Raw genomic sequence first — 90,146 nt, forward strand, 5'->3', positions numbered from 1 at the left:
CACCGGGTCGAAGCGCCCGTCGGCGATTGACATCGCGGCGTAGAAGTTCATGCTGCGCGCGAGCTCCAGCGAGACGTACATGTCCGCCGCACGCTGCGTCAAAGTCTGGAACTTGCTCAGCGGAACACCGAATTGCTTACGGCTGGTGAGGTATTCGGTGGTGAGCCGTAAAGCCTCCTCCATGGCGCCGACCGCCTCCGAGCACAGCGCCGACTGATAGCGGATGACGGTGCGCGCAACGTGCTCGGCCGCGTCGCCGCCGTCGCCGAGCGGTTCGGCGGGTGCGGAGTCGAAGTCCAGCTGAGCACCGCGGCGGCCGTCGAACGTGCGATACGCCTGTCTGGCCGTCGCGGCAGCCTCGACGATGAAGAGGCCGGTTCCACCCTCTGGCAGCGCTGCGGTTACGACCACGGTGTCCGCCGAATCACCGGCCAGCACAGGGTTTTTCCGGCCGCTGACCGTCCACGTGTCGCCGCTTCGCTCCGCACGAGCGGCAGGCTCGGCGGTCGGGACGCGTGCACCGGGCTCCGCGTGGGCGAAGGCCAGCAGCGTGTCACCCGCCGCTACCCGCTCGAGGATCTCCTTCTGTTGGTCGCTGCCCAATTCGGCGATCAGGCCGCCCGGGACGAGCGCGGCCTGCGCGACCGGTTCGGGCGCGAGCCGCCTGCCGATTTCGGTCAGCACCACCATCGCCTCGATCTGGCCGGACTCGGTGGGGTCGAAACCGAGCCCGAGGATGCCCACCTCGGCCAGTTGGCCCCACACCTCGCGGCGCCAGCCGGGCTCAGCCTTGGTGACACCGGCGATGTCGTCGCCGCGTGACAGCACGTCGCGGGTGACGTCGCGGAGCAGTTGTTGTTCCTCGGTCAGGTCGAAGTCCACGGTCGGCTCACAATCCCAGGATGGTCGAAGCGATGATGCTGCGCTGAATCTCGTTGGTACCGCCGTAGATCGACGTCTTGCGATAATTCAGGTAGCGAGGGGCGGCGTCCTGCGCCCACGCCGGAGTGTCGATGTCAGCGCCGGCGTCGAACGGCAGGGCGTCCGGTCCGGCCACCTCGACCAGCAGCTCGGTGGCGGCCTGCTGCAGCTGGCTGCCGCCCAGCTTGAGGATCGACGACGCGGGGTTGGGTTTGCCGTCGGCCTCCGATCCGCTGACCCGCATCTGCGTAAGCTCCAGCGCCAGCAGCCCGGTTTCGATCTCGGCGACGCGCGCGGCGAACAGCGGATCATCCAGCAGCGACGCCCCGTTCACCTGAAGCTTTGCGGCATGGTCCTTGACTTGAGACATCCACAGTTTCGTCAGCCCGATGCGGGCGATGCCGGTGCGTTCGTTGCCGAGCAGGAATTTGGCGTAGGTCCAGCCCTGGTTCTCCTCGCCGACGAGTTGGTCGGCCGGGATCCGGACGTCTTCGAAGAAGATCTCGTTCACCTCGTAACTGCCGTCGATCAGCTCGATCGGGCGCAGCGTGATCCCCGGTGTGGACATCTCGGCCAGGAGGAACGAGATGCCGGCCTGCCGCTTGGGCGCGTTCGGATCGGTCCGCGCGAGCAGGAAGATCCAGTCGGCGTACTGGCCGAGGGTCGTCCACGTCTTCTGGCCGTTCACGACGTAGGTGTCGCCGTCGCGCACCGCGGTGGTGCGTATCGACGCGAGGTCCGAGCCCGCCTCGGGTTCGGAAAAGCCCTGGCACCACCAGATGTCGATGTTGGCCGTCGGCGGCAGGAACCGCTCCTTCATTGCTTGCGAGCCGAACGCAGCGATCACCGGGCCGACCATCTTGGTGTTGAACGCCAGCGGTTCGGGCACCCCGGCGAGTTGCATCTCGTCGAGCCAGATCTGCCGCTGCAGCGGCGACCACTTCTTACCGCCCCATTCGACCGGCCAGTTCGGCACCGCCAGCCCGTTCTCGTTGAGGATTCGCTGGCTGATCACCATGTCGTCGGGGAAGTTCGGATGACCGGTCTTGCCCCTGTCGCGGATGTCTTCGGGAATCTCGGTGGCATAGAACCGCCGCAGCTCGTCGCGGAACGCAGCGTCCTCGTCACTCAATGCCAACTTCAAGGTCCAGCCCTCCTTGCGATTTCGGTGCTCAAACGCTCGCTCAACAACTGTTCGTGCACCCAAATCTCACACTACTTCCACGCGAAGACCGGTTGCTCGAGTTCGTCGACCGGATCGTGGCGGCCTTCCAGGCACAACCACCGCAGTTGTAGAAGCACCGCGCCCGTCGGCGCGTGGATCAGGTCGTTGCCCAGCGGTACCTGCACCACCGGTCGCGGGCTCTCGGGGATCTCGATGAACCGCGGCGAGTCGTCGCGCTGCAGCTGGTGCAACCCGACCCGGTAGACCGCGACCACCTCGTCGGGTGCCGGCCGCGGATCGAGCCGGCCGCCGCCCCAGAGCACCACCGGGGTGATGACGTAGCCGGATCGCGTCGGATAGTCGTCGAGCAGGCCCAGCACCGTCGACTCCGGCAGCCGGACCCCGACCTCCTCGTCCAGCTCGCGCAGAGCCGCGTCGATCGCGGTCTCCCCCGCGTCGAGCCGGCCGCCGGGCAACGCCCACTGCGCGGCGTGCGATGACAATCGGGAAGCCCTGCGACACAACAGGAAAGCCGCTCCACCCGAGACGTCGACCATGCGCCCGTCGAGGCCGGCTTCCGGCATCGGGCGCCCGTCGATCCAGTCGTCGACGTCCGCCGGATCCACCCGGTCCTCACCGACCTCGGAATCGACGAGCACCACGGCGACCGCCGCGTGCCTCTTGGTCGGGTCGGTCACGGCGCGACGCCGGTGTCCCGACAGGTTCGCCCTGACCCGCTCGCGAAGCGCCTCGTCGTAGGAGATGGTCACCGCTTGACCATAATGACGCGTTGTTTCGTCGGCGCGGTCCGGGGCAACTCCGTCAGCACGCTGCGGCAGCAGCCCAACGGAAGGGATCGACATGGCACTCGATGACGACGACATCACCACCTCAGGCGCAGGCGGCGAAGGGCCCGCCGACGGCGGCTCGAATCCCGAAGGTCACGACGGCGGCGCCGACGGCACGGCCGGTGGCGAAGGCCCCGCCGACGGCGGCTCCAATCCCGAAGGTCACGACGGCGGCGCCGACGGAACCGCCTGACGCCTTCTTGAATTCTGAGCCCGATGCTTCAGCGGTGCGTCGCGACCGGTGCTCGACGGTTCGCCGACGAGTACTGGGGTCGCAAACCGCTGCTCAGCCGGGCCGACGCGTTACCCCGCGACTTCAGTGATCTGCTGTCTGCGGACACGGTTGACGAGTTGATCGCCGAGCGCGGGGTGCGCGCGCCGTTCATCCGGCTGGCCAAAGAAGGTGATGTCCTGTCCAAGGACTGCTACCTCGGGCCGGCCGGATTCGGCGCCGAGATACCCGATCAGATCGACTCCGCGAAGCTACTGAGCCAATTCGTCTCCGGCGCAACGATTGTGCTGCAGGGTCTACACCGGTTGTGGCCCCCGCTCATCGCGTTCGTCCGTGAGGCCGTCGACGAGCTCGGTCATCCGGTGCAGGCCAACGCCTACGTCACCCCGCCGGTCAATCGCGGCTTCGACCCGCACTACGACGTGCACGACGTGTTCGTCCTGCAGGTATCGGGCCAGAAGCGCTGGATCGTGCACGAGCCGGTCATCGAGCACCCGCTGCCGTCGCAGCCCTGGACACAGCACCGCGCGCAGATCGAGAAGCGGGTCGCCGACGCACCGGTCATCGACACTGTGCTGTCCGAAGGCGACGCGCTCTATCTACCGCGGGGCTGGGTGCATTCGGCACAGGCCCTGCAGATGACCTCGATCCACCTCACCATCGGGGTGGCGCCGATGACCGGTGTGGACGTCGCCCGCGCGGTCGTGGACCAGCTGGCGAGCACCGCGTCGTTCCGGCAATCACTGCCGATGGGCACGGTGGACGCCGATGAGACGATGGCGACGGTGAGCAAGGTGATGGCGCAGATGGTCGGATCGTTGCGTGATGAGGCGGCGACACTCAGCCCAGCCGCCACCGCGCAACTGTCGCGGCGGCATGCCGACCGGACTCGTCCCGTCTCAGTACGGCCGTTGGCGTCGCTGGCGGCGGCCGATCGCGCCGCCGACGCGGTGGTGCAATGGCGGCACGGGCTCTGCGCGACCGTCGAGAAAACCGATGACCGCATCGTCCTGCGGCTGCCCGACCGGACCATGACCTTCCCGCAGATGTGCGAAGACGCGGTCCGGACGCTGCACCTCGGAGGGGTTGTCGATGCGAGGAGCCTGCCCGGTCTCGACCATGCCGACGCGACCGTCCTGATCCGGCGGCTGCTGCGGGAGGGAGTCGTCGTTCCGGTGGACTTCCCGGCCGACACCGGATGACCGCCGCGAAGCGAATCCCGTGCAGCGACCAGTCGCTGGCCCGCGACGACCCGATGTACGGCACCGCGTCGGCGGGGTCGTCGTGGGTGCTGCTCGAGTTGAGCGGGGCGTGGGGGCCGTCTGCGTTCCTGCAGTCGCCGAACTGCATCGACCCTCAACTCGGCCGCGCCATCGTCCGTCGGGTCGAGAAGGCGGGCATGCGCATCGCGGCCATCCGTCGGCATGGTCGGCGCCCCGACATTCCACGGTGGCGCTGGTACATAGCGCACTCGGGCGTCGGCAGCGAGGCGCTGCACCACGGAGAGGTCGCGGGCCCCGACGGATTCCTCGATCTCGCCCTGGACGGCAGCGACGGGCAGTTGTCCACCGATCCGCTGATCGCGATCTGCTCGCACGGTAAACACGACCAGTGCTGCGCGGTACGGGGCCGCAGCGCGTGCAGTGCGATCGCGGCCGAGTACCCCGAATTCACCTGGGAATGTTCGCATCTCGGTGGGGACCGCTTTGCCGCTACGATGCTCGTCCTGCCCGAAGGGTTGTGCTACGGGCGGGTCGACTCGACCGATTCGGCCGGCCTGGTGCGCCTGTACCTCGATGGGCGGCTGGACAACCGGTTCCTGCGCGGGCGCACCTCGCTACCACACGCCGTGCAGGCCGCTCAGTACTTCGTCCGCGAGCGCTACGGCGATGACCGCATCGACGCGCTGCATCCGGCGCATGTCGAGCGCGGAGAACATCGGATCCGCGTTCTGCTCGACGGTGGAGCGGGGCCGATCGAGGTGATCCTGCACGAAGAGTTGTCCCAACCCCTGCTGTCCCAGTGCCATGCCCAGGTCGCCGGCCAAGTTCGCGTCTTCACCCTGGGGTCGCTGGGTCCTGCCGACGCTTGACGGTTGGGGCCTGCCCGGAGTGTTGGATCGATCGACGTATTTTCGCGGAAACCGATTTCGCCGCGGATACATGTATGTGCTATGCATACTTCGTGACGCCGTCACGATACGACCAACTCGACGAACTGCTGACCCGCATCGCCATCGCGCGGCAGCGACCGAGTTGGCGCGACCGCCTTCTCGGCGGCGCCGGCCCGGTGACCAGCGCCTCCACCCTGCGGGTACTACGAGCGGTCGAGCAGTGCCAACAGCTTTCCGGCGGCGCCTCGATCCGCGAGGTCGCGGATTTCATGGCGGTCGAACACTCGACAGCCAGCCGATCGGTCGCCGCCGTCGTGAGCGCGGGCCTCGTCACCAAGACGTCCGCCGCCGATGACCAACGACGGTGCACGTTGGTGCTGACCGCGGCCGGTCGTCAGGCCTTGGAGATCGTGGCCGACCGGCGGCGCGAGCTTGTCGCGGAGATAATCGCCGACTGGCCCGAAGCCAGCGTCGACACCCTGGTCGATCTCCTCGACCGCCTGACCGAACGATTCGAACGCGCGGCGGACCGATGACCGCTGAAGCCACCGTCCGGTCGCAGGCGCGCGGCGCTTTCGGGTTGATCTTCGACCCGGTGTTCGGCGCGCTGTTCTGGGGCAAGATCTTCTCCGTCCTGGCGGTGTGGACGCACGGCATCGTCGCGGCGATCGTGATGTACGACGCGACCGGTTCGGCGCTGATGGTCGGAATGGTCGGCGTCGTTCAGTTCGCGCCGCAGTTGATCCTCAGCCCCACCAGCGGCAAGTGGGCCGATACCGGCGACCCCGCCCGGCAGATCCTGCTCGGCCGGGTGTTGTGTGTCGCCGGTTCCGGCCTGACGGCGGCCTGGCTGTTCGCCGAACCTGCGCAATCCGGCATGTCTGCGGCGGTTCCCGTCCTGCTCGGCACCCTGTTGGTCGGGTTCGGCTTCGTGGTGGGCGGCCCGGCGATGCAGTCGATCGTGCCGAACCTCATCCGCGACGGTGAACTGTCGACGGCCATGGCGCTCAACAGCTTTCCGATGACAGTCGGGCGCGTCGTCGGGCCCGCTGCGGGCGCGTACATCGCCGCGCATCTGGGTCCGGGGGCGGCGTTCGCAGTCAGCGCCGCCCTGCATCTGGTGTTCGCGATCGTGATCGTCGCCGTCCGCTTCCCGGCCCCGCCGGCGCGGCTCGCCGGCACGGACTTCCGCGTACGGGTGGCACTCAGATACGTCTGGCGGGACCGTCCGCTGTTCCTGGCGCTGGTCGCGGTGACGACCGTGGGGCTCGCGTCCGATTCGTCGATCACGTTGACCCCGTCGATGGCCGACGAGCTCGGCGGCGGCGCCCGCCTGGTCGGGACCCTGTCCGCGGTCTTCGGCGTCGGCGCGGCCGTCGGCATGGCGGTGCTCGCGCTGATGCGCGGCCGGCTGGCGTCGCACAAGGTGTCGGCGCTCGGCATGGCCGGCCTTGCGGCGGGCTGCACGGTGCTAGCCGTGGCGGCGGCGCCTGCGGTGGCGGTCGCGGGATTCGTGCTTGCCGGCCTGGGATTCGGCTGGGCGATGACCGGCCTGTCCACCGTCGTGCAGGAGCGCGCGCCCAAAGAGTTACGCGGCCGGATCATGGCGCTGTGGCTGGTCGGCTTTCTCGGTTCACGGCCGATCGCCGCGGCGCTGCTGGGCGGCACTGCCGACGCATTCAGCGTGCAGGCCGCGTTCGCGGTCGCGGCGGTGCTGTGTGTGGCCGCCATGCTGTGGTGCCGGCCGGCCAAACTCGCCGGCCCGCTGCCGGCTTCTTTGTGACGGCCCGCTCGTTCGAGCATTCTGCCTGGCGTGTTTGCGCTGCTATCTCGGTCTGGCGCAGGGTGACTCGTGGCAGACACGACGGCGATGCTGCCGCTCCTCGGTCGGACGCGTTGGACGCGATACCGACGCGATAACAACCTGGCGTCAGGTCGGCGGCTCGATGAATGAGCTGCGAGCCGCTGCTACATTGGAAACACTGTGGCGTACCACGACGCGGATTCCAGGACGCGATGGCGCAAAGTCGTCGCGCTGGTTCTCGCGTTCTGGATCGTCGTGGCCGGTGCGGAATGGGTTATCTCGTGCCACGAAGAGTCACCTCACGGTCCGCATGAGCTGACCGCAAGTCTGTATGGCGGATTTGCCGTCGCGGCTGATCATCCGCACATTGAAAATCATTCGACGCATAAAGCGCCCGACGCATTCGCGGAGGCGATGCTGCCCCGTGGCGCAACCGTGCTCATCGCGCTGGCACTTATGGCCGCAATCGCCACCGTTGCGCCGTTCTGGCGACAGGGTTCACTGGGCGCAATCCGCGGTCCGCCCCGGTGGCAGCATGCATCCGAGAGCGGCCGTGTCCTCTTGACCCGGCTGTGCATCGCGCGTCGCTGATGGCGTAGCGCCAGATCAAGCTCGCTATTCGGCGAGTTCGGTCGGTGACTGCTGCCCCTGATCAGCGGCCGCGCGGTATCCGTCGCGGCTCCAACAGAAGCGACGCATCCCATGAACCACGTCCTGTCAGTTCACACATCCAACCCACCCTTGCCGCCCGAGCGCCGGCTCGGCCGATACGAGCGGCCAGGCACCATGGTCGGCCGCACCCCGGTGCTACGAATCTCGGCCCCTTTCACCGGCAACGAGCGCGGCTTCTGGGCCAAGCTCGAAGGCCTCAACCCAGGCGGCATGAAGGATCGGCCTGCCCTACACATGGTTGAGCGAGCGCGGGCCAGCGGCGCGCTGCGCACCGGCGCCCGGATCGTCGAGTCCACAAGCGGCACACTGGGACTTGGCTTGGCGCTGGCCGGAACCGTCTATCAGCATCCGGTCACGCTGGTCACCGACCCGGGCATGGAACCCATCATTCAGCGGATGCTGTCAGCATTCGGGGCAGAGGTCGATGTGGTCACTGAGCCGCATCCTGACGGCGGCTGGCAGCAAGCTCGCCGCGACCGTGTCCAACAGATCCTCTCCACTGAGCCGCATGCGTGGTATCCCGATCAATACAACAATCCCGACAACGTCGAGGCGTACCGTCCGCTGGCGCTTGAACTCCAGGAGCAGCTTGGCGACATCGACGTTCTGGTCTGTTCTGTTGGCACCGGCGGTCATTCGGCCGGGGTGGCCCGAGTCCTTCGTGAATTCAATCGCGAGCTACGGCTGATCGGCGTTGACACGGTCGGATCGACGATCTTCGGGCAACCGGCCGGCAAGCGCCTGATGCGTGGATTGGGATCGAGCATCTATCCCGGCAATGTCGACTACGCGGCGTTCAGCGAGGTTCACTGGGTGGCTCCGGCCGAAGCGGTGTGGGCCTGCCGGACCCTCGCCGCCACCCACTACGCCAGCGGCGGATGGAGCGTCGGGGCTGTCGCGCTCGTCGCGGGTTGGGCGGCCCGCACCATGGCCGCCGGTACCACCATTGCTGCGATCTTCCCTGATGGGCCGCAACGCTACTTCGACACCGTGTACAACGATGACTACTGTCGGGGCCACGGTTTGCTCGGCGTCACACCTTCTGAAGAACCGGCGGTTATCGATGATCCTCGAGCGCAAGTGGTTTCGTCTTGGACTCGCTGCGCCAATGTCATTGACCCACTGGCGGTGATGCGGTGATGAAGGTGGTCGCACAGTTCCGCAGTTTCGGCTGGCCCAGTCGGATGCTGATGGTCAATCAGTTTGGCATCAATCTCGGCTTCTACATGTTGATGCCTTACCTGGCTGGATATCTGGCCGGCCCACTCGGTTTGGCGGCATGGACGGTCGGGTTGGTGTTGGGGGTGCGGAACTTCTCTCAACAGGGCATGTTCATCTTGGGCGGCACACTGGCGGATCGACTCGGATACAAGCCGTTGATCGTCGCAGGCTGTCTGCTCCGAACAGGCGGATTCGGTTTGCTGGTCTTCGCCGAGTCGTTGCCGGCGGTGCTTATCGCCTCGGCAGCAACAGGATTCGCTGGAGCGCTGTTCAACCCGGCGGTTCGGGCCTACCTGGCAACGGATTCGGGACCCCGACGCGTCGAGGCGTTCGCGGTGTTCAACATCTTCTATCAGGCCGGGATCCTGGCGGGGCCTCTCGTCGGACTGGCCCTGATGGCACTGGACTTCCGCATCACGGCTGCCGCCGCGGCGCTGGTGTTTGCCGCTCTGACCGTCGCGCAGTTGTTCGCCTTGCCACCGCAATCCCCCGGCGTGCCGGAAGACAAATCCTCTGTGCTTGCCGACTGGCGCGTCATTGTGGCCAACCGGTCGTTTCTCATGTTCGCCGCGGCGATGATCGGCTCCTACGTGCTGTCATTCCAGGTATATCTCGCCCTCCCCCTGCACGCCGGAATGCTTGAGCCCCAGCGGGAGTCATTGATGGTGGCTTCGGTGTTCGTGGTGTCCGGTGTGGTGACAGTGTTCGGTCAGCTGCGCATCACCCAATGGTTCGGCACACGGTGGGGCGCGGGGCGTTCCCTGGTATTCGGCCTTCTTCTTCTGGCGGCGGCGTTCGTTCCGCTGATGGTCGTACCCGACAGCGGCCGCTTCGGCCACACTGCGGCAGTCGCCGCGCTCCTGCTGGCCGCGGGGGTGCTGGCCGTCGGTTCGGCCGCGGTGTTCCCATTCGAAATGGACACCGTCGTCTCCTTGGCGAACGAGCGGCTCGTCGGCACTCATTACGGGTTTTACAACACCATCGTGGGCATCGGCATCCTCGTTGGAAACCTTGGCACAGGTTGGCTGATGCAAGCCGGCCGCAATGCCGGTGTGAGCGAACTCATCTGGCTGGCCCTCGCCCTGGTCGGGCTGGCGTCGGCAGCTGCGCTATACCGTCTCGACCGCTCTGGACGGTTGCGGCCGATACCGCAAGCTGGAGTCAGCGCACCCGGCGGCTGACCGTGGCCCGTGGAGACGAACTCCGCGGGCCTACTCTACTTCTCACACGGGTTAGGTCCTGCCGTAGCGCAACGGGTTTCGAACCTGCCAAGACCGATTTCGTGAATATCGAATCAGGAGTGGGCTATTCGACAAGTCCGACTAGCTGGCGGCCGTCGGCTTGCCACGCCCGCATTCCTCCCCGCAACTCCACAATGTCGACGTAGCCGAGATCATGAAGTGTTTCAGCGGCTATCGCGCTCATCGGTCCTGTCCGACAGTAGATCGCGAGGCCAGTGCTGCGATCGGCTGGAAGCCGGCCAGCCTGGGATCTGATCTGGTCGAACGGTATCGACAGGTCTGTGCCGGCGATATCGCCCTCAAAAGGAACATGAACATTGATCGTCACGCGGGTCGGTTCGTCGACCGCTGCGGCGAACTCACCCGGGCCGACCAGGCGGGCGGTTGACGCCTCTTCAGTGAGGGAAGTCGACGCCGCGGGTTGACCGTGAGAACCGCAACCACCGAGTATCAGCACACTCGCCATACCGAGCGCGGCAGGGATTACGCGAAGGTCCCCTCGTAGATTCCACACCCTTGCAGAATACCCCTCGGGGGTACTTGACGGGACCACGTACACCGCGCTACGTTCGGCTCATCCGGGTACCCCCCCGGGGTATATAAGGAGCAGGAGTGACAACGACACCCTTGACCACCGACTGGCATCTCCGCGGAGACTGGTTTGACGTTTGCAGCTGTAAATTGCCCTGCCCGTGCAGCTTCGCTCAAGAGCCGACCCACGGAGACTGCCTGTTCACTCTGGTCTGGCACATCCGGGACGGGCACCTAGGCGAGGTGAACCTCGCTGGATTGAATGTGGTCTCACTCGGCGAGTTCACCGGCAACATGTGGGTCGGCGACCCCAACGCCATGATGAAGCTGATGTTCTACATCGACTCCAAAGCCGATCCGGTCCAAGGCGACGCGCTGGAGCGGATCTTCACCGGCAAAGAGGGCGGCTGGCCGGCCGAATTCGCCAGCCTCATCGAGGAGTTACGGGGCATCGAGTACGCACCGATCACGTTCGAGGCCGCAGACGACCTTGCCTACTGGCGCGCCAAAGTCCCCGGCAAGGTCGACCTTCAGGTTGCTGCACTCACCGGACCGACGTCGGATCCCAGTCGACGAGTCACCACCGCGAATGCGCCGGGGGCTGAAGTCGGGCCTGGTCAGGTTGCGACGTGGGGCGTTGTCGAGCGAGACCATGCCGTGGGCTTCGATTGGTCCCACGAACACCGCGGCCGCTCCAGCAAGCACTTCCCATTCGACTGGCGTCCCGACAGCTCAGTCGGTTCATCGGCCGAACTCGAAGCCGGCTCGGACAAGGACGCGTCATGCCAGTGCCACGCGTGAACCGCGCGCCCGCGCCGATACATGAGTACGACGGTTACCGAGCCGGGCCGCTGTCGGCAATGTAAACACTTACGGCTCAGGCTGTTTCGGCGGCCATCCTGGCTCGCTCGGTCATCGAGGCGATCACTCCGCCGTCGTTGAGGATGTCGGTGCCGGTGAGGTACCCGGCCTTGGAACTGGCGACGAAGGCGAGTAAGTCGGCCATCTCCTCCGGCCTCCCCCACCGCGGGACCGCGGCGTCGGCGACCATGGCGCCGGCGCCGGCCTGCTCCTCCAACCGGCCCATCTCGGTGTCGATGGATCCCGGCGACACCGAGACGATGCGCAGGCCTTTGCCGTTGATCCGTTCGGCCTGCGACGTGCTGTACCACCTGACGAAGCTCTTGCTCAGCGCATAGGCGATACCCGATCGCGCTTCTGGCGGAACGATGTCGCATGCGGCCAGCATGGCGGTCATGAATGCGTCCTGATCCGTCAGCGCTTGCGGGAACTGGCTTTTCGGGATCATCTCGTCGGGCAGCATGTGCGCAGCCATCGACGCCACGTTCACCACCGCGGCGCCCTCGGCGGCGACTTCGAAGAACGCCTCATCGACGTTGATCGTGCCGATCGCATTGGTGCGCATGACATATTCGGCGTCGCCCATGCTGGGGCTCACCCCGGCAGTGTGGATCACGGAGGCGACGGTGCCGAGGCCGCACGCCGTCTCGAACAGCCGGCCGACCGCCAGCCGGTCGGTGACGTCGCAATGCACGACGGTGGCCGTGATGCCGAGGTCGGCCAACGTCGCGGCCGCACCGTCGAGGCGGTCCTTTCTGACGTCGCAGAGGACGACCGTGTGGTCCAGCCCCACCACCTTGGCCGTCGCCTGACCCATTCCACCCGCGCCGCCCGTGATCACCGACACTCGACTCATACCCGGACGGTATACCGCTAGGGGGGATGCGTCAGACACCCACCGCGCGTTCCAGCTCCTTCAGCGACGTTTCGAGGTGGCCCAGCAGCCGCTGAAGATGCGGGACCCTTCGTCGATCGCCGACCAGCCCGAAGTCGAGGTTGCCGGCGCTGTTGGCCAACGTGATGTTGAGCGCCTGGCCGTCCAGCGGAATCGAGAACGGGTAGTTGCCGTCGAGGCGGGCGCCGTTCCAGTACATCGGCTCCCTGGCGCCGGGGACGTTGGAGATCACGATGTTGAACGGCGGCGGCGCGGTCGCGACGAAACCCGGCAGCAGCGCGAGCGCCAGTCCGCCGATCAGCATCGCCGACACCGCCAGTTGCTGAACTCGCGGCAGTTCGGAATAGACCTTCTTGTTGTCGCGCATCGAGGTGGCAATGGCGTCGAGCCGCCGCACCGGATCTTCGAGGTCGGTGGCGAGGTTGCACAGGATCGCGCCGACCAGGTTGCCGCCGCCGTCGGCGTCCTTCTCGGTGCGCAGATTCACCGGCACCATCGCGACCAATGGGGTGTCCGGCAGCGCGTTCTCGTCGGTCAGGTACTCGCGCAGCGCCCCCGCGCACATCGCCAGCACGACGTCGTTGACGGTCACCCCGGCGGCGCGCTTGACCTTCTGGATGCGCTCCAACGCCCAGGACTGCGCGGCGACCCGCCGAGCGCCGCCGATGCGGACGTTCAGCATGGTCTTCGGTGCCCGGAACGGAAGCGTGAGTTCCTGTTCGAGCAGCGCGGCGCGGGCCAGCGTCAGCGTGGTCGGCGCTGCGCCGACGACCGATCCGGCGGCCTGGCTCAATGTCTGCAGCAATGACGAACCGGTCTTGGCGCCGGTCCCGCGTCGGGGCGGCAGGCTCCAGGGTGCGCGGACGTCCGTGTCGGCCGGATCGGTCGTCAGCGATCGCTGCATCAACTTGCTCGCCGACACGCCGTCGATCAGCGCGTGGTGGAACTTCGTGTAGACCGCGAAGCGCCCGTCGTCGAGGCCTTCGATCAGGTGCGCCTCCCACAACGGGCGGTGCCGGTCGAGCAGGGTGCCGTGCAGCCGCGAGACCAGTTCGAGCAGCTCCCGCACCCGACCGGGCGCGGGCAGTGCCGAGCGGCGCAGGTGATACTCGAGGTCGACCTCCTTGTCGGACGACCAGACCAGGTTGGTGACTCCGCCGAAGAACGCCGGGTGCTTGCGGAACGTGGGCTGGATTTCGGTCTGCTCGACCAGGGCGTCGTAGGTTTCGCGCAGGAATTCGGGCCCCGCTCCATCCGGCGGCGCGAACAGCTGCAGGCCACCGACATGCATTGGGTGCTCTCGGGATTCGCCCAGTAGAAAGATCAGATCGGTCGGCGATATCGGTTGCATACAGCCTCCGGGCGTGTCATCCGACGGCGGACGTCGACGCCGGCGCGGAGTCGCCCTGCGGCTCGCGAACCGACATCAACCGGACGATCTCCTTGCGGTCGGCCGCGGACGGCAGGCCCATGTCCGGCTCGTAACCGTACACCTCGTGCAACGGCGTGGAAGCGGTTCGGGTGTCGAGGATGTCCACCGCGTCGGTGGTGATCAGCCCGGGATGCTCGACACCACACGCCTCGGCCACCTTGACCAGGTCGCGGCGCAGCGTCTTGATGTAGTTCGCGAAGCGCTCGGCCTTGACGTCGGGCACCAGGCCTCGGGCCAACCACGCGTTCTGGGTGGCGACTCCCGTGGGACACGTGTCGGTATGGCATTTCAGCGCCTGGACGCACCCGATGGCGAGCATCGCCTCCCGCGCGACATAGACCATGTCACAGCCGAGGGCGAAGCCGACAACGGCGTTGTCCGGCAACCCGAGCTTGCCGGCTCCGATGAACACGAGGTCTTCGTGCAGGCCCCGGTCGGCGAAGATCCGGTACGTCTGGGCGAAGCCGAGTTGGAACGGCAGCGACACGGTGTCGGTGAAGATCAACGGCGCCGCGCCGGTGCCGCCCTCGCCGCCGTCGATCGTGACGAAGTCGACGCCTCGACCCGTGTCCCGCATGAGATCGGCGAGTTCGTGCCAGAAGTCGAGGTCACCGACGGCCGACTTGATTCCCACCGGCAGGCCGGTTTCGGAGGCGAGCAGTTCCACCCAGTCGAGCAGGCTGTCGGTGTCGGAGAACTCGGCATGCCGCGATGGGCTGACGCAGTCGCGCCCCTCCGGAACGCCTCGGGCGGCCGCGATCTCGCTGGAGACCTTGGGCGCCGGCAACAGCCCGCCAATGGTCGGCTTGGCGCCCTGGCTGAGTTTGATCTCCAAGGCTCGCACCGGCGCGCCGGCCACCACATCCTTGAGCTTGTCGAGGTCGAAACGGCCTTCGGCGTCGCGGCAGCCGAAGTACGCGGTGCCGATCTGAAAGATCAGTTCACCGCCGTGGCGGTGATAGCGCGATATGCCGCCCTCTCCGGTGTTGTGCAGGCAGTCGGCCAACACCGCTCCCTTGTTCAGCGCCTCGACGGCGTTGGCCGACAGCGACCCGAAGCTCATCGCCGAGATGTTGACCACGGAGCGCGGTCGGAATGCGCCCGGCCGGCCACGCGCCGCGCCGATCACCTTGGCGCACGGCACCTTTGTCTCGAGCGTCGCGGTCGGCGCCGACGGGGGCACGGCACGAGTGAACGTGCGGTGCTTGATGACCGGGTAGCCGGACGTGTACTCGAGATCGTTGTCGGTGCCGAAGCCGAAATAGTTGTTCTCTTTCTTGGCCGAGGCGTACACCCACCGCCGCTGGTCGCGGGTGAACGGACGCTCTTCGTCGTTGGCCGCGACGATGTACTGCCTCAGTTCCGGTCCGACGGATTCGAGCAGATACCGGGCGTGGCCGACGAGAGGGAAGTTGCGCAGCAGCGCATGCTTTTTCTGGAACAGATCACGCGCTGCCACGGCACCCAACGTCGATGCGGCCACGGCAGCGAGACCACGAACAGTGCGGCCCATGCCGTCAGTGTTTCCAGCCACCGGCGGACCGAAACCGACACGGCGTCGAACGAGCCGACGGCGTCTGGAGTTTGAAGGATCATCGTGCGGGGCATCAGGGCCCGGTGTTGACAGCTGTCTGGTTCGGCCTGGCCGCATCCAGCGCGCTTGTCATCGGCTCGCTCGTCGGCGCGAAATGGAGTCCACCGAAACGGCTGACCGGCGTGCTCCTCGCGTTCGCCAGCGGAGCGTTGATCTCGGCCCTGGCCTTCGAGCTGTTCGAAGAGGCGTTCAAGATGGGTGGTCCGGCGCGATCGGGCCTCGGATTGCTCGCGGGCGCCGCCACATTCGTCGCTGTCGACACCGCGCTGGACAGGTACATCAGCGGCAAGTCGGGCCCGGACAGCCGGGAAGTCGCGGCCTCCGGAACGCGCGGCGGGGTCGGCCTCGCGTTGCTGGCGGCGGTGACGCTGGACGGTGTGCCGGAGAACCTCGCGCTGGGCGTGTCGCTGGTCGGCGGCGCGTCGCTGTCGCTGTCGGTCGCGATCTTCTTCTCCAACCTGCCGGAGTCGCTCGTGGGTGCGGTCGCGATGCGGAACTCGGGAACGAGCGCGCGCGCCGTCGTCGTCACCTGGTTGCTATGCGCCGTGCTTCTGGCCGCCGCGGTGGTGTTCGGCCGATCGGTCGCGGCGGGGATGAGCGAACACGTTTTGGCGGTGGCGCTGTCGTTCGCCGGCGGCGCGGTGCTGGCCTCGCTGGCCGACACGCTCATGCCCGAGGCGTTCGAACACGGTCGCCCGCTGAATGCCTTCGCGACCGCGGGCGGCTTCTTCCTGTCGTTCGTGCTGGCCGGCTGACACCGCGCTAACCACCCCTGCCCGAGAAGGCGGAAAGTGCCCTAAAAGTCCCTGCAAAATGCGCATTTTGCGGCTGCTCGGCACCTACAGCGGTCAAACAATCGGCCGCTAGACCGTTATCAATGTTTGTCTCAACTGTCACATGGGTAACTTTTACAACAGGGCGGTGAGTCGATGCCGACCCTTCACCACGACGAAAGAGACGAATGGGAATTCAGAATGAACACCGTCCTGTACTTCAGCACCAGCGGAGCCGTCTATGAGACCCGCGCCTACACCGAGGCCGACATCGACCAACTCGTCGAGCATCAGGGTCTGCAATGCCTGACCAGCGCCGATCGACAGTTCGACTTCTGGTTCAGCCCGTCGACGCGCGGGTGCCAACGGCGCACCAACCGAAAAGCCACTGAACTGCTGCTGGCGACAACGACTTTCACGGCGAGAACGGTGCCGCTGCTGCATGGCTGCGTCGTCGTGGCCACGCATGACGAAGACGGCGATCTCGACGGGCTCAGCTGGCAACAACTCGAGCTTCTGGTCAGCAGACGCCGCTCACTGAGCAAGCGTGACGAGCGGGTGCTCAATCGGCGGATGACGCGCGACGATCGCAGTCAGCAGCGCAATGCCCCGGTCACCCCGGCTGTTCCCGTCGGCTGCGCGAGACCGCGCTCAGCGGCCAACCGCTGACATTGGCGTGACACCGCACGCCGGCAGCCGAACACGTACGGTCAGGCGGTGAAGTTCGACGAGTACCGGGCACACGACGCGACGGGGTTGGCCAAGCTGGTCGCCGACAAAGAGGTGACCGCGGCGGAGTTGCTGGACGTGGCAAAGGAGCGCGCGGCGGCGGTCAACCCGCGGATCAATGCGATCGTGCGCGACGTCCCCGCATCACCGAACGGCGAGCTCAGCGGCCCCTTCGCCGGCGTGCCGTTCCTGATCAAGGACCTCGCGCAGGACTATGCCGGGCTGCCCAGCTCGCGCGGATCGCGCGCGCTGATGTCGACGCCGGTGGCCGAGCATTCGGCGATCGTCCAGCGGTGGATCGACGCCGGCCTGGTCATCTTCGGCAAGACCAACACCCCGGAGTTCGGGACGAAGGGGATCACCGAGCCGGTCGCCTGGGGTCCCGCCCGCAATCCATGGGACCTGACGCGGACGCCGGGTGGCTCGTCGGGCGGATCGGCGGCGGCGGTCGCGGCGGGAATCGTGCCGTGCGCGGGCGCGAACGACGGCGGCGGATCCATCCGCATCCCGGCGGCCTGCTGTGGGCTGGTCGGCCTGAAACCGAGCCGCGGGCTGACCCCGTCGGGACCCGCGACGGGTGAGTCCATGCACGGCGCGGCGGTGCAGGGCGTGGTGTCCCGGACGGTGCGCGACACCGCGGCGATGCTCGACGTCATCCGCGGTGGTGAGCCGTGCGGACCGTACGTGCCCGACGTGCCGGACTTCCCGTTCGCGTCATGTGTGGGCGCCGATCCTGGCACGTTGCGGATCGGCGTGCGGATTCCGTCGGCGATCAACCCGGCGCCGCACCGTGAGGCGGTTGCCGCCGTCGAGTCGACGGCGCAGACGCTGACCGAACTCGGTCACCACGTCGAGGAACTGCCGCGCGCCCCGTTCGACGACGCGGCCCTCGCCCGCGACTTCCTGCTCACCTGGTTCGTCTATACCGCATGGGAGCTCGACGAGGCGAAACGGATCTCCGGCGCGGGTGACGAGTCCTTCGAACGCGACACGCTGATCCTGGCCGCGCTCGGCCGGGCCACGAGCGGCGTGGATTACGTCGACGCCGTCGAGCGGCGCCACGACCATACGCGGCGGCTGACCACCTTCTTCGAGTCCTACGACCTTCTCTTGACCCCGGCGTTGGCGACCCCGCCGCCGACAATCGGCGAGTTCGATCTCCCGGTCGCGTTGCAGCACGCCGCCGACGTGTTGATCAAGACGCGCACCGCCCGGCTGCTGCGCTACACCAAGATCGTCGACGACATGGTGGACAAGAACCTCGGGTGGGTGCCGTACACGCAGCTGGCGAATCTGACCGGGCGACCGGCGATTTCGCTGCCTCTGCACTGGACCGCGGACGGCCTGCCGCTCGGCGTGCAATTCGTCGCACCCCTGTCCGGCGAATCGGTGCTCATTCGGCTCGCCGCCCAACTCGAGCAAGCGGTGCCCTGGGCGGATCGCATCGCACCGGTCTAGCTTGGTGTTTCTCGCACGATCATCCACAGCCACCTCATCGACCGGCGACCCCACCGGCCGTAGCGCATACGCTGACGACGTGGCGTCGTGATCGTCGGCCGCCACAATTGCCTGCACCAGCACTTCGTCGCCCTACAGTGAACGTCATGCAACTGACCGACGACGTGATCGCATTCCTCTCCGAGGGCACGCGAACGGGGAAGCTAGGTTATGTCGCATCAGACGGCAGACCGCTTGTGGTGCCGGTGTGGTTCATCGTCGACGGGCAACAACTCCTGTTCAACACCGGTAAGCACACCGCCAAGGGCCGCGCGTTGCTACGCGACCCGCGGGTCGTGCTATGTGTCGACGACGAGCAGCCGCCGTACGCCTTCGTTCAGATCCAAGGCACGGCGTCGATAAGCGAAGACCCGGCAGAACTCATCGACACCGCGACTCGGATCGGTGGACGCTACATGGGAGCCGACCGTGCCGAGGAATTCGGCCGGCGCAACGCCGCGCCCGGCGAGCTCGTCGTCCGAATTTCGCCGAGCAAGGTGATCAAAGCGTTCGACGTCGCCGATTGATTCTGGCGCGCAGATAGACCCGGGGTCGCGAGACGAATTCAGCTCTCGCCACCCGCCACGAGCTGACGAAGGGTGGCCGCGCGCACCGTGAGGTGATTGCGCTCGGCCAAATTCTGCGCCTTCGCGGCGGCCTCCACGTAAAGCGTTGCGGCCGTCGCGATGTCACCCGCGCGCTCGTGAAGGTAGGCCGCCGACGCGGTGTGGCGCGGGAGCGTCGGGTCGACGTCTGCGAGTGCAGCGAGCCCCGCCTGCGCCCCGTCGGCCTCCCCGACGGCGACGGCGCGGTTGAGCCGCACAACCGGGCTGTCGGTCAGCCGCAGCAGTTCGTCGTACCACTCCACGATCTGCACCCAGTCGGTCTCGTCGGCCCTCTGCGCGTCGGCGTGAAGCGCCGCGATCGCGGCTTGCGCCTGATATTCGCCGAGCCGGTCGCGCAACAGCGCGGCCTGCAGTACGGCCACGCCCTCGGCGATCAGGTCGCGCCGCCACAGGTCGCGGTCCTGTTCGGCCAGCGGCACCAGGCTGCCGTCGGCGCGGATCCGTGCCGGGCGCCTCGCGTGGTGAAGGAGGAAGAGCGCGAGCAGCCCGGCGACCTCGGGTTCGTCGGTGGCGGCGGTGAGTTGGCGAGCCAGCCGGATCGCCTCCGCGGCGAGGTCCACCTCGCCGGTGTAGCCCTCGTTGAACACCAGGTACAGCACGCGCAACACGGTGCCGAGGTCGCCGGGCCGATCCAGCCGGACGGCGCTCACCGTGTGTTTGGCTCGGCTGATCCGTTGGGCCATCGTCGATTCGGGCACGAGGTAGGCCTGCGCGATCTGCCGGGTGGTGAGACCGCCGACGGCCCGCAATGTCAGCGCGACGGCCGACGCGGGGGTGAGGCTGGGGTGCGCGCACAGGAAGTACAGCTGCAGCGTGTCGTCCACCGAATCAGCCGGGCCGGGCGCCGGTTCGTCAAAAGCCTGGAGCTCACGGCGACGCCGCGCGGTGTCGGACCGGGTGAGGTCGATGAACCGCCGCCATGCCGCGGTGATCAACCAGCCCTTCGGATCGGCGGGATATTGATCGGACCCCCTCGCCCACCTTTCACTGGCGCGCAGCAGCGCCTCCTGGACCGCATCCTCTGCGGTCGCGAAGTCCGCCCCGCGGCGGACGAGGGCCGCCAAGACCCCCGGAATCAGGTCCCGTAGCTCTGCCTCGTCCACCGGGCTGGCACCTATTCGGTGACCGTAGGCGGAGCGGTCAGAAACGGCCGCACCTCCAGCCACTCGTGGATCGGCTCACCGCCGGCGCCGGGCGCCGCGGACAGCTCGCCGGCCAGTTCGACGGCACGCTCGTAGGAGTCGACGTCGATGATCATCCACCCCGCGACCAGGTCCTTGGTCTCTGCGAAGGGACCGTCGGTGACCGGGGGCTTGCCCTCGCCGTCGTAGCGGACCCACGCGCCCTCCGGGGCCAGGGCCTGGCTGTCGACGTATTCGCCGGTTTCCTGCAACCGGGCCGCGAAGTCGTTCATGTACTGCACGTGGCGCTGGATTTCGTCCGGGGTCCACTGGTCCATCGGCACGTCGTTGACGGCTGCCGGCGCGCCGCGGTAGTGCTTGAGAAACAGGTACTTCGCCATTCGGTTCTCCCTTTCGGATCGACGACCCTGGTTGGTCGCTCACCCGTGGGACGGAGCCGTGACGACGTTCTCGACATCCGCCCCCGTGGCTATGGTGCAGCCATGAACCTCGTCACCTACGAGTTGGCCGACCACATCGCCACCATCACACTCAATCGCCCCGAGGCGCGCAACGCCATCAACGGCGCGCTCCGGCAAGATCTGAACGCGGCCTGGGAACGCTTCCGCGACGACGAGGACGCGTGGGTCGGCATCCTGACCGCGAACGGCGACGTGTTCTGCGCCGGCGGCGACCTCAAGGACGGCGAGGGTTCGGTCGGCACCTTCGGCGGCACCTTCTGGGAGAAGCCGACAATCAATTCGTTCGAGAGCGGCATGGAACTCTTCAAGCCGACGATCGCGGCCGTCAACGGTCCCTGCATCGGCTACGGGTTGACCGGCGTTCTGTTCTGCGACTTCGTGATCGCGTCCACCACCGCGACCTTTGCGTTTCCGGAGGTGTCGCTCGGGGTGCCCACGATCGTCGGGGCAATCCGGCTCCCCGAGCGCGTTCGGTGGGCCGACGCCATGGAACTGTTGTTGACCGGGAAGCCTATGTCGGCCGAGCGCGCCAAGGAGATCGGCTTGGTGTGGCGCCTGGTCGGGCCCGAGGCGCTGCAGGAGCAGGCGCGCGAGTGGGCCCGAACGCTCACCGAGGCGGCGCCGTTGGCGCAACGGGCCACCAAGGAGGTGGCGTCGCGTACCGCCAACATGGGCTGGATCGAGTCCGTCCGGTTCGGGGAGACGATGCGCAAGGTGGCCGCCGCCACCGAGGACGTCGGCGAGGGACTCCGTGCTTGGCAGGAGAAGCGCAAACCGCAATGGCGCGGGCGCTGACCGCGGCGCCGACCTAACCGAACGTTCGCTTCTCCCACCAGAGAACCAGCCGTGCATGAGCCCGCGGGAGTAAGCGGACCAGCAGATCGACGCCTTTGGCGTCCCTGCCCACTAGCACTCGACTGCGGTTCGCCGCGACCCCGGACAAGATGATCTCGGCGGCGCGAACCGGCGACATCTTGAGCAGTTTCGCGTTGTACGCCTCGGCTCGGTGCCGCTGCTGGTCAGTGATCTCGCGGCCGGCGCGCTCGGCCTCGGCCAGCGCCGACGTCGCAATGTTGGTGGCGATGCCACCCGGATGCACCACGGTGACCCGCACCGGATGGCCTTCGGCGAGCATCTCGGCGCGTAGGGATTCGGTGAACCCGCGAACCGCGAATTTCGTTGTGCAGTAAGCCGACATCGACGCTTGCGCCAGCAATCCGTTCAGGCTGGAGATGTTCACGATGTGCCCGTCGCCGGAGGCGATGAGGTGCGGCAGGAACTCTTTGGTGCCGTTGATGACGCCCCACAGGTTGATGTCGACGATGCGTTCGTAGGTTTCGTAATCGCCCTCGACCAGAGGCGCGGCGCCGCCCGCCACCCCGGCGTTGTTGTAGAGCTGATGGACGACACCGTGGTGTTCGGCCACAGCCGTTGCGTAGTCCCGCACCGCGCACCGGTCGCTGACATCGAGCACTGCGAGGTGCGGTTGCCTACCGACAGCGCTGACCCTCGCGGCCGTGCTGCGCAAGCCTTCTTCGTTGACGTCCGAAATCGCTGTCAGCGCTCCACGGCGGGCCAGCCCGATGGCCAACGCACGTCCGATTCCCGACCCGGCGCCGGTGACCACCGCCACCTTCCCGTCGAACGAACTCACGACACCTCCACAGTCCGGGGCGATGCCATCGTCTCGTAGGCGTCGACGTCGAAACGCTTGGTCTGCCTACGGAATCTGAACGTGAAGTCGGGCCAGAGGGTGGTGTTGTTGCCGTGGGCGTCGAGATACCAACTGGCGCAGCCACCTGTCATCCACACTGAGTTGGCGAGGTTGCGCTGCAGTTCTTCGTTGTACGCGTCCTGCTCGTCTCGGCGGACCTCCAGCCGGCTCAGGCCGCGGCTCTCCATGGTGGTGATGGCGTCGACCACGTAGTTGAGCTGGGATTCGATCATGTACACCATCGACGTGTGGCCGAGCCCGGTGTTCGGCCCGATGAGGATGAACATGTTGGGGTAGCCGGCGATCGTCGTGCCCTTGTAGGCCCGCATCCCCTTGTCGGCGAAGGTCTGGCTCAGGCTGCGCCCGTCGCTGCCGCAGATCGTCTCGAACATCGGTGAGTCGGTGACGTGGAATCCGGTTGCCACGACGATTGCGTCGACCTCTCGGGCGGTGCCGTCGGCGGTGATGATGCTGTGGCCGTCGATCTGACGGATGCCGTCGGTGATGAGTTCCACGTTCTCGCGGTCGAGCGTGGGATACCAGTCGTTGGCGATGAGCATGCGCTTGCAGCCGATACGGAAGTTCGGTGTCACCTTGCGTCGCAGTTCGGGGTCGCGGATCTCAGTGCGGATCTTGGCGCGGGAGATCAGCTCGAACAGCTTCATCAGGCGGGGATTCTTCGCCAGCCCGAGGACTTGGGTCTCACGCGCGGCGTAGATGCCGGCGCGCGCCAGCCGCAGCACACCCGGGATGTTGCGGAAGATCCACCGTTCGATGCGGGTGAAGGGACGATCGAAGCGCGGCAACAGCCACGGCGCTGTGCGCTGATAGACGTCGATGTGGGCGACCGTGTCGGCGATCGCCGGGACGATCTGAATCGCCGACGCCCCGGTGCCGATGACCGCGACGCGCTTACCGGTCAGGTCCGCATCGTGGTTCCACTGCGCCGAATGGAACAACTCCCCGTCGAAGTCGTCGATGCCGGGGATCGGGGGCAGAGCCGGTTCGGCCAGAGCGCCGAACGCGCCGATGACCACATCGGCCGTCATCGCTCCGTGGCTCGTCGAGAGCTCCCACCGATGGTGCTCCTCCTGCCACGCCACTTTTCTGACGTCACAACCGAATACGTGCCGATCCAGGACAGCGGCGCGGCGAGCAACACCACGGATGTACTCCTCGATCTCGGCCTGCGTCGAGAACGACCGGGTCCAATTCGGGTTCAGCGCGAACGAATACGAGTACAGATGGGACGGAACGTCGCACGCCGCGCCCGGATAGGTGTTGTCGCGCCAGGTGCCGCCGACGTCGTTGCCGCGTTCGAGCACGATGAAGTCGCGGTGTCCGGCCTCGTTCAACCGCACCGCCGCACCCAGACCGGAGAACCCGCTTCCGATGATGGCGATGTGGGCGTGACCGGGGAGGGGCTCTGACAGCGACCGGATCACTGGTTCGTCAGACACGGCGCCCCCTATCCACGGTCCCGTAGGTAGGTAGTAGTAGCCGCTTGCGCCGCTCCTTACACCACGTCGTCGCGCAGACGGTCACGCCCGTGACGGCACCAGCGACGGGCTCCCGACGCCGATGGTGATCCGCGGGGCCGCCGACGGATCCAGCCACTTCAGCACCGAGCGCATCTCCTCGCGGCCGATGGCCACACATCCCCAGGTCGGGTTGCCGTCGGTCACATGAAGAAAGATTCCGGAGACCCGCCCCGGGATGCGTTGCGGGTTCACCGCGATATTGACGGCGTAGTCGTAGACGGGTCCGGAGTCGTAGAGGTTCTCCGCGATCGACGACGGTTTGCGTGGTCCGCGCACGTGGGTGTTGTACGTGGGCGAGTCGGCGTCCTCGTCCCACCAGTCTTGGTTTGTGGTCTGGAAGTACGGCATCTTGGTGCCGGGATTGGGCTCGCGCCCGAAGGCCTGGTCGAACGTGAACGTTCCGACGGGCGTGCGGTGCACACCGTCGGCAGGGGCGCCGACGCCGAGCGCGCCCACTTTGGCGGGCGTCGGGCCCAGGACCGCTTTCCATTGTCGGCCGACGCGCTGAAAGGCGGTGAGGGTTCCCGACGTTGCGTCGGCGGCGGGCACGCCCACAACGATCCACTGCGTGGACTGCCCGGTGGGCGTAGTCGCCGGCTGGGCCGCGACGGGTGCAGCGAGTGACACACTCAGGAGCACAGCCCCGAGTTGCGCCAGTGCTTTTCGCAGTTTCACGGGTACCTCGGGACCGGAACGAGCCAGCATTCTTTGACGTGTCCGGTGATCTTCTCAGAGACTTGCGCGCGGTCGGGTCACCGAGATCCGTTCGCTATCAAAGAGAAATACGGTCGCGACACCTCAGCTGGCGTTGGTCACCCCGGCCAGCTTCTGGATGACGCGTATCTCGTCGTTGTCATGGGCTCGTCCGTCGGGGTGGATCAGGTCGCTGAACCACGTCTCCGGAAGCGTCGTGTAAGGCTCCTTCCACGAGTCCCACGGCAGGTACGTCTGCGTTCGCCCAGCGACGAAACCCCAGTTGTAGGCGGCGACATTGCGCCGCTTGGTGATCGGGAGGATTCCTTCGACGGTGCTGCCCAGGTTCCGCGCCAAATACTCCGTGCACAGGATCGGGCGCCCCAGCGGTGTGAGTTCGTCGATGCGTGCTTCGAATTCGGCGGGGTCGCCGTAACTGTGGAAGCTGATGACGTCCGACTGCTCGAGCTGAATGCTGCAGATCTTGCTGCGGCCTGCCGGGTCTCTCCAGTGGCCCTGCCACACACCGCTGGTCAACGGTTGAGTCGGATTGACCGCACGCGCCCACTGGAAGACGTGCGGTAGGAACGCAGCGACGAGTTCCAGCTTGTCCTCGTGTTCGACCTTGCGGTAATCGCGCGCCGGGTTGTCCGGCTCGTTCCACAGGTCCCATCCCAGGACGCGTGGATCGTCGCGAAACAGGCCCACCACCCCGGTCACATAGCTTTGCAGCACGCGGGTGTAGGCAGGATCCTGCAGCCGGTGGGCGCCCGGGCTCTGTACCCAACCGGAGTTGTGCACTCCTTTGATCGGCGGGCGTTGACGACCCGCTCGAGGCAACGGATTCCAGCACGAGTCGAACAGGACGAAGAGCGGCTTGATGTTGTGACTCGCCGCGATGGAGACGAACTGAGATAGCCGTTGGCTGAAGCCTGTCCGGTCGGTAGCCCACAACTGGTCGTGCAGAAACACCCGCATGGTGTTCATCCCGATCCGCTTGGCCACGCTGAGTTCACCGTCGATGCGGCGCGCGTCGTAGGTGCCCGCCTGAAACATCTCCAGTTGGTTGACGGCGTTGGAGGTGACGTAGTTCGCGCCCAGCAGCCAGCCCTGTTGCCCGTACCAGGCGTTGGCGCGGTCAGCCGACCATCGACCCGTCTCGCCGGATGCGAGCGGAAGCTTGGTCAGCGCCGCGGCCGCTGCCAGGTACAGCGGGAGTTTGAGCGCGGTTCGCCGGTGCACCTTTCGAACATAGTGTTCGTGGCCGAACCGACACTGGCCATGTCTCGTCCTGCAACACAACAGGTTTCGAATCGTTACCGACGAGGGTGAGGAAAGTCACGACGTCAGGCGGGCTGACCGTCGGCGACCCGTGGGACCCGGTCGGCGGTGGCATCGTCGAGCACCATCACCGCGACCCGGTCCCGGTGAGCCTCTGCGCTGCCCAGCAGGACCGCGTCGGTCGCGGCGCGCTTGTAATAGAGATGGGCCTGGTGCTCCCAGGTGAACCCGATCCCGCCGTGTACCTGGATGGTGTCGTTGGCGACGTGGCTGAGCGCAGCCGAACAGACGGCTTGGGCGATGCTCGTCGCGAGCGCGGGATCGTCGGATCCGTCGGTCAGAGCCCAGACTGCGTGATAGGCAGTCGATCTCGCGTGTTCGACGTCGACCAGCAGGTTCGCCAGGCGATGCTTGACCGCCTGGAACGATCCGATCGGCCGGCCGAACTGCAGCCGCGATTTCGCGTACTCGACGGACAGGTCGAGCAGATGCTGCGCGGCGCCGACCTGCTCGACGGCGAGCAGCGCCGCACCGACCTGCAGCGCGTGGTCGAGGACTCGCGGGGTTTCGCCGGGACCGGCGATCAGGCGCCCGGAAGCGTCGGAGAATGTGATGTTCGCTTCGGGCCGGGTGAGGTCGAGGGTCGCCAACGGCGTTCGCTTCACCTCGCCGGCGGCGGTGTCGACGGCATACAGCGCGACGCCGTCGGATCCGCGCGCGGGCACCAGCAGGACATCGGCGGAGCCACCGTCGACGACTTGAGCCACCATGCCGGACAACGCCTCCCCGTCGGCGGTCACCGCCACCGAATCCGGCTCGAAAACTCCCGCCCGGTCCACCACCGCGACCGCCGCGGTGCGCCGACCCTCGACGAGGTCGGCCAACAACTCGTCACGAGCCGGACCGGCCGGAGCGGCGACCAGCGCGGGAATTGCGAGGTACACCGTGCCGAACAGCGGCCCGCACGCCAACCGCGCGCCGAGTTCCTCGATCGCGACGGCCTGATCCACCAGGGTGCCGCCGACGCCGCCGTCGGCTTCGGGCACCGACAGCCCGAGCACCCCGAGCTCGGCACCGAGCCGCGCCCAGACCTTCGGGTCGAACGGCGGGTCGGACTCCATGAGCCGCCGGACGTTGTCTTCGGCGAAGTGCTCGGCGCTGAACTTGCTCACCGCGTCGCGCAATTGCGCCTGCTCGTCGGTGAACCTGTACTCAGCTTGAGTCTCAACCACGGGGAATCTCCTTCCAGGGCATGCCGGCGTCGGCCCGCAGATCACCGGGCAACCCGAGGATGCGTTCGCCGAGGATGTTGCGCATCACCTCGGAGGTGCCGCCTTCGATGGTGTTGGCGCGGCTGCGCAGATACCGCTGCTGGATCGGGCCCTGCCAGTCCCGCTCGCCGGTGCCACTGCCCTGCTGGTATCCGTGGTACAGAAGCCCTTCGGGGCCAAGGAAATCCATGCACCACTGATAGATGTCCTGGTTGAGCTCGGCGCCGACAAGCTTGCCGATCGAACCCTCCGGGCCCGGACCGCCGACCGTGGCGGCGGCTCGCGACCGTTCCGAGGTCAGCCGCTGCGCCTCCGAGCGCAGCCACAGCTGCGTCAGCCGGTCACGCAACACCGGTGTGCGGCGCTCCGGCCGCGACGCCCACAGCCCCGTCGCGTCGGCGATCGTGCCCGCGCCTCGGCGGCTGCCGCTGCCGCCGAGCGCGGTGCGTTCGTTCATCAGCGTCGTCATGGCGACGGCCCACCCGTTGTCGACGTCACCGAGGCGGTGCTGGTCCGGGATGCGCGCGTCGGTGAAGTACACCTCGTTGAACTCGGCCTGCCCCGTCATCTGGCGCAGCGGGCGGGTTTCGACGCCCGCGCCGTGCATGTCGATGACGAAATACGTCAAGCCCTTGTGCTTGGGCACATCGGGGTTGGTGCGCGCGAGCAGTAGCCCCCACCGCGCGCGGTGGGCCAGACTCGTCCAGACCTTCTGGCCGTTGATCACCCAGTCGTCACCGTCGCGCGCCGCGGAGGTGGCCAGCCCGGCCAGGTCGGACCCGGCACCGGGCTCGGAGAACAGCTGACACCACAGGTCCTCGGTGGTGGCCAACGGGCGCAACCATTTCCGCTTCACCTCCTCGGTCTGGGCGTGCTCACGGATCGTCGGCGCGGCCATGCCGTAGCCCATCGGGTTGAGCCCGAGCGGTACCGGCCCGCCTGCGCCCTGCAGAACGCGGTCGGCGACCGCCTGAAGTCCGCGGGACACTCCCAGCCCGCCCAGGCCCTCGGGGAAGTGCACCCAGGACAGGCCGGCGTCGTAGCAAGCGCCGAGGAATTCGGGGATGGGCACGCTCTTCGGGTCGTGGTCGGCGACGACTCCGCGCGCCAGCTCAGCGACGCGGTCGGCGTCAGCGGCATTGCTCATGGATGTCACGATAGAAACTCGACGCGCGTCGAGCGTCAGCGGGACCCTCAGCCGCGATATCCGGCGACCTTCTCGGCGTATTCGTCGAGCAGACGAAGCGATTCATCGTGCGGCTTGGTGGGAAGCAGCAGGTTCGCCTGCCGGTAGCCGAGCTCTTCGAGGGCACGCCAGTAATCCGGGTCGATCGGGGTGCCGAATGTCGTCAGCGGGACATCGTGGTGCGCGCCCGCACGCATCTGGTCGATGCGTTTGGTCAGCCGCTCGACCGGAAGTGGGTTCGACATCCATCCGGCGCCATGGCGGATCACCCGCTTGACGGTGGCATCGGAGTCGCCGCCCACGAGGATGGGCGGATGGGGCTTTTGAACCGGTTTGGGACGCAAGTACGACGAGTCGAAATCGACGTAGCGGCCGTGGTATTCGGCCGGTTCCTCCGTCCACAACGCCTTGATGGCCTCGATGCGTTCGTCGAGCAGCGCGCCGCGCGTCTTCGGGTCGGTGCCGTGATGGCGCAGTTCCTCGATGTTCCAGCCGGCGCCGACACCGAACACGAACCGGCCACCCGAGATCAGGTCGATGCTGGCCGCTTCCTTCGCGGTGATGATCGGGTCGCGCTGGATGAGCAAAGCGATTCCGGTGATCAACTCGATCGTCGACGTCACCGCCGCGGCGGCCGCGAGTGTGACGAACGGATCCAGCGTGCGGTAGTAGATCTTGGGCAGGTCACCGCCCATCGGGTACGGAGACTGCCGACTGGCCGGGATGTGGGTGTGCTCGGCGATCGCGAGCGCGTCAAAGCCCCGTTCTTCGATCGCGCGGGCCAACGACACGGTGTCGATGGTGTCGTCGTTGACGAAAGTGGAGATCCCGAACTTCATGTGCGCACCTAACTGCCGTCGTCAGGGGCTGGCAACGCCCGTTCGGACCACGCTATTCCTCGGCGATCCTCAAGCCAGGGGCTCGCCGTTCTTCGTCAGGACGTGCCATTCGCCGCCGAACATGTCCAACCCCTGACCCTTGGCGTCCCTGTCCGTCTGGTCGCCCGCGTATCGATAGAGCGGGATTCCCTTGTAGGTCACCTGGTCACCGCCGTCGCGACGTGGCACGGTCCGGGCCGCCGCCACGCTGATACCTATGCCGCCCGCCGGATCACTGTCGGCCAGCACGGGCAGCCAGGTGTCGGCGCATTCGCCGTAGCAGGTGGGTTCGTTCGCCGAGTCCGCCGAGAAGGCATACAGGGTTCGGCCGCTGCTGTCGACAATGATCTCCCCCAGGTCGGGGCGGTCATCGATGGCGAGGGAGACGTCGCCGATCGGCAATTTCCGCTCGACGGACGGCGGCGGGTAGGGCGCCGGGGCGGTTGCATCGGTTCGCAATGCGGTCGCCGCAGTCTGCACGCCGGAAGTCTCAGAGTTGTTCGCCGTCTTGTTGTCGAACGCCGAACAACCGGTCAGTGCGATGACGCTGAGTGCGACGGTCGACGTGCAGGCGACGCTCCGGAATGCTGCAGCCGAATTTCGAGGCATGGGCATGCTGCATCATTACCAGCCGCGCCGCGGCTCGAGCGTGTCGGGGTACGTGCTCGCCGTTTCAGCCGACGGTCTGTCCGCCGTCCAAGACGAGGGCGTGGCCGAGGGTGAAGGCGGCGTTGTCAGAGCACAGTTCTCTTCGCCTGCGCCTTTCCTTGGGCGCTAGCGGTCGAGGCCCAGGATCTCGACGCTGCGCTCGCGCATCTCGACCTTGCGCACCTTGCCCGTGACCGTCATCGGAAACTCGTCGACCACGTGCACGTAGCGCGGAATCTTGTAGTGCGCGAGCTTGCCCGCGGCGAACGCGCGCACGGCGTCGGCGTCGAGCGCGGGCCGGCCCGGCTTCATCCGGATCCAGGCGCACGTCTCCTCGCCGTACCGGTCGTCGGGAACGCCGATCACCTGGGCGTCCTCGATGTCCGGGTGCGTGTAGAGGAACTCCTCGATCTCCCGCGGATAGATGTTCTCCCCGCCGCGGATGACCATGTCGTTGATGCGGCCCACCACGTTGCAGTAGCCGTCGTCACGCATCACGGCCAGATCGCCGGTGTGCATCCAGCCGTCGGAATCGATTGCCGCAGCGGTCTTCTCGTCCTCATTCCAGTAGCCCAGCATCACCGAATAGCCCCGCGTGCAGAACTCGCCCGGTTGTCCGCGCTCGACGGTGGCACCGGTGTCGGGGTCGACGATTTTGATCTCGACGTGGGGATGCGCCCGTCCGATCGTCGCGGTGCGTCGTTCCAGGTCGTCGTCGATGAGCGTCTGGCACGATACCGGCGACGTCTCGGTCATGCCGTACGCGATCGCCACCTCCGACATGTTCATGTCGTTGATGCAGCGCTTCATCACCTCGACCGGGCACACCGCACCGGCCATGATCCCGGTCCGTAGCGTCGACAGGTCGCGGTCGGTGAACTCGGGGTGGTTCTGCATCGCGATGAACATCGTCGGGACGCCGTACACGCCGGTGCAGCGTTCGCCCTCGATGGCGGCGAGCGTCGATCCGGGATCGAAACCCGGTGCGGGAATCACCATCGTGGTGCCGTGACTGGTGCACCCGAGGTTGCCCATCACCATGCCGAAGCAGTGGTAGAAGGGCACCGGGATACACAATCGGTCGTTCGGGCCGAGCTTGATCAGCTCCGTGGTGAAGTAGCCGTTGTTGAGGATATTGCGGTGCGACAGTGTCGCGCCCTTCGGAAAACCCGTTGTACCCGAGGTGTATTGAATGTTGATGGGGTCGTTGGCGGACAGGCCGGCCATACGCGTCGCCAAGGCCTCGGACGGCACTTCGTCGGCGCCCGCGCGTAACGCCTCCCAGTCGGGCGTCCCGATGTAGACGACGTCGGTCAGCGCTGGCACGTCCGAGCGGACCTGTTCGACCATCGCCACGTAGTCAGACGTCTTGAACGACGTCGCGGCGATCAACGCTCTGGCCCCGGATTGGTTGAGCACGTAGGCCAGCTCATGGGTGCGGTAGGCGGGATTGATGTTGACGAGGATCGCGCCGATTTTCGCTGTCGCGTACTGGGTGATGGTCCACTGCGCGCAGTTCGGCGCCCAGATGGCGACCCGCTCGCCCGTGCCGATCCCCAACGCCATGAGGCCCCGCGCAACGACGTCGACCTCGTCGTCGAGTTCGGCGTACGTGTAGCGCAGACCCTGCGCGACATCGACGAGCGCTTCACCGTCGGGGTGCCGGGCGACGGTGGCTTCGAAGTTGGCGCCGATCGTCTGCTCCAGCACCGGCGTGTCGGTCGGTCCTGCGTCGTAAGACTTTCCGGTCGACGGCATTGCACCAGGTCCTTGCATCGGTAGTCGGCCTCGAACGGGGCACCCGATCGATACTGCTCATCCTCGCGCCTGCGCAACTCGGCACGGCACAAAATTGCGGAGATCGGACGTGGGGATGTCGCGCAGGGCGGCTGCGGAGGGCCGAAATGGAACGGTACGGTACCGTATCGAGGAGCGCAAGCGCTTTGTCATGGAGAACGCGCAGCGAAGCTCGGTCGAGGAGGAGCCTGTGCCGCCGGAATACGCGCACGATGCGTCGGCATCGCGGTGGACCCCCCGCGAAGCGGAGCTGTTGGCGATCACGCTGCAGCAGTTGCAGCAGCACGGATACGACCGATTGACCGTGGAAGCCGTGGCGACACAGGCGAAAGCGAGCAAAGCGACGGTATACCGGCGCTGGCCGTCGAAGGCGGACCTGGTGCTCGCGGCCTTCGTCGAGGGCACCCGCGTCACGGCCGTCCCGCCCCGCACCGGCTCGTTGCGCAGCGACTTGCTGGAGCTCGGCGCCTCGGTGTGCCGGCAGGCGTGTGCGCACGGCAGCACGATGCGGGCGGTGCTGAACGAGATGTCGCACAACCCCGGTTTGAGACAGGCGATGCAGGACGAGTTTCTCCATCAGCGCAAACTCGTGATCAACGAAGTGCTGGCCGAGGCTGTCGAGCGCGGAGAGATCGACGCGGCAGCGGTCAACGACGAGATCTACGACCTGCTACCGGGTTACCTGGTATTCAGGGCGTTGGTGTCCACACGGCCGCCGACCGAGGAAACCGTCCGCATCATGGTCGACGACGTGCTTCTGCCCAGCCTGGGCTACCGCTGAACGTTGGCGCCGTTGGTCGCTGGAGACCAGGCTCGACGAACGGTTGCGGGAGAATGCGGGAAGCGCGCCCGCTGGCGTTCTCATAAGCTTTGAAGCGTTCAATCCAGCGTCAGCGCCCCATCCAGGAGTTCATCGAAGCGTCCGATCGCCTCGTCCTCGTCGGCGTCAATGCCGCGAAGCGGTCCGCGGTCGACGAGGTAGCGCTGTGCGTACAACCGAGCCACAGCGCCTTGCGATCCGACCCGTACGTGGCGCGTTCCCAAGCCGCCTGCTCGGTCAGCAATGCGGCCGCGTAGACGTCGCCGATGAACTGCGCGAGCGGAAACAACCGCGCCTCCGCGAGATCACCATCGAGCTTCTTCCACGCGGTGATCGCGGCGTCGAGATCGTCGATGCGGCGGCTGACCAGGCGTGTCGTTTGTTCGTCATCGCACACCGATATCGCGTCACGAAGCCGCGCCAACATCGGCTCGTGTGCGCTCGACTTCTCGATTCCCCGCCTGACGTCCAGGCACAGAATGTTGTCCGGGCCCTCCCAAATGGTATTTACCTGAGCATCCCGGAGAATTCGTGCGACAGGCCAAGTTTCGATGTAGCCGTTGCCGCCGTGGATCTCGATCGCGTCGGACGCCATGGTGATACCCAGCCGCGCGACCTTCAGCTTGGTCACCGGCACGGCGATGCGCTGCCGGACTTGTCGTGGCTGTTGGTGATTCGGATGACCTGCCCCATCGAACACCAGCGCGAGGGCGGCTTCGGAGTCAACGATCATCTCGGCCAGCTTGCGCCGCATCAACGGCTTGTCGCTCAGCGTTTCGCCGAATACGCACCGGCTCTGGGCGAAACACAATGACTCGACCAGTGCCCGTCGGGCAGCAGCCGCAGCGAACAGGGCGGTGCCCAGTCGCGCTGAGTTCGTCAGTTCCATCATCCGGCCCAGTCCTTTGCCGTCGGACGGCCCGGCATCACCGGTCGCCTCTCCCGACAACAGAAACGCCTCGGCGTCGACGAACTCCACTTCACCAGATGCCACCGATCGGGTGCCGAGCTTGTCTTTGAGCCGCCTGATCCGGATGCCGTTGCGCGATCCGTCGCGACGAGTCCGCAGCACGAGGAACGTGGCGATACCGCGGCTGGAGTCCGGCGCACCTTCCGGTTTAGCCAGCACGACGAACACCTCGCCGTCGCAGTTCGAGGCGAACCACTTGAATCCGTTCAGTAGCCAAGCGTCACCGTGCCGCGTAGCCGTCGTCTCCAGCGCGCCGAGGTCCGAGCCGCCCGTCCGTTCGGTGAACATCTGAGCGGTCTCGCCCTCCCATTCGCCCGAGGCGAACTTGGCCAGTACGTAATCGCGCACATCGGGCGGCGCGTAGGCCGAGACTTGCGACTTGACCATGCCCCCGCCAGTCCCCAGCGCGCAGCCCATACCGATGTCGGCCTGGTTCATCAGATAGTTCGACGCAAACAAGATCAGTGATGGGCTCACACCGTTGGCGCGCGCTTCTTCGCGCAGCGCCGACTGAGCCTCGAGGATCGCCCGTTTGGATTGGGTGAACGACGGCGGCTGCACCACCTGGCTGATGTCATGGCCCCAGCGGTCATACCGTTCGAGGTGCGCGGGACTGCGGTCGGTCTCTTCGGCCCACTTCGCCACCGGCCCGCCCATCAATTCTCCGGCGCGGGTCAAGTGTGGTTCGGCGAACGCCAGCTCGTCGGGCTGCAAGTAATACGCCATCGTCGACCGCAGGGTCGGATCGGTCGTGAACCAGTTGAGACCCACTGCTCCTTGATAGTTCTCCGTGCGATAGCGCGCGGCCTTCTCTGCAGTGGCGAAGGGCAGGTGGTCGACAGCTTCGCCCTTGTAGGGGGTCATCCAGCCACGCTATTACAGATTTCTGTCGCCTGTTGTGAAATCGTAATACTGTTCTGTCTCGCTGGCATCCTCCTTCGTTTGGGTATTTCGGTCGTGCGACCTTCTCGACTTCGCCCTGCCGGTGAGCAGATCAGACAGTCACTGATCCATGTGCATAGGTTCTGTCCGCCGGGGAAAGCTGATGAATATGGCAGGCCTCCCCACAACCAAGTCCACGTCGTCGAACGGTTGGCCACAGCTGCGGGTCGACGATTGGAGCGCGTCGCGCGAAACGCTGCATATGTGGACACAGATCGTCGGCAAGATCCGGCTCGCGCATGCGCCGATGGTCAACCATTGGTGGCAGGCCACTCTCTACGTCAGCCCGCGGGGATTGACCACTTCCGCAATACCGTCCGGAGCCGGGGTGTTCGACATCGAATTCGACTTCATCGAGCATCGGTTACACATCCGCTCCAGCGACGGCGAAGCCCGTCAGATTGCGCTCGAGCCCAAATCCGTCGCTGATTTCTATAGCGAGACAGTGCATGCGCTCGGTGAGCTCGGAATCACGGTCGAGATTCAGGCCAGGCCGAATGAAGTCGAGCCCTCGATCCCATTCGCCGACGACTACGGGCACACCTCCTACGATGCCGACGCCGTGCAGCTGTTCTGGCGCCAACTCGTAGCGGCCGACCAAGTCATGCACGAATTTCGCTCGCACTTCATCGGCAAGGTCAGCCCCGTGCACTTTTTCTGGGGCGCCATGGATCTGGCCTGCACCAGGTTTTCTGGCCGCACTGCACCCAAGCATCCCGGCGGCGCGCCGAACTGTGGTGACTGGGTGATGGAGGAGGGCTACTCCCACGAGCTGAGCAGCTGCGGCTTCTGGCCGGGCGGCGGCGACGAAGGCGCGTTCTACGCCTACGCCTATCCCGAGCCCAACGGCTTTGCCGACTATTCCGTTGCACCTGAGCAAGCCTTCTACAGCACCGAGAACGGCCAGTTCCTGCTGCCGTACGAGGCGGTGCGAACCGCAGCAGATCCGGCCAGAACCCTCTTGGAGTTCCTGCACACCACGTATCAAGCGGCTGCCGAACGCGGCAACTGGGACCGCGCCGCGCTCGAAGTCGATCCCCACCGATGGCGTCACAAGCAGTAGCCGTCAGCTCACTGAAAGGGGAATTGTGTTCAGCCGCAACGATCTACCCGCTCCCGAACAGGGATTGATTTTGACGCATTTTCTGACCGTGCGCGATGTAGCGGCCTCGCGTGATTTCTACGCCGACATCTTCGGTGGTGAAATCGTGCTCGAGGAGAACCCCGCCATCGTCAAGGTTGCCAACAGTTGGATCATCATGAACCCCGGCGGCGGGCCCACCCCGGACAAACCCGACATCACCCTCTCGCCACCACAGGCAGGTGACCCGGTCTCGGCGTTTCTGAACGTGCGAGTGGCCGACATCTACGCATTCCACGCCGATGCCAAAACCAAAGGCGCTCAGTTTCTTACCGAACCACTCGACCGCAAAGCCGAGATTCGCTGCTATATCCGCGACCCCGACGGCTACCTCATCGAGATCGGACAAGCCACCGGCATGCTCCGCGGCGTCTACGCCGACCGGTCCGAGGACAACTAGGTGTACGTCCAGGGGTACCGCTAAACGTTGGCGCGCAAGGCTTTTACCGCGGGCGAGCGTTGCTGGCCAGCTCGATGGCGTACTGATTGACGAAGGTGCCCGCCGGGGGATCGCCTTTGTCGCAGGTTCCGTCGGATTCGCCGGGCCGCTTGATCCACAGGTACGCATCGGCATGCGGGCCCGCAGTCTGCGTGGTGGGCGGAACACCGAGCGCTCGGCCGTCGGGATTGCACCAGTGCAGCGGTGAGTCGGGGGCCGCGCCGTTGCCGTTGCGCGACGTGTCGATCACGTAGTGGGAACCGTTGGTGAGGCCGGAAATCGCCTCCCCGTAACCGATTTCCTCCTCGGTGGTGAAGAAGTTCGCGACGTTGAGGCTGAAGCCCCGCGCGCGGTCGACGCCGGCCTGGTTGAGCCGGGCGGCCATCTCCTCGGCGCTGTGCCAGCGCAAGTGGCCCGCGTCGACGTACACGGCCGCGGCCGGATTGCGGGTGAAGGTGTCGACGGCGTAGCGGATCAGGTCGAACCGCTCCTGGCGCTGGTCACCCGACAGGCAATCGGCCATGGCGAGCGCGTCGGGTTCGAGGATGATCGCCACCCGCGAGCCACCCAGGTCGGCTGCGATGCCGTCGATCCACGCCCGGTAGTCGGCGCCCGACGCGAAACCACCTGCCGCGAAGCTGCCGCAATCGCGGTGCGGGATGCCGTAGAGGGCCAGCACCGGCAAGGCGTCGGCTGCTTGCGCGTCGCCCACGTACTTCGCGACCGTCGCCGCGGAACCACCGGGCACGAGCCAGTACGCCTGCGGCGTGTTCGCGATGGCGGTCAGCTCGGGGCTCGGCGGGTCGGCCTTCTGCGCGGCACGCATGGCCGCCGACGCGGGGTTGACGTAGAAGGGCATCCCGGCCAACGGGTTCGCGTCGCTGGCCAGGCGCACCACCGGGGCCTCAGCCGGCGGGGCAGCCAGAAGACCGGCGCATGCAACAACCGCGGTCAGGACTGAAGGGAGCCACCGAGCGAGCGCGCGAGCAGGGGAGATGAGCACCCGATGAACATAGCGGCTCGGCCATCGACGTCGCGCAGTGGCGGCGGCGGACGCATTGCTCGGATCTTGACGTTGTGGGCCGAGCTAGTGAGCGCGTTAGGGTGCTTCGATCGGCCTCAACGAACAAGCCGATAGAAGAGTTGGACACGCATGACTGCAGCAGCAGAAACGTCGGCGCTCGAAGCGCGGGTCGGCCACTGGTACCAGATGGCCGGCACATACCTTGTCGGCCGCGAGAAGGTCCGCGAATACGCCAGGGCGGTTCAGGACTATCACCCCGCGCATTGGGACGTCGCAGCCGCCGCTGAGCTGGGATATTCCGATGTGGTGGCGCCGCTGACGTTCACATCGACGCCGGGTATGTCGTGCAATCGCCGCATGTTCGAAGAGATCGTCGTCGGCTACGACACCTACATGCAGACCGAAGAGGTCTTCGAACAGCACCGTCCGATCGTCGCGGGCGACGAGTTGACCGTCGACGTCGAGTTGACGAACGTGCGCAAGATCGCCGGCCGCGACCTCATCACGGTGACGAACACGTTCACCGACACCGCCGGCGAGCGGGTGCACACCCTGCACACCACCGTCGTCGGCGTGACCGCCGAGGATGTCGATCCGGCGATCAAGTCCGCCGTGCAGAACGCGATGATGCACGACGTCGATTTCTCGGGGATCGGCACGCTCGATGCCGCCTATGAGAAGACGGTGCGTCCCGAGGGCGAGATCCGGATCGCTGAAGGGGGTATGACCCGCGAGCCCGGGACGCCGTCCTTCGACGAGGTCAAGGTCGGCGACGAGCTGCCCGTGCATCACACCCGGCTGTCGCGCGGCGACCTGGTGAACTATGCCGGAGTTGCCGGCGACGCCAACCCGATCCACTGGGACGAGGACATCGCCAAGCTGGCGGGGCTGCCGGACGTGATCGCCCACGGAATGCTGACCATGGGGCTGGGTGCGGGATTTCACTCGGCGTGGTCGGGCGACCCCGGTGCGGTGACCCGCTACGCGGTACGGCTGTCCGCTCCCGCGATCGTGTCGGCCAAAGAAGGTGCCGACATCGAGTTCAGCGGCCGGGTCAAATCGCTGGACCCGGCCACACGCTCGGGCGTCGTCATCGTCGGCGCGAAGTCCGCTGGCAAGAAGATCTTCGGCTTGGCGACGATCAGCGTCCGCTTCCGCTGAGGCGCCGAAGCGTCAGGCTACGAAGTCAACGCTGGGGTCACACACCCAACGGTCACCGTTGGAGGTCAGCGCGAGAGACGCGGCCAGGCCACGCGCCGATTCCAAATACGTGACCGCAGGTCGCGTGGAAGGGTCAGTATGTGGCTGAGACCGTGCTCGCGAAGGGATAGGGCATGCGCGTTCCGACAGCTGTCCGGTGGATCCTGGGGGTGGTCTGTGTCGGCGCTTTGGTGGTGGCGGCGGGTGTCAACGCGAACCGGACCGGCTCCGGAGCCGAGGCCCGCGCCAAGCTCACACTGATCGCGCCCGCCGCGGCCGGTGGCGGTTGGGATCTTGTCGCACGCGAGTCTCAGCAGGCACTGCGGTCAAACCGCATTGTCAACAATGTGCAGGTGGTCAACGTTCCCGGCGCCGCTGGAGCGATCGGGCTCAGCCAACTGTCTCGGCTCGGCGACGACCCGACCACGATGATGGTGACCGGCACGGTCATGCTCGGCGGGGTCGAGCGCAACGACTCGCCTGTCGCACTGTCTGATATGACGCCCATTGCCCGGCTCGCCGAGGACTTCGAAGTCATAGTGGTGCCGGCTGATTCGCCATACCAGACGCTCGGCGAGCTGATCGAAGCGTGGCGCGCCGACCCAGCGGCAATGCCCATCGGTGGCGGCTCGGCCGGCGGAATCGACCACATGGTCGCCGCCCAACTCGCGCGCGAAGCGGGAATCGACCCGGAGCAGATCCGATACGCCGCCTACGCCGGCGGCGGCGAACTGACCATCAACCTGCTGTCCACGGCGCCGGGCACACCCGACGTCGGAATCAGCGGATACAACGATTTCCGGGACATGCTGGCCGAGGGACGACTGCGGACACTGATGGTGGTTGCGCCGGAGAGGTTGGAGGGCCTCGACGCTCCGACCGCTGCCGAGGCCGGCTATCCGGCCGTCGATCTGGTGAATTGGCGCGGTTACGTCGCCCCGGCCGGTCTCACCGACGGACAGCGGCAAGAACTCATCGAAATCGTTGGGGAAATGGTCGAGACCGAGCATTGGCGAAGCGTCGTCACGCGGAACCGCTGGAAGGAAACCTTCCTGACGGGGAACGACTTCGGCAGGTTCATCCGCGAGGAGGAGCAGCGGGTGAAGACCATTCTGGACGATTTGGGGCTGACATGACGGTAAGCGACCACGACACCGCTGCGTCGGACAAATCAGCACCGCCGCATAGGTTTTGGACCGGTAAGAGCGCATTGATCATGCCCGCGCTGATGGTGTGCCTTGGGCTGGTCCTGGTCTACGGGATCTTCGACATGGAGATCGCCGACGACTCGGAAATCTTCGGGCCCAAGGCGTTCCCGTGGATCACCGCCGGGTTCTGCTTCCTCATCGCCGCGCTGCTCACCCTGGTCATCCTGCGCAATCCTGAGGTGCCCGAACCGGTGTTGGACGAGGGGCGCCCCATTCCCAGTCTGTTCAGCAACTGGCGATCCACCGGAATCACGATCGGGTCGTTCGTGGCGTTCACGGTGCTGCTGATCCCCGCCGGCTGGATCATCGCCGGAGCGGTCGTCTTCTGGGGAGTGACCGTCGGTCTCGGCAGCACGCGGTATGTCGCGAATCTCCTGATCGGGCTCGCGATTTCGTCGATCATGCAACTGATATTTGCCGGCTTGCTCGGCCTGAGCCTGCCCCCGGGCGTGATGGGGATGTTCTGATGGACTCGCTGACTGGACTGATCGGCGGGTTCGGTGACGTCCTCACTCCGGTCAACCTGCTTTACGTCTTCATCGGCGCCGTCATCGGCACGGCGGTCGGGGTGCTGCCCGGACTGGGATCGGCGATGGCGGTCGCGCTGCTGCTGCCGGTGACGTTCACCCTCGACCCGCTGGCCGCGCTGGTGATGTTCGCGGGCATCTATTTCGGGGGACTCTTCGGCGACTCGATCGCCGGAATCCTCATGAACACGCCAGGAAACTCGACTGCGATCGCCGGATCGCTCGAGGGACACCGAATGGCCAGGAAGGGCCGCGGCGCACAGGCATTGGCGACCTCGGCGATAGGCGCGTTCATCGGGGGCATGGTCGCCACGGCCCTGGTGGTGTTCTTCGCACCCGCGCTGGCGGAGTGGGCGACCAAGTTCGGTCCGGGTGAGTACTTCGCGCTGGCGTTGTTCGCGTTCATCGCCACTTCGGCGGTGGTGTCGGAGTCGGTGCTCAAGGGCGCGGCGGCGTTGCTGATCGGCCTGGTGCTGGCGATGATCGGCACCGACGAGGTCAGTGGTTCTCAGCGGTTCACCTTCGACAACGTGGCGCTCTTCGACGGGATCAGCATCGTCGTGATCACCGTCGCGATGCTCGCTGTCGGTGAGGTCATCTTCGTCGCCTCGCGTATCGGACGGCCCGACGACCGCAGCTTCACGCCGTCAACAGGACGCCCGTTCCTGTCCAGGGCCGAGTACCGGGAGGCGTTGCCGGCATGGTTGCGCGGCACCGCCGTCGGCGTGCCGTTCGGCGTCATCCCGGCCGGCGGCGCCGAGGTCCCGACGTTCCTCGCCTTCGGTGTCGAGAAGCGACTGGACAGCCGGCGACAGGTGCCGATGTTCGGCAAGGGCGCGATCCGTGGCGTTGCCGGTCCAGAAGCGGCCGGCAACTCTACGGCGGGCACGGCGATGGGTGCTCTGCTGGCGCTGGGACTGCCGACGTCGGCCACCGCGGCGATGCTGCTGGCCGCGTTTCAGCAGTACGGTATGCAGCCGGGTCCGCTGCTGTTCGACCGCAGCGCCGACATCGTTTGGGCGCTCATCGCCAGCCTGTTCATCGGGATGGTCGTATTGCTGGTGTTGAATCTGCCGTTCGCTCCGCTGTGGGCAAGACTGCTCTCGATCCCCAAGGAGTACCTCTATGCGGGGATCGCAGTGTTCGCCTGCTTCGGCGTGTACGCCGCGAGTTCGGCGATCATCGACGTCGTGTTCATGCTGGTGCTCGGTGTGCTCGGATTCGCCATGCGCCGCTACGGCATCCCGCTTGCGCCGGTGTTGATCGCGGTCATCCTCGGCCCGCTTGCGGAGTCGTCGCTGCGCGCCGCGATGAACAACTCGCAGAACAATCCGCTCACGCTGGTGAGCACACCGATCACGATCACCTTGTATGCCCTGCTAGCCGTCGTCATCGCAATCAGCACCTACAACAAGCTGAGACTGCGCAAGGAAGTACCGGCATCGGCGCGCAGCACCGAGGACGTGGCCGGCTGAGAGTCTCAAATAGTTTGTCGTCCTCGTTATTTCGCGTCATACCCTAGTCATCTGAGGTCGGCTGCACCGGGGACGTGCTCGATGACAGCAGCACTGACCCGATGATGGTCGGCGAGGACGCCGCCATCGATGTGGACGAGGAGCCCGACCGTTGGCTCGGGTTCGATTGCGTCGGCTCGCGGGACGGCTGGCACGACATGGCGGCTTTCGCCGAGCGGCAACCTGGTGCGGCACTGCGGGAGCGACTGCAGCAAGCGATGGAGGGCAAGGGCGCGTTCCGGCGGTTCCGCGATCTCGTCCACCAGGAGGGGCTCGCCGGACAGTGGTACACCTTCTCCACCGACCGTCAATCGGGTCGCGTCCGCGAGTTCCTCGCCGACGCGGGCATTCGTGTCGGCTCACAGTTTGACGGACGCTAACTCGCGTAACTGACGATCGACGCCCGCGCCGATCCCCGAGGTTGGGTAGGTGGACTACGGTTTCACCAGTCCGATGTCTCTGTGATCCGGCGGTGCGATGACCACTCTCGACGACTTTCTAGGCGATGCCAGTTCTTTCATCTGGGGCCCCTGGCTGCTGATCCCGCTGCTCCTGCTGACCGGCCTGTATCTGACTGTGCTGTTGCGCGGGATCCAGGTGCGCCGGTTCCGGCTGGCGTTCTGGCTGGCGTTCGTCAAGCGTAAGGATCCGGGCGCCGAAGGCGATATCTCGCACTACCAAGCGTTGTCGACGGCCCTGGCTGCGACCGTGGGCGTCGGTAATATCGCCGGCGTCGCGACCGCGATTGCCCTTGGCGGTCCCGGGGCTGTGTTCTGGATGTGGTTCACCGGCATGGTCGGCATGGCGACCAAGTACAGCGAAGCTTTTCTCGGCGTACGCTTCCGTCGCACCGACGCCGCCGGGGAGCAATCCGGTGGTCCGATGCACTACCTACGTCGCGGCATCAAAGGGCCAGTGGGCGTGTTTCTCGGCGGATTCTTCGCGGTCGCAGGAGCGCTGGCCGCGTTCGGCATCGGCAACATGACGCAGGCCAACACCGTCGCGGCGAACGTCAACGAAGAGTGGGGTGTGTCGGCACCCATCACAGGCGCGGTGATCGTGGTGCTGGCCGCCGCGGTGATCTTGGGCGGCATCAAGAGCATCGGGCGGGTCACCAGCCTGTTCGTCCCGGTGATGATCGTCATCTACATCGTCGGCGCGGCAGCCGTCCTCGCCTTCAACATCGGCGAAGTGCCGCGAGCCTTGGGCGTCATCTTCACCGACGCCTTCACCGGCACCTCGGCCACTGGAGGTTTCGCGGGGGCGGCCGTCGCAGCGGCGATTCGCTACGGCGTCGCGCGTGGCATCTTCTCCAATGAGTCGGGGCTGGGAACCGGCGGCATCGCTGCGGCCGCGGCGAAGACGACCCACCCAGTCCGGCAGGCGCTCGTGTCGATGACTCAGACGTTCATCGACACGCTCGTGGTGGTTAGCTTCACCGCGCTGACGATCGTCGTCACCGGCGTATGGAAGGAGGCCGGCCCCGAGGAGGCCGCCAGTTTCACCGCACGCGCATTCGCCGAGGGTCTCCCCGGGAGCTGGGGCAGCGTCATTGTCACGCTCAGCGTGATCTTCTTTGCGTTCTCGACGCTGCTCGGATGGTCCTACTACGGCGAGCGGTGCGTGGAGTACCTGTTCGGACGGAAGGCGGTCTTTCCGTACCGGATCCTTTTCATCATCGTGATCTACCTCGGTGCCACCACGGCTCTCAAGACGGTCTGGACCTTCTCCGACGTCATGAACGGTCTGATGGCGCTGCCCAACCTCATCGGTCTGATCATCCTGTCCCCCTTGGTCTACCGCGAGACCCGCGCCTACTTCCGCGGCGAGGAGCACGCGGACGACATGCGGGCGCGGAGCGATGTCTGAGGCGTACCGGCCAGCTCCGGCGACGGATAGTAAGGAATTGGTGTTGGGGTGCGGACCCCTCCGGGGCCGCCGTGGGCGTGAAGTCGACGCTACACAGTCCGCCCGTCCGACGATGTGCCGTCGTCCAGGTACGCGACCAGTCGCTCGGCGAGCTCGCCCGGACGACTCTTCGCCACCAGATGCCCTCCGGGCATCACGTCGGCCTCGACGCCGAGTCGGTCACGCGCAACCCGCATCTGGAATGCGGCCGGGAACAAGCGGTCGTCAGCGGCGACAAGGACGTGGATGGGGACATCCGGCCACGCCTCGAAGGTGCACGGTTGCCCGAACGGTGTGTCAGCCGGTTCGCGATCACCCTCGGCCATCTCGGCCTTGACGTCGCCGGGGATGTCGTGCAGGAAGATCTCCTCGAGGTCGAACTCGTTCGACCGTCCGGCTGCTTGGTTGGCCGCTCGGCGAGCTTCATCCGAGCCGGTGACCTCAAACCATTCCCCCGGCGACTCGCCAGGAATCGGGATCATCGGGTTTAGCAACACAATGCGGGCGAGGGCGTCGCGCTTACTGATCATCGGCGCGGTGAACGCGCCCATCGATTGGGCGACGAGCACCACGTCGCGATGCTCGCCGATGGCCTCATCGGTGATGGCCGCGTACTCGCCCAGACCCAGCGCCGGATTGTCACCCTCGATCTCGATCGGGATCGCGGTGTGGCCCCGCGCCTCCAGTTCGGCCGTCACCTCGCGCCAGTACACCTCGCCGGCCCCTCCGGCGCCGGGGAGCAGGACGAACGTCGCCATTTTCCGCTCCCTTCGCAAGCCTCTGAAAGTCTAGACACGGCCTTAGCGTGCTCTCATGGCGAACTCGCTTGCGAGCAATGAACTCTGCACCTCGGTGCCGGTTACGCCTCGATGACGTCGAAGCCCTTGTAGCCCGCATCGGCCACCTCGGCGATGATCTGACCGTATACCCCAAAGCCGCCGACGAACGGCATGAACACCCGCGGCTTACCGGGGATGTTGGCACCCAAGTACCATGAATTGGCTTGTGGCATCAGCGTTCCCGCCGCCCGCCGAGTGCACTCTTCGACCCACTCCGCGGCCGCTTCTGGGCGTGCCTCCAGCGCGACCGCTCCTCGTGCGCTGAGGTATGCGATGGCGTCCGCCACCCAGTCCACATGCAATTCCGAGTGCAGGACCATATTGGCGAGCACCGACGGACTGCCCGGGCCCGTCATGTTGAACAGGTTCGGAAACCCCGCAACGCTGAGGCCGAGGTATGTCGCCGGTCCGTGCGCCCACGCCTCGTTCAGGCTCTGGCCGCCGCGGCCGACGATGTTGAGCTTGGCGACCGACCCGGTCATGGCGTCGAAACCGGTGGCCAACACGAGCGCGTCCAGTTCGTAATACGCATCGGAAGTGTGTACACCGGCGGCGTCGATCCGCTGGATTGGCGTGGCCCGCAGATTCACCAGGTGGACGTGGTCGTGGTTGAACGTCTGGTAGTAGTTGTCGTCGGTGCAGATCCGCTTGGTTCCGATCGGGTGGTCGGTGGGAATCAGCAAATCGGCCGTCGCGGGGTCGTCGATCACCGCGCGCACCTTCTGCTCCCAGAACACCCGCGCCGTGTCATTGGCTTCCAGGGTGACCAGCTGATCGGCGAACGTCTTGGAGAACAGCACACCACCCAACTGCCACCGCTTTTCATAGGCCTCGCGGAGTTCCTCGTCCGACGCCTCGACGGCCAACTTCGGGTGCGGCTGGTGCGGCGAGCCGCCGCCACTGGCCATCGACAATCGACGCCGCTCGGCGTAGTTCGCTTTGTGGCTCGCCCGCGTCGCGTCATCGAGCGGCACATTGCCCGCGGGCACACTGTAGTTCGCAGTGCGCTGGAAGACATGCAGCCGAGCGGCCTGCTCGGCGATGCACGGAATTGCCTGGATGCCAGAGGATCCGGTGCCTATCACGCCGACGCGCTTACCGGTGAAGTCCACGTTCTCGTGCGGCCAATACGCCGTGTGGTACACCGCGCCACCAAACGAGTCCAGTCCGTCGATCGCGGGTATGTTCGCGTTCGACAGCGGACCAACGGCCAACACGCAGAATCTCGTGGTCACCACGTCCCCGCGGTCGGTGCGAACCTGCCAACACAGCGTGTCCTCGTCGAGGACGACATCGGTCACCCGGGTGCCGAAGGTGATGTCGCGCCGCAAGTCGAAGCGGTCCGCGACATGGTTCAGGTACCGCAGGATCTCGGGCTGCGTCGCGTACTTCTCGCTCCAGTTCCACTCCTGCTGAAGGTCTTCGTCGAACGAGTACGAGTAATCGACGCTTTCGACGTCGCAGCGAGCGCCGGGGTAACGGTTCCAGTACCAGACACCGCCTACCCCGTCGGCGGCCTCGAACACGTGCACCGACAGCCCGTCGCCGCGCAGGCGATGCAGCGCATAGAGGCCGGCGAAGCCGGCGCCGATTACGACCACATCGACGTTCTGGTGCATGACTGAGACGGTATGAGCCACGCCAACCGAGCGACATCCGACGTCTCATTGGGCGGGACTGCGCGGTGACGCGGGCCCTCCACGGTGCTGCCATGAGGCCCATGCAAGATCTGAACGGACTCTCCGGGTCGGTGGCGATCGTCACCGGCGGTGCCCGCGGCTTGGGCGCGGCCTTCTCCCGCCACATCGTCGACCGGGGCGGCAGGGTTGTCATCGCCGACATCCTCGACGATGAGGGCGAGCAGCTGGCTGAAGAACTGGGCTCGGCTGCGCGGTACGCGCACCTCGACGTCACCGAACCCGACGGGTGGGTCTCGGCGGTAAAACTCACTCAGGCCGAGTTCGGCACCCTGAACGGACTGGTCAACAACGCCGGGGTGTCAACGGGCCAATACATCGAACACGAACCGGTCGACCACTTCCGCGCCGTGCTCGAAATCAACCTGGTCGGGGTGTTCAACGGCATGAAGGCCGTGATCGCGCCGATGCGTGCGGCCGGCGGCGGTTCCATCGTCAACATCTCGTCGGCGGCAGGGCTCATGGGCCTCGCGCTCACCGCCGGCTACGGTGCCTCGAAGTGGGGGGTGCGCGGGCTCACCAAGATCGCAGCAGTCGAACTCGGCATCGATCGCATCCGAGTGAACTCAGTGCATCCCGGTATCACCTACACCCCGATGACCGCCGAAATCGGCGTCCAACCTGGCGAAGGCAACTATCCCAACACGCCGATGGGCCGCGTCGGGGCCGCCGATGAAATCGCGGGCGCGGTCGGCTACTTGTTGTCCGACGCCGCGGCATACGTCACGGGGGCAGAGATCGCAGTCGACGGCGGTTGGACGGCCGGACCCACCGTGAAATACGTGATGGGCCAGTGAATTCGGGCCGATCGGAGGCGAAGTGAAACGTTTGGACCGTCATCGGGTCCTCGTGACCGGCGCGGCATCCGGTATGGACATCGGCCACCACGCTCGATTCCGGCGGGGCGCCGATGGGCGATCCCGCGGACGTCACGGGCGTGATCGCGATGTTGATCTCCACCGACGGGGCGTTCATCACCGGCACGGAGCTCCGCCTCGACGGTGGTACGCACGCATGACGACCCGAGGACGAGCACGGGCGCGAGCGAAAGTCGAGGCATGACAGTAGAGCTCAGCCAGGAAACCACCGCCAAAGAAGTCATGACCGACGGCGGCGTGCTGCGTTACCACGAATTCGGCGACGGTCCCCCGCTAGTCCTGTTGCACGGCTCGGGCCCCGGGGTCACGGGGTGGCGCGACTTCCGCGGCGTGCTGGGCGCTTTCGGCGAGTTCTACAGATGCCTGGTCCTCGAGTTTCCCGGCTTCGGTGTCAGTGACGACTTCGGCGGCCATCCGATGGTCACCGCGCATGACGCGCTCACCCGGTTCGTCGACGCGTTGCCACTCGACAGCGTGGACATTGTCGGCAACTCGACGGGCGGGACCGTCGCGATCCAGTACGCGATCGACCATCCAAAAAAGGTGCGACGGCTGGTGACCATCGGCGGTATCGGCCGCAGCGTGTTCTCACCCGGCCCGGCCGAGGGCATCAGGTTGCTGCATGAGTTCGCCGAGAACCCAACGAAAGACCGTCTGGTGCAATGGCTGCACTCGATGGTGTACGACAAAGCGCTGGTGACCGACGAGCTCATCGAGGAGCGATGGACCCACGCCACCCAACCGGCGACGCTGGCCAGCGCGCGTCGGATGTACAGCAAGGCCGCCTTCGAGCAGATGGTTCAGGCCATGGAAGCCGCCGACGGGCCACAGCCGTGGGCGGCGATGCACCGGGTCAAGGCGCCCATCCTGATCACCTGGGGGCGTGACGACCGGGTGAGCCCGCTGGACATGGCGCTGATCCCGATGCGCACCATCCCCAACGCCGAATTGCACGTGTTCCCCAATTGCGGGCACTGGGCGATGGTCGAGCAGCGCGACGCGTTCGTCAGCACCGTGCTGTCGTTTTTGCTCCACAAAGACGGCGGCTGACACGCATCGTTTTCTGTCGACCAAGGCTGGCGGCGATTCGCTGTGCGCCTTGTGCGTGCGCCGCGCGGGAGCTGACAACGCCAAGTCTCGGTGTGCGGGATTGCCGCTTACCCGCCCGTCAATCGTGAGTTCACCATGACGTTGTCCGTACCACCGAGAGGAAGTGTTGATGATCGAACCTCCTGTCCCTGTCCCAACGGCGGGGCGACCCATTCGACGACGGCGATCCGCGTTCTGGAAATTGCTCGGTGTCGCCCTGATGGCCTCCGCTGTCCTGCTCGGCACCGCGATTCCGGCCGCCGCGGCCGAGCTGATGAGGGTGACTTTCGTGCGCCACGCTCAGTCCGCAGGCAACGCCTCCGGGCTGATCGATACGTCGACACCCGGCCCCGATCTCACGCCGCTCGGCCAGCAGCAAGCCGAGGCGTCTGCGGACAGGTTGGCCGTCAACAATTACGACGCCATCTATTCCTCGACGATGGTCAGGACGCAGCAGACGGCGGCGCCGATGTCGGAACGCCTGCGCCTGCCGGTTCAGGTGCTGCCCGGTCTGCAGGAGATCGAGGCCGGAATCTATGAGGGCACGCCCGAGAACGAGGCCTTCGGCGGTTACCTTCAGGCCCCGCTGCGTTGGATAGGGCTGATTCCGACGCCACCTCCTGGCGACCCGCTCGATGCCCGGATTCCGGGTTCGATCGACGGCCACGAGTTCGACACCAGGGTGGACGGCGCGCTGGAGACCATGTACAACAACGGCGACCGCAACGCCGTCGTGTACTCGCACGGCGGCACCACCATGTTCTGGACGATCATGAACGCGAAGAACCTCACCACGGAGCAGAAGATTCAACTGCTGACCAGAACCCCACTGCACAACACCGACTACGTGGTGTTGGAGGGCAATCCGGAGGACGGCTGGACACTGGTGGACTGGAACGGTCAGCGGTTCACGCCGGAGCCCACGCTCGAGTCCGAGGTGCAGCTCCATGCCCGCACGCTGCAACGGCAGCTCGCGGCCGCCGCGAAGCTGATCACCGACGCGGCAGCAACGGGGGACATCGCAACGCTGATGAACGCGATCAGGCAAAGCGTCGCGGACACGACCTTCTCGGTCCAGAAGTTCACGAACGCGTTGCAGCACGAGATCACCGAGAGGCTGGCCAACCTGACCCCGCCGGCGCCGGCCGTGCCGTCGTCGCCAGAGGCGCACACGGTCCAGCTGGCGAGTCAGACTACGTCTTCAACCGTGGTGTCGCCATCGGCGACCGACATGATGAAAGCGCTGACAAAGCCGGTGGCCGACCCGGCGACGACCGAGACCGACTCGCAGCGTCAAGCCGACGCAGCGACCGTCCAGGCGACCGACCCGGCCACCGTTGAGGCGACCGTCCAGGAGACCGACCCGGCGTCGACGCAGGCCGACTCGGCGACGACGGTGGCCGACTCGGCGACGACAGGGGCCGACCCGGCGACGACAGAGGCCGACCCGGCGACGACGGGGACGGACTCGCAGCGTCAGGCTGCCCAGGCGACCGACCAGGCGACCGAGCCATCGACGAAGGGAGCCGCGTCAAACGGCGCGACTGATCTCAAGAACGGCAACATGGCGGTCCCCGGAAAGGTCGGGACCACGTCGACCCGCGCGGAGGAACGTGCGTCGCAGGCGGTCAACGGCGCCAGCGATCGAGGCGCTGCGTCCGACAAGCAGTCCGGTGGCGTTGCCGTCAAGGTCGCCGACACCGATGGCGAAGCCGGCAAGGCCAGCGCAGGTGCCCAAGCCGGCGGCGGCGATACAGCTGGCAGCACCGGTGGCGACACGGCCGGGGGCAGTGCCGGCGGCACGGGTGGGAGCGACAGCTGACACCGTCGATGTGACCGCATAGATCAGTCGGCCCCCTTCATCCGCCGGTGGAGGGGGCCGATTGCCGGGCCCCCGAACATTTCAAAGCGTCGGCGGGCCGACGAGCGGGATGGTTGGCTGGATCCTGTGTCGACGTCAACTCGAGGCGCGGTTGTGCAGCGGTCCGTGACGCAACACGACACGGTGGTGTCGATGGTGGAGCGCGTTGCGCTGATCATGAACGCGTTCGACGAGCCGGGCAAGCACTTGCGCCTGGACCAGGTGGTGACCCGCACCGGGCTGCCACGATCATCTGCCCATCGCATCCTCAAGCAGTTGCACACCGCCGGGCTGCTGCAACACCACCCGAACGGTTACAGCCTTGCCGCCTCGGCGCTGCCTGCGACGAGGATGGCCGACCACTCGCAGTTGCGGGGCGTGGCATCTCGCGTCCTCGACCGCCTCCACGCGGACACCGGGTTGGTGGTTCATCTCGGAGTACTGGTCGGCAGCGAGGTCGTCTATCTCGACAAGGTGTCAGGCCGCAGCGGCATCGTGGTACCGACGCGAGTCGCCGGTCATACCCGGGCACACGCCAGCGCCTTGGGCAAGGCGATGCTGGCTCAGCTTCCCGCCGAGGAGGTCGATGCGATCGTCGGAGATCGTCTTCGCAAGCTCACCCGGGCCACCATCGCCGACCTCCCGACCTTGCATCAGGAGCTGGCCCGTATCCGATCCCGCCACGGGCTGGCCTACGACAATCAGGAATTGGCGATCGGCCTGGCCAGCGTCGCGGCTTCGCTCAAGACTCCCGACGGTCAGGTAGCGGGGCTGTCGCTGACGGGCGCTGTCCCGATGAACCGGCTGCAACGGACGGCTCCCTTTGTCATGCGTGCGGCCAGGCACATCTCCCAACAACTCGGGGGCGCGCAACCCGATGCGATGCCGAGCGGTTCGAAGTCGTCGGCCGCAGTCACCGACAACATCCTTTCCCGCGTGCTACGCACCATCACCTCCGATGCCTGGGTCTGAAGCGCATCACCAGATCAGGTCGTCGACTTTCAGGCCGAATGCGAACCGACCGACCACCGACAACACCTGTTCGACATTGCTGGCGACGTGTGTCCGGGCCGTCTGTACGTCACGCCATACCCGCTCGACCAGAGCATCGCCGCCGACGTCCGTGTCGGATTCCCGGATGAAGGTTTGGATGGCCCGTACGGCGCGGTCGGATGCGACTACCTGGTCCCGTCGTGAGCGCAGTATCAGTGCAGTGTCGGGTTCGGAGGCGTCGCGCGCGCAAGCCATGAGTTCGGTTAGGTTGCGCCGTATTTGAAGTCCGGAGAGTTCGAGGTCTGAGGCTGCCATCGCGACCGGGGTCTGCGCTGTGCTGGCGTCCGGTCGTCGAGCAGTCAGGACGTTGTCAGCAGCACCGAGCAGGGGCACGGTCCCCGTGTGCGTGTACAACGTGGGTTGCGGAAGCCGGTAGAGCGGGTTGACGACGGTCCGCTGGTCGAGGCCGAGCCAGCCGAACGTCCGGTGCGCCGGCACGAGCGCGTTGGAGACGACGACATCGTCGGCGCCGATCCCGCGCAGGCCCAAGCCATTCCAGTGCGATTCGACGGTATAGTCCGCGCACGGCACCAGGGCCGCGATGAAATCCTGGGCTGCGCCGTCGTCGCCGACCAACACCGCGGCGGCGATCAGCCATGACGCGTGATGGATGCCTGTGCAGCGGTTCCATCGACCCGACAGGCGGTAACCGCGACCGACCCGCTCGAGGCGTCCGGTCGGGGCATAGGACGCGCAGACCAGCGCCCGCGGATCCGAGCCCCACACGTCCTGTTGCGCCCGCTCGTCGAACAACGCCAAATGCCAGCTGTTCACGCCCAGCATCCCGGCCAGCCACCCCGTTGAAGTACATGCCGAGGACAGCTCGCGCGTCAGCACAAGGTAGTGGTAGGGATCGGCTTCCAGACCTCCGAACGCCTTGGGACGCAGCATCGAGAAGAACCCCGCCTCGTGGAGCTCCACGATCACGCTGGAATCGACAGCACCGCGGCGGTCGACGTCACTTGCCGCGTCAGCGATCGCGGGAAGCAGCGACTCAACGGTGTCGATTTCACTGTCCCTCATAGCGCCGCCTGATTCCGGGAGCCTTGTGCCACCATCATGAATACCATTCATCGCAGCCAAGGGAGTGGGCATGACCAAGTCGTCCGGTGTGCGAAGCGCCGCACAGGAAACACTCGACTCCTTGGCAGTGATGGTTCGCCGCCACCAGGCCTCCACAGCGCCTGAAATCATTGCAACGCTGCATGATTCAGGAGCCAGCCGGTTGCTGCGCCCGGCCCGATATGGAGGGCTGGAGGTCGATGCCGAAGGATTCGTCTCGCTGATCGGTGGGCTCGCCGCCCTGGACGGGTCGGCAGGTTGGCTCTGCGCGATGTTCAACGTGGCGGCCTATGACGTCAGCACCCTGCCCGAGCGCGTGGCGAACGACGTCTGGGGCGCCGACGCCAACGCATTGATCGCACCCTGCTACAGCGCCGGGGGTCGATTGGCTCAAAGCACCGGCGATCGAATGCTGACCGGCCGATGGCAGTTCGTCGCGGGCGGCGAATACGCCGACTGGTTTCTGCTGACCGCGGACGTAGACGGGACGCCGCACCGTGTCCTGGTGCCGCGCAGCGCTGTCCACATCGAGCCGGCCCAGCACCCGACCGGACTCGACGCGGCGGCTATCCGCGATGTGACGGTGACGGACCTGCCGGTCGAGCAACGACATATCTTCCAAAATGCCGTCGAGCGTGCGCAATTCGCACCGCGAACCGCCGCCCGGGTGCTCGCGGGTGCGGCCGCGGCAGCGGTGGTCGTGGGGTCGGCTGACGGTGTCTGGCGGACTTTTGTCGAGCAAATGCGCGAACGGCTCGCCGCTTCGTACGGCAGCGAAGAGCTGACCGATCAGACGTCGACGACTGTGCATGTCGCCCGGGCGGCTTCGGACATCGATGCCGCCCGGCTGCAGATCGAGGCGTCGTTTCGACCAGGCACAGACGCGGTTCGGGACACCTTCCGGGGCGCGGCGTGGGCACATCGGCAAGCCGCCATACGGGCGCGCGATGCCGCCGATCAGCTGCTGGGTGCCAGCCATCGGCACGCGCTCGATGCCTCAGACCAAGTCACCCGCCTGTGGCGAGACGTCCACGCCGCTTGTCGGCTGACCGTATTCCTGCTCGATGGCCTGGATTCGGGATGAGGCAGCGCTCAACTCAGCGAGCACCTCGGGCAGGTGCTCGGCGATCTCGAAGGGGTCGGCCACCTGGTCACCGCAACTGAGCACCCCGATGGCCATGTCGTTCTGGTAGCTCCAGCCGGTGAAGTTCAGCCCCATGGGGAACACCAGCGGGCCAGTGGAGATGAGCTTTTCGATGGGCGCCCCGCCCCAGTAGAGGCGGCGCTGCGGTCCTCGCATGTTGGAGGCGATGAGGCTGAACATCGGCCGCCGGCTCACTTTTGCGCCGATTATCGGCAGCACCCGTGAGTACAGCCAGAACAGCGGCCAGTACTCCATCCAGTCGTGCTGTAGGAAAGCATCCCGTTCTGCCTGCACCTCGCGCGCCGTCTTGGTGGCAGTCGCAATGGCATGCAGGCGCTCGACCGGATCGGCGATGTGGGTGGCGAAGTCGACGTTCCAACGTGCGACCTGATTGCCCCACTCCACCTCCGCGCCGGGCGGCCGCATCGACACGGGCACCACCGCGGTCAAGGGCTCCTCGCTCAACTCGCCGCGCCGGTCCAGGAATTCACGAAGCGCACCGCTGCACAACGTGAGGAACACGTCGTTCACCGTCACATCGAAGGTCTTGGCGACCCGCCGTATTTCCTGAATATCGCAGCTGCGGTAAGCGAACCGGCGATCGGCGGTCAGCGGCTCGTTGAACGGTGCCGGGGGCGCGGCGAATGCCTTGGCGTAGCCGGGCTTGCCGGCCTTCTGGCGGTTCCGGATGATGCGAGTGACGCGTGCTGTGCGAGCAACGATGCCGGGGAACCGAGCGAGCGCGGCGAGTTGATGGCGTAGCACCAAGGGGAACCAGATCCACGGGGCCGGCCGACGCTCGCTGGGCATCGGAATTCGCCGCAGCCTCGGCAACGGAGTCGCGGGATCGGCGCTGAAAACGGTTTCGAGGAGTCGCAGCGAGGCGGACCCGTCGGCCACCGCATGGTGGATCTTGAGCATGAGCGCGACCCGGCCGTCCGCGAGACCGTCGATGTACCACAGTTGCCATGCCGGACGGTTTCGGTCGAGCGCCTCGGTGAAGATCGTGCTCAACGCTGCCGCGAGCTCGCGATCGCCGCCCGGTGCTGCCGCCGTCGCCCGCTGGACGTGGTAGTCGATGTCGACCTGGGGCCGCGCGATCCACCACGGCCGCCCAAACCCGACTCGCGGCATCAACAGCTGCCACTGCAGCGGTTCCACGCGGTCCACCAGACCGGGGATGGCGTCCTTGACCGCCTCGAATGTGAGTGCCTCGTGCCCCTGGCTCGGGTCGAGCACGACGACCTTCATCGTATGTTGCGGTTGCGCATCGCTCTCCCACGCGAGGAAACTGTTGTCTTCACCCTTCAGACGCCGCATTTCTCACCTTCAACTTCTCGTACTGCAGCCCGGGGGCGGCTTGTGGTATCCATCACTTGTACGGCCTCACTGTGCCGAAGGAGACGTCTTGTCTCGAACAGTGAGACTGCCCATCATCGCGCGCGGTGCCCCGCCATACCGTTTTCGGCGTGCGGCGATACATTCCAGACCAGCTCATTTTTCGTGGCGCCAGGCTGGCCGCCACCGCCGACCGGCTCAAGGTGACGGCTCGCAGCCTCAAGGTGCTACGCGAGGCCGGCTTGTCCGGCGGACTCGCCGACGGCGTTCGATCGGCGAAGATGGTGAGGGCCTACGGTCCCTTCGCCGGGATCATCGAGACCGCCGCTCTCCGCGACGCCGATGCCGTGGCTATCACCGACGACATGGGTGACCTGACGTTCGCCGAGCTGAACGGGCGGGTTAATGCGCTGGCACGAGGATGGACCGAAGCGGGCTTCGGGCGCGGTGACGTGGTGGCGGTGCTGTGCCGCGACCATCGCGGGCTGATCACGGTGCTGGCGGCGGCGGGAAAGATCGGTGCCCAGACACTGCTGATGAACACCGGCTTCGCCAAGCCGCAATTGGCCGACGTCGCTCACCGCGAGAACGTCTCGGTCCTGGTCTACGACGAGGAGTTCTCCGCTCTTGTCGACGCCATCGATCCGAGGGTGCGTCGCTACGTGGCCTGGGGCGGTGCTGATTCCGAAGCCGGTCCGGACGACGTCGACAGCTCTCTCGAGCGGTTGATCCGGTCGACTTCCAGTGCGCCGGTTACGGGGCCGCCTCAGCCGGGCGGTCTGACACTGCTGACCAGCGGCACAACCGGCACACCGAAGGGGGCGCCGCGCGGCAAGACCTCGCCGCTGTTCTCCGCGCAGCTGCTTGACCGCGTCCCGCGTCGGCGTGGCGAAACCTGCATGCTGGCCGCACCGATCTTCCACGGCACCGGTTTGGGTCAGGCGGTCCTGTCGCTGGCGCTGGGGAATCGGTTGGTGCTGCGCCGGAAGTTCGATGCCGAGGAAACTCTGCGTGCGATCGCCACATATCGGTGCAGCGTCCTGGTGGTGGTTCCCACGATGCTGCAGCGAATCCTCGCGCTGCGCAAGGAGATTCGCAACCGCTACGACACCTCTTCGCTACGGATCGTCTTCGTTTCGGGCTCCGCCATGGCACCTGACCTGGTCACCCGTGCCCTAGACGAGTTCGGCCCCGTGCTCTACAACCTCTACGGTTCCACCGAGCTCGCCGTGATGACGGTCGCGATGCCCGAAGACCTGCTTCACGATCCGCGGACGGCTGGCCGCCCACCGGTCGGCTGCGGCGTCCGGCTGTACGACGCGGACGGCAACCGGATCACGGCGCCGAACACCATCGGCCGAATATTCGCCGGCAGCAACATCAGCTTCTCGGGTTACACCGACGGGCGCGGAAAAGAGGTCATCGACGGCCTGCTCAGCGCCGGCGACGTCGGCCACTTCGACGAAACCGGACGACTCTACGTCGACGGCCGGGACGACGACATGGTGATCTGCGGTGGCGAGAACGTCTATCCCCTCGAAGTCGAGAACCTGATCTGCGGGCACCCTGACGTCGACGAGGTCGCCGTGATCGGCGTCGACGACCCCGATTTCGGCCAACGGCTGAACGCGTACGTGGTGCCCGTCGAAGGCAGCACCATCAACCCTGAGGACATCAAGGACTACGTGCGCGCCAACCTGGCTCGCTACAAGGTGCCCCGTGACGTCGAATTCCTCGATGCACTGCCCCGCAACGCCACCGGAAAGGTGTTGCGCGCCGAACTGATCGGCGGTGGCGTGAAATGACCGACACCCGGACCATGCAGCGCGAAGTCGCGGGCCGCATGACCGCAGCCTTCTCGTCGATCCTCGCCGGCAATGGCAACGCCATGGAGGTCCGGGCCAGCCTCAAAGCCAGCCGCAGAGCTCCGCTCCCGAACCCGGTCGCCCGGATCGAGGAGCGCGTCATTCCAGGACCCGACGGTGGCGACGGACCTCGGGTTCGCATCTACTTTCCGTTGGAGCCGGACGGATCCGCCGACGGAATACCGGTGCTGATCTACTTCCACGGCGGCGGGTTTGTCCTCTGCGACCTGGACTCGCACGACTCGTGTTGCCGCAAGCTCGCCAATGGTGTTGGCGCGGTGGTGGTCTCGGTTGACTACCGGCTTGCGCCGGAGTTCCCGTTCCCTGCCGCCGTCGAAGACGCGTGGGCTGCCACCGAGTGGGTGGCCCACCATGTCGGCGACCTCGGCGGCGATCCCGCGCGTCTGGTAGTGGCCGGCGACAGTGCCGGCGGCAACCTGGCAGCGGTGATCGCGATGATGGCCCGTGATCGTGGTGCACCCTCGATCGCATTCCAGGTGTTGATCTATCCCGTGGTCGACCAACGCCGAAAGACTTCGGTGAAGAGCCGGCACGCCGCCAAAGGTGTACTCACCGCGGAACACATGCAGTGGTTCACGGAGCAATACCTTGGGAAAGACGGCGACCGGACGAATGTGTTGGCATCGCCCATCCTCGGCGAATTCGATGGCCTGCCGCCCGCGCATATCGTCACCGGTGATCTGGATCCACTGTGTGAAGAGGGTGAGGAATTCGCTCAGCGGCTTCGTGCTGCCGGAGTTCCGGTCACGGTTCGGCGCTACGAGGGTGGTTTCCATGGATTCTTCAACTTGGCCGACCACCTGCCGGCCGCCCAGAAAGCCAACGATGACGTGTGCGCAATCCTGCGTGACGCATTGAGAGGAGAACCGCAGTGCAATTGAGAAACACCCGCGCACTCGTCACGGGCGCAAGTCGCGGTCTGGGCAAGAGCATTGCCGAGACGCTCGCACAGCGCGGCGTCGATGTCGCACTGGTGGCGCGAAACAGCGATTCGCTCGAGATCCTGGCGAAAGAACTCGACGGTAAGGCTTATCCGACCGATCTTGGCGACCCCGACGCCGTCGGCGGCCTGATCGAGCGCGTGGAAGCCGACGGCCCGATCGACGTGCTGATCAACAACGCCGGGATCGACCGGGTCGGCCGGTTTTACGAGGCCACCGCCGAGGAGGTGCGAGAACTCCTGCAGGTCAACCTGAACGCGCCGATGGAGCTGTGCCGTCAAGTGTTGCCGCTCATGCTGGCGCGACGGCGTGGTCACATCGTCAACGTTTCGTCGATGGGTGCTATCTCGACCGGCCCGGGCGTCACCCTGTACGGCGCCTCAAAGGCAGGACTGAGCCACTTCACAGCGGGTATTCGTTCGGAACTGCGGGGCAAGCCGGTCGGTACGACGCTCGTCCAGATCGGCGAGGTCAAGACCGACATGATCGACCACATTCGCCAGTTCGGTCCGGCACGGCGCACCATCGAGCGGTCATTGAAGTGGAAAGCGCTCCCCCCGGAGGCTCTGGAACCTGACGAAGTCGCCAAGGCGATCGCAGTGGCGATCGAGCGCAATCAGCGGCATGTCATCCTGCCGAAGCGGATAGCCGTGATGGCCAACTTCACCGAGTTCCCTCGCCGCGTTTCCGAACTCATGCTGACAGGCATCGACCAGGATTCGGACTAAACGATGGCGGGTCTGGTAGACCTTTCCGGAAAGGTCGCGATCATCACCGGAGCGGCGCGCGGACAAGGAGCCGCCGAGGCCCGCTTGTTCGCCTCCCTCGGCGCCCGAGTGATGCTCACCGACATCCTCGTCGACGAAGGCAAGCAGGTTGCCGCATCGATCGGGCCGTCGGCGCGCTTTTTTCGCCACGATGTCGGGGATGAGAACCACTGGCGCGCAACAGTTGACGCGGCCATCGATACATTCGGCGGAGTCGATGTCCTCGTCAACAACGCGGCGATATGCGTCAATCAGCCCATCGTCGAGCAACCCCTGGACGGGTTCGAGCAGATGCTGCGGGTAAACGTGATCGGCCCATTTCTCGGCATCCGGACCGTGACAGAACCGATGAAGGCGGCCGGCGGCGGGTCGATCATCAACGTCTCGTCACAGGCGGGCCTGCAGGGCCTCGCGGGCTACAGCGCCTACGGCGCCTCGAAATGGGGGCTGCGGGGGATGTCCAAGGTCGCGGCAATCGAGCTGGGTCCGTTCGGCATTCGGGTCAATACCGTTTATCCGGGCATGATCGACACGCCGATGATTGCGCACTTGTCCGTCAGCCGGGGCCCGGGAGGGCACCCGGGTGCGCCGCTGACCCGAGTAGGGACACCGGACGAAGTCGCCGACGTCGTCGCCTTCCTGGCCTCAGACGCCTCCTCCTACATCACCGGGGCCGACCTGGCGGTGGACGGCGGCGCCAGTGCCGGCCGGATTCCGGTCACCCCGCAGCCGCGAGAAGACGCAAAGGCGCCCTGATGCGGATGCATCTCGCTGAGCGAGACTGGTCCACACGAATCGCAGTCGTCCAAGTAGAAACATCTTGTGTGAAGGTGCACGCGTCGCTCAGTGGAATCTACCCCGAAGGCCCATAACTCCAGGGGCCCAACGGAATACCACTGGACCGAGATCTGCGGCAGCAACTGCAGCCCTCTCGCGACGATGATCGAGATGTGAGGAAACAGTGGAATATTCCGGTGCTATCGCGTTGTTTGTCATCATCCTGTTGCCGCTCCTGCCGGCGCTACTGCACCTGGCCGTCAACGTCGTGGAGCGAAGCTCAGAACGTTTGCAGAGATCGGTTCGAAAGCGGGGCAACACCATCGGCCTCGATCACTGACCTGACGTGGCGGCAGATAGCACGCCACACCAGAACTTCATCACTGTAGTAAGCGGTAGTAAGCGGCACCCGAAGGACCGGCTGAGATGGTGCAGATCCTCGATCGACTCGATGATTGACGGTCTCGGTCCGCCGTGCAACTGCTGCGGCTCACCCCGCAGCGACGTCGGTTCTCCTCGAGCCAGTTATCCCGTCGCCACGCTACGGCGCCCCTTGCGACGGGTGGCAGCCATCAGCTCATCCAATTCCGCTGACACCAATCCGGTCAATGTCCAAGGGTCTTCGACGAGAACTGGGTCCACCTGTATGCCGACGTCGACCACGTCCCGATAGCTGAAGACGGTGAGGTTTATCCCCATTCCCATCGTCAGCGGACCGACGGGGATTATGTGTTCGATCCGCGCGCCCGCGAGGTACAGCGTCGATCGGGGACCGGGCACATTCGAAATGATCAGGTTCGTGGACAACGGGCCCTTCTGCTCGAGTCCCGCCGCCTGGATCCCTCGAAACAGTAGGGTGACCAGCCAAGGCGGAACCACCTCGTTGATTCCGAGGTTCTGCTTCTTCGTCAGATCCTCGGCCAATTCCTTGGTGCTGTTCATATTTCGATGAATAGCCGAGAGCCTCTCCACCGGATCCTCGACATCTGAGGCTATCGAAGCGACCATGGGATGCACCGCGTTGCCAAGGTGCTTGTCGTCCCCGATGCGGGTGGACATCGGGACTGTCGCCAGCAGGCTCCGCTGCGGAAGTTCGTCGCCATCGAGGAGATAGCGACGTATTGCGCCCGAGACGACACTGAGAATCACATCGTTCACTGTCGCGTCGAAGTGCTTTTTCACGTGCTTGACATCGTCGAGCGACAATGAGCAGTAGACGAATTCCCGGCGGCGCCCGATCGCACCATTGAACGATGTTCTGGGTGCACTCATGGGTCGCGGAGGAGGATCGTCGCGTCGCAGGTGCCCGATGGTCGTCACCGCATCGCCGAGTGCATTCCGAACGAGTTGGACCACCCTAGGCGGCGATTTGAGCGCGGAAAGCGCTCCCCTGCCAACGAGCTCGAGAGCCGATCGTTCCGGGTCCGATTCCTCCTCGACCACCTCCGCCGGCAGACGCGTCGGCTGCTCCTCGAAATCACAGATGATGTCGGACAAACCAGCTCCGGAAACTCCGTCGACCATCGCGTGATGCTGTATCAGCAGGACCGCGACACGATCGTTTTCCACGCCCTCCAGGTACCATGCCTCCCACAGCGGCCGCGAGCGATCCAGCGGATGTGCAAGTAGGTTTCCGACCAGCGTGCCGAGTTCCTGCGGACCACCCGGAGAAGGAACCGCCGCACGGTGCACGTGCGCCTTGAGGGTGAAACGGGTGTCATCCACCCACACTGGACGGTCGAGCCGCAGCGGCACCTGCTGGACGCGACGCCGGAATTCGGGCAGAAAGCGAATGCGATCCTCGAGGTGCGCCCGAAACGTGTCGAAGTTGAATCGGGCGTTCGACGACGGGTCCAGGATCACAAGGCCCGCAGTGTGTTGCGGCCATGCGGTGTTTTCCAGAGCCAGGAAGAAGGCATCAGTACCCGCCACTCGCTTCATTCGAGATGCATTCCGTTCACTAGGCTTTACGTCGTTTGGACAAACTATGTCCGACTGGCGGCGTCAGAACTATTGAAGTCTCGGTGAGTAAGACATCCGATCTGCCTTTACCGCAGCCCAATCTAGGGTCAAACCCGAACGACTGACCGATCGTCTGCACGTCGCCACGGGTGGTGTTGCGTTGAACGGAGAAGGAAATCTCGGATGTTCTCAACTGGTCCCATCACCCGCGTGTCACTCGACGTCCGGCGGGATTGCCGATGAAACCTTCAGCGCCACAGCAGTCTTGGACTCGTCGGGCGGCGATGATCCCGCACGTTGCGCTTGACGAGGCCATCTTGTCCGTAATCCGCACCCGGCAGCCGAAAACACCAACTCTGGCAGAGGCGGAACGAACAGTGGCGGAGATGGCGTCGGCGTCGGAGTTGTTCGAGGAGCGTGGTTGGGTGGATCGGCCCGCAACGTATCACCGCCAGCCACCGCCGCTACGCGATGACGACATCCTCGAATTGCGCTCCCGCACAAGGCCATTACGTCATCAGACGCTGACTTTCCCGTCGGGATTCCGCCCCCGGCTCGTAGAACCGGGCGCCGAGCGATGGCTTAGTAACCAACGTAACGAGACCGTCCTCGTTCGGTTGCTGCGCCACCAGCAGACCAACGCCCCGTGGGTGATCTGCCTGCACGGTTTCGGTATGGGATCGTCTCGTTTCGATCTGGCGACCCTGTGGGCAACCTACTTACACGCCAAGCTGGGGTTCAACGTGGCACTGCCGGTTGCTCCCCTGCACGGCTCACGGCGATCAGCTGACGACGGACAGCTCTTGTCCTTGGATCTGACATCGATGTTGCATGGGATAAGCCAGGCGGTCTGGGACGTACGCCGGCTGGTGAGCTGGCTGCGAAGTGCGACCGGAACACCGATAGGTGTGTATGGGCTGTCTCTCGGCGGCTATCTCGCTGCGTTGTTGGCCGGCATCGAGGAACTCGACTGTGTGGTTGCGGCTCTTCCGTTCGCCAACGTGCTTGGTTTGATGGAGCACCATGGACCGCCACCGATGTATCTGGATGTGCTGGGGTCCGATCCTGCGCAGAACACCTTCCGTGTTACGTCCCCCCTTGCGATGCAACCACAACTGCCGCCAGAACGGCTCACACTATTCGCCGCACGTGGTGACCGGTTGATTCCCCAGGACCAAACGCACGCTTTGTCCGCGAGGTGGCAGTCGCCCCATGACCATTGGATTAACAGCGGCCATGTCGGGTTTACGTGGTCCCGCGAAGCCAAACGCCTTGTGGGCGAGCAACTGAGCGCCGGGTTGTGTAGCTCGATCCAACATTGACCGTACGACGGTCGCGGCCGCCGCTTCACCCTGCCCCTTGACAGATCGTTTCTGCACCATGGCAGAAATCGCGCTGGGGCGCGTAAGGCGCTAGCCCTGAAGCGACTTCGGGCCACCTACCGAAGCAGCATGGTCTTGCCCACAGTCCGACGGTCGCTGTTGAAGCTCTCGGCGATTCCATCAGACGATTGCATCAGCCGACGGCCACGCACGTGCCAACCGCTGGTCCGTGGTGAGCAACACCAAGTCGGTCGTATCGGCGAGTTCCACGTAGAGGGCATCAGTGAGGCGCAGGCCGTCGCGACGCGCCCACGCTCCCGCAAGCAACGGTGAGAGATCATGCCGAGTCACGGGGGCCTGCCGCAGCTCGTCAAGCGCCGCCTCGACCTGAACAGCGGTTAGTACGCCAGCGCGGTGCATGCGCCCCAGTGTCGATAGCACCTCTGCGTCAAAGTGCGCCGGCGCGTGCATCACCGTGCTGGCCAGTCGCGCGCGTACCGCCGCGAACCGATCGCGTGTGCGGGCAAGTAGATCCACCATGGCACTGGCGTCGATGACCACGTGCTCCGATGGCGATGCGAAGGGTGTGGTCACGCTCCGAACTCATCGCGGGCCGCATCGATCGCGTCCAGTACGTCGTCGTGCCGAGCGCCTGTGCTTCTGGCCTCCAGCCCGTCAAGCCAGGCGTCAGTTGCAGAATTCTCCAACTCGGCACTGATCGCGGCCTGCGTCAGCGCCGAGACGTTCAAGCCGCGGGCCCTGGCGCGCTCTGCCAGATCGTCCGGAACATACACGTTCAACCGAGCCATACACACAAATATACACACTGTCACTCGATCGCCCGCGCGAAAGACGGCCCGGTGGTACCGCTGCTCTGGACGCGCTGCCGAGGCGGCCGCCTAACTGGTTAGCCGTGTGCTCCGGTCGTCACCACGAGACGGCCGGTGGTCGCGCGCGCTTGCATGCGCTCCAGGGCGGTCGGCAATTCCGCCCACGGCACCTCGGCGCCGACGACGGTCCGAATCGTCCCGGTCCGAATCATTTCGAGGATCCTGGTATGGGCGTCGATTCCGTCGGAGCGCGCCGGCCAATTGAACCCCAGGGTGCGACGGACGGCGAGCGGATCGGTGACGTAGACCAGACACACGCCACACACGTCGAAGTTGCCGTATGCGATCGGCCGCGGTGAGATGTAGTCGCCGTCCTCGAGCGCGATGTCCTCGGCGAAGCCCGCCATCAGATGGCGCCCGTTGAGCCCCATACACCGGAACGTCTGCACGGTCACGTCGCCACCGACCGCATCGAAGGCGACGTCAACACCACGGCCGTAGGTCAACTCCATGACTTCATCGACCCAGTCGCCGCGCCGGTAGTTGATGGCGTGATCGGCGCCGAGTTCCTTGCAGAAGGCCACCTTCTCATCGCTACCGGCCGTCGCGATCACCCGAGCGCCCAGCGCTTTTCCGAGAACCAAAGCGCCTGAGCCGGTTCCACCGGCAGCCGCGTGCACCAACAACGTCTCGCCGGGCTGCAGTCGGCCCCGTTCCCGTAGCGCGAACCAGCCCAGATGGAACGGGTAGTGCAGCGCCGCACCGTCGGTGTCGCTGATCCAGTCCGGCAGCTCCAGAGCGGTCGCCGCGTCGACGATCGCGTAGGAGGCGTAGCCGCCGAACGCCATCACCGGAATACCGACGATCCGTCGACCGACAAGATGCTCGGCACCCAGCCCCGCACTTTCGACGACTCCGACCGTCTCCATGCCCGGCACGAACGGTGGTTGCAGGGGCAGTGTCGAGTAGCGCCCTCGAATGATGTCGATGTCGTTGAAGTTCAGGCAGAAGGCGCGCACGGCGACTCGGACCTCGTTGGGCCCCGGAGGCCGCACGTCCACCGTCTGCTGCTCGAGCACCTTGGCCGGGTCACCCAGGCTGGTGGCCACCCATGCTCTCGACGAGATCGGTTTCGGTGTAGTTTGATTCATCGTTCCTCCAGCCTTCGATTGGTGAGAAACCGGCTGCGATAGGCGCTCAGTCGGCTGTCGATCTCGTCGGTGTCCAGCCCGAGGTCGGCGGGCTGATAGAGCACGCCGCCATAGCGGCCGCGCGGGTGATCTGATCGGAACTGCGCCATCGCAGCGCGCGAGTCCACCCCGAACGGCTGATCGGCGAGTTCGTAGATCGCCGCGATGGTGCCTTCCTCGTCGGCCATGAATTCCTCGAACCGCACGTCGACCGACTGCGCGGCGGGCAACGCGTCGCGGTCACGCACGCAGCCGTTCAGCAGGTCCTCGACACGGTCGAGCCAGTAGCGCGAAATGTTGTGCGGGTTCGGGCGGGCACACGCCATCCGCGCCGCGTAGCTGACCATGGTCGCCATCGACTGCGTCACCTCGACCGGATCTCGATGCGTCACAACGAAGATGGCGTCAGGGAACGTCGAGACGAGCGTCGGGAACTGCTCGAGATGCTGCGGCGACTTCAGCACCCACCGCGTTCCACCGCGCAGCCACTGCAACGCCTGTAGGCTGCGCTTCAGGTACGCATACGACGGTGCCTGGTCGTTCGCCTTGTAGTGCGCAGCGAAACTCGGTACGTGATAAGTGGTTTCGAACAGCATCCCCGAGATGTCGTTCGCCAGGAGCTGGATCTCCTCATGCGCATGGTCGACGGTCATGTCATGCATCCGCTTGAACTCGGGCATCGACGTGTTCACCAGCTCCATGCCGGTCGCGCATCGCTCCCGCCGGGGTTGCGGATCGTGTTCATCCGGCGCCGGGAACGGCTCGAGGCTTTCCCAGTACGGCAGATAACGGATCGCGGGGTCGGCGGCGATCAAGTTGTGCAGATGGGTCGTTCCGGTGCGCGGAAGTCCGCAGATGATGATCGGACGCTCGATCGGGATGTCTTCGATCTCCGGGTGCTCGGTGATCAAGGCCGCCAACCGAAGCCGATTCACCAGGTTGCCCACCAACTGCTCAAACACGACGGCGGTGCCGGTGTCGGAGAGCCCGGCTTCCTCGACAAGCGCGCCGCACAGCACGTCGAGGCGTTCCCGAAAACCCGGGTCGCCCCAGTCGGCGAGGCCTGTGCGCTCGGTCGCCGCCGCCAGCAATACCTGCGGTGACAGTTCCAGCGTTGCGCCGTAGGCGGCCAACGCTTGACGCATGGGCTGCGCGTCCGCCGGATACACCGGATCGGCAAGGTCCGTCAGCCTGATCGACGCCGGCCGCGTCACCCCGTCGATCACGAGCGCAACTCCGCGACATCCTCCACGCGACACTGCGGACGGGCGGGGGTCTCCTCCGGCAGGAACCAGCGCAGCCAGATCAAGCCCTTGGACCTACCGGCGGTCGACACCCAGTTCGGGTGCCCCGGATCCTGATCGCTGATCACGATTCGCCACGAACCGTCGTCCTCATAGCTGACCTGGGCGCCGTTGATGGTGACCCGCTCGTGGGTGTAGTCGTAGGTGTGCAGAAAGGGGTTCCAGAGACAGAGATTCCAGAACACACAGTCCGGTGAGGTGCCCTCGATGACGAGCGCCTGGTGCGGTTCTAGGTGGTAGGCGCCCATGGCGTATGCGGCGTCGCCGGCCGCCCATCCGTAGGACTGGGTCGGCACCGGGAAAGGTTCGTGAATCTCGTTGGGCGGCTCCACCCGAACGGGCAGCATCTTGCACTGCTCGTTGAGCCACGTCCGCGCCGCGCGCAGGCGGCGGGTCAGATCGGCACGGTCGTCGTGCCGACGGGCCGGCGGATCGATCGCCTCGATGTTCCATACCGGGCGCCGACCGTCCTCGGGCGCTTCCATGTAGTCGCGGGTGAGGGCGAACACCGCGTCGGGCTCGAGTTTGAGCCACGCGCCGGCTTCGGGTGCGGTGGCGCTCAGGGTGAACTCGAAGTTGCCGTCGGCGTCGAAATCCAGGGCCCGGTCATTGATGGTGCCGACGATCCGGTCGCTGTAGCGCCCGTCGTCGGGGCCGCCGTAGACGGTCATGGACAGATAGACGGCGTCGCCACGGTTGCCGCTGACGCGATATCGGCGGTCGGGATCGATCGGCGAGAGTTGGTAGAAGGCATCGGAATTGTCGCCGCCCCATTTCAGGTAGGGACTGATGACATCGACCAGGATGGGCTTGTCCTTGTCGCCCCAGACGTAGGCGTCCACGGCGACCCGCAGCAGGCTGAAAGCCAGCCGGTAGCCGTCGAGGATGTCCGGCTCGTCCAGTGGCGGATCGGCGTCGCGCACCCGTTGTTCGACGGCGCGGACCTCGTCGAGTAGGTCAGCGAACGCTGCCGAAAGGTCGTCGGCCGGTTGCACATTGCTCACGGATTCTCCTCACTTGTGGTTCCGGCTCCCTGCATGACCAGCGCGCAGAGTCTGCCGACGACGTCGTCGCCGTCGTCGCGCTGCAGCACCTGCGCGGCGTAGAACGTGGTGCCCACGAGCACGTCGTAGACCATCTCGACGTCGAGGTCGGGCCGGACCAGCCCCTGCTCGATGCCCGACCGCACCAAAGCCGCGAAGTCGTGGCGGGTCTGCTCATCGAGAAGTTGCTGCGTACGGATGACGAGTGCCGGGTCGCGGTGGCGGTCAGCCAGGATGCCCATGGTGGCGCTGGCCACCACGGGTTCGCGCCAAAACCTGAACACGCCGTCCACGAATTGTCTTAGGTCTGAGTGGAATTCACCCGAGCCCGTCAATACCTCGGCACTGTCCGCGGGACCGAACACCGCATCGAAAACGACGTGGGTCTTCGACGGCCAGCGCCGATACACCGTCGGTCGGCTCACCTCGGCTTCGCGGGCGATCGACTCGATGGACACCTGGTCGTAGCCGTCGCGCGCCAACAGTCGACGCGTGGCCGCCATGATGGCCTGCTGTGTGCGCGGATCACGTGGACGACCGCGCACGGGTTCTGCCCTCGTCACCGGCGCCGGGTCAATGTGAGTCGCCGCATGCGCACTATCTTTACACTACGTAATGTAAAGCCGTCAACGGTGTGCGGTGTTCGTCAGGCTCGTGTTCCTAGCCGTGGTGAACGCGATCGGACAGGGCCAGACGTTTTGGATCTTTGCATTCATTTGCGCGTTGGGGCTGTGGTTCGTCTCGCTCTAAGTACCGGAGACCAAGAACCGTGAGCACGGCCAGATCGACGCCGACTTACAGCACCGATTTCGGTGATGACCGGGGCAACTCAGGTCGCGGTCAGGCCCAGCAGCGGCGGGACGAGATAGCGGCGCGCGAAGGCCCGGGCGGCATCGTCGTCGCCGAGTGCGATGTTCCCCGACGGTGTCAGCAGGAACGACAAGATGATTCGCACCGTCACCTCCGAGACCTCGAGCAGTTCCAGCTGCGTGCGGTCGTCGTCGGGCAGTTCCACCGACAGTTGGTACGCGAGAAACGATGACGCCGTCTGGACGACGCCGTCACCTTCGACGGTCAAGAACGGCAGCACGGTTTCGGGTTCGGTGGCCAGTATCCGCTGCAGCAACGCGTGCTGACGCAGTGTGTTGAGGGTGAAGACGAACCCCTCGACCAGTTTGTCTTCCTTCTCGGAATAGCGGGCGGCCTCGTCGCGCAGGTCGGCAAGGAACCGCTCGAGCTCGCGCAGCAGAACGGCCTCGATGATGTCGTCCTTGCTGGGGAAGTGCCGGTAGATGGTGACCCGGGCGAGGCGGGAACGTCGGGTGATGTCTTCCACGGTCGAGCGGTTGATGCCGAACAGCTCGAACTGTTTCAACGCGGCGTCGAGGATGCGTTCGCCGGTGCCCTCGACGGCCGGCGACCCGAATCGTTGCACGGCCTTTGCGAGCAAACCGGTGTACTTCACGGCCTGCACCTCCCCCTTGAAACAAACACACTCAATATGTACCTTCGTTCTCCATGGAACGCAATGGAGCTTCCAAGGTTCCTGCCGCAGCGACGACGGCCAAGGCAATCGCCGGGCCGAGCGTCGCCAGCAGGGCGCTGTTCGCGCTGAGCGCGGCGGTGATGCGACCTTTCACTGCGCTGCTTCCGTCCAACGCGGTCGGAGTCTGCGGCCTCGATGTCATCCTGCGGGCGTTTCTCGCCGTCGCCTCCGCGCCGCGCCGAGGACTGACGACCACGCCGGTCGACACCGCGTACGACGGGCGACGCGTCCGCGGCGAGTGGGTGTGCGCCCCCGGCGTCGACCCCGACGGGGCGGCCGTGCTCTACATCCACGGCGGCGCCTTCGTCGCGTGTTCACCACGTACTCACCGGGGCCTGATCGGCGAGCTCTCGGCGTCATCCGGTCGCCCGGTGTTCGCCGTCGAGTACCGCAAGGCGCCGCGTCACCGCTTCCCGTGCGCCGCCGACGACGCCCTGGCCGCCTACGAATGGCTGACGTCGACCGGGCGGACTGTCGCGGTCGCGGGCGACTCGGCCGGTGGTCAGCTGGCGGTGGCCACGACGTTGGCCGCGCGCCGTCACGGCCTCCCGGATCCGGCGGCGGTGCTGCTGTATTCACCGGCGTTGGATCTCACCGGCGCGTTGGCTCTCGCACTGGACGGGCGACGACGCGATGCGTTCGCCCCGGCGCGACGCGTGGCACCGACATTCGCGCTCTACGTCGGCGACGCCGACCCCTGCGAAGAACTGCTGTCCGTGCTCGACGCCGACGTCGCCGGTTTCCCGCCGACGATGATCCACGTCGGCAGCACCGAGATGTTGCTCGACGATTCACGTCGTCTCGCCCAGTGCCTTCGCGACGCCGGCGTGACGGTGATCCTGCACGTCGCCCGCGGACAGATCCACGTCTTCCCCGCGATGTTCCGCTTCGTTCCCGAGGCACGCACCGCAATCCAGCAGAGCGGCACGTTCCTCGCCGACCACCTTGAGTTCGGGGCGGCCCGAGAACCATTCACCGCCTGAAAAGACAACGACCACAGAGGAGTTCGCCATGGCCTTGGACCTGTCCGACATGTTGGCCAAGATCAAGGACCGACAGTGGGCGCTCGGCGACATCGACTGGGACGCCCCGGGTGCCGAACTGATCACCGACGAGCAGCGTCCCAAACTCAAGGAATTCATGTCGGACCTGGTGTGGATCGAGCAGGTCGGTGCCCGCGGATTCGCCGCGCTGGCCCTGAAGGCGCCCGACGACACTCTCGCCGAGATCTACCGGTATTTCCACGCCGAAGAGCAGCGCCACGCCAACGCCGAACTGGCCCTGATGCGCCGGTGGGGCATGCTCGAAGAAGACGAGATTCCCGAACCGAACATCAACATCCGCCTCGCGATCGACTGGCTCGACACCTACGCCGACAAGGCATCGCTGAGCATGCTCGGCACCATCATTCCGATGCTGGAGGTGGCGCTGGACGGCGCCCTGCTCAAATTTCTCCTCGACGAGGTCAAAGACCCGGTGTGCCACGAAGCGTTCAAGCTGATCAACGCCGACGAATCTCGGCACCTCGCAGTCGATTTCCACGCGTTGGAGTTGCTCGGCAACGCACCTGCCCGCAAGCTGCTGATCAACACCGTCGGCGCCGTGGCCAGCCCCGCCTTCCTGGTCGGCGTGCTCATCTACACCCCGCTGCTGTCGAAGATGCGTGACAATGTGGTCGCGATGGGACTCAAGGAGGAGAGCCTGTTCGCGGCCATCAAACGGTTCTCCAACGTGGGCGACCGCAGCGAGTACACCAGCCGCAACCCCATGTACCGCATCGTGCGGGGCCACGGAAATCTGGTCGTCGAGAGCAACGTGCGGTTCCGACGGTTCATCGCCGACCCGCTGATCGCGCTGTCGGCTCGCTACCCGAAGCGGATGCTGCGGCCAGTGCCGTCCTGGATCCGGGAGCTCACCCCCGAACCGGTGGCGTCATGACCGCCTCAGTGGTGATCATCGGCGCCGGCTTCGCCGGGCTGGGCGCGGCAATCCGGCTGCGCCAGAGCGGCATCGAGGACTTCGTGATCCTCGAGCGTGCCAGCGCAGTGGGCGGCACCTGGCGCGACAACACCTACCCCGGCGCCGCCTGTGACATCCCGTCGCTGCTGTACTCGTACTCGTTCGCCCAGAATCCGGACTGGCCACAAGGATATTCGGGCAGCAACGACATCCTGGGCTACATCGAGTGGATGGTCGAGAAATTCGACCTGCGCCGGTTCATCCGGTTCGACACCGAAGTCACCGCGTTGTCGTTCGATGAGTCCGACGGCGTGTGGTCGATCGCCACCGCTGCCGGACAAACCTATTCCGGTGTCTCGGTCATCATGGCCCAGGGACCGCTGTCGAACGCGAGCCTGCCAGCGATTCGCGGCCTCGAGACGTACACGGGCAAGAAGATCCACAGCGCCCGTTGGGATCACGAATACGATTTCAGCGGCAAGAGAATCGCCGTCATCGGAACCGGCGCCAGCGCGGTGCAGATCATCCCCGAGTTGGTCAAGACCGCCGCGCAGGTGAAGGTGTTCCAGCGCACTCCGGGCTGGGTGCTGCCGAGGTTGCAGTACCGCACGCCGGAGTGGAACAAGCGGCTCTACCGGCAGCTTCCGGTCACCCAGAGCGCGGCGCGCAAAGGTGTGTTCTGGGCCCATGAGTTCATGGCGCTCGGCTTGGTGTGGCCGACGGTGATGACTCGCGCGCTGCAGGGAATCGCGAAGATGCAGTTGCGCCTACAGGTCAAGGACCCGTGGATGCGACGCCAGCTCACCCCGCGATTCACCGCAGGCTGCAAACGGCTGCTGGTCACCAACGACTACTACCCCGCCCTGACCCAGGAGAACTGCAAGCTGATCACCTGGCCGATCGCGAGCTTGTGCCCCAATGGAATTCGCACCTCCGACGGCATCGAGCACCAGGTCGACGCGATCGTCTTCGCCACCGGCTTCGATGTGTGCAAGGCAGACACGCCGTTCCCCGTCACCGGGCTGGGCGGGCGCTCACTCGGCGACGAATGGTCCTCCGGCGCTTACGCATACAAGAGCACAAGCGTCGCCGGCTATCCGAATCTGTATCTGACCTTCGGTCCGAACTCGGGGCCGGGTCACAATTCGGCGCTGGTGTACATGGAGGCCCAGATCGAATACGCGGTGCGGGCGATCCGGACGTTGAACCGATGGGACCTGAAGTACCTCGACGTCCGCGACGATGCCCAACGCCGCTTCAACGAAGAGCTCCAGCAGCGGCTGGCGAAGACGACCTGGAACTCGGGATGCCGCAGCTGGTATCTGACCGACGACGGCTTCAACGCCACCATGTATCCCGGCTTCGCCACCCAGTACCTCAACCAGATGGCCGACCTGCACTACCCCGACTACCGCGCTGTCCAGAAAGTGACGACATGACCGAATACCGCTCCAGCTGGCTCGACGACGATCTCGACGCGCTCCGCGAACTCGCCCGATCGTTCTGCGAGAAGGAGATCAAGCCCAACGCCGAGAGGTTCATCGATCAGCATCATGTCGACCGCGAGTTGTGGACGAAGGCCGGTGAGCTGGGCCTGCTGTGCATGTCGATCCCCGAGGAATACGGCGGCGGCGGAGGCACTTTCGCGCACGAAGCGGTTCTCATGGAGGAGCAGGCGCGCATCGGCGACACGTCGTGGGGCCAGTCGGTGCACAGCGGGATCGTCGCGCACTACCTCAACGCGTACGGCACCGACGAACAGAAGCGGCAGTGGCTGCCGAAGATGGCCAGCGGCGAGGTGGTCGCGGCGATCGCGATGACCGAGCCCGGTACCGGCTCAGATCTGCAGGCTGTCAAGACCAAAGCTATCCGCGAGGGTGACGAGTATGTGGTCAACGGTTCGAAGACCTTCATCACCAATGGTGCTCAGGCCGATCTGATCGTCGTCGTCGCCAAGACCGACACCTCCGAAGGTGCGAGCGGAATCTCGCTGGTGCTGGTCGAGGCCGACCGACCAGGGTTCCGGCGCGGACGCGTGCTGGACAAGATCGGCCAGAAGGGCCAGGACACCTCCGAACTGTTCTTCGAGGATGTCCGGATTCCGACGTCGAACCTGCTCGGCACCGAGGAGGGCCAAGGGTTTGTTCAGCTCATGCTCCAACTGCCGCAGGAGCGGTTGATCATCGCGGTCGGTGCGGTTGCCGGCGTCGAGGAGGCATTGGCGCAGACCGTGCAATACACCAAGGACCGGCACGCGTTCGGCAAGCCGCTGTTCGCCTTCCAGAACACCAAGTTCAAACTCGCCGAAGTGGCCACCGAGGCGCGCATTGCACGGGTGTTCGTCGACGACTGCGTGTCGCGGCATCTACGCGGCGAACTCGACATCCCGACGGTCGCGATGGCGAAATGGTGGACGACCGAACGCTCGATGGCCGCGCTCGACGAATGCCTGCAACTCTACGGCGGCTATGGATACATGACCGAGTACCCGATCGCCCGGGCGTGGGCCGACAACCGGGTCCAGAAGATCTACGCCGGCACCAACGAAATCATGAAGGAAATCATCGCGCGCTCCCTCTAACGGTTATGGTCGCGCCCGGGGAATCTGCGTATCGCCGGCCGCGTCATCAGCCCCGAGGCAGCAGGGCCGCGTCGAAGAACGCCAGCTCCAACCGCATCGCCCGCCGATAGGCGGTACGCGCGGCGGGGACGTCGTCGGCGTGCTGATCGAGCAGTCGTTCCAGCAGTGCAGCCACTTCCTCGAAGCCCGGATCGGCATAGGTCTGCACCCATTGGGCGTACGGCCCGGCGCTGTCGGCGTCCAACGTGGTCCCGATGTGCGCGTAGAGCCGCATGCACGGTGTCATCGCCGCGCACACCACCCCGAGATCACCAGTGGCGGCGGTGGCCAGCAGGAACTCGGTGTAGGCCAGCGTCGCGGCGGCAGGCTCGACGCCAGCCATGTCGATCCCCCACGAGGCCGCATACGAGGCGTGCAACCCGAGTTCCTCACGCACCCCGGCGAGCAGATCGGCGAACGTCAACAACGTGGCCGTGTCCGAGCTGCGGGCTAACGCCAAACCATAGGCACGGGCGAACGATTCGAGGAAAAACGCATCCTGTGCGATATAGCCCGCGAAGAGATCGCGGTCCAGCGAGCCGTCTCCGATACCCCGTACGAACGGGTTGGCCAGCACCTCGGCCACCACCTCAGCGTTCTCCGTCCACAACTCAGTCGCGAGCGTCATGCCGCCTCCCACGCCATCTCGCAGAACTCGAGCACCTTACGAACTCTAGTCGTGCGGCACTTGCCGATGGTTGGGGCCGAGGCGCGTAGGTCTCTAAGCCGTGATGCGCATCTCGGCACCCGGATGGGAGCTGAGAGTCACGACGACCGTGCCACTACCGGTCTCGAACGTCGTGCTGGCGTAACCGATGAAACCGTAGTGCCCGTCGATCGTCGACACGGCGGTGATGTCGCGGCTTCCCGACGCACCAGTGTCGAGATTCACCCAGTCGGCGCTCACGGTGAGTGCGCACGAACCGTCGTAAACGCCGGCGTCGTAGTGAATGGCAACGCGGACACCATCCTCGACACGATCGCCGACCTGCACGGGGGCCACCTGTGCCTCGGCGCTGACAGTGCCGGCACACGTCGAGGAAGCCACGACCGGAACTCGGTCGAGTTGTGCGAAGCCCTCCGCGTGCGCCGTTGCCGCCCACAACCAGGGCACAGTCAGCGCGACGGCGAGCGCGCCGGCAGCGCGAAACGAAGGCATACCCCTGTGATCGTCGGCGACTACGGCCGTGTTAGCGGGGTGGGAATTTGCATGCCAACGCAGCGATGACTCTGCCCGCAGCCGCGGGTCTATTTGTTGACAGTGACCACGACGTATCAGGAGTCCGCGCATGGGCCTCATCTACCTAGAGCTGTTCGCCACCCTCGATCTCGTGGGGCAGGCACCCGGCGGTCCCGACGAGGACCCGGTGGGGTTTCCGTTCGGCGGATGGCAGGCGCCGCTGATGGAGGAAACCACCGGCGCCCAGATCGCGGATGCATACGAGGGCACAGACGCGCTGCTGCTCGGGCGGCGCACGTATGACATCTTCGCCGCCTATTGGCCCCACCAGGAGGGTGAGATCGCGACGCTCTTCAACCGTGTGCCGAAGTACGTCGCCTCGCGCGGCAAGCCCGACCTCTCGTGGGCCGGCTCTACGCAGCTGGGCCCCGACTTGGGCGACGCCGTGCGCAAGGTCCGTGACCGGCACGAGCACGTGAAGGTGGTCGGCAGCCTGAACCTGGTGCAGACCCTGCTGCGCGAGAAGCTCTTCGACCGTATAGACCTCTGGGTGCACCCGATCATGCTCGGCGTCGGAAAGAAGGTTTTCGACGACGGCACCGTGCCCACCAACGTCGCGCTCCTCGAACCACCGGCAGTCAGTCCCAAGGGGACCGTGTACTTGCGCTACGGTCTCGCCGACGGCATCCCGGCGACTGGGGACATGAGTGCGTCGGATTGACGGTAGCTGTCGACACTGAATCCACCTTCGGTTGACCGGAACAAGCCATCACCACGCGCAGCGCATGACAGGCTGATGGTCGAACGAAAGGCCAGTGATGTTCGACCCGAAGACGGTCATCGCGGAGATGACGCTTGCGGAGAAGGCCGCGCTCGTCACCGGCGGCGACATGTGGTCGACAGTGGGGATCGATCGGTTGAACGTGCCGTCGCTGACGTTGACCGATGGACCGCACGGCGTGCGGCGGATGGCTGAAGGTGCTGCGCCGCAGGACTTCTACGAGTGCGAGCCGGCAACGGCATTCCCGACGGCAGCGGCGACCGGATCATCATGGGACCCGCGACTGCTCGATGAGATCGGCTCCGCGCTGGGCGCAGAGAGCCGCACATTGGGAGTCGACGTCCTGCTGGGCCCGGGCGTGAACATCAAGCGGAGCCCGTTGTGCGGACGCAACTTCGAGTACTTCTCCGAAGATCCGGTGTTGTCGGGCCAACTGGGCGCCGCATGGGTGCGCGGTCTTCAGCGCTGCGGTGTCGGCGCATCGGTCAAACACTTCGCGGCCAACAATCAAGAGACCAATCGCATGCGGGTCAGCGCAGAGGTCGATGAACGGACACTGCGTGAAATCTACCTGCCGGCATTCGAGCACATCGTTCGGGACGCAAAGCCGGCCACGGTGATGGCGGCCTACAACGCCGTCAACGGTGTTCCGGCAGCCCAGAATCCGTGGCTACTCACCGAGATCCTTCGGGCCGACTGGCAGTTCGCCGGCGTCGTCGTGTCCGACTGGGGCGCGGTGGTCGACCCGATTGCGTCCCTGCAAGCCGGGCTCGATCTCGTCATGCCCGGGACCCGCGGCGGTGCGGCAGCGGCGACCGTGCTGCAGTCCGTCGCCAGCGGAACTCTCGAGGAGTCGGTTGTCGACCGAGCCGCTGAGCGGATCCTGGCGATGGCAGCGCGTCTGCTCGACAACCGCGGCACAGACATCGGGGTGGTCGACCGGGACGCTCATCATCGACTGGCTCGCCGGGCTGCCGCCGAATCGGCCGTGCTCCTCACCAATGACGGTCTGCTTCCGCTTGATTCGGCCCTTCCCGGACCGGTGGCGGTCATCGGGGAGTTCGCCCGGACCCCGCGCTACCAAGGAGGCGGAAGCTCCCACGTGCGGCCAACCCGCGTCGAATCAGCACTGACCGAACTGACGGCCATCGTCGACGGTCGGTGCGAGATCCGATTCGCACCCGGGTTCGCCCTCGACGACTCAGCGTCCGCAGCGTTGCTCGCCGATGCCGTTGCGGCGGCACGGGACGCTGAGGTCGTACTGATGTTCCTCGGCCTACCTGACGCCTCCGAATCTGAGGGCTTCGACCGCACGACGCTCGAACTGCCCGCCGATCAACTCCGAGTGCTCGACGCAGTGGCCTCCGTGAATCCCAACATCGCGGTGGTCCTGAACAACGGCGGTGTCGTGCTGACCGCCGGTGTCGAGCAGCACGCCCGCGCCGTCCTCGAGATGTGGTTAGCAGGACAAGGAGGCGGCGGTGCGGCTGCCGACATCCTGTTCGGACTGGCCGAACCGGGCGGGCGGCTCGCCGAGACGATTCCGTTGGCGTTGACCGACACTCCGGCCTACTGCAACTTCCCCGGCACCGCGCAGCGGGTGCTCTACGGCGAGCGGCACTACGTCGGCTACCGCTGGTACGACGCGACACATCGCCCGGTCGCCCACCCATTCGGACATGGGCTGTCCTACACCACCTTCGACTACGGCGACCTTCGTGCTGACGTGCCGGATCCCGATCTGAACGAGGCGACCGTGTCGTTCACCGTAACCAACACCGGCGACCGGGCCGGAAGCGACGTCGCCCAGATTTACGTCAGCGATCTCGCCGCGTCGGTCGACCGGCCGCAGCGGGAACTCAAGGCATTCCGCAAAGTGCATTTGGCTCCTGGGCAAAGCCGTCAGATCGAAATCCAATTGGTCGAGCGTGATTTCGCGTTCTGGGACGACGAGCGTCGGGCATGGACCGTCGAGCCGGGCACCTTCCGGATTGCAGTCGGCGCGTCCTCACGTGACCTGCGTCTGACGGTCGACATCGACCTCACCGTGCCCGCTCCCGCCTTACCCCTGACGCTCGACTCGTCAATCGGCGAGTGGATGGCCAGCTCGGACGGACGCGAGGCATTACTGAGATGGATGGCGGAAAGCGACAACGATCACGCATCAACGCTGCAGCAGCACCCCGAATTGCTGCGCATGGTGGCGTCGATGCCGCTGAGCCACGTGCTGGCCCTCTCGGGGCAAACGCTGCCGTCGGCCGCCACCACGGCGCTGCTCAACGCGGTGAGCGATGGTTCGTCCGGTGGCCCACGATCCGCGGTCGCCCGCAAGCATTGATCAGTCGAAGTGCCGGCCGACATCCGTCCGCTTGTGGAGGTCGCGCACCACATCGTTCGCGCCGGCTCCAGCAATTCGGTACTAAAGCGTGTGCGATCCGCCCGCATTCCGTTGTGCGTGAGATGCGGCCGACGCCAAGAGTGGCCCGGCCACCTCGGATCAGTCGCGATCGTAATGACACACGGCTTCCAGCATGATCCCGAAGGGATCGAGCCAGAACGTGGCGTAATACGGCGGCGGGTATTCCGGAAAGTACCGCGGCGGATGGATCACGTTTCCGTTTCGTGACAGCACGTGGCGATGTACCCGATCGACATCTCCCCGCGTCTTCACCATGAAAGCCAAGTGCTGCAGGCCCGTCTTGTCGCGCGAGTACGACGTCGGCTCTGCGGCCGGATACAAGAACAGATACGTCCCGGGCTTTCCGCCCGCGGGCTTATAGGCGCACTGATCATCCGCAGCGAGGAACACCTCGAAATCCAGCAACGGCAACAGTTCGCCGTAATATGCCTGCGCGCGTGCAAGATCCGGAACATTCAGCCCAATATGACCGAGCACGCCAGGTATCCTGCCACAGCACTCGCCTAGCCAAAGGCGCTCAACGGTCGCCAAACCGGCGCCGATCTCAGCGCCAATGATTGGGGTCAGGCCTCGTGTCCCGGCGTCAGGTCGCGAACGTCAGCGAAGGTGACCCAGTCGTCGAGTGCATCTGGCGATTCGCCGGCTACAGGTTCAAGTAAGTGACCGACGTGATCGCCGAGATCGAAGCGACGACGTATCACCCCGATGAACCACGCGTCGGCGTCATCGAGAACCGGTAGCCCTTGGGGCCCGCTGTGCCATGCGCAGCGGTCGAATTTGTTGATGCGATCGCCGGTCTCGCTGCCGAACAGCTGCGCCAATAAGAGATGCCGGCGGGCTACCACATGGACGGCCAAGTGTGTCGCGTTCTGCGCCACACGAAATGTGTGGTTCTTTTTCGACAGGCCGATCATGAAACGCGATGGATTGATGCTGGTTTGACTGGCGAACCCGACCAGACATCCTGCGGTGTCATCACCGGCACGCGTGGTGACCAAGAACATCGGATAGTCCAGCCTCGCGACCAGTGCCTCGAACGGCCCGCTACCCGATTCCGACATCGCCTGCAGTATGTCTGCCGCCACACCGGTTCGAGTGCAATTCGGCGACTGCGGATCGGCTTGAAATTAAGGCGGTTCACCCCGACCACCCAGTCCGCGGTAGCAGGTGTGGCCGCGATCGCGGACGCCGAAAGCGCCACTCTCGCACGGCTTCGCGACATCGGAGACTCGCCCGGCGTGGCTACACCGTTAACAGGAGTCTCATTGTTAACATCCTGCCGTGGAGGGCCCGCCGGAGACACATAGCCTTCGGCCATCGCGCCCGGTCTCCCGGCGCGATGCATTGCGGTATGCAGCCGCCGCGTCGGCGCTGGCCGGGTTGGGTGCCGCCGCGACAGGCGTCGGCGGGCCTGCCGCCTCGGCCGCCGCTCCAACTCTCATCGACTACGCCATGCGCCAGATTCCGCCCCAAGACATCCGAGCCGCCGGCCACTCCGGGGTGATCAACTACGTATCCACGTCGCGGCCCGGCTCGTCCTTCGGCGCCAAGCCGATCACCCTGCCCTACGCCAAGTCCCTGACCGCCGCCGGTTTGGTCATCGTCAGCAACTACCAATACGGAAAGCCGGGAGGGACAGCGCCGTCGGACTTCACGCGTGGCTACGCCGGCGGTGTCGCCGACGCGCGCACCGCCTGGCACCTGCACACCGCGGCCGGTGGTGGCCGGAGCGCACCGATCTTCTTCAGCGTCGACGACGATATCGACCGCACTACGTGGAACGATCTGGCGCTGCCGTGGTTTCGGGGAATCAACTCGGTACTCGGCGCGCAGCGCACCGGTATCTACGGAGGAATCAATCCCTGTCAGTGGGCCGCGGCCGATGGTGTCATCGGGCGCTCAAAATCGCCCGGCCACGTCTGGGCGTGGCAGACGCGGTCCTGGTCGCGCGGTCAGATCTACCCCGCGGCGGTGTTGTACCAGCGCATCATCGACACCGCCTCGAATCCGGGACCGGTGGTCGGGGGCATCCGCGTCGACGTCAACGACGTCCTGGCCAGCGATTGCGGCCAGTGGAATCTACATCCGTGAGGGCGGCAATGCGGTGCCGCGCTTCATACGGTGCGTCGTGACGCGATTCGTGGGTCAGCGGCGTGGTGTCGTGGTGACGTGCACGTGGTCGAAGTGACCGTAACCCGATCCTGCAGGACCGCTCGGCGTGTAGTAGGTGCCGCGCCAGATCACATCTTGCAAACCGAATCGGCTCGCGTTGCTCATCATGAACGCGAGGATTTCGTCTCCGAGGGCGATGCCCTCAGGGCTGTCGGGATTGGGGATCATGATGTCGATCGCCAGGCCGCTCGGATGCCACGGCTTCGAGTCCGGCCGCACCCCGTCGATTTCGGCGATCTGGGGGAACCGGTGGCTGACGGCGCGGGCAGCCAGGATGGTGTTGGGCTGTAGCCCGGCCTCGTAGGCGACTCCCACGGGCAGCGCCTCCGGGATCTCCACGGCCGCCGCGGGGGGAGGGACAGCGGCCGGGGGAGGTTGGCCGGGCATCGCGTTCAGTAGAGGGTTGGCCGGCGCGGGCGCAGCCTGCGGTGGCGGTGATGTCGCCGCGTTGTCGACCACCGCCTGTTGCGCGGGTGTCAACGCCGCGTACTGAGCCTCCGCAGCGGCGATCTGACGCTGCAGTTCTCTGAATTTCGCCTGCAGGTCTGCGCGCACTGCAACAGACTGCTCCGCCGCGGCGCGGGCGTCAGTGGCCGATTTCTCTGAGGCGTTGGCGGCGGCGGCCGCGCGCTCACGGGCCACTCGAAAGGCCTTCAACTGATCGGCCGTTACAGCGGCCACCGCCCGCTGCAGAGTCAGCCGGTCGATCAGCTGTTGCGGGGAGCTTGCCGTCAGCAACGCCGCCCACTGGCCGGTGCGTCCACTCACGTACGTCATCGCCGCCACCCGGTCGGCCGCGGCTTGATGGGGAGCGAGGTGGGAGTTCGCGGCGTCGAGGGTTGCCTGGTCTGCGCGATGCCGGTCTTCGGCGGCGGTCTGGGCGGCCAGTTTTGCGGCGGCGTCGCGTTGCGCGACGGTGACGGCTTCCCGACTCTGCAGTGCCTGACGTGACAACTCGTCGAGCTTGGCAAGCGCGTCGGCCGCGGGATCCGCATTTACGTCGCCCGCCAAGGACATCGCCAGGACCATGACCGCGGCAGCAAACCCGCCCACTGTTCGTCGAAGAGAGTGGCCCGCCCGACTCATTCGGATTGTCAGGATCCTTCGTTGCAGGGGCCGGGGCTCGGCCCGGCTACATGTGTCTCGGACAGGTTAGAAACTTGCAACGGCGATGTCTATTCGTCCCCTCGGCGAGATCGTCTTTCGCGACCCTTGGCAGGCTAGCCAACCGTCTCGTCGGGCCGTTGCGGGCTTGCCATCATCGAGTGGATGCCGCTGCCGCCAGTCCAGCCAGCCGTGTGCTTCCTTGTCACGCGCGTCAGTTGAGGGCGACCGCTTTCCGATGCGATTGTCAGGGGAGAGCAATTCGCCAGTACAGTCCGACCAGGAAGTCGACTCCTGGAGCAGCATGTCAGACGTAACCAGCCATGTGCGCGGGCCGTATTTCGATGAACTCAAGGTGGGCATGGAGTTCGCAGATTCGCCCGCCGTCACCCTTACCGACGGCCTGGTGGCGGCCCACCATGCCATCGTCGGCAACCGCCTCCGACTGTTTCTGGACGACACGCTCGCTGAGGATGTGACAGGGCACCGGGGCCTGGTCCCCCCGGCCGTGGTGTGGGACACCTCGATTGGCCAATCCACGACGGTGACTCAACATGTCAAGGCCAACCTGTTCTACCGGGGTCTGGCGTTCCGTCGGTACCCCGTGGTCGGTGACACTCTTTCGACGGTCACCACGGTTGACGGGCTCAAGGAAAACACCCGGCGTGAAGGCAGGCGGCCGACGGGACTGGCCGCATTGCACATCGTGACCACCGACCAGCACGGCCAGGTGGTGCTTGAGTACTGGCGCTGCGCAATGCTGCCGCTCTCCCCGGACGATTCTGTCGAGGACGGGCCACGAGATGATCTCGCCGTCATCGGGCGTCAGTCAACACTCGCCGACCTGACCGCGGGTATCGCCGACTGGAACCTCGCCCCTTTCAAGGAGCGCGTCGCCGGCCCGCACTTCGCGGATCTGCAGGTGGGCCAGACGTGGAATGTCGAAGGGGCCGAACTGGTTTCGTCCGCCCCCGAGTTGGCGCGACTGACCGGCAATCTCGCGACAGTGCACCACGACGCCGTCGCAGCAGGCGGTTCCCGTCTGGTTTATGGGGGCCACACAATCGGTCTGGCTTTGAACCAGTCGGTCCGAGCGCTGCCGGCGATGGTCACAGTCGGTGGCTGGGCCGGCTGCGATCATGTCGGCCCGGTGCACGAAGGCGACATGATCAGCTCGGTGGTTACCGTGCAGGGCCTGGAACCCCTTCCGGACGGCGGCGGGCTGGCACATCTACGCGTCACAGCCGATGCCAACTCCGGCGGCGCTGATGGACGACCGGTGCTGGATTGGACCTTCAGCGCGGTCCTGGCATGAGCGGACACCCGGAAGTCCTGTATGCGCGCAGCCGCTCATTGTGCCCGGCAGGCTACGACGATGCGGATGTCAGCGTTTTGGATGGACGCCGCGCATAGGCGATCGACGCTGTGGATGGCAGACCACATTCGTGCGGCTTGCGCAGCGGTCAATCGTTGAGGATGTCGACGATCCCGTCCCGGTATGTCGTGACTTTGAAATCGGGAAATCGGGTGGCGAACTTCGAGGAGTCGAAGATGTTGTCGCCGCGGTAGCGGGGCAGCAGCTCGGACGCTTCCTTGACTGCAGGGTTGAACAATCCGCTGACCTTGAACGCGATCTCCGGGACCGTCGTATAGCGGATGTCACGCCCGGTGACGTCCGAGGCGATCTCGATCATCTGCGCATAGGTGAGTCGTTCGGGATCGGTTGGTAGGTGCCAGGTCTGGCCGTAGGCATCGGGGGTGTTTCCGATCAAACCCATGCCGCGGCTGGCGTCCGGGGTCCAAATCAGGGTTCTTTCCGTGTGGGCGTTGATCGGGATCATCGGCCGCTTGCCCTGCTTGATGCGGTCGAACACAGCGGAGTTGGTGAGGCTCTTGGTCTTGCCAGGTCCGTAGAACTCCGGTGCTCGGCAGATGACAGCCTCGATGGTGCCTGCGCGCATCTGGTCGAGCAGCATGGTCGCAATCTGCGCTCGCACGGCCGCTTTGCGGCCGACGGGCTGGAACGGGGTGTTTTCGACCTGCGACGCGGAGGTCCGCGGGTACATGTACGTGTTGTCGAAGAAGACCAGCTTGGTGCCGTGTTTCTGGCAGGCGGCAATGGTATTCGCCATCATCACCGGGAACTGCTGCTCCCACAGCGTGGAGTCCATGGGCAGCCCGACAGTCAGGTACGCGACGTCGGTGCCCGCGATGGCGTCTGCTGTGGCGTCGACGTCCATGAGGTTGGCGGGGAACAGCTGATCGGTGTCGTGGAGTTTGACGGGTTTGCGGCTGACCAGGCGGATGTCCTCGGTGACGTTGTCGTGCAAGTAGCGGGTAAGTTCCTCGGCGATCTGGCCGTTGGCTCCCAGGACGGTCTGCATTGCTTGTTCCTACTTGATCGGGTGAACCTACTTTGCCGGGAACGAGACGGGTACGGGAATGTGCAGGGCGTTCTGGCACTCGGTGAAGACGTCCAAGCGCAGCGCCTTGATCGGCTTGAGGGAGCGGATGTCGTCGGTCAACCGTCCGGAACCCAACTCCACTGACGCGTCTTTCGGCAACAGCTTGCTGCCCACGGACAGGGTGTTGGCCTGGCTCAGCGTGGCGTTCCAGCCGCCATTGAGTTCGGTGTACGAGATCAGTGTCGAGACCTGGGTTCCGGTAGGGATCTGCTTCTGCTTCGGGGTTGCGACGTCGAGCGCGATGTCGGTGCCACCGGCGTCGTTGGCCACCCGGGCCGTGGTCCGCTGCTCGTCGATGTCGACGTCTATCTCTGTGACCCATTTCGGGAAGCCGTAGCCGTCGTGTCCGCGGACCTGGGCGATCTCGGTGTTCACCGGCAGCGACAGGACGTAGGCGTGCATCGCGTCGTTGGCCAGAGCGGACAGCAGGTCGGCGGTAGGGAGCTTGCCGTGTCGTGCGGGGCGGACCGCGATGCCGACGGTGGCCTCGGTGTAGAAGTCGATGTCGCACAGGTCGTAGCGGAAGAACACCACGGAGAACAACCCGACACCCGGGGCGATCTGCAGGGGGTCCAACTCACGAGGAAGCCGGGACCGCAGCGCCTTCGTCGGAGCGAGGTAGTTGATCTGCGCCTTCGACATCGCATAGTAGAAGTTCGGCGTCATAGTCGGACCAATCGCCGACTGGACCTGCGTTTTGGGGAGCGTCCGGAACAAGTCGACGCTGCGCACGCGCGGGTCCACGGCGACCGCATCCAGGTCGGTGTTCATCCGGTAGCGGTCGTACAGCCCGCCCTTCGGGACGGCGATCTTGCGACCGCCCAGATCAACGTCGACCATATCGGCGACCATGCCCTCGCTCGAACCCGCGCTCGATGCCATCATCACGGTTTCCCTCCAATGTGTGCATTGCTTACATAGCACGATAGAATCTGATGTGAGCAGAGTCAACATTGCCCCGAAGTGGGGCAGCGCACGTCACCGGAGGACGATCGCCTCAGCGGCGTGTCCGCCAATTGACCACTGCCGTGCGTTTCATGATTGAGCGCAGAGGAGCACAGGAGGACCACGCAGCCATGACTGCGACGACGAAGGGCAGGTATCACCACGGCGACCTGCGCGCCGCGCTGCTGACGACGGCCATGGGCATGCTGGAGCGGGGCGAGCCGTTCTCCATTCGGGCAGTTGCGCGCGAGGCCGGTGTCTCCCCCACCGCTCCCTACCGGCACTTTCCCGACCGCGACGCCTTGGAGTCCGCACTGGCGGCTCAAGGGCTACGCGACTTGAAGGCCGACCTGACTCGAGATCGTGAGCTGCCCGGCAACATCGAAGAACTGGCCGAACTCGGCGTCGCCTACGTCGAGTTCGCGCTCCGCCGCCCCGCATTGTTCCGGCTGATGTTCGGCAACGAGTGCGACGACCAGAACGACGAACGCGTGCGAGCGGCTGCCGAGGTGCACGAACTTCTGGCAACCGCGATCACGCGCGTCTTTCCCGACTCCAACCCCATCGACCTCGCCCTCGGTGGTTGGGGGCTGGTCCATGGCCTGGCCTGCCTCTACCTGGATCGCAAGCTCACCGGTCCATCGATGGAGGACGTCGCCGCTCAGGTTCGCGCGTCCTTCCGCGCTGTGCTCGCCGCCCAACCCCGCTGAGTTCAGCGAGCCGGACTGCCCGCCGTTGACTCCCCGCGTCCGCCGCGCTAGCGTCAATGTAAGCGATGCACACATTCGAGCATCGCAACCCGAATGCGTTCAGCGCAGAAGTGGAGACACGCCATGTCCGTTGTCCCGCCGCCCATTGCTCCCTACCTCGAGCCCGAGGCCAAGGAACTGTGCCAGCAGACCGACCCGCACCCACGGATCTACGAGGTGCCGCCTGAGGAGGGCCGCAGGATCCTTTCGGACCTGCAGAGCGGTGAGGGCGTCGACCGCCCTGAGGTCGACGAGGAATGGGTCGACGTGGATGCCGGCGAGTGGGGAACCGTGCGGACCCGCATCATCCGGCCCAAGGGCACCGATGGGCCGCTGCCGGTCGTGTTCTACATCCACGGTGCGGGGTGGGTCTTCGGCGACGAACACACCCACGATCGGCTCTTCCGCGAACTCGCCGTCGGTGCGGGTGCCGCCGGGGTCTTCCCGGTGTACGACCGCGCACCCGAGAAGAAATATCCCACCCAGGTCGAGCAGAACTACGCCGTCGGTCAGTGGGTCATCGAGCACGGAGCCGACCACGGACTCGACACCTCACGCATCGCGGTCACCGGCGAGTCCGTCGGCGGCTGCATGTCCGCGGTCTTCGCCCTGATGAACAAGGACAGACGCGGCATCGACCTCAAGGCCCAGGTGCTGCTCTACCCCGTCACCAACGCCGACTTCGACACCCCGTCCTACCTACAGTTCGCCGAGGGCTACTACCTCACCCGCGACGGCATGAAGTGGTTCTGGGACGCCTACACCACCGACGAGACTCAGCGTGCCGAGAAGTACGCCTCACCCCTGCAGGCGTCCCTCGACGATCTCAAGGGTCTGCCGACCACCCTCGTCATCACCGACGAGGCCGACGTACTCCGCGACGAGGGCGAGCAGTACGCCAACAAGCTGCGCGAAGCAGGTGTCGACGTCACGTCCGTCCGGGTCGCCGGCATGGTCCACGACTTCCTTCTCTTGGACAGCCTCCGCAACACCAAGGCCGCCAACGTCGCTCGCGGCCTCGCGATCGATGCGCTGAAGAAGGCGCTGCACTAGCCAGAGGCCTCCCGCGGCCATGTCGACTCCGAGGAAAGGCACCGATGAACGAGAACACTCTGAAGGACCTGAGCGCCAAGGCGATGAACCTGGCGCACCGCGTGGTCCTGACGGTCAGCGGCAACAGACTGCTGTCCACGCCATTCGGGATGCCGGTGGTGGAGTTGCACACGGTCGGGCGCAAGTCTGGACAGCCGAGATCCTGCTATCTGACCGCACCCGTTCATGATTCGACTTGCGTGGTGCTCGTCGCGTCGAAGGGTGGCGACGATCGCCATCCCGACTGGTACCGCAATCTGCAGGCTAACCCCGACGCCGAGCTGGTCATTCACGGATCTCGGCGAAAGATGCACGCCCGCACGGCGACTCCGGACGAGAAAGCGGATCTGTGGCCGAAGATCGTTGCGGCGTATAAGGGCTATGCCGACTACCAGAAGAGGACCAGCCGCGACATTCCCGTGGTGATCTGCGAGCTGCGGGACTGACAACCACAATGCAACAACAACACACAAGACAGGGCTGAAGATGACGAAGCGAATCCTGAACGTTGTCACCAACGTCGCCCACTATGACGACCCAAGCCACCCGACTGGACTCTGGCTGTCCGAACTCACCCATGCCTGGCACGTTTTCGACGAGCACGGCTTCGAGCAGACTCTCGTCAGCCCTGCCGGCGGCAAAGTGCCGCTGGAGCCCAGAGCGCTGAAATTCCCCAACTACGACAAGACCGCCAAGGCCTGGCGCGCCGACCCCGCCAAGATGGCCCTGCTGGAGAACACGCTGAGCCCCGACGAGATCGACTCAGCCGACTACGACGCCATCTACTTCACCGGCGGCCACGCTGTCATGTACGACTTCCCCGACAGCGAGGGCTTGCAACGGATCACGCGGGAGCTCTACGAACGGGGCGCCATCGTTTCGTCGGTATGCCACGGCTACTGCGGACTCCTCAACACCAAGCTCTCCGACGGCTCCTATCTCATCGCCGGCAAGAAGATGACCGGGTTCGCCTGGCAAGAAGAGGTCCTCGCCCGCGTGGACAAGCTCGTCCCCTACAACGCCGAGGAACGGGCTAAAGAGCGTGGCGCGCTCTATGAAAAGGGCCTGATTCCCTTCACCTCCTACGCTGTCGTCGACGGAAATCTCGTCACTGGACAAAATCCGGGCTCCGCCAAGGAGACAGCCAAAAAGGTTGCTGCAGTTCTTCACTAACCAGTTTGACCAAATGAGTGTCTCGTTCCTTTCCGTGAACGAGGTCAGATCCCCGCCGCGTCGGCGATCTCCAGAGCTTTGTGCACCAGCGTGTCGATCCGCTCGAGGGTCGGCATTCCTGCTGCGCCCTGGTTCTGCGGCTCGTCTATCGCCCGGCGCACCGAGCTTGTGAATCTTCGCTGCAAGAGTCCAGCTCAAGGTATGTGGTGGGTTGCGATTGCAGGTACTCGAACCCTGGGCCATCTTCGCAATGCTTCGAACTGAGTTCATATAGGTAGTCTCACCAAATCGCTTCTACGGACCGTTCGGCCTGTAGCTCCTTCTCGGCGCGCGCGGTACGGGGGTCACGTCGTGCTGGGTCTGCATTCTGAACTCAGCATGTTATGGTCTTCCCATGCCATATACGAGCTTGGGACAGGGGTGCGTTGCCAGGCTCGGCGTGTGACGGGTCGGATCAGTCACCAGGTCGTCCGACGGCGTCGCCGGACGCGGCGGCGGATGAATGTGCTGCACCATCGCCGACCGGTCGCGGTGCGCGACGGGTGCTCTGGCTCTTCGAGAACAAACACAACTGTGCAGGAGGATCAATGAACCCGCCCGCGACCGGCGTGCAGACCGGAATTCTGGTAACGGCCGGAGAATTCGACGATTACGGCGGCTGGGTGCTCGATTCTCAGTTCGAGTCGCAGATGGGTGCACCGTATCTCCTTGCGCATGGCTTGGGCACGCCGGTCGCGGACGCGAGCACGGTGATCGAGGTCGCCGTGTCCGGCTCTTACTACGTGTGGGTCCACACCAAGGACTGGGTTCCGTCGCATCACCCGGGTCGATTCACGCTGTCGGTCAACGGCTTCACGCTTGCCACGGAGTTCGGCGCCAGCGGCCGGGACTGGTCGTGGGAATCCGCCGGAATGATCGACCTGGCCGCGGGCAGCGCCCAGTTGGTGTTGCACGATTTGACCGGGTTCGACGGGCGTTGTGACGCAATATTGTTCACCCGCGACGACGGGGTTCCCCTAAACGGCGCCGGACCGGACGCGCGGTCGTGGCGACGACGGTTGCGCGGCCTGCCGGAGACACCTGTCGAGGGAGGCGACTTCGACGTCGTCGTCGTCGGCGGCGGCGTCACCGGGTCAGCGGCCGCGCTTGCAGCGGCGCGATTAGGGTGTCGGGTGGCGTTGATGCAGAATCGGCCCTGTCTCGGGGGCAATGCCAGTGTCGAGATTGGTCTCACCCCGCGGGGTGAGACCGGCCCCCTCGTCGATGCGCTCGCCGCTCGCGGGACTGACGGTGATCTGCGGGCACTGACGCTGCTGCAAGCAGAACCGACCGCGACCGTACTGCTCGAACACACCGTGTACGACGCCGAGGTGTCCGGCTCGCGCATTGTGTCCGTCGATGCCCGCGACGCCCGTACCGGGCGCGAAAGCCGCTATAACGCACCGGTGTTCATCGACTGCACCGGCACCGCGATCCTCGGTCTGCTCGCCGGTGCCGACACCCTCTTCGGCTACGAATCCCGACACGAGTTCGGTGAACCGACCGCACCGGAGCAGCACCTGGACTCCCACCACGGGCACACCCTGTTCTTCCGCACCCGCATGGCCGAGCAACCTGTCTCGTTCCCCGACGTGCCCTGGGCAACCGAGGTCGCCAAAGATTACGCCAACCTCGGCGGACAACTCGAGCGACCAGGCATCGACAACGCTCCCGGCCCGGTCGCGGGACCCGGGAAAACCCCCGACCCGGCGATCAGACGCCGGATGCTGCTGCCGCTCACACACTTCTGGGAATACGGTCAGACGCTGAACCCCTACACCGAGGGCGAACACATCCGCGACCATCTGCTGCGCGCGCTCTACGGCACCCTCGCCAATGTCAAGCGTCTCGAACCCGACACCTACGCGAATCTCGAATTCGATTGGGTCGCTTTCGTTGCCGGGCAGGGAGAGTTTCGCCGCTACCGCGGCGACTACATTCTGACCGAGAACGACATCCGCAACCACACACAATTTCCCGACGCGGTGGTGCGCAACTCAGGACCGTTCTGTCTGCACTACCCCGGCGACGAGAAGTACGACTTCCGGCTCAAGGACTGGAAGTGGGACCGGCGCGACGACCAACCCTTCGACGTGCCGTTCCGCTGCCTGTTCTCCGCCGACATCGACAATCTGATGATGGCCGGCAAGCATATCAGCGTCACCCACATCGCTGGATCGGCAACGAAATTCATGGGCAACGGCGCCCAGCACGGCATCGCCACTGCGGCCGCTGCCTACCTGTGCGGAAAGTACGACACGACACCGCGCGGGATTTTCCAGGCGCATCTCGAGGAACTGCAGGACCTCACCGCGACCTTCACCGGGCACAACCTGCGAGCCGCCACGGTGTGACGAAACCAGGTGTCACCTGTTGTGGTGCACGGTGATTCCGCGGCCGGTGTCAGGCAGCACGTGCCCGCGCTCGCAGCGAAGCATCGCGCGCACCGCCGCACCGCAATCGGTATGGGTGACCGTCAACGGCGGACCCGCCGGACCAGCCAAATGCTTGTCGCCCCACTGCATCAACGCGGTCAACACCGGTTGCAGCTCCTGGCCGGCGGAGGTGAGCCGGTATTCCTGCCGGGTCCGCGACCCGGACGCCTGATAATCCACTCGCTCGATCACCCCCGCCTCGGTGAGCGCGCGGAGCCTCGTACCCAAAATGCCCCGTGAGGCACCCGTCGCCTCCTGAATCGCGTCGAAGCGGCGTACCCCCAGAAACACCTCACGCAAGATCAGCAACGACCACCGCTCGCCCACCACTCCGAGCGCGGCCGCAACCGAACATTCCCTCACCACGTTCTCAGAATACCTGAGTATCGATTCAGGATTCAGCATGCGTACGGGCCGAGGAGGGCTCAAACTGCGGCGGCCGCGGCGATGCGCGGTCGCCGTGGTCAGTTCGGCGGGCCGTTGGTGCGTGCTGTCGCGGCCGCCTCGGTTAGGTTGATTGCACCGAGGGCGAAAAGGCCCTTTCCAAGTGCTACTTGACGGTATCTACCTGAGTGGCGGCAGTTCGCCTTCGCCACGACGGTAAACAGACCTAGGCGACGTCTTTTTGTTCCTCGCATCCCAGCATCTCGCTGAGTCGGCCGGTGATGATCTCTTCGGCTTCGCTGACGATCCGCGCCACCAACTCACCACACGTTGGAATGTCGTTGATGAGTCCCATGGCGGTCCCGACCCACCAGATGCCCGCGTCGAGATCACCTGTCTCGTAGACCTTCACGCCGCGCTTACCCGACACCAGGTGGGCGATGTCGTCGAAGCTGCCACCGTCGTCAAGAATCTCCACGACCTCGCGCGAGACCGCGTTGCTGGCAACGCGACCGGTGTTGCGCAGTGGCCGGAAGATCAGTTCGGTGTCGAGCTCGGTGCCGGCGACGATCGCTTCCTTGACGTTCTGGTGGATCGCCGATTCGACGGTGCACATGAACCGCGATCCCATGTTGATGCC

At 65.6% G+C, this 90,146-nt stretch carries 86 protein-coding genes and 3 pseudogenes (1 of these 89 cut by a window edge); 48 read left to right on the forward strand and 41 right to left on the reverse strand.

From position 1 onward, the window contains the following. From AU188_RS06090 to AU188_RS06100, 3 genes are all read right to left on the reverse strand, one after another. Positions 1-882, reverse strand: partial view of an acyl-CoA dehydrogenase family protein gene (locus AU188_RS06090; RefSeq protein ID WP_059162845.1) — the 5' portion only. 216 nt of this gene lie to the left of the window's left edge; the window shows 882 of its 1,098 coding nt (coding positions 1-882); the start codon lies at positions 880-882; its stop codon lies beyond the left edge, outside the window. A gap of 7 nt (positions 883-889) precedes the next feature. Beyond that, complete coding sequence (locus AU188_RS06095; protein WP_059162846.1) at positions 890-2,065, reverse strand: acyl-CoA dehydrogenase family protein; 1,176 nt, start codon at positions 2,063-2,065, stop codon at positions 890-892. 71 nt (positions 2,066-2,136) lie between these two features. Continuing rightward, positions 2,137-2,856 carry an NUDIX hydrolase gene (locus AU188_RS06100; RefSeq protein ID WP_059162847.1) on the reverse strand — a complete coding sequence of 240 codons (720 nt, stop codon included), beginning with the start codon at positions 2,854-2,856 and terminating at the stop codon, positions 2,137-2,139. Between the two features lie 91 nt (positions 2,857-2,947). On the opposite strand from AU188_RS06100, the pseudogene AU188_RS06105 reads away from it, so the two are divergent. The 8 genes and pseudogenes from AU188_RS06105 to AU188_RS06140 form a co-directional block, all read left to right on the forward strand. After that, positions 2,948-3,124 (forward strand): annotated as a pseudogene (locus AU188_RS06105) (BatC protein); the annotation flags it as partial. A 26-nt stretch (positions 3,125-3,150) separates the two neighbouring features. Beyond that, complete coding sequence (locus AU188_RS06110; RefSeq protein ID WP_059162849.1) at positions 3,151-4,368, forward strand: cupin domain-containing protein; 1,218 nt, start codon at positions 3,151-3,153, stop codon at positions 4,366-4,368. Then, complete coding sequence (locus AU188_RS06115; RefSeq protein ID WP_059162850.1) at positions 4,365-5,258, forward strand: ferredoxin family protein; 894 nt, start codon at positions 4,365-4,367, stop codon at positions 5,256-5,258. The genes AU188_RS06110 and AU188_RS06115 overlap by 4 nt, the downstream gene beginning before the upstream one ends. A 74-nt stretch (positions 5,259-5,332) precedes the next feature. After that, positions 5,333-5,815 (forward strand): MarR family winged helix-turn-helix transcriptional regulator, encoded by a 483-nt coding sequence (locus AU188_RS06120; RefSeq protein WP_059162851.1) that lies wholly within the window; start codon positions 5,333-5,335, stop codon positions 5,813-5,815. Further along, positions 5,812-7,062 (forward strand): MFS transporter, encoded by a 1,251-nt coding sequence (locus AU188_RS06125; RefSeq protein ID WP_059162852.1) that lies wholly within the window; start codon positions 5,812-5,814, stop codon positions 7,060-7,062. Before AU188_RS06120 ends, AU188_RS06125 begins: the two co-directional genes overlap by 4 nt. 201 nt (positions 7,063-7,263) lie before the next feature. After that, the gene (lpqS, locus tag AU188_RS06130; RefSeq protein ID WP_059162853.1) at positions 7,264-7,674 is read left to right on the forward strand and encodes a putative copper homeostasis (lipo)protein LpqS; all 411 of its coding nucleotides are present in this window, start codon (positions 7,264-7,266) and stop codon (positions 7,672-7,674) included. A gap of 111 nt (positions 7,675-7,785) precedes the next feature. Beyond that, the gene (locus tag AU188_RS06135; protein WP_059162854.1) at positions 7,786-8,895 is read left to right on the forward strand and encodes a PLP-dependent cysteine synthase family protein; all 1,110 of its coding nucleotides are present in this window, start codon (positions 7,786-7,788) and stop codon (positions 8,893-8,895) included. After that, a complete protein-coding gene (locus AU188_RS06140; protein WP_059162855.1) occupies positions 8,895-10,157 on the forward strand; it encodes an MFS transporter in 1,263 nt (420 codons plus the stop codon). Before AU188_RS06135 ends, AU188_RS06140 begins: the two co-directional genes overlap by 1 nt. A gap of 124 nt (positions 10,158-10,281) precedes the next feature. Here the strand turns inward: AU188_RS06140 and AU188_RS06145 are convergent, their stop codons facing one another. Beyond that, positions 10,282-10,683 (reverse strand): rhodanese-like domain-containing protein, encoded by a 402-nt coding sequence (locus AU188_RS06145; protein WP_082686512.1) that lies wholly within the window; start codon positions 10,681-10,683, stop codon positions 10,282-10,284. Positions 10,684-10,844: 161 nt separating this feature from the next. On the opposite strand from AU188_RS06145, the gene AU188_RS06150 reads away from it, so the two are divergent. After that, entirely contained in the window at positions 10,845-11,549 is a 705-nt protein-coding gene (locus AU188_RS06150) for a DUF1326 domain-containing protein (RefSeq protein WP_059162856.1), read from the forward strand. Between the two features lie 76 nt (positions 11,550-11,625). On the opposite strand, the gene AU188_RS06155 is transcribed toward AU188_RS06150, so the two are convergent. From AU188_RS06155 to AU188_RS06165, 3 genes are read right to left on the reverse strand one after another with little or no spacing between them, the layout of a single operon-like run. Next, complete coding sequence (locus tag AU188_RS06155) at positions 11,626-12,465, reverse strand: SDR family oxidoreductase (protein ID WP_059162857.1); 840 nt, start codon at positions 12,463-12,465, stop codon at positions 11,626-11,628. A gap of 31 nt (positions 12,466-12,496) precedes the next feature. Continuing rightward, positions 12,497-13,855 (reverse strand): WS/DGAT/MGAT family O-acyltransferase, encoded by a 1,359-nt coding sequence (locus tag AU188_RS06160; RefSeq protein WP_059162858.1) that lies wholly within the window; start codon positions 13,853-13,855, stop codon positions 12,497-12,499. Between the two features lie 16 nt (positions 13,856-13,871). Beyond that, complete coding sequence (locus AU188_RS06165) at positions 13,872-15,449, reverse strand: FMN-binding glutamate synthase family protein (RefSeq protein ID WP_059162859.1); 1,578 nt, start codon at positions 15,447-15,449, stop codon at positions 13,872-13,874. A 104-nt stretch (positions 15,450-15,553) separates the two neighbouring features. Here AU188_RS06165 and AU188_RS06170 point away from each other — a divergent pair, with 104 nt between their 5' ends. The 4 genes from AU188_RS06170 to AU188_RS06185 all read left to right on the forward strand — a co-directional run bounded on the left by AU188_RS06170 (position 15,554) and on the right by AU188_RS06185 (position 19,056). Beyond that, complete coding sequence (locus AU188_RS06170; RefSeq protein ID WP_059162860.1) at positions 15,554-16,285, forward strand: ZIP family metal transporter; 732 nt, start codon at positions 15,554-15,556, stop codon at positions 16,283-16,285. A 219-nt stretch (positions 16,286-16,504) separates the two neighbouring features. Further along, the gene (locus AU188_RS06175) at positions 16,505-16,972 is read left to right on the forward strand and encodes a hypothetical protein (RefSeq protein ID WP_059162861.1); all 468 of its coding nucleotides are present in this window, start codon (positions 16,505-16,507) and stop codon (positions 16,970-16,972) included. Positions 16,973-17,020: 48 nt separating this feature from the next. Beyond that, positions 17,021-18,490 (forward strand): amidase, encoded by a 1,470-nt coding sequence (locus AU188_RS06180; RefSeq protein ID WP_059162862.1) that lies wholly within the window; start codon positions 17,021-17,023, stop codon positions 18,488-18,490. Between the two features lie 146 nt (positions 18,491-18,636). Continuing rightward, positions 18,637-19,056 carry a PPOX class F420-dependent oxidoreductase gene (locus tag AU188_RS06185; RefSeq protein ID WP_059162863.1) on the forward strand — a complete coding sequence of 140 codons (420 nt, stop codon included), beginning with the start codon at positions 18,637-18,639 and terminating at the stop codon, positions 19,054-19,056. Positions 19,057-19,094: 38 nt separating this feature from the next. Here the strand turns inward: AU188_RS06185 and AU188_RS06190 are convergent, their stop codons facing one another. Together AU188_RS06190 and AU188_RS06195 are read right to left on the reverse strand one after the other, a co-directional pair. After that, positions 19,095-20,258 carry an RNA polymerase sigma factor gene (locus AU188_RS06190; protein ID WP_156426594.1) on the reverse strand — a complete coding sequence of 388 codons (1,164 nt, stop codon included), beginning with the start codon at positions 20,256-20,258 and terminating at the stop codon, positions 19,095-19,097. Positions 20,259-20,269: 11 nt separating this feature from the next. Further along, a complete protein-coding gene (locus tag AU188_RS06195) occupies positions 20,270-20,677 on the reverse strand; it encodes a YciI family protein (RefSeq protein ID WP_059162864.1) in 408 nt (135 codons plus the stop codon). A 102-nt stretch (positions 20,678-20,779) separates the two neighbouring features. On the opposite strand from AU188_RS06195, the gene AU188_RS06200 reads away from it, so the two are divergent. Beyond that, complete coding sequence (locus AU188_RS06200) at positions 20,780-21,553, forward strand: enoyl-CoA hydratase/isomerase family protein (RefSeq protein ID WP_059162865.1); 774 nt, start codon at positions 20,780-20,782, stop codon at positions 21,551-21,553. Between the two features lie 13 nt (positions 21,554-21,566). Here AU188_RS06200 and AU188_RS06205 read toward each other — a convergent pair whose 3' ends face one another. The 8 genes from AU188_RS06205 to AU188_RS06240 all read right to left on the reverse strand — a co-directional run bounded on the left by AU188_RS06205 (position 21,567) and on the right by AU188_RS06240 (position 29,802). Then, the gene (locus AU188_RS06205; protein ID WP_059162866.1) at positions 21,567-22,412 is read right to left on the reverse strand and encodes an SDR family NAD(P)-dependent oxidoreductase; all 846 of its coding nucleotides are present in this window, start codon (positions 22,410-22,412) and stop codon (positions 21,567-21,569) included. Continuing rightward, positions 22,409-23,932: a flavin-containing monooxygenase gene (locus tag AU188_RS06210; RefSeq protein ID WP_216636168.1), complete on the reverse strand. Its 1,524-nt coding sequence runs from the start codon at positions 23,930-23,932 to the stop codon at positions 22,409-22,411. Before AU188_RS06210 ends, AU188_RS06205 begins: the two co-directional genes overlap by 4 nt. Positions 23,933-24,013: 81 nt before the next feature. Then, a complete protein-coding gene (locus AU188_RS06215) occupies positions 24,014-24,718 on the reverse strand; it encodes a L,D-transpeptidase family protein (protein ID WP_156426595.1) in 705 nt (234 codons plus the stop codon). 93 nt (positions 24,719-24,811) lie between these two features. After that, on the reverse strand, positions 24,812-25,948 hold the full coding sequence (locus AU188_RS06220; protein ID WP_059162867.1) for a glycoside hydrolase 5 family protein: 1,137 nt from the start codon (positions 25,946-25,948) through the stop codon (positions 24,812-24,814). A 104-nt stretch (positions 25,949-26,052) separates the two neighbouring features. Then, positions 26,053-27,219: an acyl-CoA dehydrogenase family protein gene (locus tag AU188_RS06225; protein ID WP_059162868.1), complete on the reverse strand. Its 1,167-nt coding sequence runs from the start codon at positions 27,217-27,219 to the stop codon at positions 26,053-26,055. Next, a complete protein-coding gene (locus tag AU188_RS06230) occupies positions 27,212-28,405 on the reverse strand; it encodes an acyl-CoA dehydrogenase family protein (protein WP_059162869.1) in 1,194 nt (397 codons plus the stop codon). The genes AU188_RS06225 and AU188_RS06230 overlap by 8 nt, the downstream gene beginning before the upstream one ends. 47 nt (positions 28,406-28,452) lie before the next feature. Next, positions 28,453-29,283: an LLM class F420-dependent oxidoreductase gene (locus AU188_RS06235; protein ID WP_059162870.1), complete on the reverse strand. Its 831-nt coding sequence runs from the start codon at positions 29,281-29,283 to the stop codon at positions 28,453-28,455. A gap of 69 nt (positions 29,284-29,352) precedes the next feature. Then, complete coding sequence (locus AU188_RS06240) at positions 29,353-29,802, reverse strand: COG4315 family predicted lipoprotein (RefSeq protein WP_286137321.1); 450 nt, start codon at positions 29,800-29,802, stop codon at positions 29,353-29,355. Positions 29,803-29,818: 16 nt separating this feature from the next. Between AU188_RS06240 and AU188_RS25480 the strand changes: the two genes are divergently transcribed. Further along, positions 29,819-30,100 (forward strand): hypothetical protein, encoded by a 282-nt coding sequence (locus AU188_RS25480; protein WP_172799405.1) that lies wholly within the window; start codon positions 29,819-29,821, stop codon positions 30,098-30,100. Here the strand turns inward: AU188_RS25480 and AU188_RS06245 are convergent. After that, complete coding sequence (locus AU188_RS06245; RefSeq protein WP_059162872.1) at positions 30,097-31,728, reverse strand: AMP-binding protein; 1,632 nt, start codon at positions 31,726-31,728, stop codon at positions 30,097-30,099. The genes AU188_RS25480 and AU188_RS06245 overlap by 4 nt on opposite strands. 190 nt (positions 31,729-31,918) lie before the next feature. On the opposite strand from AU188_RS06245, the gene AU188_RS06250 reads away from it, so the two are divergent. Beyond that, complete coding sequence (locus AU188_RS06250) at positions 31,919-32,548, forward strand: TetR/AcrR family transcriptional regulator (protein WP_059162873.1); 630 nt, start codon at positions 31,919-31,921, stop codon at positions 32,546-32,548. 98 nt (positions 32,549-32,646) lie between these two features. On the opposite strand, the pseudogene AU188_RS06255 reads toward AU188_RS06250, so the two are convergent. Then, positions 32,647-34,421 (reverse strand): annotated as a pseudogene (locus tag AU188_RS06255) (acyl-CoA dehydrogenase family protein). A 187-nt stretch (positions 34,422-34,608) separates the two neighbouring features. Between AU188_RS06255 and AU188_RS06260 the strand changes: the two are divergent. Both AU188_RS06260 and AU188_RS06265 read left to right on the forward strand, forming a co-directional pair. Then, complete coding sequence (locus AU188_RS06260; protein WP_059162874.1) at positions 34,609-35,562, forward strand: DUF5996 family protein; 954 nt, start codon at positions 34,609-34,611, stop codon at positions 35,560-35,562. 70 nt (positions 35,563-35,632) lie between these two features. Then, on the forward strand, positions 35,633-36,040 hold the full coding sequence (locus AU188_RS06265) for a VOC family protein (protein WP_286137322.1): 408 nt from the start codon (positions 35,633-35,635) through the stop codon (positions 36,038-36,040). Positions 36,041-36,083: 43 nt separating this feature from the next. On the opposite strand, the gene AU188_RS06270 is transcribed toward AU188_RS06265, so the two are convergent. After that, positions 36,084-37,082 (reverse strand): glycoside hydrolase family 6 protein, encoded by a 999-nt coding sequence (locus tag AU188_RS06270; RefSeq protein ID WP_059162876.1) that lies wholly within the window; start codon positions 37,080-37,082, stop codon positions 36,084-36,086. 150 nt (positions 37,083-37,232) lie between these two features. Here AU188_RS06270 and AU188_RS06275 point away from each other — a divergent pair, with 150 nt between their 5' ends. From AU188_RS06275 to AU188_RS06300, 6 genes are all read left to right on the forward strand, one after another. Next, complete coding sequence (locus AU188_RS06275; protein WP_059162877.1) at positions 37,233-38,264, forward strand: fused (3R)-hydroxyacyl-ACP dehydratase subunits HadA/HadB; 1,032 nt, start codon at positions 37,233-37,235, stop codon at positions 38,262-38,264. Positions 38,265-38,437: 173 nt separating this feature from the next. Then, positions 38,438-39,439, forward strand: coding sequence for a Bug family tripartite tricarboxylate transporter substrate binding protein (locus AU188_RS06280; protein ID WP_059162878.1), 1,002 nt, complete (start codon positions 38,438-38,440; stop codon positions 39,437-39,439). Beyond that, positions 39,436-39,978 carry a tripartite tricarboxylate transporter TctB family protein gene (locus AU188_RS06285; RefSeq protein WP_059162879.1) on the forward strand — a complete coding sequence of 181 codons (543 nt, stop codon included), beginning with the start codon at positions 39,436-39,438 and terminating at the stop codon, positions 39,976-39,978. The genes AU188_RS06280 and AU188_RS06285 overlap by 4 nt, the downstream gene beginning before the upstream one ends. Then, positions 39,978-41,513, forward strand: a complete 1,536-nt coding sequence (locus tag AU188_RS06290) for a tripartite tricarboxylate transporter permease (protein WP_059162880.1) — start codon at positions 39,978-39,980, stop codon at positions 41,511-41,513. Before AU188_RS06285 ends, AU188_RS06290 begins: the two co-directional genes overlap by 1 nt. 74 nt (positions 41,514-41,587) lie before the next feature. Further along, on the forward strand, positions 41,588-41,932 hold the full coding sequence (locus tag AU188_RS06295; protein ID WP_059162881.1) for a hypothetical protein: 345 nt from the start codon (positions 41,588-41,590) through the stop codon (positions 41,930-41,932). Positions 41,933-42,029: 97 nt separating this feature from the next. Further along, entirely contained in the window at positions 42,030-43,421 is a 1,392-nt protein-coding gene (locus AU188_RS06300; protein WP_059162882.1) for an alanine/glycine:cation symporter family protein, read from the forward strand. 89 nt (positions 43,422-43,510) lie between these two features. Here AU188_RS06300 and AU188_RS06305 read toward each other — a convergent pair whose 3' ends face one another. Beyond that, positions 43,511-44,218 (reverse strand): alpha/beta hydrolase, encoded by a 708-nt coding sequence (locus AU188_RS06305; protein WP_059162883.1) that lies wholly within the window; start codon positions 44,216-44,218, stop codon positions 43,511-43,513. A 101-nt stretch (positions 44,219-44,319) separates the two neighbouring features. Then, positions 44,320-45,918, reverse strand: coding sequence for a flavin-containing monooxygenase (locus tag AU188_RS06310; RefSeq protein ID WP_059162884.1), 1,599 nt, complete (start codon positions 45,916-45,918; stop codon positions 44,320-44,322). Between the two features lie 110 nt (positions 45,919-46,028). Between AU188_RS06310 and AU188_RS06315 the strand changes: the two genes are divergently transcribed. The 5 genes and pseudogenes from AU188_RS06315 to AU188_RS06330 all read left to right on the forward strand — a co-directional run bounded on the left by AU188_RS06315 (position 46,029) and on the right by AU188_RS06330 (position 50,796). After that, complete coding sequence (locus tag AU188_RS06315; protein WP_502687590.1) at positions 46,029-46,793, forward strand: SDR family oxidoreductase; 765 nt, start codon at positions 46,029-46,031, stop codon at positions 46,791-46,793. A gap of 86 nt (positions 46,794-46,879) precedes the next feature. After that, positions 46,880-47,014: pseudogene (locus AU188_RS25235) on the forward strand (short-chain dehydrogenase); the annotation flags it as partial. Positions 47,015-47,054: 40 nt separating this feature from the next. Beyond that, positions 47,055-47,924, forward strand: a complete 870-nt coding sequence (locus AU188_RS06320; protein ID WP_059162886.1) for an alpha/beta fold hydrolase — start codon at positions 47,055-47,057, stop codon at positions 47,922-47,924. A 259-nt stretch (positions 47,925-48,183) separates the two neighbouring features. Next, the gene (locus AU188_RS24865; protein ID WP_082686521.1) at positions 48,184-49,785 is read left to right on the forward strand and encodes a histidine phosphatase family protein; all 1,602 of its coding nucleotides are present in this window, start codon (positions 48,184-48,186) and stop codon (positions 49,783-49,785) included. A gap of 165 nt (positions 49,786-49,950) precedes the next feature. Further along, positions 49,951-50,796 carry an IclR family transcriptional regulator gene (locus AU188_RS06330; RefSeq protein ID WP_286137323.1) on the forward strand — a complete coding sequence of 282 codons (846 nt, stop codon included), beginning with the start codon at positions 49,951-49,953 and terminating at the stop codon, positions 50,794-50,796. A gap of 6 nt (positions 50,797-50,802) precedes the next feature. Here the strand turns inward: AU188_RS06330 and AU188_RS06335 are convergent, their stop codons facing one another. Beyond that, positions 50,803-51,900, reverse strand: coding sequence for an acyl-CoA dehydrogenase family protein (locus AU188_RS06335; RefSeq protein ID WP_059162887.1), 1,098 nt, complete (start codon positions 51,898-51,900; stop codon positions 50,803-50,805). A 70-nt stretch (positions 51,901-51,970) separates the two neighbouring features. On the opposite strand from AU188_RS06335, the gene AU188_RS06340 reads away from it, so the two are divergent. Continuing rightward, a complete protein-coding gene (locus tag AU188_RS06340) occupies positions 51,971-53,023 on the forward strand; it encodes an acyl-CoA dehydrogenase family protein (protein ID WP_059162888.1) in 1,053 nt (350 codons plus the stop codon). On the opposite strand, the gene AU188_RS06345 is transcribed toward AU188_RS06340, so the two are convergent. After that, entirely contained in the window at positions 52,937-54,403 is a 1,467-nt protein-coding gene (locus tag AU188_RS06345) for a wax ester/triacylglycerol synthase family O-acyltransferase (RefSeq protein ID WP_082686514.1), read from the reverse strand. The genes AU188_RS06340 and AU188_RS06345 overlap by 87 nt on opposite strands. A gap of 194 nt (positions 54,404-54,597) precedes the next feature. On the opposite strand from AU188_RS06345, the gene AU188_RS06350 reads away from it, so the two are divergent. The 4 genes from AU188_RS06350 to AU188_RS06365 are packed head-to-tail and all read left to right on the forward strand — an operon-like array spanning position 54,598 to position 58,771. Beyond that, the gene (locus tag AU188_RS06350) at positions 54,598-56,226 is read left to right on the forward strand and encodes an AMP-binding protein (protein WP_059162927.1); all 1,629 of its coding nucleotides are present in this window, start codon (positions 54,598-54,600) and stop codon (positions 56,224-56,226) included. Beyond that, positions 56,223-57,188, forward strand: coding sequence for an alpha/beta hydrolase (locus AU188_RS06355; protein ID WP_059162889.1), 966 nt, complete (start codon positions 56,223-56,225; stop codon positions 57,186-57,188). Before AU188_RS06350 ends, AU188_RS06355 begins: the two co-directional genes overlap by 4 nt. Further along, the gene (locus tag AU188_RS06360) at positions 57,179-57,976 is read left to right on the forward strand and encodes an SDR family NAD(P)-dependent oxidoreductase (RefSeq protein ID WP_059162890.1); all 798 of its coding nucleotides are present in this window, start codon (positions 57,179-57,181) and stop codon (positions 57,974-57,976) included. Before AU188_RS06355 ends, AU188_RS06360 begins: the two co-directional genes overlap by 10 nt. 3 nt (positions 57,977-57,979) lie before the next feature. Beyond that, positions 57,980-58,771 (forward strand): glucose 1-dehydrogenase, encoded by a 792-nt coding sequence (locus AU188_RS06365; RefSeq protein WP_059162891.1) that lies wholly within the window; start codon positions 57,980-57,982, stop codon positions 58,769-58,771. Between the two features lie 546 nt (positions 58,772-59,317). Here the strand turns inward: AU188_RS06365 and AU188_RS06370 are convergent. Next, positions 59,318-60,724 (reverse strand): WS/DGAT/MGAT family O-acyltransferase, encoded by a 1,407-nt coding sequence (locus AU188_RS06370; protein WP_216636169.1) that lies wholly within the window; start codon positions 60,722-60,724, stop codon positions 59,318-59,320. Between the two features lie 269 nt (positions 60,725-60,993). Here AU188_RS06370 and AU188_RS06375 point away from each other — a divergent pair, with 269 nt between their 5' ends. Further along, positions 60,994-62,076, forward strand: coding sequence for an alpha/beta hydrolase family protein (locus AU188_RS06375; RefSeq protein ID WP_059162892.1), 1,083 nt, complete (start codon positions 60,994-60,996; stop codon positions 62,074-62,076). A 180-nt stretch (positions 62,077-62,256) separates the two neighbouring features. Here the strand turns inward: AU188_RS06375 and AU188_RS06380 are convergent, their stop codons facing one another. The 7 genes from AU188_RS06380 to AU188_RS06410 form a co-directional block, all read right to left on the reverse strand. Beyond that, positions 62,257-62,670 (reverse strand): type II toxin-antitoxin system VapC family toxin, encoded by a 414-nt coding sequence (locus tag AU188_RS06380; protein WP_286137325.1) that lies wholly within the window; start codon positions 62,668-62,670, stop codon positions 62,257-62,259. Next, complete coding sequence (locus tag AU188_RS06385; RefSeq protein ID WP_059162893.1) at positions 62,667-62,885, reverse strand: type II toxin-antitoxin system CcdA family antitoxin; 219 nt, start codon at positions 62,883-62,885, stop codon at positions 62,667-62,669. Before AU188_RS06385 ends, AU188_RS06380 begins: the two co-directional genes overlap by 4 nt. Positions 62,886-62,983: 98 nt before the next feature. Continuing rightward, positions 62,984-64,057, reverse strand: a complete 1,074-nt coding sequence (locus tag AU188_RS06390) for an NADPH:quinone oxidoreductase family protein (protein WP_082686516.1) — start codon at positions 64,055-64,057, stop codon at positions 62,984-62,986. After that, the gene (locus AU188_RS06395) at positions 64,054-65,322 is read right to left on the reverse strand and encodes a sulfotransferase family protein (RefSeq protein ID WP_059162895.1); all 1,269 of its coding nucleotides are present in this window, start codon (positions 65,320-65,322) and stop codon (positions 64,054-64,056) included. The genes AU188_RS06390 and AU188_RS06395 overlap by 4 nt, the downstream gene beginning before the upstream one ends. Continuing rightward, on the reverse strand, positions 65,319-66,404 hold the full coding sequence (locus tag AU188_RS06400; RefSeq protein ID WP_059162896.1) for a DUF1214 domain-containing protein: 1,086 nt from the start codon (positions 66,402-66,404) through the stop codon (positions 65,319-65,321). Before AU188_RS06400 ends, AU188_RS06395 begins: the two co-directional genes overlap by 4 nt. Beyond that, positions 66,401-66,946, reverse strand: coding sequence for a TetR/AcrR family transcriptional regulator (locus AU188_RS06405; RefSeq protein WP_082686523.1), 546 nt, complete (start codon positions 66,944-66,946; stop codon positions 66,401-66,403). The genes AU188_RS06400 and AU188_RS06405 overlap by 4 nt, the downstream gene beginning before the upstream one ends. A 326-nt stretch (positions 66,947-67,272) precedes the next feature. After that, entirely contained in the window at positions 67,273-67,908 is a 636-nt protein-coding gene (locus tag AU188_RS06410; protein WP_059162930.1) for a TetR/AcrR family transcriptional regulator, read from the reverse strand. A gap of 161 nt (positions 67,909-68,069) precedes the next feature. Here AU188_RS06410 and AU188_RS06415 point away from each other — a divergent pair, with 161 nt between their 5' ends. Genes AU188_RS06415 through AU188_RS06430 form a run of 4 tightly spaced genes read left to right on the forward strand, consistent with a single transcriptional unit; the run spans position 68,070 to position 72,529 of the window. Continuing rightward, positions 68,070-68,972 (forward strand): alpha/beta hydrolase, encoded by a 903-nt coding sequence (locus tag AU188_RS06415; protein ID WP_502687591.1) that lies wholly within the window; start codon positions 68,070-68,072, stop codon positions 68,970-68,972. Between the two features lie 28 nt (positions 68,973-69,000). After that, positions 69,001-69,927, forward strand: coding sequence for a hypothetical protein (locus tag AU188_RS06420; protein ID WP_059162898.1), 927 nt, complete (start codon positions 69,001-69,003; stop codon positions 69,925-69,927). Further along, entirely contained in the window at positions 69,924-71,387 is a 1,464-nt protein-coding gene (locus AU188_RS06425; protein WP_059162899.1) for a flavin-containing monooxygenase, read from the forward strand. The genes AU188_RS06420 and AU188_RS06425 overlap by 4 nt, the downstream gene beginning before the upstream one ends. Further along, complete coding sequence (locus tag AU188_RS06430) at positions 71,384-72,529, forward strand: acyl-CoA dehydrogenase family protein (protein ID WP_059162900.1); 1,146 nt, start codon at positions 71,384-71,386, stop codon at positions 72,527-72,529. Before AU188_RS06425 ends, AU188_RS06430 begins: the two co-directional genes overlap by 4 nt. A 46-nt stretch (positions 72,530-72,575) precedes the next feature. Here AU188_RS06430 and AU188_RS06435 read toward each other — a convergent pair whose 3' ends face one another. Further along, positions 72,576-73,196 (reverse strand): TenA family protein, encoded by a 621-nt coding sequence (locus tag AU188_RS06435; RefSeq protein WP_059162932.1) that lies wholly within the window; start codon positions 73,194-73,196, stop codon positions 72,576-72,578. Positions 73,197-73,289: 93 nt separating this feature from the next. Further along, complete coding sequence (locus AU188_RS06440; RefSeq protein ID WP_059162901.1) at positions 73,290-73,727, reverse strand: hypothetical protein; 438 nt, start codon at positions 73,725-73,727, stop codon at positions 73,290-73,292. A 130-nt stretch (positions 73,728-73,857) separates the two neighbouring features. Here AU188_RS06440 and AU188_RS06445 point away from each other — a divergent pair, with 130 nt between their 5' ends. Continuing rightward, positions 73,858-74,469, forward strand: coding sequence for a dihydrofolate reductase family protein (locus AU188_RS06445; RefSeq protein ID WP_059162902.1), 612 nt, complete (start codon positions 73,858-73,860; stop codon positions 74,467-74,469). Between the two features lie 97 nt (positions 74,470-74,566). Further along, entirely contained in the window at positions 74,567-76,867 is a 2,301-nt protein-coding gene (locus AU188_RS06450; protein ID WP_059162903.1) for a beta-glucosidase, read from the forward strand. 159 nt (positions 76,868-77,026) lie between these two features. Here AU188_RS06450 and AU188_RS06455 read toward each other — a convergent pair whose 3' ends face one another. Further along, positions 77,027-77,425 (reverse strand): VOC family protein, encoded by a 399-nt coding sequence (locus AU188_RS06455; RefSeq protein WP_059162904.1) that lies wholly within the window; start codon positions 77,423-77,425, stop codon positions 77,027-77,029. Positions 77,426-77,511: 86 nt separating this feature from the next. Beyond that, a complete protein-coding gene (locus AU188_RS06460; RefSeq protein WP_059162933.1) occupies positions 77,512-78,009 on the reverse strand; it encodes a flavin reductase family protein in 498 nt (165 codons plus the stop codon). Positions 78,010-78,229: 220 nt separating this feature from the next. On the opposite strand from AU188_RS06460, the gene AU188_RS06465 reads away from it, so the two are divergent. Then, entirely contained in the window at positions 78,230-79,039 is an 810-nt protein-coding gene (locus AU188_RS06465) for a DUF1906 domain-containing protein (protein WP_059162905.1), read from the forward strand. 54 nt (positions 79,040-79,093) lie between these two features. Here AU188_RS06465 and AU188_RS06470 read toward each other — a convergent pair whose 3' ends face one another. Next, positions 79,094-80,206: a coiled-coil domain-containing protein gene (locus tag AU188_RS06470; protein WP_059162906.1), complete on the reverse strand. Its 1,113-nt coding sequence runs from the start codon at positions 80,204-80,206 to the stop codon at positions 79,094-79,096. 322 nt (positions 80,207-80,528) lie between these two features. On the opposite strand from AU188_RS06470, the gene AU188_RS06475 reads away from it, so the two are divergent. Further along, on the forward strand, positions 80,529-81,539 hold the full coding sequence (locus AU188_RS06475; protein ID WP_059162907.1) for a MaoC family dehydratase: 1,011 nt from the start codon (positions 80,529-80,531) through the stop codon (positions 81,537-81,539). A 148-nt stretch (positions 81,540-81,687) separates the two neighbouring features. On the opposite strand, the gene AU188_RS06480 is transcribed toward AU188_RS06475, so the two are convergent. After that, positions 81,688-82,608, reverse strand: coding sequence for an NAD-dependent epimerase/dehydratase family protein (locus AU188_RS06480; RefSeq protein ID WP_059162908.1), 921 nt, complete (start codon positions 82,606-82,608; stop codon positions 81,688-81,690). Positions 82,609-82,635: 27 nt separating this feature from the next. Further along, positions 82,636-83,574: an acetoacetate decarboxylase family protein gene (locus AU188_RS06485; protein ID WP_082686518.1), complete on the reverse strand. Its 939-nt coding sequence runs from the start codon at positions 83,572-83,574 to the stop codon at positions 82,636-82,638. A 191-nt stretch (positions 83,575-83,765) separates the two neighbouring features. Here AU188_RS06485 and AU188_RS06490 point away from each other — a divergent pair, with 191 nt between their 5' ends. The 5 genes from AU188_RS06490 (at position 83,766) to AU188_RS06510 (ending at position 89,041) form a co-directional block, all read left to right on the forward strand. Further along, the gene (locus tag AU188_RS06490; protein WP_059162909.1) at positions 83,766-84,344 is read left to right on the forward strand and encodes a TetR/AcrR family transcriptional regulator; all 579 of its coding nucleotides are present in this window, start codon (positions 83,766-83,768) and stop codon (positions 84,342-84,344) included. 123 nt (positions 84,345-84,467) lie between these two features. Beyond that, entirely contained in the window at positions 84,468-85,436 is a 969-nt protein-coding gene (locus tag AU188_RS06495; RefSeq protein WP_059162910.1) for an alpha/beta hydrolase, read from the forward strand. A gap of 44 nt (positions 85,437-85,480) precedes the next feature. Beyond that, positions 85,481-85,921, forward strand: coding sequence for a nitroreductase family deazaflavin-dependent oxidoreductase (locus AU188_RS06500; protein WP_059162911.1), 441 nt, complete (start codon positions 85,481-85,483; stop codon positions 85,919-85,921). Positions 85,922-85,961: 40 nt separating this feature from the next. After that, positions 85,962-86,648: a type 1 glutamine amidotransferase domain-containing protein gene (locus AU188_RS06505; RefSeq protein WP_059162912.1), complete on the forward strand. Its 687-nt coding sequence runs from the start codon at positions 85,962-85,964 to the stop codon at positions 86,646-86,648. A 587-nt stretch (positions 86,649-87,235) separates the two neighbouring features. After that, a complete protein-coding gene (locus AU188_RS06510; RefSeq protein WP_059162913.1) occupies positions 87,236-89,041 on the forward strand; it encodes an FAD-dependent oxidoreductase in 1,806 nt (601 codons plus the stop codon). Between the two features lie 12 nt (positions 89,042-89,053). Here AU188_RS06510 and AU188_RS06515 read toward each other — a convergent pair whose 3' ends face one another. Together AU188_RS06515 and AU188_RS06520 are read right to left on the reverse strand one after the other, a co-directional pair. After that, on the reverse strand, positions 89,054-89,488 hold the full coding sequence (locus AU188_RS06515; protein ID WP_286137328.1) for a winged helix-turn-helix transcriptional regulator: 435 nt from the start codon (positions 89,486-89,488) through the stop codon (positions 89,054-89,056). 244 nt (positions 89,489-89,732) lie between these two features. Further along, positions 89,733-90,146 (reverse strand): NAD(P)H-dependent flavin oxidoreductase (locus AU188_RS06520; protein WP_172799408.1); only part of this gene is annotated, 414 nt, incomplete at its 5' end.

The organism is Mycobacterium sp. IS-3022, from assembly GCF_001500065.1.
GTDB lineage: Bacteria > Actinomycetota > Actinomycetes > Mycobacteriales > Mycobacteriaceae > Mycobacterium.

Bases quoted from the DNA above. Each gene is read 5' to 3' on its own strand.
- AU188_RS06110 (WP_059162849.1), top strand. From the start codon at position 3,151: ATGCTTCAGCGGTGCGTCGCGACCGGTGCTCGACGGTTCGCCGACGAG.
- AU188_RS06115 (WP_059162850.1), top strand. From the start codon at position 4,365: ATGACCGCCGCGAAGCGAATCCCGTGCAGCGACCAGTCGCTGGCCCGC.
- AU188_RS06120 (WP_059162851.1), top strand. From the start codon at position 5,333: ATGTGCTATGCATACTTCGTGACGCCGTCACGATACGACCAACTCGAC.
- AU188_RS06125 (WP_059162852.1), top strand. From the start codon at position 5,812: ATGACCGCTGAAGCCACCGTCCGGTCGCAGGCGCGCGGCGCTTTCGGG.
- AU188_RS06135 (WP_059162854.1), top strand. From the start codon at position 7,786: ATGAACCACGTCCTGTCAGTTCACACATCCAACCCACCCTTGCCGCCC.
- AU188_RS06140 (WP_059162855.1), top strand. From the start codon at position 8,895: ATGAAGGTGGTCGCACAGTTCCGCAGTTTCGGCTGGCCCAGTCGGATG.
- AU188_RS06145 (WP_082686512.1), bottom strand. From the start codon at position 10,683: ATGGCGAGTGTGCTGATACTCGGTGGTTGCGGTTCTCACGGTCAACCC.
- AU188_RS06155 (WP_059162857.1), bottom strand. From the start codon at position 12,465: ATGAGTCGAGTGTCGGTGATCACGGGCGGCGCGGGTGGAATGGGTCAG.
- AU188_RS06160 (WP_059162858.1), bottom strand. From the start codon at position 13,855: ATGCAACCGATATCGCCGACCGATCTGATCTTTCTACTGGGCGAATCC.
- AU188_RS06165 (WP_059162859.1), bottom strand. From the start codon at position 15,449: ATGGGCCGCACTGTTCGTGGTCTCGCTGCCGTGGCCGCATCGACGTTG.
- AU188_RS06175 (WP_059162861.1), top strand. From the start codon at position 16,505: ATGAACACCGTCCTGTACTTCAGCACCAGCGGAGCCGTCTATGAGACC.
- AU188_RS06185 (WP_059162863.1), top strand. From the start codon at position 18,637: ATGCAACTGACCGACGACGTGATCGCATTCCTCTCCGAGGGCACGCGA.
- AU188_RS06195 (WP_059162864.1), bottom strand. From the start codon at position 20,677: ATGGCGAAGTACCTGTTTCTCAAGCACTACCGCGGCGCGCCGGCAGCC.
- AU188_RS06200 (WP_059162865.1), top strand. From the start codon at position 20,780: ATGAACCTCGTCACCTACGAGTTGGCCGACCACATCGCCACCATCACA.
- AU188_RS06215 (WP_156426595.1), bottom strand. From the start codon at position 24,718: ATGCTGGCTCGTTCCGGTCCCGAGGTACCCGTGAAACTGCGAAAAGCA.
- AU188_RS06230 (WP_059162869.1), bottom strand. From the start codon at position 28,405: ATGAGCAATGCCGCTGACGCCGACCGCGTCGCTGAGCTGGCGCGCGGA.
- AU188_RS06235 (WP_059162870.1), bottom strand. From the start codon at position 29,283: ATGAAGTTCGGGATCTCCACTTTCGTCAACGACGACACCATCGACACC.
- AU188_RS06245 (WP_059162872.1), bottom strand. From the start codon at position 31,728: ATGCCGTCGACCGGAAAGTCTTACGACGCAGGACCGACCGACACGCCG.
- AU188_RS06250 (WP_059162873.1), top strand. From the start codon at position 31,919: ATGGAGAACGCGCAGCGAAGCTCGGTCGAGGAGGAGCCTGTGCCGCCG.
- AU188_RS06260 (WP_059162874.1), top strand. From the start codon at position 34,609: ATGGCAGGCCTCCCCACAACCAAGTCCACGTCGTCGAACGGTTGGCCA.
- AU188_RS06275 (WP_059162877.1), top strand. From the start codon at position 37,233: ATGACTGCAGCAGCAGAAACGTCGGCGCTCGAAGCGCGGGTCGGCCAC.
- AU188_RS06280 (WP_059162878.1), top strand. From the start codon at position 38,438: ATGCGCGTTCCGACAGCTGTCCGGTGGATCCTGGGGGTGGTCTGTGTC.
- AU188_RS06285 (WP_059162879.1), top strand. From the start codon at position 39,436: ATGACGGTAAGCGACCACGACACCGCTGCGTCGGACAAATCAGCACCG.
- AU188_RS06290 (WP_059162880.1), top strand. From the start codon at position 39,978: ATGGACTCGCTGACTGGACTGATCGGCGGGTTCGGTGACGTCCTCACT.
- AU188_RS06300 (WP_059162882.1), top strand. From the start codon at position 42,030: ATGACCACTCTCGACGACTTTCTAGGCGATGCCAGTTCTTTCATCTGG.
- AU188_RS06305 (WP_059162883.1), bottom strand. From the start codon at position 44,218: ATGGCGACGTTCGTCCTGCTCCCCGGCGCCGGAGGGGCCGGCGAGGTG.
- AU188_RS06310 (WP_059162884.1), bottom strand. From the start codon at position 45,918: ATGCACCAGAACGTCGATGTGGTCGTAATCGGCGCCGGCTTCGCCGGC.
- AU188_RS06320 (WP_059162886.1), top strand. From the start codon at position 47,055: ATGACAGTAGAGCTCAGCCAGGAAACCACCGCCAAAGAAGTCATGACC.
- AU188_RS24865 (WP_082686521.1), top strand. From the start codon at position 48,184: ATGGCCTCCGCTGTCCTGCTCGGCACCGCGATTCCGGCCGCCGCGGCC.
- AU188_RS06335 (WP_059162887.1), bottom strand. From the start codon at position 51,900: ATGAGGGACAGTGAAATCGACACCGTTGAGTCGCTGCTTCCCGCGATC.
- AU188_RS06340 (WP_059162888.1), top strand. From the start codon at position 51,971: ATGACCAAGTCGTCCGGTGTGCGAAGCGCCGCACAGGAAACACTCGAC.
- AU188_RS06345 (WP_082686514.1), bottom strand. From the start codon at position 54,403: ATGCGGCGTCTGAAGGGTGAAGACAACAGTTTCCTCGCGTGGGAGAGC.
- AU188_RS06355 (WP_059162889.1), top strand. From the start codon at position 56,223: ATGACCGACACCCGGACCATGCAGCGCGAAGTCGCGGGCCGCATGACC.
- AU188_RS06365 (WP_059162891.1), top strand. From the start codon at position 57,980: ATGGCGGGTCTGGTAGACCTTTCCGGAAAGGTCGCGATCATCACCGGA.
- AU188_RS06375 (WP_059162892.1), top strand. From the start codon at position 60,994: ATGAAACCTTCAGCGCCACAGCAGTCTTGGACTCGTCGGGCGGCGATG.
- AU188_RS06385 (WP_059162893.1), bottom strand. From the start codon at position 62,885: ATGGCTCGGTTGAACGTGTATGTTCCGGACGATCTGGCAGAGCGCGCC.
- AU188_RS06390 (WP_082686516.1), bottom strand. From the start codon at position 64,057: ATGAATCAAACTACACCGAAACCGATCTCGTCGAGAGCATGGGTGGCC.
- AU188_RS06405 (WP_082686523.1), bottom strand. From the start codon at position 66,946: ATGGCGGCCACGCGTCGACTGTTGGCGCGCGACGGCTACGACCAGGTG.
- AU188_RS06415 (WP_502687591.1), top strand. From the start codon at position 68,070: ATGCGACCTTTCACTGCGCTGCTTCCGTCCAACGCGGTCGGAGTCTGC.
- AU188_RS06420 (WP_059162898.1), top strand. From the start codon at position 69,001: ATGGCCTTGGACCTGTCCGACATGTTGGCCAAGATCAAGGACCGACAG.
- AU188_RS06425 (WP_059162899.1), top strand. From the start codon at position 69,924: ATGACCGCCTCAGTGGTGATCATCGGCGCCGGCTTCGCCGGGCTGGGC.
- AU188_RS06430 (WP_059162900.1), top strand. From the start codon at position 71,384: ATGACCGAATACCGCTCCAGCTGGCTCGACGACGATCTCGACGCGCTC.
- AU188_RS06435 (WP_059162932.1), bottom strand. From the start codon at position 73,196: ATGACGCTCGCGACTGAGTTGTGGACGGAGAACGCTGAGGTGGTGGCC.
- AU188_RS06440 (WP_059162901.1), bottom strand. From the start codon at position 73,727: ATGCCTTCGTTTCGCGCTGCCGGCGCGCTCGCCGTCGCGCTGACTGTG.
- AU188_RS06445 (WP_059162902.1), top strand. From the start codon at position 73,858: ATGGGCCTCATCTACCTAGAGCTGTTCGCCACCCTCGATCTCGTGGGG.
- AU188_RS06450 (WP_059162903.1), top strand. From the start codon at position 74,567: ATGTTCGACCCGAAGACGGTCATCGCGGAGATGACGCTTGCGGAGAAG.
- AU188_RS06460 (WP_059162933.1), bottom strand. From the start codon at position 78,009: ATGTCGGAATCGGGTAGCGGGCCGTTCGAGGCACTGGTCGCGAGGCTG.
- AU188_RS06470 (WP_059162906.1), bottom strand. From the start codon at position 80,206: ATGAGTCGGGCGGGCCACTCTCTTCGACGAACAGTGGGCGGGTTTGCT.
- AU188_RS06475 (WP_059162907.1), top strand. From the start codon at position 80,529: ATGTCAGACGTAACCAGCCATGTGCGCGGGCCGTATTTCGATGAACTC.
- AU188_RS06480 (WP_059162908.1), bottom strand. From the start codon at position 82,608: ATGCAGACCGTCCTGGGAGCCAACGGCCAGATCGCCGAGGAACTTACC.
- AU188_RS06485 (WP_082686518.1), bottom strand. From the start codon at position 83,574: ATGATGGCATCGAGCGCGGGTTCGAGCGAGGGCATGGTCGCCGATATG.
- AU188_RS06490 (WP_059162909.1), top strand. From the start codon at position 83,766: ATGACTGCGACGACGAAGGGCAGGTATCACCACGGCGACCTGCGCGCC.
- AU188_RS06495 (WP_059162910.1), top strand. From the start codon at position 84,468: ATGTCCGTTGTCCCGCCGCCCATTGCTCCCTACCTCGAGCCCGAGGCC.
- AU188_RS06500 (WP_059162911.1), top strand. From the start codon at position 85,481: ATGAACGAGAACACTCTGAAGGACCTGAGCGCCAAGGCGATGAACCTG.
- AU188_RS06505 (WP_059162912.1), top strand. From the start codon at position 85,962: ATGACGAAGCGAATCCTGAACGTTGTCACCAACGTCGCCCACTATGAC.
- AU188_RS06510 (WP_059162913.1), top strand. From the start codon at position 87,236: ATGAACCCGCCCGCGACCGGCGTGCAGACCGGAATTCTGGTAACGGCC.